104 protein-coding genes, 3 tRNA genes and 1 other RNA gene (1 of these 108 cut by a window edge) are annotated in these 113,947 nt (G+C 63.5%); 48 read left to right on the top strand and 60 right to left on the bottom strand.

Going from position 1 to position 113,947, the window contains the following annotated elements:
* A protein-coding gene (locus tag L858_RS0108410) for a putative bifunctional diguanylate cyclase/phosphodiesterase (RefSeq protein ID WP_022682707.1) crosses the window boundary here: on the top strand, positions 1-36 show its end. Its footprint begins 1,983 nt before the window's first position; 36 of the gene's 2,019 nt are visible here — the last part of the coding sequence; its start codon lies beyond the left edge, outside the window; the stop codon is at positions 34-36.
* A 55-nt stretch (positions 37-91) separates the two neighbouring features.
* Here the strand turns inward: L858_RS0108410 and L858_RS0108405 are convergent, their stop codons facing one another.
* The 4 genes from L858_RS0108405 to L858_RS0108390 all read right to left on the bottom strand — a co-directional run bounded on the left by L858_RS0108405 (position 92) and on the right by L858_RS0108390 (position 5,192).
* Positions 92-784, bottom strand: a complete 693-nt coding sequence (locus tag L858_RS0108405) for a TorF family putative porin (protein ID WP_022682706.1) — start codon at positions 782-784, stop codon at positions 92-94.
* A 25-nt stretch (positions 785-809) separates the two neighbouring features.
* A complete protein-coding gene (locus L858_RS0108400) occupies positions 810-1,229 on the bottom strand; it encodes a hypothetical protein (RefSeq protein ID WP_022682705.1) in 420 nt (139 codons plus the stop codon).
* Between the two features lie 124 nt (positions 1,230-1,353).
* Entirely contained in the window at positions 1,354-4,815 is a 3,462-nt protein-coding gene (gene mfd, locus L858_RS0108395) for a transcription-repair coupling factor (RefSeq protein WP_022682704.1), read from the bottom strand.
* A gap of 107 nt (positions 4,816-4,922) precedes the next feature.
* Complete coding sequence (locus tag L858_RS0108390; RefSeq protein WP_022682703.1) at positions 4,923-5,192, bottom strand: FAD assembly factor SdhE; 270 nt, start codon at positions 5,190-5,192, stop codon at positions 4,923-4,925.
* 86 nt (positions 5,193-5,278) lie between these two features.
* Here L858_RS0108390 and recG point away from each other — a divergent pair, with 86 nt between their 5' ends.
* Entirely contained in the window at positions 5,279-7,342 is a 2,064-nt protein-coding gene (gene recG, locus L858_RS0108385; protein ID WP_022682702.1) for an ATP-dependent DNA helicase RecG, read from the top strand.
* 156 nt (positions 7,343-7,498) lie between these two features.
* Positions 7,499-8,590 carry a mechanosensitive ion channel family protein gene (locus L858_RS0108380; protein ID WP_022682701.1) on the top strand — a complete coding sequence of 364 codons (1,092 nt, stop codon included), beginning with the start codon at positions 7,499-7,501 and terminating at the stop codon, positions 8,588-8,590.
* Here the strand turns inward: L858_RS0108380 and L858_RS0108375 are convergent.
* Positions 8,562-8,915: a PilZ domain-containing protein gene (locus tag L858_RS0108375; protein WP_022682700.1), complete on the bottom strand. Its 354-nt coding sequence runs from the start codon at positions 8,913-8,915 to the stop codon at positions 8,562-8,564. The genes L858_RS0108380 and L858_RS0108375 overlap by 29 nt on opposite strands.
* A 75-nt stretch (positions 8,916-8,990) precedes the next feature.
* Entirely contained in the window at positions 8,991-10,208 is a 1,218-nt protein-coding gene (gene tyrS, locus L858_RS0108370; protein WP_022682699.1) for a tyrosine--tRNA ligase, read from the bottom strand.
* 158 nt (positions 10,209-10,366) lie between these two features.
* On the opposite strand from tyrS, the gene L858_RS0108365 reads away from it, so the two are divergent.
* Entirely contained in the window at positions 10,367-11,455 is a 1,089-nt protein-coding gene (locus L858_RS0108365) for an anhydro-N-acetylmuramic acid kinase (protein ID WP_022682698.1), read from the top strand.
* Positions 11,456-11,471: 16 nt separating this feature from the next.
* Here L858_RS0108365 and L858_RS0108360 read toward each other — a convergent pair whose 3' ends face one another.
* Positions 11,472-12,647, bottom strand: coding sequence for a vWA domain-containing protein (locus L858_RS0108360; RefSeq protein WP_022682697.1), 1,176 nt, complete (start codon positions 12,645-12,647; stop codon positions 11,472-11,474).
* Positions 12,648-12,780: 133 nt separating this feature from the next.
* Here L858_RS0108360 and L858_RS0108355 point away from each other — a divergent pair, with 133 nt between their 5' ends.
* Entirely contained in the window at positions 12,781-14,160 is a 1,380-nt protein-coding gene (locus L858_RS0108355; protein WP_028055951.1) for a methyl-accepting chemotaxis protein, read from the top strand.
* Between the two features lie 18 nt (positions 14,161-14,178).
* Here the strand turns inward: L858_RS0108355 and L858_RS0108350 are convergent, their stop codons facing one another.
* The 7 genes from L858_RS0108350 to L858_RS0108320 form a co-directional block, all read right to left on the bottom strand.
* Positions 14,179-15,207: a hypothetical protein gene (locus tag L858_RS0108350; RefSeq protein WP_022682695.1), complete on the bottom strand. Its 1,029-nt coding sequence runs from the start codon at positions 15,205-15,207 to the stop codon at positions 14,179-14,181.
* Between the two features lie 93 nt (positions 15,208-15,300).
* A complete protein-coding gene (locus L858_RS0108345) occupies positions 15,301-15,714 on the bottom strand; it encodes a GFA family protein (protein WP_022682694.1) in 414 nt (137 codons plus the stop codon).
* 3 nt (positions 15,715-15,717) lie between these two features.
* Complete coding sequence (locus L858_RS0108340; protein WP_022682693.1) at positions 15,718-16,563, bottom strand: AAA family ATPase; 846 nt, start codon at positions 16,561-16,563, stop codon at positions 15,718-15,720.
* A 64-nt stretch (positions 16,564-16,627) separates the two neighbouring features.
* Complete coding sequence (locus L858_RS0108335) at positions 16,628-17,320, bottom strand: DUF6975 family protein (RefSeq protein ID WP_022682692.1); 693 nt, start codon at positions 17,318-17,320, stop codon at positions 16,628-16,630.
* A gap of 138 nt (positions 17,321-17,458) precedes the next feature.
* The gene (gene rpoD, locus L858_RS0108330; RefSeq protein WP_022682691.1) at positions 17,459-19,504 is read right to left on the bottom strand and encodes an RNA polymerase sigma factor RpoD; all 2,046 of its coding nucleotides are present in this window, start codon (positions 19,502-19,504) and stop codon (positions 17,459-17,461) included.
* Positions 19,505-19,547: 43 nt separating this feature from the next.
* Entirely contained in the window at positions 19,548-21,419 is a 1,872-nt protein-coding gene (gene dnaG / locus L858_RS0108325) for a DNA primase (protein WP_028055950.1), read from the bottom strand.
* Positions 21,420-21,432: 13 nt separating this feature from the next.
* Positions 21,433-21,885 (bottom strand): GatB/YqeY domain-containing protein, encoded by a 453-nt coding sequence (locus L858_RS0108320; protein ID WP_022682689.1) that lies wholly within the window; start codon positions 21,883-21,885, stop codon positions 21,433-21,435.
* A 154-nt stretch (positions 21,886-22,039) separates the two neighbouring features.
* Here L858_RS0108320 and carA point away from each other — a divergent pair, with 154 nt between their 5' ends.
* The 5 genes from carA to L858_RS0108295 all read left to right on the top strand — a co-directional run bounded on the left by carA (position 22,040) and on the right by L858_RS0108295 (position 28,197).
* Positions 22,040-23,203, top strand: a complete 1,164-nt coding sequence (carA, locus tag L858_RS0108315) for a glutamine-hydrolyzing carbamoyl-phosphate synthase small subunit (protein WP_028055949.1) — start codon at positions 22,040-22,042, stop codon at positions 23,201-23,203.
* Positions 23,200-23,568, top strand: a complete 369-nt coding sequence (locus L858_RS0108310; protein ID WP_022682687.1) for a ribonuclease E inhibitor RraB — start codon at positions 23,200-23,202, stop codon at positions 23,566-23,568. The genes carA and L858_RS0108310 overlap by 4 nt, the downstream gene beginning before the upstream one ends.
* 59 nt (positions 23,569-23,627) lie before the next feature.
* Entirely contained in the window at positions 23,628-26,963 is a 3,336-nt protein-coding gene (gene carB / locus L858_RS0108305) for a carbamoyl-phosphate synthase large subunit (protein WP_022682686.1), read from the top strand.
* Between the two features lie 81 nt (positions 26,964-27,044).
* Complete coding sequence (gene greA / locus L858_RS0108300) at positions 27,045-27,521, top strand: transcription elongation factor GreA (protein WP_022682685.1); 477 nt, start codon at positions 27,045-27,047, stop codon at positions 27,519-27,521.
* A gap of 4 nt (positions 27,522-27,525) precedes the next feature.
* Complete coding sequence (locus tag L858_RS0108295; RefSeq protein ID WP_022682684.1) at positions 27,526-28,197, top strand: rhomboid family intramembrane serine protease; 672 nt, start codon at positions 27,526-27,528, stop codon at positions 28,195-28,197.
* Between the two features lie 7 nt (positions 28,198-28,204).
* Here L858_RS0108295 and L858_RS0108290 read toward each other — a convergent pair whose 3' ends face one another.
* The 5 genes from L858_RS0108290 to L858_RS0108270 all read right to left on the bottom strand — a co-directional run bounded on the left by L858_RS0108290 (position 28,205) and on the right by L858_RS0108270 (position 30,502).
* Positions 28,205-28,429: a DUF4170 domain-containing protein gene (locus tag L858_RS0108290; protein ID WP_022682683.1), complete on the bottom strand. Its 225-nt coding sequence runs from the start codon at positions 28,427-28,429 to the stop codon at positions 28,205-28,207.
* A gap of 106 nt (positions 28,430-28,535) precedes the next feature.
* The gene (locus tag L858_RS0108285) at positions 28,536-29,144 is read right to left on the bottom strand and encodes a DUF883 family protein (protein ID WP_022682682.1); all 609 of its coding nucleotides are present in this window, start codon (positions 29,142-29,144) and stop codon (positions 28,536-28,538) included.
* Positions 29,137-29,460, bottom strand: coding sequence for a hypothetical protein (locus tag L858_RS0108280; RefSeq protein WP_022682681.1), 324 nt, complete (start codon positions 29,458-29,460; stop codon positions 29,137-29,139). Before L858_RS0108280 ends, L858_RS0108285 begins: the two co-directional genes overlap by 8 nt.
* Complete coding sequence (locus L858_RS0108275) at positions 29,457-29,876, bottom strand: phage holin family protein (RefSeq protein WP_238564944.1); 420 nt, start codon at positions 29,874-29,876, stop codon at positions 29,457-29,459. Before L858_RS0108275 ends, L858_RS0108280 begins: the two co-directional genes overlap by 4 nt.
* A gap of 8 nt (positions 29,877-29,884) precedes the next feature.
* The gene (locus L858_RS0108270) at positions 29,885-30,502 is read right to left on the bottom strand and encodes a hypothetical protein (protein ID WP_022682679.1); all 618 of its coding nucleotides are present in this window, start codon (positions 30,500-30,502) and stop codon (positions 29,885-29,887) included.
* Positions 30,503-30,712: 210 nt separating this feature from the next.
* Between L858_RS0108270 and eno the strand changes: the two genes are divergently transcribed.
* From eno to L858_RS0108250, 4 genes are all read left to right on the top strand, one after another.
* Complete coding sequence (gene eno, locus L858_RS0108265; protein WP_022682678.1) at positions 30,713-31,987, top strand: phosphopyruvate hydratase; 1,275 nt, start codon at positions 30,713-30,715, stop codon at positions 31,985-31,987.
* A gap of 77 nt (positions 31,988-32,064) precedes the next feature.
* A complete protein-coding gene (locus L858_RS0108260; protein WP_022682677.1) occupies positions 32,065-32,376 on the top strand; it encodes an FtsB family cell division protein in 312 nt (103 codons plus the stop codon).
* A gap of 146 nt (positions 32,377-32,522) precedes the next feature.
* Complete coding sequence (pdhA, locus tag L858_RS0108255; protein WP_022682676.1) at positions 32,523-33,626, top strand: pyruvate dehydrogenase (acetyl-transferring) E1 component subunit alpha; 1,104 nt, start codon at positions 32,523-32,525, stop codon at positions 33,624-33,626.
* The gene (locus L858_RS0108250) at positions 33,626-35,011 is read left to right on the top strand and encodes a pyruvate dehydrogenase complex E1 component subunit beta (protein WP_022682675.1); all 1,386 of its coding nucleotides are present in this window, start codon (positions 33,626-33,628) and stop codon (positions 35,009-35,011) included. Before pdhA ends, L858_RS0108250 begins: the two co-directional genes overlap by 1 nt.
* A gap of 79 nt (positions 35,012-35,090) precedes the next feature.
* Here the strand turns inward: L858_RS0108250 and L858_RS0108245 are convergent, their stop codons facing one another.
* The 3 genes from L858_RS0108245 to L858_RS0108235 are packed head-to-tail and all read right to left on the bottom strand — an operon-like array spanning position 35,091 to position 37,950.
* Entirely contained in the window at positions 35,091-35,765 is a 675-nt protein-coding gene (locus L858_RS0108245; protein ID WP_022682674.1) for a TadE/TadG family type IV pilus assembly protein, read from the bottom strand.
* A 2-nt stretch (positions 35,766-35,767) separates the two neighbouring features.
* Positions 35,768-36,364, bottom strand: a complete 597-nt coding sequence (locus L858_RS0108240; RefSeq protein ID WP_022682673.1) for a TadE/TadG family type IV pilus assembly protein — start codon at positions 36,362-36,364, stop codon at positions 35,768-35,770.
* The gene (locus tag L858_RS0108235) at positions 36,361-37,950 is read right to left on the bottom strand and encodes a TadE/TadG family type IV pilus assembly protein (RefSeq protein ID WP_022682672.1); all 1,590 of its coding nucleotides are present in this window, start codon (positions 37,948-37,950) and stop codon (positions 36,361-36,363) included. The genes L858_RS0108240 and L858_RS0108235 overlap by 4 nt, the downstream gene beginning before the upstream one ends.
* Before the next feature lie 141 nt (positions 37,951-38,091).
* On the opposite strand from L858_RS0108235, the gene L858_RS0108230 reads away from it, so the two are divergent.
* Both L858_RS0108230 and L858_RS0108225 read left to right on the top strand, forming a co-directional pair.
* Positions 38,092-38,739: a hypothetical protein gene (locus L858_RS0108230; RefSeq protein ID WP_022682671.1), complete on the top strand. Its 648-nt coding sequence runs from the start codon at positions 38,092-38,094 to the stop codon at positions 38,737-38,739.
* A gap of 12 nt (positions 38,740-38,751) precedes the next feature.
* Positions 38,752-39,216, top strand: coding sequence for an EF-hand domain-containing protein (locus L858_RS0108225; protein ID WP_022682670.1), 465 nt, complete (start codon positions 38,752-38,754; stop codon positions 39,214-39,216).
* On the opposite strand, the gene trmFO is transcribed toward L858_RS0108225, so the two are convergent.
* The 9 genes from trmFO to miaA form a co-directional block, all read right to left on the bottom strand.
* On the bottom strand, positions 39,217-40,560 hold the full coding sequence (trmFO, locus tag L858_RS0108220; protein WP_022682669.1) for a methylenetetrahydrofolate--tRNA-(uracil(54)-C(5))-methyltransferase (FADH(2)-oxidizing) TrmFO: 1,344 nt from the start codon (positions 40,558-40,560) through the stop codon (positions 39,217-39,219).
* A gap of 99 nt (positions 40,561-40,659) precedes the next feature.
* On the bottom strand, positions 40,660-41,973 hold the full coding sequence (locus tag L858_RS0108215; RefSeq protein WP_022682668.1) for a dicarboxylate/amino acid:cation symporter: 1,314 nt from the start codon (positions 41,971-41,973) through the stop codon (positions 40,660-40,662).
* A 125-nt stretch (positions 41,974-42,098) separates the two neighbouring features.
* Positions 42,099-43,772 (bottom strand): 2-isopropylmalate synthase, encoded by a 1,674-nt coding sequence (gene leuA / locus L858_RS0108210; RefSeq protein ID WP_022682667.1) that lies wholly within the window; start codon positions 43,770-43,772, stop codon positions 42,099-42,101.
* Positions 43,773-44,178: 406 nt separating this feature from the next.
* Positions 44,179-44,802: a YceI family protein gene (locus tag L858_RS0108205; protein WP_022682666.1), complete on the bottom strand. Its 624-nt coding sequence runs from the start codon at positions 44,800-44,802 to the stop codon at positions 44,179-44,181.
* Positions 44,803-44,939: 137 nt separating this feature from the next.
* A complete protein-coding gene (gene ilvC, locus L858_RS0108200) occupies positions 44,940-45,959 on the bottom strand; it encodes a ketol-acid reductoisomerase (protein WP_022682665.1) in 1,020 nt (339 codons plus the stop codon).
* 184 nt (positions 45,960-46,143) lie between these two features.
* Positions 46,144-46,659, bottom strand: a complete 516-nt coding sequence (gene ilvN, locus L858_RS0108195) for an acetolactate synthase small subunit (RefSeq protein ID WP_022682664.1) — start codon at positions 46,657-46,659, stop codon at positions 46,144-46,146.
* Positions 46,659-47,003: a hypothetical protein gene (locus L858_RS0108190; protein WP_022682663.1), complete on the bottom strand. Its 345-nt coding sequence runs from the start codon at positions 47,001-47,003 to the stop codon at positions 46,659-46,661. Before L858_RS0108190 ends, ilvN begins: the two co-directional genes overlap by 1 nt.
* Positions 47,000-48,748, bottom strand: a complete 1,749-nt coding sequence (locus tag L858_RS0108185; protein ID WP_028055945.1) for an acetolactate synthase 3 large subunit — start codon at positions 48,746-48,748, stop codon at positions 47,000-47,002. Before L858_RS0108185 ends, L858_RS0108190 begins: the two co-directional genes overlap by 4 nt.
* 100 nt (positions 48,749-48,848) lie before the next feature.
* Entirely contained in the window at positions 48,849-49,793 is a 945-nt protein-coding gene (gene miaA, locus L858_RS0108180; protein ID WP_022682661.1) for a tRNA (adenosine(37)-N6)-dimethylallyltransferase MiaA, read from the bottom strand.
* Between miaA and serB the strand changes: the two genes are divergently transcribed.
* The 3 genes from serB (at position 49,792) to L858_RS0108165 (ending at position 52,725) form a co-directional block, all read left to right on the top strand.
* The gene (serB, locus tag L858_RS0108175) at positions 49,792-50,670 is read left to right on the top strand and encodes a phosphoserine phosphatase SerB (protein WP_022682660.1); all 879 of its coding nucleotides are present in this window, start codon (positions 49,792-49,794) and stop codon (positions 50,668-50,670) included. The two genes, miaA and serB, sit on opposite strands and share 2 nt — an antisense overlap.
* A gap of 235 nt (positions 50,671-50,905) precedes the next feature.
* A complete protein-coding gene (locus L858_RS0108170) occupies positions 50,906-51,163 on the top strand; it encodes a hypothetical protein (RefSeq protein ID WP_022682659.1) in 258 nt (85 codons plus the stop codon).
* Positions 51,164-51,255: 92 nt separating this feature from the next.
* Positions 51,256-52,725 carry a L,D-transpeptidase family protein gene (locus L858_RS0108165; RefSeq protein ID WP_476661773.1) on the top strand — a complete coding sequence of 490 codons (1,470 nt, stop codon included), beginning with the start codon at positions 51,256-51,258 and terminating at the stop codon, positions 52,723-52,725.
* Between the two features lie 7 nt (positions 52,726-52,732).
* On the opposite strand, the gene L858_RS0108160 is transcribed toward L858_RS0108165, so the two are convergent.
* Complete coding sequence (locus tag L858_RS0108160; protein ID WP_022682657.1) at positions 52,733-53,509, bottom strand: MauE/DoxX family redox-associated membrane protein; 777 nt, start codon at positions 53,507-53,509, stop codon at positions 52,733-52,735.
* Between the two features lie 68 nt (positions 53,510-53,577).
* Between L858_RS0108160 and L858_RS0108155 the strand changes: the two genes are divergently transcribed.
* On the top strand, positions 53,578-53,988 hold the full coding sequence (locus tag L858_RS0108155) for a MerR family transcriptional regulator (protein ID WP_022682656.1): 411 nt from the start codon (positions 53,578-53,580) through the stop codon (positions 53,986-53,988).
* Here L858_RS0108155 and ruvX read toward each other — a convergent pair.
* Positions 53,985-54,455: a Holliday junction resolvase RuvX gene (gene ruvX / locus L858_RS0108150; RefSeq protein WP_022682655.1), complete on the bottom strand. Its 471-nt coding sequence runs from the start codon at positions 54,453-54,455 to the stop codon at positions 53,985-53,987. The two genes, L858_RS0108155 and ruvX, sit on opposite strands and share 4 nt — an antisense overlap.
* Before the next feature lie 2 nt (positions 54,456-54,457).
* Positions 54,458-55,579, bottom strand: a complete 1,122-nt coding sequence (locus L858_RS0108145) for a DUF3089 domain-containing protein (protein WP_022682654.1) — start codon at positions 55,577-55,579, stop codon at positions 54,458-54,460.
* Positions 55,580-55,697: 118 nt separating this feature from the next.
* Here L858_RS0108145 and gatC point away from each other — a divergent pair, with 118 nt between their 5' ends.
* From gatC to L858_RS0108125, 4 genes are all read left to right on the top strand, one after another.
* Positions 55,698-55,985 (top strand): Asp-tRNA(Asn)/Glu-tRNA(Gln) amidotransferase subunit GatC, encoded by a 288-nt coding sequence (gatC, locus tag L858_RS0108140; protein WP_028055943.1) that lies wholly within the window; start codon positions 55,698-55,700, stop codon positions 55,983-55,985.
* Between the two features lie 100 nt (positions 55,986-56,085).
* Positions 56,086-57,570: an Asp-tRNA(Asn)/Glu-tRNA(Gln) amidotransferase subunit GatA gene (gene gatA, locus L858_RS0108135; RefSeq protein ID WP_022682653.1), complete on the top strand. Its 1,485-nt coding sequence runs from the start codon at positions 56,086-56,088 to the stop codon at positions 57,568-57,570.
* A gap of 95 nt (positions 57,571-57,665) precedes the next feature.
* On the top strand, positions 57,666-59,168 hold the full coding sequence (gatB, locus tag L858_RS0108130; protein ID WP_022682652.1) for an Asp-tRNA(Asn)/Glu-tRNA(Gln) amidotransferase subunit GatB: 1,503 nt from the start codon (positions 57,666-57,668) through the stop codon (positions 59,166-59,168).
* Positions 59,169-59,223: 55 nt separating this feature from the next.
* Entirely contained in the window at positions 59,224-60,111 is an 888-nt protein-coding gene (locus tag L858_RS0108125; RefSeq protein WP_037504500.1) for a hypothetical protein, read from the top strand.
* Positions 60,112-60,270: 159 nt separating this feature from the next.
* Here L858_RS0108125 and L858_RS0108120 read toward each other — a convergent pair whose 3' ends face one another.
* The 3 genes from L858_RS0108120 to L858_RS0108110 form a co-directional block, all read right to left on the bottom strand.
* Positions 60,271-62,694 (bottom strand): TonB-dependent receptor, encoded by a 2,424-nt coding sequence (locus tag L858_RS0108120; protein WP_022682650.1) that lies wholly within the window; start codon positions 62,692-62,694, stop codon positions 60,271-60,273.
* Positions 62,678-63,607 (bottom strand): FecR family protein, encoded by a 930-nt coding sequence (locus L858_RS0108115; protein WP_022682649.1) that lies wholly within the window; start codon positions 63,605-63,607, stop codon positions 62,678-62,680. Before L858_RS0108115 ends, L858_RS0108120 begins: the two co-directional genes overlap by 17 nt.
* 70 nt (positions 63,608-63,677) lie before the next feature.
* The gene (locus L858_RS0108110) at positions 63,678-64,190 is read right to left on the bottom strand and encodes an RNA polymerase sigma factor (RefSeq protein ID WP_022682648.1); all 513 of its coding nucleotides are present in this window, start codon (positions 64,188-64,190) and stop codon (positions 63,678-63,680) included.
* A 122-nt stretch (positions 64,191-64,312) separates the two neighbouring features.
* Between L858_RS0108110 and L858_RS0108105 the strand changes: the two genes are divergently transcribed.
* The 6 genes from L858_RS0108105 (at position 64,313) to glgX (ending at position 74,907) form a co-directional block, all read left to right on the top strand.
* On the top strand, positions 64,313-65,533 hold the full coding sequence (locus tag L858_RS0108105) for a serine hydrolase domain-containing protein (protein WP_028055942.1): 1,221 nt from the start codon (positions 64,313-64,315) through the stop codon (positions 65,531-65,533).
* Positions 65,534-65,617: 84 nt separating this feature from the next.
* The gene (locus tag L858_RS0108100; protein ID WP_022682646.1) at positions 65,618-68,083 is read left to right on the top strand and encodes a glycogen/starch/alpha-glucan phosphorylase; all 2,466 of its coding nucleotides are present in this window, start codon (positions 65,618-65,620) and stop codon (positions 68,081-68,083) included.
* Between the two features lie 21 nt (positions 68,084-68,104).
* Positions 68,105-70,264 carry a 1,4-alpha-glucan branching protein GlgB gene (gene glgB / locus L858_RS0108095; RefSeq protein WP_022682645.1) on the top strand — a complete coding sequence of 720 codons (2,160 nt, stop codon included), beginning with the start codon at positions 68,105-68,107 and terminating at the stop codon, positions 70,262-70,264.
* A gap of 49 nt (positions 70,265-70,313) precedes the next feature.
* Positions 70,314-71,573 (top strand): glucose-1-phosphate adenylyltransferase, encoded by a 1,260-nt coding sequence (gene glgC, locus L858_RS0108090; RefSeq protein ID WP_028055941.1) that lies wholly within the window; start codon positions 70,314-70,316, stop codon positions 71,571-71,573.
* 23 nt (positions 71,574-71,596) lie between these two features.
* Positions 71,597-73,039 (top strand): glycogen synthase GlgA, encoded by a 1,443-nt coding sequence (gene glgA, locus L858_RS0108085; RefSeq protein WP_022682643.1) that lies wholly within the window; start codon positions 71,597-71,599, stop codon positions 73,037-73,039.
* On the top strand, positions 73,036-74,907 hold the full coding sequence (gene glgX / locus L858_RS0108080) for a glycogen debranching protein GlgX (RefSeq protein WP_022682642.1): 1,872 nt from the start codon (positions 73,036-73,038) through the stop codon (positions 74,905-74,907). The genes glgA and glgX overlap by 4 nt, the downstream gene beginning before the upstream one ends.
* 179 nt (positions 74,908-75,086) lie before the next feature.
* On the opposite strand, the gene L858_RS0108070 is transcribed toward glgX, so the two are convergent.
* Positions 75,087-75,162 (bottom strand) — tRNA-Lys (locus tag L858_RS0108070).
* Between the two features lie 54 nt (positions 75,163-75,216).
* The gene (folK, locus tag L858_RS0108065) at positions 75,217-75,708 is read right to left on the bottom strand and encodes a 2-amino-4-hydroxy-6-hydroxymethyldihydropteridine diphosphokinase (RefSeq protein WP_022682640.1); all 492 of its coding nucleotides are present in this window, start codon (positions 75,706-75,708) and stop codon (positions 75,217-75,219) included.
* A 23-nt stretch (positions 75,709-75,731) separates the two neighbouring features.
* Between folK and L858_RS0108060 the strand changes: the two genes are divergently transcribed.
* On the top strand, positions 75,732-76,394 hold the full coding sequence (locus L858_RS0108060) for a uracil-DNA glycosylase (RefSeq protein ID WP_022682639.1): 663 nt from the start codon (positions 75,732-75,734) through the stop codon (positions 76,392-76,394).
* Here the strand turns inward: L858_RS0108060 and aguB are convergent.
* The 5 genes from aguB to rpsD all read right to left on the bottom strand — a co-directional run bounded on the left by aguB (position 76,382) and on the right by rpsD (position 81,043).
* On the bottom strand, positions 76,382-77,230 hold the full coding sequence (gene aguB / locus L858_RS0108055; protein ID WP_022682638.1) for an N-carbamoylputrescine amidase: 849 nt from the start codon (positions 77,228-77,230) through the stop codon (positions 76,382-76,384). The genes L858_RS0108060 and aguB overlap by 13 nt on opposite strands.
* Before the next feature lie 13 nt (positions 77,231-77,243).
* Positions 77,244-77,597, bottom strand: a complete 354-nt coding sequence (locus tag L858_RS0108050; protein ID WP_037504498.1) for a DUF3147 family protein — start codon at positions 77,595-77,597, stop codon at positions 77,244-77,246.
* A complete protein-coding gene (locus tag L858_RS0108045) occupies positions 77,594-78,580 on the bottom strand; it encodes an agmatine deiminase family protein (protein WP_022682636.1) in 987 nt (328 codons plus the stop codon). The genes L858_RS0108050 and L858_RS0108045 overlap by 4 nt, the downstream gene beginning before the upstream one ends.
* 82 nt (positions 78,581-78,662) lie before the next feature.
* Positions 78,663-80,312 (bottom strand): M28 family metallopeptidase, encoded by a 1,650-nt coding sequence (locus L858_RS0108040; protein ID WP_022682635.1) that lies wholly within the window; start codon positions 80,310-80,312, stop codon positions 78,663-78,665.
* A gap of 116 nt (positions 80,313-80,428) precedes the next feature.
* A complete protein-coding gene (rpsD, locus tag L858_RS0108035) occupies positions 80,429-81,043 on the bottom strand; it encodes a 30S ribosomal protein S4 (protein ID WP_022682634.1) in 615 nt (204 codons plus the stop codon).
* 209 nt (positions 81,044-81,252) lie between these two features.
* Here rpsD and L858_RS0108030 point away from each other — a divergent pair, with 209 nt between their 5' ends.
* On the top strand, positions 81,253-81,552 hold the full coding sequence (locus tag L858_RS0108030) for a chorismate mutase (protein WP_028055940.1): 300 nt from the start codon (positions 81,253-81,255) through the stop codon (positions 81,550-81,552).
* Positions 81,553-81,638: 86 nt separating this feature from the next.
* Here the strand turns inward: L858_RS0108030 and L858_RS0108025 are convergent, their stop codons facing one another.
* The 4 genes from L858_RS0108025 to rpiB form a co-directional block, all read right to left on the bottom strand.
* Complete coding sequence (locus L858_RS0108025) at positions 81,639-82,688, bottom strand: TrmH family RNA methyltransferase (protein WP_022682632.1); 1,050 nt, start codon at positions 82,686-82,688, stop codon at positions 81,639-81,641.
* An 87-nt stretch (positions 82,689-82,775) separates the two neighbouring features.
* Positions 82,776-83,237, bottom strand: coding sequence for a transcriptional regulator NrdR (nrdR, locus tag L858_RS0108020; protein ID WP_022682631.1), 462 nt, complete (start codon positions 83,235-83,237; stop codon positions 82,776-82,778).
* Between the two features lie 6 nt (positions 83,238-83,243).
* On the bottom strand, positions 83,244-84,563 hold the full coding sequence (glyA, locus tag L858_RS0108015; RefSeq protein WP_022682630.1) for a serine hydroxymethyltransferase: 1,320 nt from the start codon (positions 84,561-84,563) through the stop codon (positions 83,244-83,246).
* An 11-nt stretch (positions 84,564-84,574) separates the two neighbouring features.
* A complete protein-coding gene (gene rpiB, locus L858_RS0108010; protein WP_022682629.1) occupies positions 84,575-85,012 on the bottom strand; it encodes a ribose 5-phosphate isomerase B in 438 nt (145 codons plus the stop codon).
* 103 nt (positions 85,013-85,115) lie between these two features.
* Here rpiB and L858_RS0108005 point away from each other — a divergent pair, with 103 nt between their 5' ends.
* Positions 85,116-85,313 carry a hypothetical protein gene (locus tag L858_RS0108005; RefSeq protein WP_028055938.1) on the top strand — a complete coding sequence of 66 codons (198 nt, stop codon included), beginning with the start codon at positions 85,116-85,118 and terminating at the stop codon, positions 85,311-85,313.
* Here the strand turns inward: L858_RS0108005 and L858_RS0108000 are convergent.
* Positions 85,310-86,398, bottom strand: a complete 1,089-nt coding sequence (locus tag L858_RS0108000) for an HPP family protein (RefSeq protein WP_022682627.1) — start codon at positions 86,396-86,398, stop codon at positions 85,310-85,312. The genes L858_RS0108005 and L858_RS0108000 overlap by 4 nt on opposite strands.
* A gap of 130 nt (positions 86,399-86,528) precedes the next feature.
* Positions 86,529-87,185, bottom strand: a complete 657-nt coding sequence (locus L858_RS0107995) for an alpha/beta hydrolase (protein ID WP_007688785.1) — start codon at positions 87,183-87,185, stop codon at positions 86,529-86,531.
* 145 nt (positions 87,186-87,330) lie between these two features.
* On the opposite strand from L858_RS0107995, the gene L858_RS0107990 reads away from it, so the two are divergent.
* From L858_RS0107990 to L858_RS0107940, 12 genes are all read left to right on the top strand, one after another.
* Positions 87,331-88,374 carry a cysteine desulfurase family protein gene (locus tag L858_RS0107990; protein WP_028055937.1) on the top strand — a complete coding sequence of 348 codons (1,044 nt, stop codon included), beginning with the start codon at positions 87,331-87,333 and terminating at the stop codon, positions 88,372-88,374.
* Positions 88,371-89,459 (top strand): cysteine desulfurase family protein, encoded by a 1,089-nt coding sequence (locus tag L858_RS0107985; RefSeq protein ID WP_152639797.1) that lies wholly within the window; start codon positions 88,371-88,373, stop codon positions 89,457-89,459. Before L858_RS0107990 ends, L858_RS0107985 begins: the two co-directional genes overlap by 4 nt.
* A 16-nt stretch (positions 89,460-89,475) precedes the next feature.
* Entirely contained in the window at positions 89,476-89,811 is a 336-nt protein-coding gene (locus L858_RS0107980) for a 2Fe-2S iron-sulfur cluster-binding protein (protein WP_022682624.1), read from the top strand.
* Positions 89,812-89,819: 8 nt separating this feature from the next.
* Positions 89,820-90,755 carry an SGM family class A beta-lactamase gene (gene blaSGM, locus L858_RS0107975; RefSeq protein ID WP_022682623.1) on the top strand — a complete coding sequence of 312 codons (936 nt, stop codon included), beginning with the start codon at positions 89,820-89,822 and terminating at the stop codon, positions 90,753-90,755.
* Between the two features lie 112 nt (positions 90,756-90,867).
* Positions 90,868-90,965, top strand: an RNA gene (ffs, locus tag L858_RS21250) — signal recognition particle sRNA small type.
* A 51-nt stretch (positions 90,966-91,016) separates the two neighbouring features.
* Positions 91,017-92,630, top strand: coding sequence for a DNA polymerase III subunit gamma/tau (locus L858_RS0107970; RefSeq protein ID WP_022682622.1), 1,614 nt, complete (start codon positions 91,017-91,019; stop codon positions 92,628-92,630).
* Positions 92,627-92,950, top strand: coding sequence for a YbaB/EbfC family nucleoid-associated protein (locus L858_RS0107965; RefSeq protein WP_028055936.1), 324 nt, complete (start codon positions 92,627-92,629; stop codon positions 92,948-92,950). Before L858_RS0107970 ends, L858_RS0107965 begins: the two co-directional genes overlap by 4 nt.
* Positions 92,951-93,082: 132 nt before the next feature.
* The gene (gene lon, locus L858_RS0107960) at positions 93,083-95,479 is read left to right on the top strand and encodes an endopeptidase La (protein WP_022682620.1); all 2,397 of its coding nucleotides are present in this window, start codon (positions 93,083-93,085) and stop codon (positions 95,477-95,479) included.
* 184 nt (positions 95,480-95,663) lie between these two features.
* On the top strand, positions 95,664-95,936 hold the full coding sequence (locus L858_RS0107955) for an HU family DNA-binding protein (protein WP_022682619.1): 273 nt from the start codon (positions 95,664-95,666) through the stop codon (positions 95,934-95,936).
* A 265-nt stretch (positions 95,937-96,201) separates the two neighbouring features.
* Positions 96,202-96,278 (top strand) — tRNA-His (locus L858_RS0107950).
* A 65-nt stretch (positions 96,279-96,343) separates the two neighbouring features.
* Complete coding sequence (gene hisI, locus L858_RS0107945) at positions 96,344-96,715, top strand: phosphoribosyl-AMP cyclohydrolase (protein ID WP_022682618.1); 372 nt, start codon at positions 96,344-96,346, stop codon at positions 96,713-96,715.
* On the top strand, positions 96,702-97,235 hold the full coding sequence (locus L858_RS0107940; protein WP_022682617.1) for a hypothetical protein: 534 nt from the start codon (positions 96,702-96,704) through the stop codon (positions 97,233-97,235). The genes hisI and L858_RS0107940 overlap by 14 nt, the downstream gene beginning before the upstream one ends.
* Position 97,236: 1 nt before the next feature.
* Here L858_RS0107940 and L858_RS0107935 read toward each other — a convergent pair whose 3' ends face one another.
* The 3 genes from L858_RS0107935 to L858_RS0107925 form a co-directional block, all read right to left on the bottom strand.
* Positions 97,237-98,430: an MFS transporter gene (locus L858_RS0107935; RefSeq protein WP_022682616.1), complete on the bottom strand. Its 1,194-nt coding sequence runs from the start codon at positions 98,428-98,430 to the stop codon at positions 97,237-97,239.
* Between the two features lie 130 nt (positions 98,431-98,560).
* On the bottom strand, positions 98,561-99,232 hold the full coding sequence (locus L858_RS0107930; protein ID WP_022682615.1) for a L,D-transpeptidase family protein: 672 nt from the start codon (positions 99,230-99,232) through the stop codon (positions 98,561-98,563).
* A 54-nt stretch (positions 99,233-99,286) separates the two neighbouring features.
* Complete coding sequence (locus L858_RS0107925; protein ID WP_028055935.1) at positions 99,287-101,554, bottom strand: NADP-dependent malic enzyme; 2,268 nt, start codon at positions 101,552-101,554, stop codon at positions 99,287-99,289.
* A gap of 173 nt (positions 101,555-101,727) precedes the next feature.
* Between L858_RS0107925 and L858_RS0107920 the strand changes: the two genes are divergently transcribed.
* Positions 101,728-103,821 carry a malate synthase G gene (locus L858_RS0107920; protein ID WP_022682614.1) on the top strand — a complete coding sequence of 698 codons (2,094 nt, stop codon included), beginning with the start codon at positions 101,728-101,730 and terminating at the stop codon, positions 103,819-103,821.
* Positions 103,822-103,946: 125 nt separating this feature from the next.
* Entirely contained in the window at positions 103,947-106,601 is a 2,655-nt protein-coding gene (alaS, locus tag L858_RS0107915; RefSeq protein WP_022682613.1) for an alanine--tRNA ligase, read from the top strand.
* Between the two features lie 193 nt (positions 106,602-106,794).
* Here the strand turns inward: alaS and L858_RS0107910 are convergent, their stop codons facing one another.
* From L858_RS0107910 to aroA, 7 genes are all read right to left on the bottom strand, one after another.
* Entirely contained in the window at positions 106,795-108,579 is a 1,785-nt protein-coding gene (locus L858_RS0107910) for a cation:proton antiporter domain-containing protein (RefSeq protein ID WP_022682612.1), read from the bottom strand.
* Positions 108,580-108,649: 70 nt separating this feature from the next.
* Positions 108,650-108,735: transfer RNA gene (locus L858_RS0107905), tRNA-Leu, on the bottom strand.
* 52 nt (positions 108,736-108,787) lie between these two features.
* On the bottom strand, positions 108,788-109,078 hold the full coding sequence (locus tag L858_RS0107900) for an integration host factor subunit beta (protein ID WP_022682611.1): 291 nt from the start codon (positions 109,076-109,078) through the stop codon (positions 108,788-108,790).
* 170 nt (positions 109,079-109,248) lie between these two features.
* Positions 109,249-110,961 carry a 30S ribosomal protein S1 gene (gene rpsA, locus L858_RS0107895; RefSeq protein ID WP_022682610.1) on the bottom strand — a complete coding sequence of 571 codons (1,713 nt, stop codon included), beginning with the start codon at positions 110,959-110,961 and terminating at the stop codon, positions 109,249-109,251.
* A 171-nt stretch (positions 110,962-111,132) separates the two neighbouring features.
* Entirely contained in the window at positions 111,133-111,768 is a 636-nt protein-coding gene (gene cmk, locus L858_RS0107890; RefSeq protein WP_022682609.1) for a (d)CMP kinase, read from the bottom strand.
* On the bottom strand, positions 111,765-112,016 hold the full coding sequence (locus tag L858_RS0107885) for a CBU_0592 family membrane protein (RefSeq protein WP_022682608.1): 252 nt from the start codon (positions 112,014-112,016) through the stop codon (positions 111,765-111,767). Before L858_RS0107885 ends, cmk begins: the two co-directional genes overlap by 4 nt.
* On the bottom strand, positions 112,013-113,353 hold the full coding sequence (aroA, locus tag L858_RS0107880; RefSeq protein WP_028055934.1) for a 3-phosphoshikimate 1-carboxyvinyltransferase: 1,341 nt from the start codon (positions 113,351-113,353) through the stop codon (positions 112,013-112,015). Before aroA ends, L858_RS0107885 begins: the two co-directional genes overlap by 4 nt.
* A gap of 147 nt (positions 113,354-113,500) precedes the next feature.
* Here aroA and L858_RS0107875 point away from each other — a divergent pair, with 147 nt between their 5' ends.
* Positions 113,501-113,836 carry a TIGR02300 family protein gene (locus tag L858_RS0107875; protein WP_022682606.1) on the top strand — a complete coding sequence of 112 codons (336 nt, stop codon included), beginning with the start codon at positions 113,501-113,503 and terminating at the stop codon, positions 113,834-113,836.
* Positions 113,837-113,947 lie beyond the last annotated feature (111 nt).

Below are 113,947 nucleotides of genomic sequence, written 5' to 3'. Positions count from 1 at the left end.
TCCGCTGATCTGGTGACGATGGCGCTGAAGGCGTGAAGCGCCACGTATCAGGCATCTTTGTCATCCCCGCTTTCGCGAGGATGACGATGGTTTAGAGGCTCAAGCCCACTCGCCCGATAAGGCTAGCGCCGGCATGCTTTGCTCCCGGTCCATCGATGCTGCTGTTGGCGTAACGCAGTCCGGCGAACCAGCGTCCCTTCAGATAATCAAGACTGACGCCATGGTCCCAATAGGCACCATCGGGCCGCAGACGCATCGCGCTCACCGGATTGCGCACATCGCCCGAGGAGCGCCCGATCCGCGCCGAAACGGTCAGCGGCGTTCCGGGCAGCCCCATCGCCGCCGATGCCGCGAGATAGAGGTTGTCGCCGCCGATCGCCGACTGACGCGGCGCATAGCTGCCGCTGAGATCGATAGCGGCGGGTCCGATCAGGAATCCGGCTCCAGCGCCTGCTTCGCCATAGCCTTGATGGGAGGCTCCGGGGAACAGATGATAGCGCCCCTCTGCCCAGAAGCGCCAGCCGCCGATCTGCCGCACATAGGCCGCGCCCAAGTCTATAGCTGCGTCGGCGCCCCCATGCCGGCTGCTGTGCCATAATGACACAGCCGTGCCCTCCAGGCTCAGCCCTTCGACAATCGGGATCGACAGTGTGCCGCGTACCACGGGATCGCCATCGCTCCAGCCAAGCCCGCGTCGGCGCTCCTCACTGGCAAGCTCGACTGTGGCAGACACCCCGTCCGCATATTGGGCAAGGGCGGGCTGAGCGCTGACGGAAGCGAACATCGCCCCCGCCAGAGCTGCGCTTGTTCTAATTGGAAGCAAGATTGCGCACCGCGTCCAGTTCAGCGAGCAAGGGAGCGCGATCCTGCTCCGCCACAGTCACCAGGTGCTCCCTGATCTTGCCGGCATGCTGGGCGAGCTTACTCGCACCATCAATGTCGCCGCGCGGGCAAGCGCCGTGGTCGCTCCCAGATAGGCGGTGATCGCTTGATACGGTGCGAGCCAGCGCCGGTGTGTGGCTGAGTGCGCGGTCCACCACGATCATCGCCGTCCAGCGACAGCGCTGCATGTCCATGCGGGTCGGCGCTTTCGTGCCCACGGTCTTGCTGCGGATATCCGCCCGCGCGCTATAGGTCGCCTGCACGGGCGCGCCGCCATGATTGATCTGTACATGATGCGTGGCGAGCGGCGCCGCAGTCGCCGCCAGCGCGATGAGGGTCAAACTCATGTCATTCTCCTGCTTGATGCCGTGCTTTGCTGCCCGGTCATCAAGGGCGGATGTAAATCGCGACTGTTGCTGCCCTTTTTCTGGCTGGCGACAAAGCGGTGCTGTTTAACGCGGCGGCGGCACATCAGCCTGCGGCCTTCGCAAGCCCCTTCGACAGCTGCAGCGCCCCGTTGAGCCGCGCAGCCGGATCGGCCCAGGCGCGGTTCACCACCACCTTGCTGTCGGGCCGCAGCCGCGCCACCCCGTTCAGCCGCTGAATATAGGCGACCAGGCCTTCGGGGCGCGGGAAGCGATCCTCGAAGAAGCTGACCAGCGCGCCTTTCGGACCGACGTCGATCTTCGAGATATTGGCGGCAACGCAATTCTGCTTGATCTCGATGATCTTGAAGAGGTTCTGCGTCGGACCGGGCAGCTTGCCGAAGCGATCGATGAGTTCGGCCGCGAACGCCTCCAGCCCCTGCCGATCCTCGACCTCGTTGAGGCGGCGATAGAGGCCCATGCGCAGGTCGAGGTCGGGCACATAATCCTCCGGAATGAGGATCGGCGCGTCCACGCTGATCTGCGGCGAGAAGCTCTCCCGCTTCTCTATACCGGCGCCGCCAGCCTTCGCCTCCAGGATCGCGTCCTCCAGCATCGACTGATAGAGTTCGAACCCGACTTCCTTGATGTGGCCCGACTGCTCGTCGCCCACCAGGTTGCCCGCGCCGCGAATGTCGAGGTCGTGGCTCGCCAGTTGGAAACCGGCGCCCAGCGTATCCAGGTCGGACAGCACCTTCAGCCGCTTTTCCGCCGTCTCGGTGATGACCTTGTTCGCGGGCGTGGTGAAATAGGCATAGGCACGCGTCTTCGACCGGCCCACGCGCCCGCGCAACTGATAGAGCTGCGCCAGTCCGAACCGATCGGCGCGATGGATGATCAGCGTGTTGGCGGAGGGGATATCGAGGCCGCTCTCAACGATCGTGGTAGAAAGCAGCACATCGTAACGCTTGTCGTAGAAGGCCGACATGCGTTCCTCGACCTCGCCCGCCGCCATCTGGCCATGCGCGACGACGGGCTTCACCTCCGGCACCTCGGTGCGGAGGAACTCCTCCACCTCGGTCAGGTCGGAAATGCGCGGCACGACGAAGAAGCTCTGTCCGCCGCGATAATGTTCGCGCAGCAGCGCCTCCCGGATCACCACCCCGTCCCACGGCATGATGTAGGTGCGCACCGCCAGACGATCGACGGGCGGTGTCTGGATGACGGACAGCTCGCGCAGGCCCGACATCGCCATCTGCAATGTGCGCGGGATCGGCGTCGCTGTCAGCGTCAGCACATGCACATCGGTCTTGAGCGATTTCAGCCGCTCCTTGTGCGTGACGCCGAACCGCTGTTCCTCGTCGACGATGACAAGGCCGAGCCGCTTGAACTCCAGCCCTTTGGCAAGCAGCGCATGGGTGCCGACGACGATGTCGATCGTGCCATCGGCGAGCCCAGCCTTCACGGCCTTGGCTTCCTTGTCCGGCACCAGCCGCGACAAGCGCCCGATATTCACCGGAAAGCCCCGGAACCGCTCCTCGAAATTCATATGATGCTGGCGGGCGAGCAGGGTGGTGGGGCAGATAACCACCACCTGCATCCCCGCCATCGCCGCTACGAAAGCGGCGCGCAGGGCGACTTCCGTCTTGCCGAAGCCTACATCGCCGCAGACCAGCCGGTCCATCGGCCGCCCGGCGCCCAGATCCTCGATCACGTCGCCGATCGCTCGGTCCTGATCTTCCGTTTCCTGATAGGGGAAGCGGTCGACGAAAGCGGGATAGCCCGCACTGTCCGGCTCCGCCACGGTCGCTGCCCGCAAAGCACGTTCCGCCGCCGTCTTGAGCAACTCGCCCGCAATCTCGCGGATGCGCTCCTTCATCCGCGCCTTGCGCCGCTGCCACGCCTCGCCGCCCAGCTTGTCGAGGCTCACGCCCTCGCTGTCGGAACCATAGCGGGAGAGAACTTCCAGATTCTCCACCGGCACATAGAGCTTGTCGCCGCCCGCATATTCCAGCGCGACACAGTCATGCGCCGCCTTGGCGACCGGGATCTGCGTCAGCCCCTCATAGCGGCCGATGCCATGGTCCATATGCACGACCAGATCACCCGGGGAGAGCGTCGCCAGTTCAGCCAAGAAGGCGTCCGCGCTCTTCTTCCGCTTGGCCCGCCGCACAAGCCGGTCGCCCAGCATATCCTGCTCGGTCAGCACGGCGACATCCGGCGCAGTAAAGCCATGATCCAGCGGCAGGACGGTCAGCACCGCGCTGCCGCCAGCTGCGATCCCCAGCGCTTCCTGCCAACTGTCAGCCGCCGCGATACGTTTCAGCCCATGATCGACCAGCAGCCCGGAAAGCCGCTCGCGCGCGCCGCCGGAGTAGCTGGCGATGACGACCTTCTTCTTTGCCCGCTGGAGGGAGGTGATATGCTTTCCTACAGCCTCATAGACATTAACGTTCTGCGCCCGCTCCGGCGCAAAATCGCGTGGGCCGTCGACGGCGAAATCGAGGACGGAGGCGCTTTCCGGCTCATGAAAAGGCGTCGTCTGATGCATCGGCCAGTCACGGGCGATGCCGGCCCATTCCTCGGCATCCAGATAGAGCGCCTTCGGCTCCAGAGGCCGATACGCCCCCGGATCGGAAGATTTCGCCTGCACGCGATTGGCATGATAATCGCGGATCGCCTCGAACCGGCCTTCGGCCGCGCCCGCCACGCCATGATCCAGCACGACCAGCGTGTCGTCGCCCAGATGCTCGGTCATTGGCACCAGCCGTTCCTCGAACAGCGGCAACCAATGCTCCATGCCCGCCAGCCGTCGCCCGTCGCTCACCGCCTGATAGAGCGGGTCGCCCGTCGCCGTTGCCCCGAACGTCTCGCGATAGCGCCCGCGAAACCGCTTGATCGTCTCCTCGTCCAGCAGCGCCTCGGACGCGGGGAGGAGGGTGAAGCCCTCGACGCTCCCGCTGGTTCGCTGGTCGGCCGGATCGAAGCGCCGCACCGTCTCGATCTCATCGCCGAAGAAGTCGAGCCTCAGCGGCTGTTCCTCGCCCCCCGGAAACAGGTCGACGATGCCGCCGCGAATGGCGAACTCGCCGCGGTCATGCACCGTATCGGTGCGCACATAGCCGTTCGCCTGCAACATCTCGGCGAGTCGGGAAATCGCGATTCGCTCCTTGGGCGCGAGCTTCGCCACCAGCTGCCGCACGCGAAAGGGCGTCAGTGTCCGTTGCGTCAGCGCATTGATGGTGGTGAGGACCAGCTGCGGCCCCTTGGGCTTGGCCTGCAGCGCATGCAGTCCCGCCAGCCTGGCGGAGGCAGACCGGAGCGAAGGACTGGCCCGGTCGTAGGGCAGGCAGTCCCAGGCAGGAATTTCAACAATCTCGATCTCCGGCGCGAAATAATGCGCCGTGTCCGCCACCGCCCGCATGAGCTGTTCGTCGGGCGCCACGAACAGAGCGCGCGAAGGGGCCGCTCGCGCTATGTCCGCCAGCAGCCATGGCTGAAATCCCGCGGGCACCCCGGAGAGGGTGATCGGCGAGGCGGCTTTCAGGATTTTGAGAAGGTCGGTCATTTTCTACGTCATTCCCGCGAAGGCGGGAATTCGTCTCCCGTGCCTTGAGTCTGGATGCCCCGTCATGAGATGGATCCCCGCCTTCGCGGAGATGACCGAAAAGGCGCCTATTTCCGCCCGATCTCGACAAAATCCATCTTCACGAACTTGTCCCACATCGGCCCACGCCACTCGTCCGGCAGCGGCAGTGTGCCCAAGGCCCAAGCCATGATGTCCGCATCCTGTTCCTCGATGAACCGCTCGAACCAGTCGACATCCTCTTCCGACCAGTCCGCATGATAGCGATCGAAGAACCCGCCCACCGCCAGGTCTGCCTCCTTGATGCCGCGATGCCAGGCCCGGAATTGGAGGCGGCGGATGCGAGGGTCTTCGTTCACATTATGTTCCTTGCGCAGGCATGGCAGAAACGCCGATCGGATGTTTGAACCACCGTGCCGGCTGAGGTAGAGCGCGTCAGATAGACATGCGCCCGGATATCCTCAACCCACTCTTCACCGAAATCGAAGCGCTGAAAGGCGTCGGCCCCGCGCTTGCCAAGCCGCTGGAGCGCCTTGGCCTTGCCCGCGCCGTCGACGTAGCCTTTCATCTGCCGGTCAGCTTCATTGATCGCCGCATGGTCGATGAGCTGAGCTTGAGCGATTCGGGCCGCGTTATCGGCATCACGCTCACGCCTACCGACTATCGCGCATCGGGGAGCGCGCGTGCGCCCTTCCGCGTGATCGCGCAGGACCGTCATGGCAACAGCGTCGCGCTCGTCTATTTCGGCCGCAACAGCGCCTGGCCGCGCAAGCTGCTGCCGCTGAACGAGCCCAAATTCATCTCCGGCAAGCTGGAGGCCTATGGCGACAATCTCCAGATCGTTCATCCGGATCATGTGCTGGCCCCGGAAGAAGCCGCGACGATTCCCGCGCGCGAGCCGGTCTATGGCCTGTCGGAGGGCCTCACCAATAATCGCCTGCGCGATCTGGTCGCGCAATCCCTGAGCCGCGCGCCCGACCTGCCCGAATGGATCGAACCCAGCCTGCTCGCGCGAAAGGGATGGCCGAGCTGGCATGAAGCGCTCACCCGCATCCACGCCGATCCCAGCGACGCCAAGGCGCGCGAGCGGCTGGCCTATGATGAAATTTTCGCCGGCCAGCTGGCGCTCATGCTGGTTCGGCAGTCCTCCCGCAAGCGCCGGGGCGTCCCGATCGAGGGAGACGGCCGCCTCCGCGCCATGCTCAAACTACCCTTCGCGCCCACCGGCGCGCAACGGCGGGCCACGGGTGAGATCGAGGGTGACATGGCCCAGCCGGTGCCCATGCTCCGCCTGCTCCAGGGCGATGTCGGCTCTGGCAAGACACTGGTGGCGCTGATGGCGCTCCTCAACACGGTGGAGGCGGGAGCCCAAGGCGCGCTCCTTGCCCCCACGGAAATCCTGGCCCGGCAGCATTTCGAGACGCTGCGCAAGATGGCGTCGGGCCTGCCCGTCACCATCGCGATCCTCACTGGTCGCGAGAAGGGAAGGGCGCGCGAGTCCACCTTGATGGGGCTTGCGGACGGCAGCACCGACATTCTCGTCGGCACCCACGCTATCTTTCAGGAAGCCGTCCGCTACAAGAATCTCGCCCTCGCGGTGATCGATGAGCAGCATCGCTTCGGCGTGGCGCAGCGCATGATGCTCGCCGCCAAGGCCGAGCGCACGCCGCACCTGCTGGTGATGACCGCCACCCCGATCCCGCGCACCCTAACGCTCACCTATTATGGTGAGATGGACGTGTCCCGTCTGGACGAGATGCCGCCCGGGCGCCAGCCGATCCAGACTGTCGTCATGTCGGCGAACCGCCTCGATGAAGTAGTCGATGCGCTCGTGCGCCATGTCGAGGGCGGCGGACAAGCCTATTGGGTCTGCCCGCTGGTCGAGGAAAGTGAAAGCAGCGACCTGGCCGCCGCGGAAGCCCGTGCCGAGACGCTCAAGGCGCGTTTCGGTGATCTGGTGGGCCTCGTCCATGGCCGCATGAAGGGACCGGAAAAGGATGCGGCGATGGAAGCCTTCGCATCCGCCCGCACCAAGATACTCGTCGCCACCACCGTCATCGAAGTGGGCGTCGATGTCCCCAACAGCAACCTCATCATCATAGAAGGCGCCGACCGCTTCGGCCTTGCCCAACTGCATCAACTGAGGGGGCGGGTCGGGCGCGGGCAGAATCATAGCGTCTGCATCCTCCTGCGGGGCGGCGCGCTTTCGGAAACCTCGCGCGCGCGCCTTGCCCTGATGCGCGAAACCAATGACGGCTTTCGTATTGCCGAAGAGGATCTGCGCCTTCGCGGCGCCGGCGAAATCCTCGGCACGCGCCAGTCGGGTGAGCAGCAGCTGAAGCTTGCGACGCCTGAACATCTCGCCGCCCTGCTCGATTCCGCCCGCGACGACGCGCATCTGCTGATTGACCGGGACGGCGGCCTCACCGAAGCTAGAGGGGCGGCGGCCCGCACCTGCCTTTATCTCTTCGAGCGCGACGCAGCTGTGGGCCTGCTCCGCAGCGGATAGAGGCTGCCGTGCTCCTGCGCAGGGAGGAGCCCAGTTGAGGCGTTAGCCGCATGGCCGGAGCCGCGAAGTGGGTTCCTACCTTCGCAGGAACACGGCTCACCCCGGCTCCCTACCGCACCTGCGAAACCATCGCGCTGCCCTGTCGTTGCCGATCTCATGCAATCCGACATCAGCCTGCATTCCATCACGCCAGCCGCCGCGATCTCTGTCGCCTTATCGGTCGCCATAGCCTTCGTGCTGCACTGGCTTGCTTATTGGGCAGCCACCCGCATCGCACGCCGCATCGGCATGGATCCGGTGATCCTTCCCGCCATCTATCACCCGACACGGTGGATCGTGGTGCTGATGGCGCTCGCGGCCGGCATTCAGCCGCTAACCTTCAGCGACAGGATCGAAGCGATCTGGTCCATCGGCTCCAAGATGCTGTTCATCCTGCTGATGGGCTGGCTGATCCTGGCCGCCATGCGCGCCAGCCGTATCCTGCTGGAGCGGCGCAGCGACATCACAGTCGAGGACAATCTCAAGGCCCGGCGGCAGCACACCCGCATCCGTATCCTCTACCGGGTGGCGCAGTGCGTGATCGGCTTCATCATCCTCTCCCTGATGCTGATCGCCATACCCGGCGTGCGCACCATCGGCGTTACACTGATGGCGTCGGCCGGCCTCGCGGGTCTTGCCGTCGGCGCTGCCGCCCAGCCTGCGCTCAAGAACCTCATCGCGGGCATCCAGATGGCATTTTCAGAGCCGATCCGCCTTGATGACGTCGTGATCGTGGAGGGTGAATGGGGCCGGATAGAGGATATCAAGCTCACCTATGTCGTCGTCCGCATCTGGGACGATCGGCGCATGGTCGTGCCCGTTTCCTATTTTCTGGAAAAGCCGTTCCAGAACTGGACGACCAAGACCTCCGACCTGCTCGGCACGGTGTTCCTCTATGTCGACCCGGCGACCGACATAGAGCCGATCCGCGCCAAATTCATCGAAGCGGTCAAAGCCAATAGCCGCTGGGACGGTCGGGTGGCGATCTTGCAGGTGACCGACCACAAAGCCGATGCACTGGAACTGCGCGGCCTTTTGAGCGCCCGGAACGCCGGCATCGCGTTCGACCTGCGCTGCGAGGTGCGCGAGGTCATGATGAACTATCTGCGGACCGAAATGCCGCAAGCGCTGGTCCGCTCGCGCCATCGCCTCGAAGCAGGCGAAGGCTTTGCCGAGGCGTTTACCAGGCCGTCTGTCGCGGCGGGATGAGGGAGAGCATCGCGTCGTACATGCGCGGCTCGATCGGCGTCATGAACTCGACACCGACCCGGCCGTCCTCAGCCCAACGGACCTCGGCGGTGACCTCCTTCACGATCGGGAGCCAAACCGATATGCGCTCGCCGATAAACAGTTCCGCGTCGGTGCGGCACATCAGGCCCAGGGACGAGATGTTGATGATCCGCACACCCTGGGATCGCCCCCGCGCCACGACATGGCTGACCATATCGACGAGGACGCGGGGCGCCCGTCGCTGGTTGACGTCCGGATCGCGGGATTTGGCGACATGGGCGAGGCTGGCGAGAACGGATGGCATGAGCAAAGTCTAGGGTAAGGAAGATAGAGTCTTCCTTACCTGCCATGGTTAACACGCCCTTAGTTCTGTATAAATTCAGGCGGTTATTAACCCATGTTTCTTTGCGCCGAAGCTCAGCTTGTCGCCGGGCTTCAGCGTCAGGGCAGGGTCGCTCACCACTTCGCCGTTCACGCGAATGGCGCCTTCGGCGAGCTTCCGCCGCACTTCCTTGTTGGAGGCGGCAAAGCCCAGTGCCGTCGTGCCCTGAACGATGTTCAGCCCCTCGGCGCCCAGGCTCACGGTGGGAAGGTTGGCGTCCGACGCGCCCTCCTCAAAGGTCTTGCGAGCCGTTTCCGCTGCCGCAACCGCTGCTTCAGCGCCGCGGCACAGCGCAGTGGCCTCATTGGCGAGGATCTTCTTCGCTTCGTTGATCTCTGCGCCTTGCAGCGCAGCCAGCCGCTCCACCTCATCCATTGGCAGGTCGGTGAACAGCCGCAGCCGGTTTGAGACATCAGCGTCAGCGGTGTTCCGCCAGAACTGCCAATAATCATAGTTGGAAAGCTGATCCTGGTTCAGCCACACCGCGCCGCCGACGGTCTTGCCCATTTTGCTGCCGTCCGCATTGGTCAGCAGCGGGGTGGTGAGGCCGAATACCTGGGTTCCGTCCACGCGCCGCGCCAGTTCGACGCCATTGACGATATTGCCCCACTGGTCCGACCCGCCCATTTGCAAGCGGCAGCCGGACCGGCGCGACAGCTCCAGGAAATCATAGGCCTGGAGGATCATGTAATTGAATTCAAGGAAGCTCAGCGACTGCTCCCGGTCGAGCCGCAGCTTCACCGAATCGAAGCTCAGCATCCGGTTAACCGAGAAATGCTGGCCGATATCGCGGAGGAAAGGGATATATTCCAGCCGGTCGAGCCACTCGGCATTATCGAGCATGATCGCGTCGGTAGGCCCGTCTCCGAAGGTCAGGAAACGTTCGAACACCCGCTTGATGCTCGCGACATTCTCCGCGATCAGGTCGGTCGTCAGCAGCTTGCGCGCCTCATCCTTGAAGCTCGGGTCGCCGATCTTGCCAGTGCCGCCACCCATCAGGACGATCGGCTTGTGCCCCGCCTTCTGCAACTGGCGCAGCATCATGATCGACACCAGGTGGCCGACATGCAGCGAAGGCGCGGTGGGATCAAAGCCGATATAGCCAGGCACGATCTGCTTGGCGGCGAGTGCGTCCAGCCCTTCCGCGTCGGTCAGCTGGTGAATGTAGCCGCGCGTTTCGAGCAGGCGGAGCAGATCGGATGAGTAGCTGGTCATAACCTGCGCGCCTGTAGCATCGTGACCCGGCCTCAACAATATGTTGAGCAGTCGCGCCCGAACGTGGCTCGGCATCTCATCCTGAACTTGTTTCAGGATCCATTCCGCCCCACAGATTGATCGGAGCGGAAGGACCATATTTGACGGAGAGTTACCCCATGCTGGCAATCGGCCTGATGTCGGGCACCTCGCGCGACGGCATCGACGCCGCGCTGATCGAAACCGACGGGCAGGGCAGCAGCAGCGGCGTGGCATTCCACGCGATGCCGTACAGCGATGGCTTCCGAGTTCGCCTGGCCGAAGCATGCCAGCGCGCAATGGCGATGGAGAGGCCCGGCTTCGAACCGCTGATCCACGCCGTCGAGGAAGAACTGACCGAACTTCATGTAGAGGCCGTTTCTGACCTGCTCGCGCGCAGCGGCCATGTGACGCAGGATATTGCGGTCATCGGCTTCCACGGCCACACGGTCGCGCATCGCCCGGAACGGCGCTGGACCTGGCAGATCGGTGACGGCGCCGCACTCGCCGGTGCGTTCGGCATCCCGGTGGTCGGCGATCTGCGCAGCGCCGACGTTGCGGCGGGCGGGCAGGGCGCTCCGCTGCTGCCGGTCTATCACCGGGCGCTGGCCCATGCGCTGCCCAAGCCGGTCGCCATCCTGAATCTCGGCGGGGTCGCCAATATTACGGCGATCGGGTCCGACGGGGACATCATCGCCTTCGATACCGGCATGGCGAGCGGCCTCATCGACAATTGGATGCAGACCCACAGCGACCGCGGCTTCGATGAAGGCGGCGCCACCGCTGCGCTTGGCACGGTCGACGAATCGCGGCTCGCGGCGATGCTGGCCGACCCCTGGTTCGACCTCGCTCCGCCCAAAAGCATCGATCGCGAGGCCTTCACCATGGAACCCGTCCGCGACATGGAGCTGGAAGACGGTGCCGCGACGCTCACCGCTTTCTCCGCAGCTGCCGTGGCGCGGGGTGTCAATCATCTCCCCGAGCGCCCGACACATGTCTACGTCGCGGGCGGCGGCCGCCATAATCGCACGCTGATGCAGATGCTCGCCGCCCGCACCGGCGCGCAGGTCCGCAGCGTCGATGAACTGGGCTGGGACGGTGACGCGCTGGAGGCGCAGGGCTTTGCCTATATGGCGGTCCGCCATCTGCTGGGCCTGCCGATCAGCTTTCCCGGCACCACCGGCGCACCCGCGCCGATGACAGGCGGAGTCCTGTTCGAACCTGCTTGACGATGTTTGAAGAGCCTCAGCGCTTCCGGGTGAGTTCCCGCATCCCTGCGTCAATCCCCTCCAGCGTCAGCGGATACATGCGCTGGCCCATGATCTCGCGAATCAGCTTGGTGGACTGGTTATAATTCCAATGCTTCTCCTGCGCCGGGTTCAGCCAGATGGAGGCGGGGTAAGTATGCAGCACCCGGTTCAGCCAAACCGCGCCGGCTTCCTCATTCATATGCTCCACCGAACCGCCGGGGTGGGTGATCTCATAGGGGCTCATCGCCGCATCGCCGACGAAAACGACCTTATAGTCATGCCCATATTTATGGAGAATGTCCCAGGTTGGCGTCCGCTCTGAAGAGCGACGGCGGTTGTCCTTCCACACGCCTTCATACAAGCAATTGTGGAAGTAGAAGAATTCAAGATTCTTGAACTCGCTCGTCGCGGCGGAAAAAAGCTCCTCGCACATCGAAACGAACGGGTCCATCGATCCGCCCACGTCCAGGAAGAGCAGCAGCTTCACCGCATTGTGCCGCTCCGGCCGCATCCGAATGTCCAGCCAGCCCTGGCGTGCCGTGCCCCGGATCGTTTCATCAAGGTCGAGCTCATCGGCAGCGCCTTCGCGCGCGAAACGCCGCAACCGCCGCAATGCTATCTTGATGTTGCGCGTGCCCAGTTCCTTCTGGTTGTCGAGATTGGCGAATTCGCGCTTCTCCCACACCTTGATCGCGCGCTTGTGCCGGCTCTCGCCGCCGATCCGGACGCCTTCGGGATTATAGCCGCCGTGGCCGAAGGGAGAGGTGCCGCCGGTGCCGATCCACTTGTTGCCGCCCTGATGACGGCCCTTCTGCTCCTCCAGGCGCTTCTTCAGAGTGTCCATGATCTCGTCCCAGCTGCCGAGGGACTTGATCTTCTCCATCTCCTCGGGGCTCAGGAATTTTTCCGCGACCAGCCGTAGCCACTCTTCAGGTATTTCAGCCTCAGCCGTCTCGGGGCCGATCAATCCCTTGAACACGCGCGCAAATACCTGATCGAAGCGGTCCAGCAGACCCTCGTCCTTCACATAGGTGGCGCGCGCGAGATAGTAGAAGTCTTCCGTTCTGCGCTCGATAACCTCATGGTCGAGCGCTTCGAGCAGAAGCAGATGCTCCTTGATGCTGGCGGATATGCCAGCAGCGCGGAGGGCGTCGAGAAAGTTCAGCATCATGGCGCCGCCCTTGTCGGCCAGCTTTCATGGCGACGCAAGTTGGAAGGCAGGTTTTGCATTCGCAAAATCTTAGCTGTTGCAATGCAAGGTTAACGAGGCACTATCCATTTCGACAACATCAAGCGGGGCAGCATTGGAAAACAGCGATTTACTAGCTGATCTAGGAGAAAGGTCCGGCAACGTTGCATTGCACTGCAGCGAGACTGCGGGCTATCTCAGTGAACTTACTCGCCGCATTTCCGCTGATTCCGCACGGCTTGGCGAGTTGCAGTCGAACATGGAGGCGCTGACGGTCAGTCAGCGGGAAAGCGTCGTGGCTGCGCAGGAACTCAGCCTGACGGCAAGCCGGGCCGGAAAAATCGTTGCCGAGGGGCATGAGGCGATCAGCCGCTCACTGGGGGAAGTCGCTGAGCTGGTTGAGAATGTCACAGGGCTTGACGAGCATCTTCGGCGCTTTCTTCAGGTGATCGAGACTGTTGGCGACATATCCGGGCAACTGGGCGCCATCGCGCGGCAAACCCGCCTCCTCGGCGTCAACGCGGCGATCGAGGCTGCGCGTGGGGGTGAGGCGACGCAGGGCTTTGCTGTCGTGGCGGACGAGATTCGCAGGCTCGCCGGGCAGGCCGGCGAATCCGCCGCATCCGTCGGTGACAAGCTTGGCCAACTCGACCGCGATGCGCGCCAGCTTATCGGCGGTGTGGAGGGAAATATCCGGCGTGGGCGGGACGTAGGCTCTCACATCGATACGCTGCGGGTCGCCATGGCCGAGATTGCGTCGCTGGTCACCCAGTTCGGCGCCCGGTCGGAAACGATCGTGACCTGCACGGCGGAGGCTGATGGGGATGTCGCCGCGCTCCGTCAGGGGCTCTCCCTTTTCAGCCGATCCGCCGCCGAAAGCGCGGGCAGGGTAGAGACTGCGCGGAGCCAGTTGGAAGCGCTGGAGGGCATGGCGAACGACATGCTGAACCGGACGGCGCGGTCCGGCCACGTCACGCGCAACAGCCGCTACATCGCCCTGGCGGAGGAGGGAGCAGCAGAGGTCATGTCGCTGATCGAACAGGCGCTCGATCGGGAACAGATCGACATGGCCGCGCTGTTCGACACGGATTATCGCCCGATTCCAGGGTCGGAGCCGCTGCAATTCGAGAATGGCTTCACGCATTTCGCCGACGCTGCCCTACGGCCGTTGCTCGATCGGCGCACGGCGCAGGATCGGGCGATCGTCGGCTGTTGCCTTGTCGATATGAACGGCTATTTGCCGACCCATGTTACGGAGCGTTCGCATCCCCAGCGCGCAGGACAACTGCTCTGGAATATGGAGCATGCGCGTAACCGCCGCATCTTCATGGACAACCAGACGCGCAGGGCACTGGATGGGGAAGGCGACTTCTTCCTCTTCACCTACCGGCAGGATCTGGGCGAAGGCCGCTACCGCGCGCTGCGCAGCGTGTTCGTGCCGCTTCATTTCCGCGGACGCCGCTGGGGCTTGTACGAGGTCGGCTACCTGATCTGAGCACAACCCGTCGAGCGGTTACTGTGTCGTCGTCGTCGTTCCCTTTCGAACGGTTACCTCTCCACTGGCAGCAAAGGCCGCGACAGCGCCGGCTTGCGCCGTCTGCGGGTCCTTGCCGTCGATGATCTGGGCGATCTGCCGCGCGCTGGGCACCTTGTCATACACGCCGTAGAGATCGGTCTGCCCGACCGAATGGATCGACAATCGATAGCCCTTGCTGGCGTCCGCCGGGTCGAACGCCAGCACCGTTCCGGCATCATCGACCGGCACGATTACAGCGCCGTCCTGCACACCGGCCTGCTGCAGAATGTCGTAGCTGCCCTCGGCAGCCTCCACCTTGCCCCGGACGCAATGCGCGCCGCCATCATGGGAGGCCGGGCGCGCTGCCCGACCCGGGCTCGATGGTTCGGTCAGTCGTGCGTCGCCCTTGTCTGCCACCGGGCATGCAGGGAATCGGGCGGGTGTCGCCGCCCGGATCGCCCCAGCATCGTCGAATTTCAATCCGCCGATCATCGCGTCAAGCCCGCTCACAACCTCGCCGCGCCGGTCCGCAGGGCCGGTAATCCGCAGCTTGACCAGCCACCGCCCGGAATGAACCACAGCCGCAGCCGTCGTCAGAGCGCCATCCGCCGCATCGTCATAGACCGCGCGGATCGCGCCGTGGCTCCGCCCCGCAACGGGAACGCTGCCGTAGGCCGTCCGGCGCGTCTTCGATCCGAACCGAGCCATGATGGCCTTGTCCGTCATATAAGCCGCGAGCGAAGCGTCGGCATAGCTGGGCAGATAGACGTAGAGCGTCGCCTGAATTGCGCCATCGTCCGATAAATATTGCGCGTAATTGTCGACGCCCCGGCCGCCCTTCGACAATTCCCCGCTTTTGGAGAGTGACAGCCCGCCTACCGTCTGGGGCAAGCTGATCCCGGCGGCATCGGCCCGCAGGGCGGTGGTGGTCGGTGTCCAGGCTTCCTGTTCCTCCGCCGCGCGCACAAGCGCAGGTGCCGACAGAGCCAGCACGGCCGACAGAATAGACAACGCACGCTTCGGCATTGGCATCCTTCCCATATTCGCACCGTCTTTGCGCGGCTTGAACGTCAGAACGGGAAGTTGAGCCTAATTGCAGGCACTAGGCAAGCGGGCTTTTCAGGCGACCGGCGGAATTTGCGCTGGGTAATGAGGCAGATCCGGATCGAAATGCGCCCAAGCGGGCGCCGCTTCCGTCCAGATGATCGCCTGGGGCGCCATAAGCTCCGGATCGTCCAACGCGCCCGCGCGAATGAAGGTCAGGTGCGGCCGCGATTCGGCCAGGCTGAAAAGGGGCGTCCCGCACTCCGGGCAAAAGCCGCGGCGCATCGCATTGCCGCTGTCGGCGGTGCTGGCATGCCATTGCACAGTACCGGTGGTCGTCACCTTGTCCGCCGGGAAGCAGACATTCACCGTAGCCGATCCGCCGCCCAGATATTGGCACAGTCGGCACCAGCACATGCGTGCGGCCATCGGTTCCGCATCGATGCTGATGCGGACCTGACCGCATAGGCAGCCCGCACCATGCGCCATGGTTCAGCGCCCCTGCCGGCGCGCCATGAAGGCGAGCCGTTCGAACATCATGATGTCCTGCTCGTTCTTCAGCAGCGCACCGTGAAGCGGCGGGATCGCCTTGGTCGGGTCGCGCTCCTGCAGCACGTCCAGCGGCATGTCCTCGTTCAGGATCAGCTTCAGCCAGTCGAGCAACTCGCTGGTCGACGGCTTCTTCTTGAGGCCGGGAACCTCGCGCACCTCATAGAAGATGTCCATCGCGCGGCTCACCAGCATCTTCTGGATACCCGGGAAGTGCACGTCGATGATCGACTGCATCGTCTCGCGATCGGGGAATTTGATATAGTGGAAGAAGCAGCGGCGCAAAAAGGCGTCCGGCAATTCCTTTTCATTGTTCGAGGTGATGACCACCACGGGCCGTTCCTGCGCCGCGACCGTTTCACCCGTTTCATAGACGTGGAAGGCCATGCGATCGAGTTCTTGCAACAAATCGTTGGGAAATTCGATGTCGGCCTTGTCGATCTCGTCGATCAGCAGGACGGGCAGCTTTGGCGAGGTGAACGCCTCCCACAGCTTTCCCTTGCGGATATAATTGCTGATGTCGTGAACGCGCGGGTCGCCCAGTTGCCCGTCGCGCAGACGCGCCACGGCGTCATATTCATAAAGGCCCTGATGCGCCTTGGTCGTGGATTTGACGTTCCATTCGATCAGCGGCGCGTCGAGCGCCTTTGCGATTTCCTGCGCGAGCACCGTCTTGCCGGTCCCAGGCTCGCCCTTGACCAGCAACGGCCTGCGCAGCAGCACGGCGGCGTTGACAGCGACCTTCAAATCGTCGGTGGCGACATAATCCTTCGTACCTTCAAACCGCATAGCCTGGCTGCCTTCCTCTTTATCGGGCCGAACTATGGCAAAGAGGCGGGTCAGCGCAATGCGTTTATGCGTGTCTATCGGGGCTGACGGCGCGAATTCGTGCGCGGGCTTGAAGCAGGTCCCATAAGCCCCGATGCTGATTAAGCAACTGCCGCGCACCGAATTGGATCGCCCGGTCGATGGCATCATCGCCGCCTATCGCCTCAGCGACCTGCAACGTAGCCGCGCGGTCGGGCAAGTCGCTGCGATGCGGCTCCAGCCCCACCCGGATCGCTGCTATGTCGAGCACATGGCGCACTGCGTGCCAGTCGAGCACCAGCGCAACCGCCGCGCCCATGGCGCAGCCCCGCCTGTCCGACTGAGCCAGCATGTCGAGCGCGTGCCTTTGCTGACTGACGACGGTTTCGCAGTCGCTCTGTCCGGCGGTGCTCGGCGCGGGGCCAACCGCCACCGTCACCTGAGCGAGGTAAGCACGCTCGCGGGCAAAACCGTCGGCTGCCTGGATCAGCCAGTTGCGAGCCGAATTGTCGGCGGACCGGGTTGCCGCATAATCGACGACGCCGGGATGGCGGCCGTGCAGCATGCAGAGATAATGGGCGGCATCGGCCAGATCGGGCAGCATCACCGATGCTTCGCGTCCAAATCCGATACGGGCACCGCTGGGATAGGGATGGCCAGCGGTGCCGTCGGCAGCGACCAGCGCCTCCAGCACCTGCGATATGTTGCCATAATGGTAGCGTGCAGCTGCTTCGCTCATCGATCCGTCCCTTGGCCCAACCGGGCCGTTCACCCCTTTCCCCGACACTAGGCATTCGAGGTAAAAGAGGGGTTTACGCCAATGAAAAAGGGCGGCCCGAAAGCCGCCCCTCTGCATCGTCTCGTCGCGTCCCGGCCTCTATTGATCGAGGAAGCTGCGCATCTTCCGGCTGCGGCTCGGATGCTTCAGCTTGCGAAGCGCCTTCGCCTCGATCTGGCGGATACGTTCGCGCGTAACGCTGAACTGCTGACCGACCTCCTCCAGCGTGTGATCGGTGTTCATGCCGATGCCGAAGCGCATGCGCAGCACGCGTTCCTCGCGGGGGGTGAGCGATGCCAGGACGCGGGTGACGGTTTCCTTAAGGTTCGCCTGAATCGCGGCGTCTACCGGGATGATCGCATTCTTGTCCTCGATGAAATCGCCCAGGTGCGAATCTTCCTCGTCGCCGATCGGCGTTTCGAGAGAGATCGGCTCCTTGGCGATCTTCATCACCTTGCGCACCTTCTCCAGCGGCATGGACAAACGCTCGGCCATTTCCTCGGGCGTGGGCTCGCGGCCCTGCTCGTGCAGGAACTGGCGGCTGGTGCGAACCAGCTTGTTGATCGTCTCGATCATGTGGACCGGAATACGGATGGTGCGCGCTTGGTCCGCGATCGACCGGGTGATCGCCTGGCGGATCCACCAGGTCGCATAGGTGCTGAACTTGTAGCCGCGGCGATATTCGAACTTATCGACCGCCTTCATCAGGCCGATATTGCCTTCCTGAATAAGATCAAGGAATTGCAGGCCGCGGTTCGTATATTTTTTAGCGATGGAGATGACGAGGCGCAGGTTGGCTTCGACCATTTCCTTCTTCGCGATGCGGGCCTCGCGCTCGCCTTTCTGCACCATGTTGACGATGCGGCGGAATTCGGAAAGCGACATGCCGGTCGCCTGCGCGATCTCGCTGACTTCGACACGGATGCGTTCCACCGCACGCCCCTCGGCAGCGGCAAAGGCAGCCCACTTCTTGTCGAGCCCCGACACCTTGTCGATCCAGCCGTCGTCCAGCTCATGATTGACATAGCGGTCGAGGAAATCCTTGCGGCTGACCTTGTGCCGCTCGGCCAGCCGCAGCATCTGCCCGCCCAGCGCCGTCAGGCGACGGTTATAGGCATAGAGCTGGTCGACCAGATATTCGATCTTCTGCTGGTGGAACTGGACGCTCTCGACCTCGGCCGTCAGCTGCTCCCGCAGCTCCTGATATTCGTCCTCGTCCTGCTGGCTCAGCGTCTCGCCGATCGCCATGGCGATCATGCGTGTTTCCTGCGCCTTGGAGAAAGCGCGGAAAATCTCCGTGATGGCGGCGAACTTCTCCAGCGCCATCGGCTTCAGCGTCTCTTCCATCTGGGCGAGGGAGAGGGTGTTATCCTCCTCTTCTTCCTCTTCCATCCGGCGGGCGCGGCGTTCGGTCAGGCCGTCCTCTTCCTCGTCGGAATCGGCGGATTCCTCCTCGGGCTCCTCCTCTTCCTTGAAGCTGGGACCCGCGGTCTTCTCGCTAATCTCGCCATCGTCGTCCTCGGCGCCTTCCTCCAGATTTTCAGGCGCAGGGTCCTTCGATAACATGGCGTCGAGATCGAGAATCTCGCGCAGCTGCATCTCGCCATTGTTGAGGGCGGTCGACCATTCGATGATCGCGTTGAAGGTCGTGGGGCTCTCGCACAGCCCCAGGATCATGGTGTCGCGACCGGCCTCGATCCGCTTGGCGATGGCGATTTCGCCCTCACGGCTGAGCAGTTCCACCGCGCCCATTTCGCGCAGATACATCCGCACCGGGTCGTCGGTGCGATCGACCGTCTCTTTCTTCTTCTCGGTGACGAGCTTGGGCGCGCCATCATCCTCGGCACCATCGTCGGTCGAGTCATCGTCGCTATCGTCGCGCTGATCCTCACCATCCTCGCCGACTTCCTCATTCTCGACGATGTTCACGCCCATTTCATTGAGCGCGGACATGATGTCCTCGATCTGCTCGGACGACATCTGGTCCTGCGGCAGGGCATCGTTCAGCTCATCATAAGTGATGTAGCCGCGCTTCTTTGCGCGGGCGATCAGCTTCTTGACCGACGCCTCGTTCAGATCCAGCAGCGGTGCATCGCCGGTATCCGCATCCTCGCCCGCACCCTTGCTGTTCGCCTTGCTCGCCATTTAATCGCCTTAACTGCGCCGGCCCTTCCGGGCTGGTCCAAAATCAAACAATGTCCTCGGACTGCGCCAGTTCCGCCAGGCGGCGATCATGATCCAGCTTCAACTGACGGACCCTTTGCTGCTCGGCAAAGGTTTCCTCGTTGAGATCGTCACTCGCCCGCCGGGTGGCTTCCGCCAACGCCGCCTCCAGCTCCGGTCCTTGCGCCATCACGCGGATGGCTTCGTCCAGATCGCGCTGCACGCGACCGGCATCGGCTTTCATCCTATGAGGGGTGAATGTGAACGTGTCGGCCCGAAGCATCCCCTTCGCCATATTATACACTTCACCTTGGCCCAATATGGTAAGGAGGGCACCGGTTTCAACTGTTTCTTTGCCGAAGGACGCCGCGATCATCGCGGCCAGCAGTTCGGCGAGCAGCGGGTCGCCGATTCGCAGCCCGGAAAGCATTTCCCGGTGGAGCGCGATCTGCTCTGGATGCCGCAGCAGACTGGCCAGAATAGCCCGCAGCAGCCGCTGTTCCATTCCGCTCGCGCCGATCGCCCGCGCTTCGTTGCCGGCGGGGGGGAGGGGCGGTTTCCAGTTGCCGCGCCGGTCGCGCTGCCAGCCGGATCGCGCCCCCGTCATCCGCTGATGCCGGGGCGTATAGGCCGGCCGCGCAAAGAAGAGCGCGTCATAACGCTCACGGAAAGCATGGACATAATGCGCCCGCACATCGGGATGGGCGATGGCCTCGGTGATGGCGGACAGCCGCTGCTTAAGCGCCGCCCGCTGCTCCGGCGTGTCGAGCGGAGCGGCGGACTGCTCGAACTTCCAGAGCCGCTCGACCAGCGGCTCGGCCGCGCCGAGGACTGCCTCCATCGCCCCTGGGCCCTCCGCACGGATCAGATCGTCGGGGTCCTGCCCCGCCGGCAGTGTCGCGAAGGCCAGGCTCATTCCAGGACGCAGCAGGGGCAGGGCGCGCGTCGCCGCCCGGATCGCCGCCTTCTGCCCGGCCGCATCCCCGTCGAAGCAGAGCAGCGGCACATCGGCCATTTTCCACAGTCGCTCGATCTGATGCTCGGTCAGCGCGGTGCCGAGGGGCGCCACGGCTTCCCCGAAGCCCGCCTGGGCCAGCGCGATCACGTCCATATAGCCTTCGACGACGATGACGCGGCCGGTCTGGCGGCTGGCAGGCGAGGCGCGATCGATATTATAGAGCGTCCGTCCCTTGTCGAAGAGCGGCGTGTCCGGCGAATTCAGATATTTGGGCTCCCCCGCGCCCAATATGCGCCCTCCAAAAGCGATGACCCGCCCGCGGATGTCCCGGATCGGCAGCATCAGCCGCCCGCGAAACCGGTCATAGCTGTCGCGCTCGCCGTCCGGGTCGATCAGCAGCCCCGCCTCGATCAGCATGGGCTCGCCCAAGTCCTTGAGCGCCGTCTTCAGCCTGCCGCGCGAATCCGGCGAATAGCCAAAGCCGAATGCCCGCCGCGTCGCATCGCTGATCCCGCGCCGGCCAAGATAATCCCGCGCCTCCGCTCCATCGATCCCGCCGAGTTGATCCTCGAAGAAGCTCTGCGCCGCCGCCATGACATCATGCAGCCCCTTTGCCTGCTCCGCCCGCTTCGCTGCGCGCGGGTCGGGCGCGGGCACGTCCATGCCCGCTGCCTGCGCCAGTTCTTTCACGGCCTCCATGAAGGGCAGGCCGCGTTGATCGGTCATCCACCGGATCGCGTCGCCATGCGCCCCGCAGCCGAAGCAGTGGTAGAAGCCCTTCTCGTCGTTGATCGTGAAGCTGGGCGTCTTTTCGTTATGGAAGGGGCAGCACGCCTTATATTCGCGGCCCGCCTTCTGCACCTTCACGGAGCGACCGATCAGCGTGGACAGCGACGTCCGCGCGCGCAGTTCATCGAGGAAGGCGGGGGAGAGACTCACGAAGTTCCTAATCTCAGGAAAGCGCTGCCTTCACCAACCCGCTGGCCTTGCTCATGTCGATCACCGAGCCGTGCCGTTCCTTGAGCACGGCCATGACCTTGCCCATATCCTTGACGCTCGCGGCATTCACCTCGGCCTTGATCCCCTCGATCGCGGCCCTGGTCTCGCCCTCGCTCAGCTGCTGCGGCAGGAAGCTGTCGATCACATCCAGTTCCGCCTGCTCCCTGGCCGCCAGTTCGTCGCGCCCGCCATTGCGGAACATTTCGATGGATTCGCGGCGCTGCTTCGCCATCTTCTGGAGAACCTCGACCACGATAGTGTCATCTTCGGGCACGCTGGAGGCGGTGCGCAGTTCGATGTCGCGGTCCTTGAGCTTGGCGAGGATCAGCCGCACGGCGGCCAGGCGATCCTTCTCGCCGGCTTTCATGGCTTCTACCTGCGCACTCTTGATAGCATCGCGAATCATAGGCGAATGAATCCTGTCTGTCGGGAAAGGATCAGATATAACGTCAAAAGAGATTTTTAACAGCGGTTGACCGCGCGGGGCGCAGGGCATAGGTGACCGGCCGTTTAACCCGCTCCAGACGGGTTCCCGCAAAAGCATAAAGGACGATATGACCATGGCTGACGCCAAGACCCTCATTGTGCCCAAAGGAGCGACAGGGGTGGTGGTTTTTGCCGATGGCTCGGCCGTCTTCGGTCGCGGGTTCGGCGCGGTGGGTGAAGCGGTGGGCGAGCTGTGCTTCAACACCTCGATCACCGGCTATCAGGAGATCATGACCGATCCTTCCTACGCGGGCCAGATCATCAATTTCACTTTCCCACATATCGGCAATGTCGGCACGAACCTGGACGATGTGGAGGCGGACCTGCCCCACGCGCTCGGCTGCATCGTGCGGCAGGACGTGACCGCGCCCAGCAACTTCCGCAATGTCGAGCCTTTCGACCAGTGGATGCGCGAGAATGGCCGCATTGGCCTCGCCGGTGTCGACACCCGCGCGCTGACTAGGCTGATCCGCCTGAAGGGCGCGCCCAATGTCGTCATCGCCCATGATCCCGAAGGCAAGTTCGACCTCGACGCCCTCGCTGCCAAGGCTGCGGCCTGGCCGGGCCTCGAAGGCATGGACCTCGCCATCGAAGTCTCCGCCAAGGAAAGCCGCCTCTGGAAGGACGGCGTGTGGAAGCTGGGCTTCGGCTACGGCAAGGATGAGGCAGAGGATAGCCGCCCCCATGTCGTCGCGATCGATTATGGCGCGAAGAACAATATCTTCCGCAATCTGGTAAAGGCCGGCGCCCGCGTCACCGTGCTCCCCGCCACCGCCAGCTTCGAGCAGGTGATGGAACAGCAGCCCGACGGCGTCTTCCTCTCCAACGGCCCCGGCGATCCGGCCGCGACCGGCGAACATGCCGTCCCCGTCATCCAGAAGGTATTGGAAGCCGACAAGCCCGTCTTCGGCATCTGCCTCGGCCACCAGATGCTGGCGCTCGCCGCCGGCGCGAAGACGATCAAGATGCACCAGGGCCATCGCGGCGCCAACCACCCGGTCAAGCGCCTGTCGGACGGTCTGGTCGAGATCACATCGATGAACCACGGCTTCGCGGTCGACGCCGACACGCTGCCCGCCAATGTGAAGCCGACCCATGTGTCGCTCTTCGACGGCAGCAACTGCGGCATCGAACTGACGGATAAAAAGGCCTTCTCGGTCCAGTATCACCCCGAAGCCTCGCCCGGCCCTCAGGACAGCTTCTACCTGTTCCAGCGCTTCGTCGAGGGGCTTAAGTGAGCCTCGACCTGCCCCCCGTTGACGAAGCCCGCCTCGCGGCAGAGTGGGAGGCGGACAAGTCCGTCCTCGCCAATCTCGCGGCGAATGGCGACGTGGCGCGCATCGCGCGGCCGGTCGACGTCAGCTTCAAGGGCAGCGAAAAGGATTTCAAGCGCGTCCTGACGATCGCCAGCCAGTTTGGCTTCATCGAACTAGATCGCGAAGAGGATGAAGATGGCGACCTGTTCCTCTTCCTCGAATGCGTGCAGCCGGTCGATGAACAGTCGATCCGCGCCCTGACGAAGAAGTGCCTCCAGATCGAAATCCTCTGCGGCGTCGAATATGACGGCTGGGGCTGCGAGGTCCGGTCCGGACAAGTTCATTGATCGCCATTTCGTCCATTGTGCGCGCCAGCGCCTTCCACCGTTAAACCAGAGGCCGAATAATGCCCAAGCGCACCGACATCTCCTCCATCCTCATCATCGGCGCTGGCCCGATCATCATTGGCCAGGCTTGCGAGTTCGACTATTCGGGCACGCAGGCGGTGAAGGCGCTCAAGGAAGAGGGCTATCGCATCATCCTGGTGAATTCCAACCCGGCCACCATCATGACCGACCCGGAATTTGCCGACGCCACCTATGTCGAGCCGATCACGCCCGAAATCGTGGCGAAGATCATCGAGAAGGAGCGCCCTGACGCGGTGCTGCCGACCATGGGCGGCCAGACGGCGCTCAACACGGCGCTGGCCCTGTTCAATGACGGCACGCTGGACAAGTTCGGCGTCAAGATGATCGGCGCCGACGCACAGGCCATCGACAAGGCAGAGGATCGCCTGAAATTCCGCGATGCGATGGACAAGATCGGGCTGGAATCCGCCCGCTCGCGCATCGCCCATACTATGGAAGAAGCACTGGAGGCTCTGGAGTTCACCGGCCTGCCGTCCATCATCCGCCCCAGCTTCACGCTCGGCGGCACCGGCGGCGGCGTCGCCTATAACAAGGAAGAGTTCAAGCGGATCGTCGCCGAAGGGCTGGACGCATCCCCTACGACCGAGGTTCTGATCGAAGAGTCGCTCCTCGGCTGGAAAGAATATGAGATGGAGGTTGTGCGCGATCGCAACGACAATGCCATCATCATCTGCTCGATCGAGAATGTCGATCCGATGGGGGTCCATACGGGCGACTCCATCACCGTCGCGCCCGCGCTGACGCTGACCGACAAGGAATATCAGATCATGCGCAACGCGAGCATCGCGGTGCTGCGTGAAATCGGCGTCGAGACAGGCGGTTCTAACGTACAGTTCGCAGTCAATCCGAAGGACGGCCGCCTGATCGTCATCGAGATGAACCCGCGCGTCTCGCGCTCCTCGGCGCTGGCGTCGAAGGCGACTGGCTTCCCCATCGCCAAGGTCGCGGCGAAGCTGGCCGTCGGCTATACGCTGGACGAGATCGAGAATGACATTACCGGCGCCACCCCCGCGTCGTTCGAACCCACCATCGATTATGTCGTGACCAAGATCCCGCGCTTCGCCTTTGAAAAGTTCAAGGGGAGCGAGCCGCTGCTCGGCACCGCGATGAAGTCGGTGGGCGAGGTGATGGCGATCGGCCGCAACATACATGAATCGATGCAGAAGGCGCTGCGCGGACTCGAAACCGGCCTCTGCGGCTTCGACGAGGTGGCGCATCTTGTAGGCGCGCCCAAGGACGACATCGTCGCCGCGCTGGCGCAGCCGACGCCTGATCGCCTGCTGGTTGCCGCCCAAGCTCTGCGCGAGGGCCTCGGCGTCGCCGAAATCCACAGCATCGCCAAGTTCGATCCCTGGTTCCTTGAGCGGATCAAGGAAATCATCGACGCGGAAGCGGAAGTGCTCGCGAACGGCCTGCCGCAGGATGCCGATGGCATGCGCCGTCTGAAGGCGATGGGCTTTTCCGACCAGCGTCTTGCTCATCTCGCGCTCAAGTCCGCCAATCTGCGCGGCATGGAACGCGGCATCGCGCGGGGCTCGGGCCTGATCCACGAAGCGGTCAAGGCGATGACGGGCGGCGTCACCGAAAAGGAAGTGCGTAGTCTACGCCACAAGCTGGGTGTGCGTCCGGTCTTCAAGCGCATCGACACCTGCGCCGCCGAGTTCGAGGCGAAGACGCCCTACATGTATTCGACCTATGAAGCGCCGATCTTCGGCGAGGCGGAGAATGAGGCGCAGCCCAGCGACCGGAAGAAGGTCGTCATCCTGGGCGGCGGCCCCAACCGCATCGGCCAGGGCATCGAGTTCGACTATTGCTGCGTCCACGCCTGCTTCGCGCTGGCGGAAGCGGGCTATGAGACGATCATGGTCAACTGCAATCCCGAAACCGTATCGACCGACTATGACACGTCCGACCGCCTCTATTTCGAGCCGCTGACAGCCGAGGACGTGCTGGAAATCCTGAGCGTAGAAATGTCGGCTGGCACGCTCGCGGGCGTCATCGTCCAGTTCGGCGGTCAGACGCCGCTCAAGCTCGCACAGGCGCTGGAGGATGCGGGCGTGCCCATCCTCGGCACTTCGCCCGACGCGATCGACCTGGCCGAGGACCGCGAGCGCTTCGCGGCGCTGATCGACAAGCTCAAGCTCAAGCAGCCCGCCAACGGCATCGCCCGCAGCCGGGAGGAGGCGATCGCCGTCGCCAACCGCATCGGCTATCCGGTGCTGATGCGCCCGTCCTACGTCCTGGGCGGCCGCGCCATGGAGATCGTCGACGGTCAGGCGCAACTGGAGGAATATATCGCCACTGCGGTTCAGGTGTCGGGCGACTCCCCGGTGCTGATCGACCAATATCTGCGCGACGCGACCGAAGTGGATGTGGACGCGCTCTGCGACGGCGATGATGTGGTGGTCGCGGGCGTGCTTCAGCATATCGAGGAAGCGGGTGTCCACTCGGGCGACTCTGCATGCTCTCTGCCGCCTTACAGCCTGTCCGATGCGATCATTGCGGAAATCGAGCGCCAGGCTGACGTGCTTGCGCGCGCCCTGTCCGTCCGTGGCCTGATGAACATCCAGTTCGCGGTCAAGGACGGCGTGGTCTACCTTATCGAGGTCAACCCGCGCGCCAGCCGCACGGTGCCCTTCGTCGCCAAGGCGATCGGCACGCCTATCGCCAAGATCGCCAGCCGCGTCATGGCGGGCGAGAAGCTCAAGGACCTGCCGAAGATTGACCGCAACGCGATCAAGCACATCGCGGTCAAGGAAGCTGTCTTCCCCTTCGCGCGCTTCCCCGGCGTCGATCCGGTCCTCTCGCCGGAAATGAAGAGTACCGGCGAAGTTATGGGAATCGATAGCGATTTCGCTACTGCCTTTGCCAAGTCGCAGCTCGGCGGCGGCACCTTGCTTCCGACCAGCGGCACGGTCTTCGTATCGGTCAAGGACAGCGACAAGCCGGTGGTCCTGCCCGCCGTGCAGAAGATGGCGGCGATGGGCTTTACCATCATCGCGACCGGCGGCACCGCGCGCTATCTGGAAGATCAGGGCATCGCCGTGCAGAGCGTGAACAAGGTGGCGGAAGGACGCCCGCACATCGTGGACAAGATTACCGACGGTGATGTCGATTTGATCTTCAATACGACGGAGGGCTGGCAGTCGCTCAAGGATAGCAAGGCGATCCGCACCAGCGCGCTGCGTGCCAAGGTCGCCAGCTTCACCACCGCCGCCGCGAGCCTTGCTGCGGCGGACGCGATCGAAGCTCTTCGGGGGCATGCCCTTGAAGTGCGGTCGCTCCAGTCCTATTATCCCGTGTCGCAAGCCTGATCCCCTGCACAAGGAAGCACGCTGCGGGTTGCTCCAAGGTCGGGGCCGCCAAAGGGAAGTTTTGACGAAGGATTTGCAATAATGGCGACCGTCGAGAAGATGCCGATGCTGCAAATGGGCTATGACAAGCTCAATGCGCAGCTCCGCGAACTGAAGGCCGAGCGGCCCCTGATCGTGGACGCCATCGAGGAAGCCCGCGCGCATGGCGACCTTTCCGAAAATGCCGAATATCATGCGGCCAAGGAACGTCAGGGCCAAGTAGAGGCGACCATTGCCGACTTGGAAGACAAGCTGTCCCGCGCCCAGATCATCGACCCGACGACGCTGTCGGGCGACAAGATCGTGTTCGGCGCGACGGTCACGCTGCTCGATGAGGACGACAAGCCGGTCAAATATCAGATCGTGGGTCAGGCCGAGGCGGACGCCAAGGCTGGCATGATCAGCTATAACAGCCCGCTCGGCCGGGCGCTGATCGGCCGCCAGATCGGTGAAGAGGTCGAAGTGTCCGTTCCTTCGGGGGACAAATTCTACCTGGTCGACAAAATCGATTTCATTTGATGCCATGAAGCTGCCTGCTGGCCGCATGACCAACGGGATCGCGGCGATCACATTCGTCGCCTTCCTGTTGATCTATCTGGCAGGGCAGGTGGATAATGCCGCGATCATCGCCGGTTTCATCCCGGCGCGGATCGAGGATGGCGCTCTTCTGGCCGGAATGGCGGCAGTGCCGGTCTGGCTGACCCCGATCAGTTGCACGCTGGTTCATGCAAACTGGCTGCATGTCGGGTTCAACCTGTTCATGTTCCTTTTCTGCGGCCGGCAGGTGGAGCAAGTGCTGGGCAAGGGCGCGACGCTCATCCTCTACGTCGCAGGCGCCTATGGTGCGACGGCCCTGCAATGGGCGATCGATCCCCATTCCCCCAACCCCATGGTTGGCGCGAGCGGCGCCATTTCCGCCATCATCGCGACCTATGCGCTGCTTTACAGCCAGCAGAATGTGCGAAGGATCGGACCGCTCTCGGCCAATCTCGTGCGCGCGCTCTGGCTCGCCGCAAGCTGGATCGGCATTCAGTTGATGATCGGTCTGGCTACTTCCGGCGGAGCAGGAGGCGGTCTGGGCGATCTGGGTCAGATCGCAATCGCCGCACATATTGGCGGCTTTCTGGTGGGGCTTGCGCTTACGCGCCCGCTGCTTCTGTGGCGCTTCCGGAAGAAGTCGCAGCCCCAATCCTGACTGACTGTTACTTGGCCGGCGGCAGGTCGGGCTCCAGCAAGCGATGCAGATGCACGATCACATAGCGCATCTCGGCATCATCGACGGTGCGCTGCGCCGCCCCGCGCCAGGCATTTTCAGCCGAAGCATAGTCGGGGAATATTCCCACCACCTCGATGGAATTCAAATCGTCGAACTCCAGCGTCTGCGGATCCTTCACGCGACCGCCCATCACCAAGTGCAGCTTGCTCATGGTAGCTTGATTATCTCCTGTTGAGTGAGCGGCGGTGATAGCAGCCCGCCGGCACAGCTCCAAGCGTGCCGGCGGCGGATATGGCGTGCTATTACCGGCAGGCCGATTACCTTTTCGGCAACCGGGCCTTCAACGCTTCGCCGATCGCGTCGATCTTGTCCGACACCAGCGTGACGACCTCATCGGCGAGGCGCGAGGCATTGCCGCTGATGTCAGCGGACTTCGCCGAGTTGGTGAGGGAAGCGGCGGTGTCCTTGACGCTCTCACTCGCGCCATGGAGCGCGTCGCCTGCGCTGCTCTTGAGCTGCTGGGCGCTTTCGGCCGCACTCTCCCGCGCCGCAACCGCAGCCTCGGCAAGCCGGGCTCCGGCCGTGGAGACGATCGCCGGAAGTGCCTTCATCGCCGCCCGGCTCTTGGGGAACATCCAGGCGATCACCGCGCCGGCAGCCACCGCGCCGGCAACAGCCGCGATGGGATGTTCCTGCACAATTTCATTGGCGCGCGTCGCGATCCGCTGCGAGCGATCGCGCGCATCGTCATAGGCGGCACTTGCGCGTTCGCGGGCGTCGGATGCGCGCTCGCGGCCAGCTTGTATCAGCTCGGTCGCGCCTTCCTTCGCCCTGTCGCGGGAGTCCCTGAATTTGCCCGAGGCCGTTTCGGCCATGTCATTGGCCGCATCGCGAGCCCTGGTCAGTTGAGAGCGGATATCAGCCATCGTCCTTCTCCGAAGTTTCCGGTGTGCTATTTCGTGCCCGAACATACAGGCGGTGTAACAATGCCCAAAGGGGCCGGCGGAACAGGTAGATTCCCAGCGCGCCGCCAGCCGCAGCGGCGGCGAACGGTCGCTCCTGCACCTTGGCGACGGCGGAAGCCGCCCCATTCTGAACGGTGCCGCTGACCTTTGCCCTCACATCTTGCTTCAGCCGGGCGGGGGCAACGCGCGCCTTCGCCACCTGGGCGGCGGACAGGAACGCTGCTTTCCGCTCGTCAGCCCGGACGGACGCCTGCCGATACAGTTCTTCCTGGCTCATGATCGTATCGACCTTTTCATATGATCGATGCGCGATTTGGCGGCGAGCAGCAGGATCACTGCTATCACCAGGGCGCCGCCGACAACGGCGAGCGTGGCCCAGCCAGCGCCAATCAGGGGCGCAAGCGTCAGCACGACGCCCACCAGCAGAGCGATCAGGCTGGCAAAGGCAAGCGCCCCGCCAAGGACGGCAAGGATCGCTGCATTGCGCACGCCCGTCGTGACCAGGCCCGCGCGCAGCTTCTGCTTTTCAATCTCCGCTTCGGCGTAGGCCCGTCCATCCGCGTAGAGGCGCGAAAGAACCTGTTTGACGGAGTCATCCTGCCCGTCGAGCTGTGGCGCCTCTGCCACTAGGGTCGCATCCTCTGTCAACATTTCCTCCGTCCCGGAAAGGGGACCTGCATGGGGGTCGGTCACCGTGATGCTCAGGACTCTTCGTCCGATCCCTTGGCAAGGCGCATCAGGACGAAGCCGACGACAGCGGCTGCCCCGATCGCGACGGCGGGACTTTTGCGCACGAAATCGCGCGCCTCGTCCATCAGTTGGTCGACATCCTTGCTGTCCAGGGACTTGGCCGCGCCAGCGACCGATTCCGCCGCCTGCCGGGCATAATCGCCATATTGCGGGCCAAGCTTCGCATCGACCGTGCCAGCCGTGTCCGTGATCAGCTTGGCAAGGCTCTGCATCGCCGAACCCGTCTTGTCCTTGGCGACACCCGCGGCCGATCGGGCGGTCTGCGAAGCCTGATCCTTCAGCGGATCAAGATGCGTCTTCCAATCGACGGCATTGAACTTTTCGGCCGCGGACTTTGCCGCCTTTTCAGCCTGCGCCTTCAAGGGCGCGATCTGCGCGGCCCAGCCGTGCGAGGCGGCGCCGTCGCCGTTGGCATTGCCCGTAGAAGTCGAGCGGGTGGCTGCGATCTTTTCAGGCTCGGCCTCTACCAGCGTCGATGTCGATGCGGTGTCGGCGGCCTGGCCCTCGTCGGCTTTCGCACCGGTTTTCTTGGGGCCCTTGGGTGCGGGCGTTTCCGGGGTATCGACCATCCTTCTAGTCTCCTCAAGATACGGTGAGCCATCGTGAAGCGGCGTGGCGGTTCCCCTCCTAATGCTTCGCGCTGGACACAGTTCCGTTGCCGTTACTATTTTGAGCATCGGCATTTTTGAAATCCTTGCAAGCCCCCGCATTGCCAATCGCAGAGGTGCTGGCTAAGCGGAGCGCAAAACGGCGCCCGGCCCATTTCTCAAGGAGCGATCATGACCGCTATTCTCGACATTCACGCCCGCCAGATTCTGGACAGCCGCGGCAATCCCACGGTCGAAGTCGATGTGATGCTGGAAGACGGCAGCTTCGGTCGTGCGGCCGTGCCCTCGGGCGCCTCGACCGGCGCTTATGAAGCGGTGGAAAAGCGCGACGGCGACAAGAGCAAATATCTCGGCAAGGGCGTGCTCGCGGCAGTCGCGGCGGTCAACGACCAGATCGCCGAGCAGATCATCGGCCTCGACGCGGAAGATCAGGCGGAAGTCGACGCGGCCATGATCTCGCTGGATGGCACGGAAAACAAGTCGAACCTGGGCGCCAACGCGATCCTGGGCGTCAGCCTGGCCGTGGCCAAGGCTGCCGCCGATGCGCGCGGCCTGCCGCTTTATCGCTATGTCGGTGGGGTCAACGCCCATGTGCTGCCCGTGCCGATGATGAACATCATCAACGGCGGCGAACATGCCGACAATCCGATCGACTTTCAGGAATTCATGATCATGCCGGTCGGCGCGGAGAGCATCGCCGATGCGGTTCGCATCGGATCGGAAATTTTCCACACGCTGAAGAAGGGCCTGCATGACAAGGGGCTTGCCACTTCGGTGGGCGACGAAGGCGGTTTCGCTCCGAACATTGCCTCGACCCGCGATGCGCTCGACTTCATCATGCTGTCGGTCGAGAAGGCGGGCTATAAGCCCGGCGACGACGTGGTGCTGGCGCTGGACTGCGCCGCGACCGAATTCTTCAAGAACGGCAAATATGAGATCTCGGGCGAGGGTCTGTCGCTCAGTCCAGTGGAGATGGCCGACTATCTCGCGGCTCTGTGCGCCGACTATCCGATCAAGTCGATCGAAGACGGCATGAGCGAAGATGATTTCGAAGGCTGGAAGGCGCTGACCGACAAGATTGGCGGCAAGGTGCAGCTCGTCGGCGACGACCTGTTCGTCACCAATCCGAAGCGGCTGGAAATGGGCATCGGCAAGGGTCTTGCCAACTCGCTCCTCGTGAAGGTGAACCAGATCGGTTCGCTTACGGAGACGCTTGCTGCTGTCGATATGGCCCATCGCGCCCGCTATACCGCGGTCATGTCTCACCGTTCGGGTGAGACGGAGGATGCGACCATCGCGGACCTCGCCGTTGCCACCAACTGCGGCCAGATAAAGACGGGTTCGCTCGCGCGCTCCGACCGGCTGGCGAAGTATAACCAGTTGATCCGCATCGAAGAAGAGCTTGGCGATGTCGCGCTCTATGCCGGGCGCTCCATCTTCCGCTAAGTTAAATTTCCGGCAGTCGGCCGCAAGCATAGTAAATTACGCTTGCGGCCGGCCCGATCCTGTGATTCAACTTGTCCATGGCGCATATCGCTAAACTTCGCATGTTGCTCTTTTCGGCTCTGGGGCCGGCGATCGCGGTGCTGCTTCTTCTTTTTTTCGCTGGCTATGTCGTCTTGGGATCGAACGGGATCCTGGCATGGGGTGATTATAAGCGGCAATTGCACCATGCGCAGGCCGACTTGAAGCAGGTCCAGGCCGCGCGGCAGGAGCTGAAAAACAAGGTCGATCTGCTCGATCCGCGCCGCGTCGACCCCGACCTTAGCGATGAACTGATCCGCCGTGAGCTCGGGGTGGTTCACCACGACGAGGTCGTTATTCCCCTGAACTGATCTGGGTGTCAGGCATGTCCTGAGTGCCAGCGGTGGCCTACTTGCGTCGCCCATGATTTGATACGCCCTGCTGCGTTGCATTTTGGGGCGTTCTGCCGCTATATCGGCCTTCCTTCCATCCTCACCCACGCAAAAGGATAAGAGCCTTGGCGAAATCAACGACGCCGCGTCCTTCACGCGCAAAGGCGGTCAGCCCGGCACGCGCGGCTGCTCGTGCGACGGCAGCAGACAGTGCCAGCGCGGACCACAACCGGCCTCGCCCCGATACTCCCACTGACTATAAGGCTAGCAAGGAAGAACTGCTGGAATTCTACCGGCAGATGGTGCTCATTCGCCGGTTCGAGGAAAAGGCGGGGCAACTGTACGGCCTCGGCCTGATCGGCGGCTTCTGCCACCTTTATATCGGGCAGGAAGCGGTGGCCGTCGGCATCCAGTCGGCGCTCAAGCCCGGCAAGGACAGCGTCATCACCGGCTATCGCGACCATGGCCACATGCTCGCCTACGGCATTGACCCCAACGTCATCATGGCCGAGCTTACTGGCCGCGAAGCCGGCATTTCGCGCGGCAAGGGCGGCTCGATGCATATGTTCAGCGTCGAGCATAAATTCTATGGCGGCCATGGTATCGTCGGCGCGCAGGTGTCGCTCGGCGCGGGCCTTGGCTTTGCGCACAAGTACAACAATGACGGTGGCGTCTGCGTCGCCTATTTCGGTGACGGCGCGGCGAACCAGGGCCAGGTCTACGAAAGCTTCAACATGGCCGAGCTGTGGAAGCTCCCGATCATCTTCGTGATCGAGAATAACCAGTATGCCATGGGTACCAGCGTCAACCGCTCGTCTGCGGAGGATCAGCTTTACCGCCGCGGTGAAAGCTTCCGCATTCCGGGCATCCAGGTGAACGGCATGGACGTGCTCGCCGTGCGCGGCGCGACCGAGGAAGCGCTGAAATGGGTGCAGGGCGGCAATGGCCCCATCCTGCTGGAAATGAAGACCTACCGCTATCGCGGCCACTCCATGTCCGACCCGGCCAAATACCGGTCGCGCGAGGAGGTGCAGTCGATGCGCGACAAGTCGGATCCGATCGAGGGTGTGAAGAAATATCTGACGGTAGCCGGCGTCGGCGAAGACGAGCTCAAGAAGATCGATCAGGACATCCGCAAGGTCGTGAGCGACGCTGCCGATTTCGCTGAAACTTCTCCTGAGCCGGACATGGCTGAACTCTATACCGACGTGCTGGTGGAGCAATATTGATGGGTATCGAAATCAAGATGCCGGCGCTGTCGCCGACGATGGAGGAAGGCACGCTGGCGAAATGGCTGGTCAAGGAAGGTGACGAGGTACGCTCGGGCGACATCCTGGCGGAGATCGAAACCGACAAGGCGACGATGGAATTCGAAGCGGTCGATGAAGGCAAGATCGGTCAGATCATGGTGGCCGAGGGCACTGAAGGCGTGAAGGTCGGCACGGTCATCGCGACCATGGCGGGCGAGGGCGGTGAAGCTGCCGCGCCGGCACCCAAGGCAAAGGAGTCAGCTCCTCCCGCCAAGTCCGAGGCTGCGCCCGAAGCGCCGAAGAAGGCGGAGAGCGGAACGTCCAAGCTCGCCACCGAGGCGAGGGCAGCGGTCAAGGACCCGGCTCTGCCTGAAGGCACCGCTTATGTGAAGACCACCGTTCGCGAAGCGCTGCGCGATGCCATGGCCGAGGAAATGCGCCGTGACGAACGCGTCTTCGTCATGGGCGAAGAGGTCGCCGAATATCAAGGCGCCTACAAGGTCACGCAGGGCCTGCTGGAAGAATTCGGTGCCCGCCGCGTGATTGACACGCCGATCACCGAATATGGCTTTGCCGGCATCGGCGCTGGCGCGGCGATGGGGGGCCTCAAGCCGGTCATCGAGTTCATGACGTTCAACTTCGCGATGCAGGCGATCGACCACATCATCAACTCGGCCGCCAAGACCAATTATATGTCCGGCGGCCAGATGCGCTGCCCGATCGTGTTCCGCGGCCCCAATGGCGCAGCGAGCCGCGTCGCCGCGCAGCACAGCCAGAATTACGGCCCCTGGTATGCATCGGTCCCCGGCTTGATCGTGATCGCGCCCTATGATGCGGCCGACGCCAAGGGCCTGCTGAAGGCTGCGATCCGATGCGAGGACCCGGTCGTCTTCTTGGAAAACGAACTGGTCTACGGCCGCAGCTTCGACGTGCCCACGGTTGACGACTATGTGCTGCCGATCGGCAAGGCCCGCGTCCTGCGCGAAGGCAAGGACGTGACGCTGGTCAGCTATTCGATCGGCGTCGGCCTCGCTCTCGAAGCAGCCGAGGCATTGGCGGGGGAAGGCATCGACGCGGAGGTCATCGACCTGCGCACGCTGCGCCCGCTGGACACGGCGACGGTGCTCGAAAGCCTGAAGAAGACCAACCGGCTGGTGGTGGTCGAGGAAGGCTGGCCGACCTGCTCGATCGCGTCGGAAATCGCTGCCGTCGTCATGGAGCAGGGCTTCGACGATCTCGACGCCCCGGTGTTGCGCGTGACGAACGAGGATGTGCCGCTACCCTATGCGGCAAACCTGGAGAAAGCCGCACTCATCGACTCCGCCCGCGTCGTCGCGGCGGCGAAGAAGGTTTGCTATAGGTGAAAGAGACGGGGGCAGCTTGTCGCGCTGCCCCTTCTTGTTGACCATCTGCGCCTTACGAGAGGGGCAGGCCAAGCGAACTTCAGGCTGAATAATAATTACAGGTGGCTTTGGCGGTTCCTGATAGATTTTGGGCATTCTGCAGGGTCTGGAGGGTGCGATCCCGGACCGAAAATGCTGACGAATAGTGGAGGGTAATCGGCCCGAACCATCTATCAGACATGATCGGTCTGTAGTCATAGAAGATGTCGACGACTACGACAGGGTTCCCCGGAGTAGCTGACAGGTTCCCTGACGCGCCAATTCCTGTTGTAAGCACCTGGCCTTCGCTGCCGATAAGTTGGCTGCTGGCAATGCTTTTGATGCCCTTGCATCGCTGCCAGGTGATAACCTGATCGGTGGTGGAGGTTGTCGCTGCATTGTCTTCCAAGGTTGAAATGATGATCCGGCCCCGCGATGTCAGGTCGAGGGACTCGCCAGCGTATTTTGCGCCTATTATGATGTCGTTGACATCATTTTCATCAATCCTGTCCCGTACGCGAGCAGCGCCATCCGCGACCATGCTGGTGATCGCGCTGACGCGTGCATTGGCAATCGCGAGGTTGGCCAGTTCCGCTCCCGCGAAAATGAGCAGGATCAAGAACGGAAGGGCGTAGGCGAACTCGACCAAGGCGACGCCGTTCTCGCAATTCCGGATCAATCGGGCGAACCTGCCGATATACAGGCTGGCCCGATCAGATTTTGGTGCGATGTTCATTTTCAGACTCCGCACTTCACAGGCGGATCTACAACGCCTGCATAGGGTTCGTTGCGCATGAAGGTCGATCGGGAAATGGTCACCGAATTTCCCATTCCGGCAAACTGGGGAACAGGGGATAGGCGCTTGTAAGTTACGTTCACCTGATAACGCACGACATCTTCGGCAGTGCCGATGCCGGAAGCACCCTGGCTGGCCGCATCATAACTGTTGCTCCGGTTGTCATCGATGAAGCAGTCGGGCCCCGACTTGTCGTAGAGGCCGTTTCCGTTGACGTCGGTGGTCAGCTTTTCAGGTTTCCCGATTTTATTATAGGTGAGGAAGTTTGATGCCGTGATCTGTATATTGGAGCCGCTGGCGATGCTGCTGAGCCGATCCCGGACATAGGTTTCAACGGTAGCGTCGGTAGCGCCTTCCAATGTCGCCTGCCGGGCGGCCGCGTTCACCGTTCCCTGAACGACGGCCGTGGCGTAGGCTTGATAAGCCAGATCAAGAGCACCCAGGATCAAGACGGTCAACGGGCCGATGATGACTGCGAACTCGACGATGGTGGCACCATCGCGGTTAGCTGCCAGTCGCCTGAGCCGAGCGAGGATCACGCCCCTATCCTCAAATTGCCGACCTTGTCCGAGATGCGCTTGAATGCGTTCGCCAGATCGGTGGAATTGCTCACCGCGATTGCTTGGCTGCTGTTAGATGCACAGGATGAAATCTCGGCATCCATGGCCTGGCCCGACAATACTGCGATAACCCAGACATCGACATAATATGGATCGGATTTGGCTTTGGCGCACATTAGCTTGAAACGCTGCTTGTGGATGTCCTCAAGGCTGGCGTCAGACGTGCCGGTTGAAGCCGTTCTGCCGGCATATTGCGCGACGCCATATGCACTGTAAGCATTGCGAAATGGCTGCATATAGCCATCAGTCATGAAGACGATGGTACGTCTCACCTTAACATTGTTGAACTTATCTGGATTGTTTCCCCCGAAAATCCCATTGTTCGCAATCATCCGTAGGCCCCAGATGATCCCCAAATCGTGATACGTCGGGCCATCACCCTGGACGATCTTATCGACTTGTGTGTTGAAGGCTGTTGTGCTGTCCCATTTTTGCAGTGCGACGGCCGGTTTGGGACAAGCGGCTTTGTAATAGTTTGAGCTAGTCACCGAACCCATCGATTCTTCACTGATGCGTGTGGACCCGCTAGTCGCCTGATAATCATAAGGAGCCCACCTGGTCGTATCACTGTCAGGAATCTTGGCGATATCGAGGTCCCATGCATCGGAAGGGATGGAGGTGGTAGTGGCTGTAAGCGCGGTAGATGTTCCGCGTTCTTCGATGCAGCCCTCCCAACTAATATCCAGCCAGTTGGACGAATAAGCATTCCAATCCGTGGCGGATTTCAGACTGCCGCTGGAATTTCTATAAGCATAAGTCGAACGAACATAGGCGGGATTGACCTGCCGAATGAGCTTGCCGACGTTCACCGTGCTGGAGAACTGTAAAAACCCTATTCGCATACGCAAATTTTTGGCTTCAAGTGCGACTTGGGCAGGGCGCAAATTTGAATATAGCGTCTTTAGCGCTTCGCGCATTTCAAGCATCTTGGACTTTTTCGTTCCGCTCGTAGGCTTTTCTGTTTCTTGGGAACAAGACAGCGCATCGGTCAAATAGCAATTCATCGATCCCGTCGTATCGAGGACGAGCATCAAATCCGTGTTTACATAATATTCTTCGCCCAAACATTCGGCATTTACGCGCATTTCATTGATGCCAACGACCTTCAGCAGAGTGGTAGGAACGGCCGTCGTCGCCTTCATCCGAAGTTGACCATTCTCCAACTCGGTCGTCACCCGGTTGAGGGCATTGCTGTCCGTGGTGGACATGGCTGCGGCGCCCATCAACTGATTGGGGAAATTATAATTGAAATATTTTAGTGCTTCCGCTTTGTCGGCAGAGGTCAGCACGGTGCCGCTCATGGATCGGCGCCCGGCCAATGCGCCGGCGTCGCATGCTTGCTGCATGCGGGCTTTCACCAGATAGGTTCGGCTGAAGTCCACCCCGGCTCCCACCATGCCTACCAACGGGATCATCGCTGCTGCCACGATGGCAAGCGTGTTCCCCGCCTGATTATGATAGAGCCGCATCAAGATAAACAGCGCCCGTCTGAACCGATCGCCCATGCCCGCACACACCTTTACTTGCCCCGCACCCTGATTTCGGGCAGGGCAACCCGCTGCCGACGAAGGGCAGATTGTGAGATCACTATGTCGGCCGTGGTTAAGAAGCGGATAATTTCGCGCATTTTCTATTTCTAAGGTCATATGACGACGGGCGTGGAAAATGAGGACGTGGGCGGGCTGCCCGCTTTGCTGAGCGCCTATGCGGGCGAACAGAGGGAGCGGCATCGGCTGATCTGGGCGCTGGATGCGCGTTTCGCGCGTCTGGCAGCGACGACGAGCGACGCGATGATCGGGGCGTTGCGGCTCGCCTGGTGGAATAATGCGCTGACGGATGAGAGCGGAGTGAAGGGACGCGGCGAACCGTTGATCGACGCGATGCGCCTTGCAGGCGCGCTACCTGTAGCGGGGCTCGACCAATGGCTCGACGGCTGGGAGGCGATGACAGGCGAGATCGATCTTGTTGCCTATGCAGAAGGTCGTGGCGGCGGGCTTTTCCGTGCGCTCGCGAGTAGGGCAGATATTCCGGACTGGCTCGCTTCGGCAGGCGCGGCTTGGGCGCTTTGGGACCTGTCCGGTCATACCGGCAACGCAGAGTTAGTTGGTGAGGCGCTGGCGCTCGCCCGCCGTCATCTTATCGGTCAAGAGGTGCGATGGCCGCGTGAATGGCGGCCTCTGCGGATCGCCTATCAACTCGCGCGCGACGACATCGTCCGCAGCCGCCATGCACCGGCGGGATTGACGCCGGGCCTCTATCTGAAGTTGATACGGATCGCATTGACGGGGCGATGAAGGGGACGACAAGTGGGGCGGGTTTTTGCAGGCGCCATGGCGGCGCTGCTGCTGGCTGCGGGTGGATTATTCTGGTGGCAGGGCAGGGCGAGCAGCGATCCCTTGCCGGCGCCCCTGATCGGGGCGCCGCCTCCGCCCGCCATCGACACGCTGCCGGAAGGCGACCCCGATGCCGCCGGAGCGCCGCCACCCATGCCCGCTGAAGCATCGCCGCAAAGCCGGGAGGAAAAGCGCTTTTCCCGCTATGACCGCAACCGCGATGGCGTGATCACGCGGATCGAAATGATGGGCAGCCGGGTGAAGGCCTTCAAGGCGCTCGATAAAGATGGCGACAACCTGCTGTCGTTCGAGGAGTGGGCCGTCACCACATCGGACCGTTTCGCCACGGCTGACGGCAATGCCGACGGCAAGCTGACGCCAGCGGAATTCGCCACCACCGCCCCGAAAAAGGCCGCCGCGCCGCGCTGCAAATGCTGATCAGGCGGGCTGAAGAGCGCCCAGCCACTCGCCCAGCGCAGCCCGAGCGCGGGCCGTCATCGCCTCCTTGCGCTGCTTCTTCTTGACGTCATCGATCGGTGGGAACAGCCCGAAATTGACGTTCATCGGCTGATAGTCGGCCGTCTCGACATTGCCGGTGACATGGCCCAGCAACGCGCCCAAGGCGGATTCGGGCGGCGGCGGAGGCAGGGTGTAGCCGAGTAACTCGGCCGCCGCGAACCGGCCGGCGAGCAGCCCGATTGCCGCGCTCTCGACATAACCTTCGCAGCCGGTGACCTGCCCGGCAAAGCGCATATGCGGAGCGCTTTTCAGGCGCAGCGTGCCGTCCAGCAGCTTGGGGCTTTGGATGAATGTATTGCGATGCAGCCCGCCCAGCCGCGCGAATTCGGCGTTTTCCAGCCCCGGGATGGTGCGGAACAGTTCAACCTGCGCACCATGTTTCAACTTGGTCTGGAACCCGACCATGTTCCATAGCGTGCCGGACGCATTGTCCTGCCGCAACTGCACCACGGCATAGGGCCAGCGCCCGGTGCGCGGATCGTCGAGGCCCATCGGCTTCATCGGTCCATGGCGCAGCGTTTCCCGTCCGCGCGACGCCATCACCTCGATCGGCATGCAGCCCTCGAAATAGGGCGTGTCCTTTTCCCACTCCTTGAACTCGGTCTTTTCGCCATCGAGCAGCCCCTGTACGAAGGCTTCATACTGGTCACGGTTCATCGGGCAGTTGATATAATCCTTACCCTCTCCGCCGCCGGGACCGATCTTGTCCCAGCGGTTCGCCATCCAGCATCTATCCATGTCGATACTGTCGAAATGCACCACTGGCGCGATGGCATCGAAGAAGGCGAGATGATCCATGCCCGCAACCTGTCCGATGCTGGCCGCAAGCGCGGGAGCGGTGAGCGGCCCTGTCGCAACGATGGTCATGCCCGCGTCGGGGAGCCTGTCGACGCGTTCCCGGACGATCTCTACATTGGGGTGATCGGCCAGGGTCCGGGACACGCCCTGAGAGAAGATATTGCGGTCGACGGCAAGTGCCGATCCGGCGGGCACCTTGGCCGGCTCCGCCTGCGCCATGATGATCGAGCCCAGGCGCCGCATCTCCTGATGCAGCAGGCCGACGGCGTTCTTGTCCGCGTCATCCGAACGGAAGCTGTTGGAGCAGACCAGTTCGGCAAGCCCGTCGGTCTGGTGCGCGGCGGTCATGTCCCCCGATCCGCGCATTTCGGACAGGCGCACCTTGACCCCCGCTTGGGCGAGTTGCCAGGCAGCTTCCGATCCCGCGAGGCCGCCGCCGATGATATGAACCTGATGCTCCGCCACTTTGCTCGTTCTTCCGTTCATGCTGTGCGGGCGGCATGTAGGTCAAAAAGGGGGAAAAGGAGAGGGAAAAATCGCCGGCCATGCCGGCTTTGCGATCGGCTACGCTGCTGCTTCGCCGGTCGTGAGCGGGCCGTCGCCATAATAGGCGCTCTCGTCCAGCATGGCTTCCCGCTTCGCCACGATGGTGGCGACCAGCACCTGTCCCGCGACATTGACGGCCGTGCGTCCCATGTCGAGGATCGGATCGATCGCGAGCAGAAGTCCCGCGCCCTCCAAGGGCAGGCCCAGGGTGGAGAGGGTGAGTGTCAGCATCACGATCGCGCCCGTGAGGCCCGCCGTCGCCGCTGATCCTACGATCGATACAAACGCGATCAGCAGATAGTCGATGGCATGAAGCGGTATGCCATAAAAGCCCGCGACGAAGATGGCGGCGAGTGAGGGATAGATGGAGGCGCACCCGTCCATCTTCGTCGTGGAGGCAAGCGGGATGGCAAAGGCCGCATAGCCTTTATCGACGCCGAGCCGCTCCGTCACCGCCTCGGTCACGGGCAGGGTGCCGACCGAGGAGCGCGATACGAAGCCGAGTTGGATCGCCGGCCACGCCTTGGCGAAGAAGGGCAGGGGCTTGAGCCCACTGGCGAGGAGCAGCAGCGGATAGACGACAAGCAGCACCAGCGTGAGGCCCAGATAGACAGACCCGGCGAATACACCCAGCCGTCCAAGCGCATCCCAGCCATAGGTCGCTATGGCGCTGCCGATCAGCGCCGCCGAACCGATCGGGGTCAGGCGAATGATCCAGCCGAGGATCGCGCGCATGATGGCGAGCAGCGAGCGGACGAAAGCGAGGAAGGGCTCTGCTCTCTCACCGACCTTCAGGGTCGCAAGGCCGATGGTGATGGAAATGACCAGCAGTTGAAGAATGTTGAACGACAGGCTGGTCGTCGCCCCCGCTTGATCGACCTGGGTGCTGGCGGTCAAGGCCAGCGCGTTGCCGGGGATGAGGCCCTTCAGGAAATCGAGCCAGCCGCCGAACGAGCTTGGCTGTTGCGCCGGCAGGACAGCCCCGTGCAGCACGACCCCCGGTTGAACGACAAGGCCGATGACCAGGCCGATGGTGACGGCAAGGGCGGCGGTGATTGCAAACCAGAGCAGCGTCTGGCCAGCAAGCCGCGCCGCATTGTCCAGCGCACGCAAGTTGGCGATGGACGCGACGATCGCGGCGAATATCAGCGGCGCCACCACCGCCTTGAGGAGCGAGACGAAAATCGCTCCTATGGTCTTGAGCGCTGTCGCCAGCCAGTTGAGCCCACCATGGGCGTCGGCACCGATCGATCTTGCGGTGATGCCAAGCAGCAGGCCGATCACCATGCCGGCGAGCACCTGAAATCCGAAACTGCGATAGTGCAAGGTCATGGCGCGTATCCCCGGACGACAACCGCAATATCGGTCGCCGCACTCGGGATTACGCGCAAGCAATTCTTTCGGCGGCGATAATCAGTCAGCACCTCCACCCGGTGCGGGGTGGAGGTGCTGCGAGCTTAGCGCCCCGCAGCCACGCTGTTGGCGGCGGAGAGGACGGCCTGAACCGAAGCGGTCGCGACGTCCGTGTCGGTACCGATGCCGAAGACCGTGCGGCCATCGGGCGTGCGGCATTCGACATAGGCTGCCGCCGCGACATCCGTGCCCGCGCCGATCGCATGTTCATTATAGTCCGCAACCTCCAGGTCGACGCCCAGATCGTCGCGCAGCGCCGATAGAACCGACGAGATGAGGCCATTGCCGCGGCCCGAGATGGAGCGCTCTCCGCCCTTGTGGACGATCTTGCCGGTGAAGATCCGGTCGCCGGCATGGCCAGTCTCATTATAGTCGATGAGCCGGTAGGGCTGGTCGCCGGCAAGGCGGTAATGATCCTCGAACGCCATCCAGATGTCGGCGGCGTTGAGTTCGCGGCTGCTCTCGTCCGCCAGCGCCTGCACGACCTTGGAGAAATCGGCCTGCATCCGCTTGGGCAGCTTCAGCCCCTTGTCCTGCTGCAGCACCCAGGCAACGCCGCCCTTGCCGGACTGCGAGTTGACACGGATGACTGCCTCATAGTCGCGGCCCAGATCCTTGGGATCAATCGGCAGATAGGGCACGTCCCACATCTGGTCGTTGCGCGTCTCCTGCGCAGCGAATCCCTTCTTGATGGCGTCCTGATGGCTGCCGGAAAAGGCGGTGAAGACCAGTTCGCCGGCATAGGGATGGCGCGGGTGAACGGGCAGCTGGTTGCAATATTCGACGGTCTGGATGACCTCGTCGATGTCGCTGAAGTCCAGCCCGGGATTGATGCCCTGCGTGTACATGTTGAGCGCGACCGTCACCAGGTCGCAATTACCGGTACGCTCGCCATTGCCGAACAGACAGCCCTCGACGCGGTCCGCGCCCGCCATCATCCCCAATTCCGCGGCGGCAACGCCGGTGCCCCGGTCATTATGGGTGTGCAGTGAGATGACGACGCTGTCGCGCTTGCTGATATTGCGGCACATCCACTCGATCTGGTCGGCGTAGATGTTGGGCGTCGCCGCCTCAACCGTGGCGGGCAGGTTCAGGATCAGCGGCCGCTCCGGCGTCGGCTGCAATATGTCCATCACCGCTTCGCAGCACTCCAGGCTGAAATCCAGTTCGGCGGTCGAAAAGGTTTCCGGACTATATTCGAAATGCCAGTCGGTGTTCGGCTGCTTCGCCGCATTGTCGCGCAGCAGCTTGGCCGCGTTGATCGCGATCTCCTTTATCTGCGGCCGGTCCATCTGGAACACGATGTTGCGCCATGCCGGCGACACGGCGTTATAGACGTGGACGATGGCTTGCTTCGACCCCCGCAGGGATTCAAAGGTGGTGGCGATCAGATCCTCGCGCGCCTGCGTCAGCACCTGCGGAAAAACATCGTCGGGGATCGCGCCATCTCGCACCAGGCCGGCGATAAAGTCGAAATCTGTCGCGCCCGATGCGGGAAAGCCGATCTCGACCTCCTTGACGCCGACCTTCAGCAGCAGGTCGAAGAAGCGCCGCTTCTTTTCCGCATTCATCGGGTCGATCAACGACTGGTTGCCGTCGCGCAAATCGGTCGACAGCCAGCGCGGCGGAGAGGTGATGACCGCACCCGGCCACTGGCGGTTGGGCAGGTCCACCTGGGGAAAGGGGCGGTACTTCTGCGAAGGATCGGTCAACATCATGGCGAAATTACTTCTCTGCGGTCGGGCGGCGCTGGCCTGCCCGGTGGAACGACTATCGGTTGGAATTGCCCTTAAGCGTATGGCCGCATCGTTCAAGCGAAGAGCAGCACCAAAATCACGCTCAAGGGCGTGTAAGTCGTAGCAGGGGAAGAAGCGCGCGCTGCATGATGGGATGGCTTTAGCCCATTTGGGGGTCGGAGCGCAAGGGTTGGGGAGCGGGGCAATATTCCTTCTCCCTTGATGGGAGAAGGATACGCCGCCTTGCTAACCCCGCCCTTGAGCCGGGGGAAGCTAGGCGAAGTTGGAAGAGGGGGGGGGAGCGCAGCGCCGCCCCTCACCCTTCCGCCGTGCATCGCACGGCTTCCTTCCTCTCCCACAAGGGGAGAGGAAGGAGGCATCGACCGCTTTACTTCTGGAACGCCGCGACGATCTTCAACTCTATCGCGTCGCCCACCATCGGCACGCCATAGCCCATGTTGAAGTCGCTGCGCTTGATCCGCGTGGTCGCGACAAAGCCGATATTTTCTTTGCCGCCAGCCATCGCCGGAGCCTTGCCAGCGCCGTAGAAATCGGCGTCGAGCGTCACCGGTTTGGTCACGCCCTTGATGGTGAGATTGCCGTTAATCTCGGCGCTGGTGCCCTGCACCTTCACACCCGTCGACACGAAGCTGGCTTTCGGGAATTTGGCCGTATCGAAAAAGTCCGCCTTCATCAGATGCTCATCGAGCTTCGCGATGCCGGTCTTGATATTAGTCACCGGAACCTCGACCGACACTTTGGCTGCATTGGGGTTTTTGGGGTCGAGCGTCAGCGTGCCCGTCGGTTCGGAGATCACGCCAACATTGTTGGAAAAGCCCATATGATCATAGGCGAAGACGATCTGCGTATGGCCAGGGTCGATCTGATAGGTGCCGCCGGTCACGCGGGCGGGGTCCTTGGCGCCGGGCGCGGCTGGCATCTGCTGGGCGATGACGACGCTGCCGCCAGCCAGGGCGATCAGGGCGGCGGCGGGGATCAGAATTTTACGCATGGAAACGGCTCTCCAAAAGCGATCAGGGGACGCCGCACAATATGCGACGCCCCCTGATTGTTCCATAGCCGTAACCGGAAACAAAGCGTTACCGTTTGAAATCTCTCTGCCTTGCGCAAGGCAGAGAGAAAAGGGGCTTAGTTCTTGTCCTTGTCGACCAGCTTGTTGGCGCCGATCCAGGGCATCATCGCGCGCAGCTTGGCGCCCGTTTCCTCGATCGGGTGACGCTGGGCGGCGAGGCGGCTGGCCTTCAGTTCCGGCTGACCGGCGCGGTTGTCGAGCACGAAGTCCTTGACGAAGCGGCCGGACTGGATGTCTTCCAGAACGCGCTTCATTTCCTTCTTGGTTTCTTCGGTGATGATGCGCGGGCCGGTCTTGATGTCGCCATATTCGGCGGTGTTGGAGATCGAGTAGCGCATGTTGGCGATGCCCCCCTCATACATCAGGTCGACGATCAGCTTCAATTCGTGCAGGCACTCGAAATAGGCCATTTCCGGAGCGTAGCCGGCCTCGACCAGCGTTTCGAAGCCCGCCTGGACCAGCGCGGTCGCGCCGCCGCACAGCACGGCCTGTTCACCGAACAGGTCGGTTTCGCATTCTTCGCGGAAGTTGGTTTCGATGATGCCGCTGCGGCCGCCGCCGACTCCGCTGGCGTAGGACAGGGCGATGTCATGGGCGTTGCCCGTCGCGTCCTGCGCCACGGCGATCAGGCAGGGCACGCCGCCGCCGCGCTGATATTCGCTGCGCACGGTGTGGCCGGGGCCCTTGGGCGCGATCATGATCACGTCGACGTCCTTACGCGGCTCGATCAGGCCGAAATGGACGTTGAGGCCGTGGGCGAAGGCGAGCGCGGCGCCGGGACTCAGATTGGCATGAATGTCGTCGGCGTAGATCGCGGCCTGATGCTCGTCGGGGGCGAGGATCATCAGCACGTCGGCCCATGCGGCGGCTTCCGCGTTCGGTAAAACCTTGAAGCCTGCGCCTTCAGCCTTCTTGGCCGATGCCGAGCCGGGGCGCAGCGCGATGGCGACTTCGGCGACGCCGCTGTCGCGCAGATTCTGCGCATGGGCGTGACCCTGCGAGCCGTAGCCCAGGATGGCGACCTTCTTGCCCTTGATCAGGCCGATATCCGCGTCGCGGTCGTAATAAACCTTCATTTGCCGTTCCTTTTCATATCCTAACCCTCTCCCTGGAGGGAGAGGATACGAAGACTTGGACCATCCGATCCTCGTCGAAGTTGGTGAGGGGGAACCACCGGGAAAGGACGCGCTTGCGTGACCTTCACCCTCCCACCGCTTGGCGGCGGGCCCCTCCCTCTCCCGGCGGGGAGAGGGGCTGAACTTAATTCGGCTCCTTGCCGCGGATCAGGCCGACGACGCCGGTGCGCCCGACTTCGACTAGGCCGATCTGACGCATGAGGCCGACGAAATTGTCGATCTTCTCGGTCGTGCCGGTGATCTCGAAGATGAAGCTCTCGATCGTCGTGTCGACCACCTTGGCGCGGAACACGTCTGCCAGGCGCAGCGCTTCGATCCGATCTTCGCCGACCCCTGCCACCTTGACCAGCGCCAGTTCGCGCTCGACGAAGGGGCCGTTTTCGGTGAGGTCGGTGACCTTGTGAACGGGCACCAGCCGATCCAACTGGGCGATGATCTGGTCGATCACCTTGGGCGGGCCGTTGGTGACGATGGTGATGCGGCTGATCGCGTGGTCCGCGGTGATGTCCGCCACGGTCAGGCTATCGATATTATAGCCGCGCGCGGTGAAAAGGCCGGCGATGCGGGCCAGGATGCCCGCTTCGTTGGTGACCGTCAGCGACAGGACGTGCCGCTCGCTATATTCTTCCTGAATGTGCATCAGACGTTTCCGTTATCCGGTTCTTCGCGCTCATGGCGCTGCGAAATCATGCCCGTAAAGGCGTAGTGCCAGCTGCCGTCGTCCCGATGGGCGATGCGGACGGGAAAGCCCGCGATCGCATCGAACATCCGGGCCAGACGCTCGCCCACATAGCGCGGGCTGATCAGCAGGCGGCCGACATGGCGGTCGTGAAAGTCAAAGCCCTGGTCGAGATGGACCTCCCAATCCTCATTCTCCGCATCGACATGATCGACCGTCCAACCGGCAAGGTCGGCGGTGCCGGCGATCCGCTCGAAATCGAACGGCTCGCTCACATGGATGCACAGCTTGAGGTGAGCGGTCACACCAGTGCCTTTGCCTCGTCAGACATGATGCCTTCGACCTGGCTCGGGTCGAGCAGCATGTCCGTATGCGCCGCGCCCGAGGGGATCATCGGGAAGCAGTTGGAAAGCTTTGCGACTCGGCAATCCACGATGACCGGGCCGGGCGTCTCGATCATCCGACGGATGCCCGCTTCCAGTTCCCGCGGACTCTCGATCCGGATGCCGGTCCAGCCATAGGCCTCGCCCAGCTTCACGAAGTCCGGCAGACTGTCCGAATAGCTGTTCGAATAGCGGCTTTCATAGGTCAGTTCCTGCCACTGACGGACCATGCCCATATATTCATTGTTGAGGATGAAGAGCTTGACCGGCAGGCGATATTGCGTGGCGGTCCCCAACTCCTGAATGTTCATCTGCACCGAGGCATCGCCCGCGACGCAGACGACAAGGCTCTCCGGGTTGCCTAGTTGGGCGCCGATGGCCGCGGGGAAGCCGTAGCCCATCGTGCCAAGACCCCCGGAGGTCAGCCACTTGTTCGGCTCTTCAAAGCCGAAATGCTGGGCCGCCCACATCTGGTGCTGGCCCACTTCCGTCGTGATGATGACGTCCTTCGCCGACCGGCTCGCCTTGTAAAGCTGCGCGATCGCCTCCTGCGGCATGATCTCTTCGCAGCTTTCGGGATAGGCGAGGCTGTTGCGCGCCCGCCAGCCGTCGATTCGCGCCCACCATTCGGACAGATCAGCCGCCTTGTGGCCGCGATCCTTCCAGAGCGCGATCATGTCGGTCAGGGCGCTCGCGACGTCGGCGACGATGGGCAGGTCAACCTCGACCGTCTTGTTGATCGAGCTGCGGTCGATATCGATGTGGATCTTCTTCGCGTTGGGAGCGAAGGCATCCAGCCGCCCGGTCACGCGATCATCGAAACGGGCGCCGACGCAGATGATCAGGTCAGCCTTGTTCATCGCCCAGTTGGCTTCATAGGTGCCGTGCATCCCCAGCATGCCCAGCCATTGCGGCGAAGCGGCGGGGAAGGCGCCAAGGCCCATCAATGTCGAAGTGACGGGCGCACGCGTCAGGCCCGCAATCTCCCGCAGCAGCGCGGAGGCCTCCGGTCCCGAGTTGATGACGCCGCCGCCGGTGTAGAAGATCGGCCGCTCGGCAGCCGCCAGCATTTCAACCGCAGCGGCGATGGCGACAGGATCAGCCTTCGTCTGCGGGCGGTAGCTCGCATGTTCGAACGTTTCCGGCCTCGCATAGGGGGCTGTCGCGATCTGGACATTCTTCGGGATGTCGATGACGACTGGACCCGGACGTCCGGTGGTTGCAATGTGGAACGCCTCATGAACGACGCCGGCCAGTTTGCGCGGGTCCTTCACCAGATAATTATGCTTCGTGCAGTGGCGCGTGATGCCGACCGTATCCGCTTCCTGGAAAGCATCGGTGCCGATCAACTGCGTCGGGACCTGGCCGGTGATCACGACCATCGGAATGGAGTCCATCAGCGCGTCGGTGATGCCGGTAACCGCATTGGTGGCGCCAGGGCCAGAGGTGACGAGCACGACGCCAGGCTTGCCGGTCGAACGGGCATAGCCCTCCGCCATATGCGTCGCGCCCTGCTCATGCCGGACCAGCACATGGCGGATCTTGAGATGATTGAAAAGTGCGTCATAGATGGGCAGCACCGCGCCGCCCGGATAGCCGAACACGACCTCGACCCCCAGGTCGATCAGGCACTCAACCAATATGTCCGCGCCGCTCTTTTCGGCCACGATAAATCCTTCCGCTGGATAATAGGTGCGCCCTCTGCTCCAGAAGCGAAGCAATGGCAAGGCAGGTGCCTCTATTCGACATAAAATGGCTAGTCAACTGTTAGCATTGTAACTTTCTTGCCCAAAGGCCCATAATTTTATCATCAATGGGCTGCGCTTCGCGGGGCCAGTCCAATGGAGGCTGTCGCGAAAACCAAGTATATTGGCGCTTGGCATATTGCCGGGTAGCAATCCGTCCGCGCTCGAGCATGGTTTCACGATACACTGTCCCGTCCAGCCAAGCGGCGATTTCAGGAACGCCGATGGCGCGCATGACGGGAAGTTCAGGCGGCAGTTTGCGCGCGAGCAGCGCCTCGACCTCCGCGACCGCGCCGCTGTCCACCATCTGCTCGAACCGATCGTCGCATCGCTGGATCAGCCATTCGCGGGGCGGGAGCAGGATGAGCGGTGAGAGGCTGATCTGGTCCGCTATGCCGCCGCTCTTGTGCTTCTGCCATTCCGACAGGGGCTTCCCCGTCGAGCGCAGGACTTCAAGCGCACGCGCCACGCGGGTGGTGTCGGCCGGGGCTAGCCGGGCGGCCGCTGCCGGGTCTTCGACTGCCAAAGCCGCATGGGCCTCCGCCACGGGCAGGGCGCGAACCTGCGCGCGGATTGTCGGGTCGATGTCGGGGACCGGCGCTATGCCGTCGAGCAGGGTTCGAAGGTAAAGCCCTGTGCCGCCCACAAGGATGGGCAACCGCCCCTGCGCGTGCGCGCTGGCAATCTCGGCGCGCGCTTCCGATGCCCAGCGGGCGGCGGTGCAGGCCTCGGCGCCGTCGATATGGCCGAACAGGCGATGCGGCGCTTGCGCCATTTCCTCCGCACTCGGCCGGGCGGAGAGGATTTGCAGGTCGGCATAGACCTGGCTCGCATCGGCGTTGATGACAACCCCGTTCGCCGCGCGGGCAAGGGCGATGGCAAGCGCGCTCTTGCCGCTGGCGGTCGGCCCGGCAATAAGCGCCACGCGCGGGCGGGATTCGCTCGGTGATGTTTCGGGAGTATCCATGTTCGTTGCGACCTTAGTGGCAAGTGCGGCCTTGAGTCAGGGGGATATTGCGGAAGCGACCCGGCGGCTGATCGAGGCAGGCTGCGCACCGACGTCGAGCGTCTGGCTGGACGAGGAGAAGGCTGCGGACATCTTCTTTGATAACGATCCGGTTGCGGCCCGCGCGGCTCTGGGTGCGATCGGCGACAAGGTCGACGTCATCGTCCAGCCAACGGAGGGGCGCGAGAAGAAGCTGCTGATCGCCGACATGGATTCCACCATGATCACGGTCGAATGTATCGACGAACTGGCCGACTATGCCGGGATCAAGCCGCAGATCGCCGAGATCACCGAGCGGGCGATGCGCGGCGAACTGGATTTCGCCGGCGCGCTGCATGAGCGGGTGGCGCTGCTCAAGGGGTTGGAGGACGCCGCCATCGACCGGTGCCGCGCCGAGCGCGTGAAGATCATGGGCGGCGCCCGCGCGCTGGTGCGCACCATGAAGGCGAGGGGTGCGAAGACGCTGCTAGTATCGGGCGGCTTCACCCGCTTCACAGGGCCAGTTGCGGAGGAAATCGGCTTCGACAGCGCGGTCGCCAATGTCCTGGAGATAGCGGATGGCGCCCTGAAGGGCACGGTCACGCTGCCGATCGTGGACGCGACACGCAAGCGGGCGGAACTGGAAGCGGCGGTCGAGGGCGGCATCGACCGCGCCCTTACGCTCGCGGTGGGGGACGGCGCCAACGACATTCCCATGATCCAGGGAGCCGGCCTTGGCGTTGCCTATCATGCCAAGCCCAAGACGCGGGAAGCGGCGGCGGCCGAGATCATCCATGGCGACCTGTCTGTCCTGCTCTACGCCCAGGGGATAGCGTCGGCGGAATGGGTCGAGGGCTGATTTAGCCTCCAGCTAGTCTCTGCTTAAGCACGTTTCATCGTCATTCCGGCTGAGCAATGGAATCAAATCCGATGCTTCGTAGTTACCCTTGCGCTGCATTCCGCAGCGACGGTCTTAAGGCGGCTCGCCGCTCTAAGGCGGTTCGATGGCCGCGTTTTCGCAAGTCAGCAGGCGCTCGCCTGTTTCGAGAACGCTCAACACCGGCGCACGGTCCTCGTCGCGCCAAGGAGAGGGTATGAACATCAGGTTATTGGCACTTCTCGGCGGCACGGCGCTTGCCCTGAGCGCATGCGCCTCGACGCGGGATGAGCCCATCGCGCCCGCGCCGCCAGTCGGTCCGGGCGCCATCGTCGGCACGGTGGCCGCTGACCGCAATGGCGATGGCATCGTGGACGGCTATTATTCGTCCGACGGCCTCTATCATGCGGTCGAGGGTCCTCCCTGCCCGCCGCCGCCTCCGCCTATGCCCTCGCGGCGTGGAGAACGCGGCTGACACACGCAGCTTCTGGGGCGCGGCGGCTTCGTCGCGCCCAAATGCTCCGCTCGATATTGTTGCCCGTCTGCCTTTTGGCGGCTGCCGCTCCGATGCCGGCGGCGGCTCAGGTCGGGACTGTTCAGGACGCTGCCCGCAACAGCATTGCGGCGGAAATCCGCTCCTCTGTCGGCGGCAAGCTGCGCGACTTTTACGGCCCGCGCGGCTACTGGCCGCTTTGGGTCGAGCAGGGGAAGGTGGGGCCGCAGGCGGGCGCGCTTCTGAACCTGATCGAAACCGCCGATGCGGATGGGCTGAAGCCTAGCGACTATGATCCGAATCCACTGAGGGACCTGATCCGGCAAGCGCAGGGCAGCAGCGATCCCAGGCTGCTGGCGCGCACGGATTTGGCGTTATCGAAGGCCTTCTCCGCGCTGGTCGATGACATGCGCAAGCCTTCGAAAAAGGTGAAGGTCCGCTATCTCGATCCGGAGGTGCAGCCTCAGTCTCTGGCGCCAGCAGAGATTCTGCGAAGCGCTGCCGTGGCACCGTCCTTTGCCGAATATGTCCGGTCGGTCGGCTGGATGAACCCATTCTATGTGAAGCTGCGCGACGCCCGTGTTGCCTTCGACAAGCGCTGGGGCGGCCTGCCGCAAACGCAGGTTCCTGCGGACCTGAAGCTGCGGCCGGGCATGAAGTCCGGCGCCTCGGCATTGCGCCGTCGGCTGGGGCTGACAGAGGGCGCTGCCTATGACAAGGCACTGGCGGCGAAGGTCAAGGCGTTCCAGGCCGATCATGGCCTGAAGCCCGATGGCGTTGCTGGCGCGCAGACCGTCGAAGCGCTCAATCGCGGCGACGGTTATTATGCGCGGCTTATCGCGCTCAATCTGGAGCGGCTGCGGCTGCTGCCCAGCCCCTGGGTGCGGCATGTGGTTGTTGACGCGGCGTCCGCGCGCCTCTGGTATTTCGGCAAGGGGCAGCAGGACGGGACGATGAAGGTCGTCGTCGGCGCGAAAGAGAGCCAGACCCCGATGATGGCCGGCATGATCCGCTATGCGACCGTCAATCCCTATTGGAACATTCCCTACGATCTCGTGCAGCGCAAGCTCGCGCCGCGCATCCTGGACGGCGCGTCCCTGACCAAGCTGCGCTACGAAGCTTTGTCGGACTGGAGCGCCAATCCTCGACCGCTCGATCCCGGAACGATCGACTGGCAGGCGGTCGCCGATGGCCGAACGGAACTGCGCGTGCGTCAGTTGCCGGGCGGCAATAACGCGATGGGGAAGGTCAAGTTCATGTTCCCCAACGATCTGGGCATCTATCTGCACGACACGCCCGCGCGCGATCTGCTGGCAAAGCCGGCGCGGCAGTTCAGCAATGGCTGCGTGCGGCTGGAGGATGCAGCGAGGCTGGGCCGCTGGTTCTTCGGCAAGCCGCTGCGGGCAGAAAGCGGCAAGCCGGAGCAGCATGTGCCGCTGCCCCAGCCGGTGCCGGTATATCTGACCTACCTCACGGCGATGCCATCGGCTGGCGGGGTGCAGTTCCTGCCCGACGTCTATGGGCGGGACGGGATCGGAGATTGAACGGTGCTCAGGTGGCGCTCATAACCCGTACAAGCATCCAGAGCGCCATCGCCACCATCATCACATTCTCCGTGAGCGACACGAAACCGAGCGGCACATTGCTGTTCCCGCCGACGCAGGCGCATTTCAGTTCTCGCTTCTCAACATAGACCGCCTTGAACACCGACACCGCCCCGATGCCGCCAATAAACAGTGCCACCGGAATCGACAGCCAGTTCAGCACGCCTGCCAGCATCAGCACGCCCGCGCCCAGTTCCAGAAACGGGTAGAGACGGCCATAGGGCACAAAGCGGCGGGCAAGCAGATCATAGTTCAGGAACATGGTCGCGAACCGCTCGACATCCTGCAGCTTCAGCATGGCGAGCAGCATCATGCTGACGGCGATGAACCGCTCCACCGTCATGATGCTGAGGAGCGGCATGGCGGTGAGCCAGCCCGTCGCCAGTGCCAGCAGGGCGGCCACCGCGAACACCGCAAGAACAGGGGTGTAGGTCGTCGCCTTCGGATCGGCCACGTTGAGGCCGAGGTGGCGGCGCAGGTCGTCATGCCCGCCGATCCGCTGCCCGTCGATGAAGATTTGCGGCGTCGTCCCGACATCATGCGCAGCCTTGAAGGCGTCAACCTCCGCGCGCGTGGTGAGCCACCGGTCCTCCACCTCATAGCCCTTGCTGCGCAGCAGCCACCGGGCCTTGAGGCCATAGGGGCAGACATGCCCGGGCATCACCATCCGATAAAGGGTGGCAGTTTTGCCCGATGCCGTTGCGGTGGTCGCGGAGCTTGTCATCGCGTCTTCCCTTGGAATGAAGTCCGATGCCGCCCATATGGGTTCTGTACCATGGTCCGGAGTCAAGCATGGCGATGACGATTTCTGGTCTGGCTCGCGCTGGCGGCGTGGGTGTGGAGACGGTGCGCTTCTATCAGCGCCGCAGCCTGCTCGGGACGCCGGAGAGGCCGGCAGGCGGTGGCCTTTCCGGCGGCGTTCGCCATTATGGCGAGGAGGATGTGCGGCGGCTGAAATTCATCCGCGCGGCGCAGACGGCGGGCTTCACGCTGGAAGAGATCGGCGAACTGCTGCGGCTCGATGCCGGGCAGGATCGAAAGCGCGCGCGGGAGTTGGCGGCTGAACGCTTGTTCGCGCTGGACCAGAAGATCGCGGAGTTGCAGGCGGCTCGGGATTCGCTGCGAAGGCTGGCAAGCGCCTGCCATGCCTCCGAGCAGGGGCCTTGCCCGATCATCTCGGCATTTGAAGGGCAGCCGGGCTAGAAGCCGGCCATCAGCCCGTCGATCGCGCCCTGCAGGATGTAGCTCGCCGCCAGCTTGTCGACCAGTTCGTCACGGCGGGCGCGGCTGGCGTCGACCTCCAGCAAGGTCCGTGTCACCGCCTGCGTCGACCAGCGCTCGTCCCAGAGCAGGATGGGCAGGCCCAGATCAGCGATGTTGCGGGCGAAGGCACGGCTGGCCTGGCTGCGCGGGCTCTCGCTGCCGTCGAGGTTCAGCGGCAGGCCGATGACGACGCCCTTCACCTGCTGCTGCCCGATGAAGGCGCCGAGCGCGATCTTGTCCTTGCTGAACTTGCCGCGCGACACGGTATGGGCGGGGCTGGCGATCGACCAGCCCGCGTCGCAGAGCGCCAACCCGATCGTCTTGGTGCCGACGTCGAGGCCGATCAGGCGGCCTCCCTCTGGCAGGGCTTCCCGGAAAACCGCGCGGTCGGCGGTGATGATGGACATGGTCACTTCTTCAGAAAGGCGGCGAGCCGCTGCTGTGCGTCTTCGCGCACATCAGCCCAAAACAGGGCATAATCATAGACGTGGTAATTATTGCCCGGCAAGGTGAAGGGCCCCATGTTGATCGGCTCACCGATCATCAGCACGCCGCTGGTGTCGCAGCGAGCGGGCACGAGGCCAGGCACCAGACGCGTCGGCTTGTCCGCTTCGCGCGCGTCCAGCGTGCCCCGATTGGCGCTGGCCGGCGCCGCGCCGTTGAAGGCACCGGTGATCGGATTGGTGCAGAGCATATGCGTGCCCTTGTGCGGCCTCCCGGTGAAGCTCGGCTTGCGCTCGAAACTCTCGATAACGGCGGAGGGGTCGGCGGGTTCGGCATAGCTTTGCCAACTGACGATGCAGTGCGCCTGGTCCCGCCGCGCGCAGGCGGGGAGGCCGAGGGCGGGAAGGTCAGCCTCTACGGAGATCGGCCAGCCCACCGCATAGGCGGCGGCGATCCGCTCCGACACGGGCTTGCCGGCCACCCGATCCTTCAGAAGCTGCACGAGGTGGCGCGAACCCTGGCTATGCCCGGCGAGGATCAGCGGGCCGGCGGGATTCGCCTTCAGGAAGGCGTCGAACGCCAGAGTGACATCGCGATAGGCGGCGGCGAGCGCCTTGTCGCCAGCCTTCTCTCTCGTCAGAAACGCGCCGTAATTCGCCTGGCGATAGCGTGGTGCCCAGACATTGCCAGCGGCGCTGAACGCGCTCGCCTGGTTCTGGACGAAGCTGCGCGCCGTGGCGAATGCTTCCCTGTCGTCCAGGCGCATGTTCCAGTGCGCATCGCCCAAGGTGGTGATGTAGGAGGTCGGATGGATGAAGAATATCGCCGCCTTCGGCGTGTTCGCAGGGGTGTTCCTGACGCCTTGCGGCAGCCACAGGGCAGGATTGTCCCGCATGATGTCGGGGCGCGCGATCCACATCTTCGGATCGTCATAGGTGTCAGCGGGCAGCGGCGAAATTTCCGAGAAAGCCTCTCGCGGCACCATCACCGCGCGGATCAACTGCATTCCCCAGATGCGGTAGGCCAGCAATGCCGCGATCACCAGCACGATGAGGGCGGTGATGACGTAGAGGAATTTGCGGGCCAAGCGCTGCTCTCCATGCGACTGTTCGCGAGGCCGGGTGCCTCGCGGCGCTTTGTCTGGCGGAAGCGCAGCATGCGCGCAAGGACTTGAAGCATAAGTGCGCCGATGGTAGCGGCGCTCCATGTCGATAGACCTTCAGACCGTGAAAAAGATCGCCAGCCTCTCGCGCATTTCGGTGACCGACGCCGAAGCCGAAGCGATGGTGCCGGAACTCAACAACATCCTTGGCTGGGTGGAGCAATTGGGTGAGGTCGATGTGAGCGGCGTCGAACCGATGACCGCCGTGATCCCGAACAAGCTGCGCCTGCGCGAGGATGCCGTGACTGACGGCGATGTTCGCGACAAGGTGCTGGCGAACGCGCCGCAGGCCGAGCATGGATTCTTCGCGGTGCCCAAGGTGATTGAGTGAAATTCACTTCACCCGTTTGGGCTGAGCTGGTCGAAGCCCAGTTCTTTCTTGAAGACGAGTGCAGCCCTTCGACAGGCTTAGGGCGAACGGAAGTTGGGGCATGACCAATCTAACTGATCTTACTGTTGCCGAAATCCGCGACGGCTTCCGCGCCGGCGACTTTTCCGCGCGCGAAGTGGCGGAGGCGTTCAACGCCAATGTCGCGGCTGCCAAGGCGCTGAACGCCTTCATCGTCGAAACGCCGGAAAAGGCTCTGGAAGCCGCCGACGCGGCCGACAGGGCGAAGGCGGCGGGCGAAACGCTGGGCGCATTGGCCGGCGTGCCGATCGGCATGAAGGATCTGTTCTGTACCGAAGGCGTGCAGACCACGGCCGCCAGCCACATGCTGGAAGGCTTCACGCCGACCTATGAGTCCACCGTTTCGAAGAAGCTTTGGGACGCGGGCGCCGGCATGCTGGGCAAGCTCAACCTCGACCAGTTCGCGATGGGCTCCTCCAACGAGACGAGCTATTTCGGCAATGTGATCTCGCCTTGGCGGCGCGGCGGCGGCGATAATGCCGCACTAGCGCCCGGCGGGTCTTCCGGGGGTTCGTCTTCCGCGATCGCCGCGCGGCTCTGCCCGGCTGCGACCGGTACGGATACCGGCGGTTCGATCCGCCAGCCTGCCGCTTTCACTGGCATTTCGGGGATCAAGCCGACCTACGGCCGCTGTTCGCGCTGGGGCATCGTCGCCTTTGCCAGCTCGCTCGATCAGGCGGGGCCGATGGCGCGCACGGTGCGCGACAATGCAATCCTGCTGGAGACGATGTCGGGCTTCGACCCCAAGGATTCGACCTCTCTCGATCTGCCCGTCCCGCAGTGGGAAGCCAATCTGTCGAGCGATCTCAAGGGTAAGAAGGTCGGCATTCCCAAGGAATATCGCCCCGATGGCCTGAATGCCGAAATCGCGGCGCTTTGGGATCGCGGCATCGAATGGCTGAAGGATGCCGGCGCCGAAGTGGTGGAGGTGTCGCTGCCGCATACGAAATATGCGCTGCCGACCTACTATATCATTGCGCCCGCCGAGGCCTCCTCGAACCTCGCGCGCTATGACGGGGTGCGTTATGGCCAGCGCGATCTGCCCGATGGCGCGGGCCTGCAGGACATGTATGCCGCGACGCGTGCTCTGGGCTTTGGCCCGGAAGTCAAGCGCCGCATCATGATCGGCACTTACGTGCTGTCGGCCGGCTTCTACGACGCCTATTATACCCAGGCGCAGAAGGTCCGCGCGCTTATCTCCCGTGATTTCGAGCAGGCGTTCGACAAGGTCGACCTGCTGCTGACGCCGACGGCACCTAGCGCCTCCTTCACATTGGGCGAGAAGCAGGCCGATCCGCTGGCTATGTATCTGAACGACGTCTTCACCGTGCCGGCATCGCTGGCGGGCCTGCCGGCGATGGCGGTTCCGGGCGGGCTAGACAGCCAGGGGCTACCGCTTGGCCTTCAGATCATCGGCAAGCCCATGGACGAGCAAAGCGTGCTGAACGCCGGTCTTGCGATCGAGGAGCGCGCTGGCTTCACGGCACGGCCGGAGAAGTGGTGGTAAACTCATTCCGTCATGCCAGCGTGGGCTGGCATCTCGGGCGACGTGGCACGACATTCAGAAAGATCCCAGCCTTCGCTGGGATGACGGTGTGAGAAATGACTGAATCAACCTATCGCATTCAGGGCGCAACCGGCGAGTGGGAGGTCGTGATCGGCCTGGAAGTCCATGCGCAGGTGACCAGCCAGGCGAAGCTCTTTTCCGGTGCCGCCACGGCTTTCGGTGCGGAGCCGAACACGCAGGTCAGCCTGATCGACGCGGCCATGCCCGGCATGCTGCCCGTGCCGAACCGCGAGTGCATCCGCCAGGCGGTGCGCACCGGCATGGCGATCAATGCGCAGATCAACAAATGGTCGCGCTTCGACCGGAAAAACTACTTCTACGCCGATCTGCCGCAGGGCTACCAGATCAGCCAGCTTTATCATCCGCTGGTGGGCGAGGGCGAGATTGAGATCGTGCTGGACGAGAAGAATCCGGGCAGCAGCACCAAGACCATCGGTATCGAACGCATCCATGTGGAACAGGATGCCGGCAAGCTGATGCACGACCAGCATCCAACGCGCTCCTATGTCGATCTGAACCGATCGGGCGTCGCGCTGATGGAGATCGTGTCGCGTCCGGACATGCGCTCGCCTGCCGAGGCCGGCGCCTATCTGTCGAAGCTGCGCACGATCCTGCGCTATGTCGGTAGCTGCGACGGCAATATGGATCAGGGCTCGATGCGCGCCGACGTCAACGTGTCGGTCCGCCGCCCCGGTGAAGAGTTCGGCACCCGCACCGAGACGAAGAACGTCAATTCGGTCCGCTTCGTCATGGCGGTGGTCGAGCATGAAGCCAACCGCCAGGTTGACGTGCTGGAGGCTGGCGGGAAGGTGGTGCAGGAAACCCGCCTCTACGATCCCGATCGGAACGAAACCCGTTCCATGCGCTCGAAGGAAGATGCGCACGACTATCGCTACTTCCCCGATCCGGACCTGCTGCCGCTGGAACTGGACGACGCCTTCCTGGATGAATGCCGCCAGTCCCTGCCCGAGCTGCCGGACGCCAAACGCCGCCGTTATGAGGAGCAGCTTGGCCTCAGCGCCTACAATGCAGCGACGCTGACCGCCGACGCCGAAACGGCGCGCTGGTTCGAGGCACTTCTGGCGGAAGGCGCGCGCATTCAGAAGAAGGGCGATGGCGATGTCGCCAAGGCATCGGCCAACTGGCTGCTCTCGGAACTTTATGGCGCGCTCAACCGCCTCGGCAAGAGCCTGGAGGACAGCCCCGTCAGTCCGCAGGCGGGCGCGGAGCTGCTCGCTCTCGTGGCGGATGGCACCATTTCCGGCACCATCGCCAAGCAGGTGTTCGAGATCATGCTCGAAACCGGCGACAGCGCGCCGACGATCGTCGAGGAAAAGGGGCTGAAGCAGACCAGCGACACCGGCGCCATCGAGGCGGCGGTTGCCAAGGTGCTGGCCGACAATGGCGACAAGGTTGAGCAATATAAGGCGGGCAAGGAAGCGCTGTTCGGCTTCTTCGTCGGGCAGACGATGAAGGCGATGCAGGGCAAGGCCAATCCGCAGGTCGTAAACGAACTGGTGCGTAGGGCGTTGAGCTAAGGCAAATCGAGAAGTCCGGCAGGGGCATGCCGGGCTTTTCTTCAGGGGGGTGGACATGAAGAAGGGATTCTGGACGGCGGCGCTGTGCGTCGCGGCGCTTTTGACCGCATCTGCGGAAGCACAGGCGGAGACGCTCAACAATAACAGCGTGATAGCACTGGTCGGGGCGGGGCTCGGCGACGAAGCGGTGATCGCCAAGATCAAGGCTTCGCCCGCTCAATATAAGCTGTCCACCGACGACCTGATCCAGCTCAAGAAGAAGGGCGTGTCCGGGCCAGTCATCGCGGCAATGATCGCGGCGGGATCGGAAGGCATCACCTCGGCCAAGGCCGCCATGTCGGCGGACTCGCCTGATCCGATGGTACCTCACCCATCGGGCATCTACATGCTGATGCAGGGCGCGCAGCCCACCCGCATGGCGCGCATCGATCCGACCATTTCCAACCAGAGCAAGACCGGCGGCATATTGGGTTATGCTTTCACCGGTGGCATCGCCTCGCTCAGCATCAAGGCGGTCATTCCCAATGTCAGCGCCCGCGTCGCCTCGCCCCAGGCGCGCCCGACCTTCTACTTCTATTTCGATGAGGCCAATCGGAGCCTTTCGCAGGCGGGCACGCCTTCGCTCTGGCTGGCCGGGCCTGCAAGTGCGATCACCTCGCCTAACGAGTTCAGCCTGATCCAGTTCGATGTGAAAAAGGATCGGCGCGAAACCCGGGTGGGCAGCATGAACCTGGGTGGAGCCAAAACCGGTGTCATGGACAAGGATCGCATCGGCTTCGATTATGAGCAGGTCGCGCCCGGCGTGTTCAAAGTGTCGCCCAAGGCCGACCTGGAGGCGGGCGAATATGGCTTCCTCTATTCGGTGAGCGCGGGGTCCGGCCCTGGAATGTGGGGTGGGGGCACCGGCGGCGCGCGCATCTTCGACTTCGCCGTTCGCCCTTGACTTAAAAAAGGGGCGCTGCGGGGGAAGCAGCGCCCCTTTCCATTGCGCCATGAAGCCGGGAGCCGGCGGTCATAGCTGACTGGCGGGCCAGGAGGGGTCTATGGGGTCAACCCGCCAATTCATGATCAAGACGACGCAGGATCAACTTTCCCGTCAGGATCAGAAGGCGAAATCCATCCCGACGCGGATTGTTCGCGGCCGCTGCGGCGTCACATAGTCGCCGCGCAGATCGAACGGCGTGCCCAGCGAAAAACGATTGCCGCTACTATTGAGCAGGTTGGCGACGGAAAGGGACAGTTGCGCCGGCCCGCGCGCAAGGCTCGCGCTCAACTGCGTGTCGATATAATCACCCTGCGTCCGCCCCAGGATCGGGCCCACGCCGAGCCGGGACTTGCCGACATAACGCGCCGACCCGGTCAGGCGGAAATTCATGTCGCCGAGTGGCGCCTGATAATCGAAGCCTAGCCTTCCGCCCAGATTGGCGACATTGGGCAGGCTGAGCGAGCCAGCCTCATCCATCAGCATGCGCACGTACGGCGCCGGGCGGCTGAGCCGGCTGTCATTGAAGATGATGCTGCCGTCCAGCGTCAGCCAGGAGGCGGGACGCAGGGTGATCCGGCCTTCCAGCGTGTAGATCCGTCCGTCGCCGATATTGGCGGTGGAGGGCAGGCCGATCCGGTCTGTCACGTCCGCCTGGATGTCCTTCCAGTTCGTATAGGCGAAGTTACCGGCCAGCGCGATGCCGTCAACGCCCGGCCGCCCCTTGCGGAATCCGAGTTCCATCGTGGAAGCGCGATCGTTGCGGAAGCGCTGGACATGCAGATCGTCGACGGCCAGCCCGCCGGGCCGAAACCCTTGCTGAAACCGCGCGTAGATGGTCATGCCCGGCAGCCGATCTGTCAACAGCGAGAAGGAGGGGAGGAAGATCGTTTCATTTCGGTCGGCCTGCGCTTCGGCCCGGGCAAGGACGCTGGCGGATAGTAGGGCGATCGGATCGAGCGCCTGACCGGTCAGGCGGCTGTTCGTCAGCCGTCCGCCCGCTGTCGCGATCAGGCCTGTCACAGGCTCGAACGACGCTTCGCCGAACAGCGTTGCCTCATGGATGCGGTTGCGTACGCCCGTTGCGGTTGCGGGCATGCCCCGGCCGTACATCGGCACGCCGGGGATGACGGGCTCCGAGGGAGCCGGTCCATAGGATGTGAGCGAGCGCCTGATCTCCGAACTGCTCTCCAGATAGGAGGCGCCCAAGATCCAGCCCAGCCCATTGTCGAGGTCGCGAACCAGGCGGTTCTCCGTGGAGAAGATGTTGATGCTATTCCTTTGCCGGAACAGCGCGGGCGGACCGCCGCTTTGCGTCGCGTCATAGCTTTCGGCCAGCACATGGCGCACATAGCCAGCGGAGGAAACGAAACGCAGATCGTCCCACTGCCGCTCCACCCGCAAATTGGCGAGGGCATAGTCCGCTAAATAGGGCTCAGCGATGCTGGACGCCCGCTCCAGTGCGCCCGTCGCCCTGCTTGCATATTGTGCGTCGTCGCCCCTGATCCGCTGATAGACGCCGGTGAGATCGATCGTCCAGTTCTCGTCCGGAGCGAAACGGAGCGCGGCGCGACCGCCATAGGTGCGGGTGCGGTTGACGTCATCGCGGCGACGGCCGACATCGTCGATGTAACCGCCCTCCTGCACGCCATAGCCGACAACACGCAGCGCCAGCTTTTCAGGGATGATGGGCAGGTTGAGGGTGCCCGCCAGGTCGCCGCCCGGATCGCCATGCCAGGTCGTCGACAGGGCTGCGGAAATCTGCCCGCCCGCTGCTCCCAGATTGGGAGGGTTGGGGATCATCCTGATGACACCGCCCAGCGATCCCGCGCCGTACAGCGTTCCCTGCGGACCCTCCAGCACCTCGACGCCCTGCATGTCGTAAAGCTTTAGATCGGGATCGGGCGCTGCATAGTTCAGCCGCATGTCCCCCAGATACTGGCCTGTCGTCGCCTGCGTCGGTCCCGCCACGCCTGAATCGGCGATGGCCCGAATGAACAGTTTGTTGCGGCCCGCACCGGCGTGGGTCGAGCTTAGGCTGGCGATGCGGGACAGCAGGCTAGCCGTGCCGCCCGCCGCCTCTCCGCTGGGAAAGCCATTGTCGCTGGCCACCTCGACCATCCCGGCATAGCGCGGCAAGGGCAAGTCCCGTTTCGATGCGGTGACGATGATCTCGGCAGGTTCCTGGGCGGGTTGCGAGATCGCTGCCGCAAGCGGAACCGCGCCGGGGGAAGGCGCGCGGCGCACGCGCACGATGCGCCAAGTCATGGCATCGATGCGCCGGGCCTCCGCGCCCCTTCCCTTCAAGAGGCGCTTCAGCGCGCCTTCAATGCTCATCCGCCCTTGAACCCGTGGCGTTGCGAGTGCCGCGAGCGACTGGTCCGACATGCCGATGCTGACGCCTGTCTGACGGCCGAGCGTGATCGCCGCCTCACCCAACCGGCCGGGGGCGATGCTGATGGACTGTCTGTCCGCCGCCCGCGCGGGTGAGGCGGCCGCTATGGCGAGGGCGGCGACGAAAAGGACGTCAGCGTGCCGGGTCATCCCCCTCCTTCAGCAGCCAGGCACCACCCTGTCTGACGGCGGAAAGTCCCATCAGCGGTGCGGCCGTGGCAAAGAAGCGTTCCGGGTCAGGCTCCAGCCGGATGGTGCCGGTAAAGCGCATCGCGCCGGCTGTCGGTGTCGGGGACAGTTCCACACCCAAGGACCGCGCAATGTCGGCGCTGATCTGCGTGACGGGTGCGTTCGCGTAGGTGAGCCGCCCCTCGCGCCAGCTCGCTACCGAGCCCGGCGCGACATCCATGACCCGCACACCCGACGCGTCTTCGCTCAGGCCCCTGCCGGCCGGCAGCATGATCGCCTCCGCCTTCGGATTGTAGATCACCTTGCCCTCTGACACGCCGATGCGGGTGGCGCCCTTGCTACGGACGATATTGAAGACGGTCCCCGCATCCTCGAACAGATCATCGCCCACGGCGACGCGGAAAGGATTGTCCGCATCGTGACGAACGGTGAACGCGGCCTCTCCGCTGTCCAGTGCGGCGAAGCGGCTGTTGTTGCGGTCGAGCCGCATCGTCGTGCCGCCGTTGAGTTCAATGCGCGTGCCGTCGTCCAGCGCGATGCTGCGCTTTTCACCCGGTCGAGTGGTGACGGTGTAGATGTCGCCGCGCCTCCCGATGCCGATCGACAGTGCCGCAACCAGCATCGCCGCGACCGCGCCGCCCGCGATCCAGCCTATTGGTCGCCGGCGCTGCTCGCCCGCATCATTGGCGGGTGTTCCGATCGTCACCGGCTCGGCGGGAACGAGCAGGGCAAGGTCCGCGTCCGCGACCATCAGCGCGTCATAGGCCGAAGCGTGCGTGGGCGCGGCCTCCAGCCAGTCGGTGAAAGCTTCCCAATCGGCAAATTCAGGATCGCGCGTCCGGATGACCCATCCGAGCGCCTCCTCATGCAACATGGCCTCAGCCCCTGTCATTCCATGCCCCTGTCGAACCGGAGGCCTATCCAGCTAGACGACGCGGCCGTGCTCATTCCGTATCCAGCTTCTGCTTGAGGGCTACCATCGCACGATAGGCCTTTTGCAGGTCCTTTTCCACGGTGGTCAGGCTGACGCCCAGTTCCTCGGCAATCACGCGCTGCCCGACACCCTCGATCCGGAAGCGGCGGAACACCAGTTCGACGCGCGGCCCCAGAGAGCGCAGGACGGCGCGTGCCTCGTCCAGCCGCTGCGCCAGGATCAGCCGCTCGTCGATGGCGGTATCATCGGACGAGTCCGCCATGACGCCGCCAGCGCCTTCCGCCCAGTCCTGTTCCCGCCGCGCTCGCCGCGTGCCGGAGCGATAGCGGTCGAGCATAAGATTGTTCGCCATGCGGTAGAGATAGGGAAGGGGATCGGCGACCGGACCCAGATCCTTCGCCTCCAGCTTCATCCACATGTCCTGCAGCAGGTCTTCCGCATCCTCTCCCGCTCCGCGCGCTCGAAGAAAGCGAAGCAGGGCGGGGCGATTTTCAAGGAAGATGGCGGAAAGGCCGGTTGCCATGAAAAGATGCGTCCAGTGGGATCAGGCGCGTTGCCATAGAGGGCGGCCGCCAGCGTGGCAACGCCATTGTCCTGCGTGGCCGCCTGCTCTAGCCAGAGGGCGGCATACCGGCAGGAGGCATGATGCAGGCGAACGGTCAGGCGGTGGACATGGCGGCGGCAAAGGCGGCGGGCATGGACGGCGCGAAGTTGCAGACGCTGACGGACCAAATCCGCCAAACCTATGTGGAGCCGGGCAAATTGCCGCATGTCCAGTTGCTAGTATCCCGCGATGAGCAGCCGGTGGTCGCCGCCCAGTGGGGCATCGCCCGCGCGTCCGGTGAGCCGCTGCGGGAAGACGCACTCTACCGCATCGCATCCATGACGAAGCCGGTGACGTCGCTCGCCTTCATGATGCTGGTGGAGCAGGGGCTGGTGAGCCTGACGGACCCGGTCGCAGAGGTCATTCCGGAATTCGCCGATCTTGCCGTGGGGGAGGATAGCAAGGGGCGGATGCATAGGCCGATGGAGATGATCGACCTGCTGCGCCATACGTCCGGGCTGACCTACGGCCTCCAACGTCAGACTCGCATCGACGCGCGCTACCGCGAATTGGGCCTGGACGAGTTTCAGCAAAAGCGCAGTTCCGACGAGTTCATCGCCGCCCTTGCCGCGCTGCCTTTGGAATTTTCCCCGGGGGAGCGCTGGAATTACTCCGTATCGACCGACGTTCTGGGCGTCGTGGTCGAGCGGCTGAGCGACATGAATCTGGAAAGCTTTTTCCGCAGCCGCATCTTCGAACCTCTCGGCATGAGGGACAGTTTCTTTGAACTGCCGGAAGACCGCATCGACCGGATGACGGACGCATGGCAATATGGCGCCGACGGTCAACTATCCCTTTACGACAGGGGCGCGAAGAGCGGCTGGCGCCGACCGCTGCGGTTTCGGTCGGGCGGCGGCGGGCTAATTTCCTCGGCAGCGGACTATCACCGCTTCGCCCGCATGCTTCTTCGCGGTGGGGAGCTGGACGGGGTGCGCCTGGTGAAGCCCGACACGATCTCAGCGATGCATGCCAATCACTTGCCGGGCGGCGGTGACCTGGCGAGCCTTTCGTCCTCCATGTTCAGCGAAGCCGATTATGCAGGTGTAGGCTTCGGCCTCGGCTTCGCCATGGATTTGCGGACGCAGGAATATTTTTGGGGCGGGGTCTTCTCGACCTTCTTCTTCATCGATCCGGTCGAGCGGATCATTGGCATATTGATGGCGCAGCATTTTCCCTCGGGCATCTATCCCATCCGACCCCAGCTGCGACGTGGCATTCGGGATGCGATCCGTGAATGGCGCGATGTGCCTGCCGCACTTTGATTGCTGCGCTGCAAAAAAGCTGTTGGCGGGCGCGCGAACAGCGTGCAATCATGGCTGCGGACTCAGTCATAGGGGATCAGCGCGATGAACCTTGAGGGTAAAGCCCCGCTTCCGATGCCCGCCCCCCGGCAAGTCGATCCGCAGGCGCTTGCCCATGAGATCGTTGAGCGGCTGACCTACCGGATCGGCAAGAACGCCACGGCCGCCAAGCCGCATGACTGGCTGCACGCCGTCATCCTTTCGATCCGCGACCGGGTGATCGATGCATGGATCAAATCGACGCAGAAAACCTATGAGGAGCAGGGTCGGCGGGTCTATTATCTCAGCCTTGAATTTCTGATCGGCCGCCTGATGCGCGATGCCGCGTCCAACATGGAGATGCTGGACGATGTGCAGGCAGCGTTGGATTCCCTGGGCGTCGATCTCGATATCATCGCGGAACTGGAGCCCGACGCGGCGCTCGGCAATGGCGGGCTCGGACGGCTGGCGGCCTGCTTCATGGAGAGCATGGCGACGGTGGACGTGCCCGCCTACGGCTATGGCATTCGTTACGTCAACGGCATGTTCCGGCAGGAGATTTCGGAAGGCTGGCAGGTCGAGCTTCCGGAAACCTGGCTGGCTCACGGCAATCCCTGGGAGTTCGAGCGGCGCGAAGCCAGCTATGAGATCGGCTTCGGCGGCCGGGTCGACCCATCAGAGGACGAAAATGCCAGCCTGCACCAGATGCGCTGGCGCCCGGCCGAACGGGTGATCGCGACGCCCTACGACACGCCGATCGTCGGCTGGCGCGGCGGGCGGGTTAATACGTTGCGGCTGTGGGAAGCGCAGCCCATCGATCCCATCCTGCTCGACCGCTTCAACGCTGGCGATCATTTGGGCGCACTGGCGGAGAGCAATCGCGCCGAAGCCCTGACGCGGGTGCTCTACCCGGCGGACAGCTCGCCCGCCGGCCAGGAATTGCGGCTGCGGCAGGAATATTTCTTTTCCTCGGCGTCGTTGCAGGACATCGTCCGGCGGCACGTCCAATATTTCCGCGACATCCACACCCTTCCCGAAAAGGCGGCGATCCAGCTCAACGATACGCATCCAGCGGTTGCTGTCGCCGAACTGATGCGGATCCTGCTGGACGACCATGGGCTCGACTTTGACGAGGCTTGGGATATCACCCGCCGCACGTTCAGCTACACCAACCACACGCTGCTGCCCGAGGCGCTGGAAAGCTGGCCCGTGCCGCTGTTCGAGCGGCTGCTGCCCCGGCACATGCAGATCGTCTACGCCATCAACAGCCGCCTGCTCGGCGAAGCGCGCCGATCGGGCAAGTTCGATGATCATGCCATCGGTACCATTTCGCTGATCGACGAGGGCGGCGAGCGGCGGGTGCGCATGGGCAATCTCGCCTTCGCCGGGTCGCACAGCATCAACGGCGTGTCGGCGCTTCACACCGATTTGATGAAGCAGACCGTGTTCGCCGATCTGCATCGCCTCTACCCGGCGCGCATCAACAACAAGACGAATGGCGTCACCTTCCGCCGCTGGCTGATGCAGTGCAACCACGGCTTGTTCGAACTGATCCGGGAAGCGATCGGCGACCGCTTCATGGACGATCCCGAAGCTTTACGCGAGCTCGACAGGTTCGCGGCCGATAGCGCCTTTCAGGACAAGTTCGCCGCGGTAAAGCACGCTAACAAGGCCGCGTTGTCCAATCTGCTGCGGCAGCGGGTCAACGCCCGGATCGATCCCAGCGCGCTGTTCGATATCCAGATCAAGCGAATCCACGAATATAAGCGGCAGTTTCTCAACATCATCGAGGCGGTGTCGCTCTATGACCAGATCCGGTCCCACCCGGAGAAGGACTGGGTGCCACGCGTCAAGCTGTTCGGCGGCAAGGCGGCGTCGAGCTATCATAACGCCAAGCTCATCATAAAGCTGGCGAATGACGTAGCACGGGCGGTCAATCATGATCCGGCGGTGCAGGGACTGCTGAAGATCCAGTTTGTCCCCAACTACAATGTCTCCATGGCCGAGATGATGATCCCCGCTGCCGACCTGTCGGAACAGATTTCGACCGCAGGCATGGAGGCGTCCGGCACCGGCAATATGAAGTTTGCCGTCAATGGCGCGCTCACCATCGGCACGCTCGATGGTGCCAATGTCGAAATGCGCGACCATGTGGGCGAGGAGAATATCGTCATCTTCGGTCTCACCGCCGCGCAAGTGAATGAGCGCCGCGCCAAGGGCTATGATCCGCGTGAGGTCATAGCGCAGAGCCGCGAACTGGCGCAGGCGCTGGCGGCGATCTCCAGCGGGGTCTTCTCGCCGGATGATCCCACCCGCTACAAGGATCTGGTGCAGGGCATCTACGACCATGACTGGTTCATGGTGGCCGCCGATTTTGAAAGCTATTCGTCGGCTCAGCGTCGGGTCGACGCCCTGTGGCAGGAGCCTTCTCGATGGATCGAAATGGCCGTCCACAACGTTGCCCGCATGGGCTGGTTCTCGTCCGACCGGACGATCAGGGAATATGCCGCCGACATTTGGAAGGTGCCGTGATGAAGGGGCCGCAAGGGTAACGTGCTGACGTCGGAACAGATTGCCCGGCTGCTGGAAGGGCGCGAAGACGATCCTTTCGCTACATTAGGTGTCCATCCCGCTAACGCAGGTTATTCGGCATGCGTCCTGCTGCCCGGCGCCGCGCGCGTCGAGGCTTACAGGCTGAGCGGTGAACAGGTGGGCACGCTGAAACCGGTTCATCCGGGTGGCCTGTTCTCCGGCGAGGTGGAGATCGATACGCGCCAGCCGCTCCGTTTTCGCGCGACCTATGCCGACGGGCACGAATATTGGTTCGTTGATCCATATAGCTTCGGGCCGGTGCTGGGGCCGCTGGACGACTATTTCTTTGCCGAAGGTTCGCACGGCCGCCTGTTCGACAAGATGGGCGCGCACCTCATGACGCATGAGGGCGTCACCGGCACGCACTTCGCGGTCTGGGCGCCTAATGCCATGCGCGTGTCGGTGGTGGGCGACTTCAACCTTTGGGATGGTCGTCGCGGGCTGATGCGGCGGCGGCAGGATACGGGCGTCTGGGAAATCTTCGTGCCGGAAGTGGGGGCGGGAACAGCTTATAAATATGAGATATTGGGGCCGGACGGCGGACCACTTCCGCTGAAAGCCGACCCCTACGCCTTCCAGTCCGAACTGCGCCCTTCAACCGCTTCGATCGTCGCGCATCCGCCGCAGCATGAGTGGGGCGACGACCGGCATCGCGAACATTGGGCGCAGGTCGATCCGCGCCGTCAGCCGATCTCCATCTATGAAGTCCATGCCGGATCGTGGCAGCGGGACGACCAGGGCAATTTTCTCAGCTGGGACGAACTGGCGAACCGGCTGATCCCCTATGCCGTCGGCATGGGCTTCACCCATATCGAACTGCTGCCGATCAGCGAGTTTCCCTATGACCCGAGCTGGGGTTATCAGACCACCGGCCTCTACGCGCCCACCGCGCGCTTCGGCGATCCGGAAGGATTCGCCCGCTTTGTCGATGGCGCGCATCGCGCGGGCCTGGGCGTGATCCTCGACTGGGTGCCGGCGCATTTCCCAACCGATGCGCACGGCCTTGCGCGTTTCGACGGGACGGCCCTCTACGAGCATGAAGACCCGCGCCAGGGCTTCCACCCCGACTGGAACACGGCGATCTACAATTTCGGTCGCCGCGAAGTCGCGCAATATCTCATCAACAACGCGCTCTTCTGGGCCGAGCGCTATCATGTCGATGGCCTGCGCGTCGATGCGGTCGCCTCGATGCTCTACCTCGATTATTCGCGCAAGGAAGGGGAGTGGATACCCAACGCCCAAGGCGGGCGGGAAAATCTTGAAGCGGTCGATTTCCTCCAGCAGATGAACAAGGCGCTTTACGGCACGCATGCCGGCGTGATGACGATCGCCGAGGAATCCACCAGTTGGCCCAAGGTGACCCAGCCCGTCCATGAAGGCGGCCTTGGATTCGGCTTCAAATGGAATATGGGCTTCATGCACGACACGCTGCGCTACCTGGCCCGCGATCCGGTGCACCGCGCCCATCATCATGACGACATCACTTTCGGCCCGCATTACGCCTTTACCGAAAATTTCGTCCTGCCCCTCAGCCATGACGAGGTCGTGCACGGCAAGGGCTCGCTGCTGCACAAGATGGCGGGCGATGACTGGCAGAAATTCGCGACCCTGCGCGCCTATTATGGGCTGATGTGGGGCTATCCCGGCAAGAAGCTGCTGTTCATGGGGCAGGAATTCGCCCAGCGTGGCGAATGGAGCGAGGAGCGGGCGCTCGACTGGCACCTTCTCGACCATGCGCCGCATCAAGGGGTGCAGCGCCTTGTCAGCGACCTCAACCGCCTCTATCGCGTCCGTCCCGCCCTGCACGCGCGGGACTGCGAAGGGGAAGGGTTCGAGTGGGTGCTGGCCGATGCGGCGAAGGACTCCATCTTCGCGTGGGTCAGGCGCGCGCCGCAGCAGCCTCCGATGGTGATCATCAGCCATTTTACCCCGGTCGCTCGTCAGTCTTACAGGCTACGCCTGCCTTCAGGAGGGCGCTGGCGGGAGGTCATGAACAGCGATGCCACCGACTATGGCGGGAGCGGCGCTGGCAATCAGGGCGTGGTGACGGCCGATGAGGAGGGGTGGACATCGCTCACCATTCCGCCGCTCGGTACATTGATGCTGGAACTGGACTATTAAGACCGACGAACGGGATCATGCGTTCGCGGGCGTGAAGGAGATGAAGCCGATGCAATCCAGACACCAGCCCATCGCGCGTGATGCAATGGCTTATGTTCTGGCGGGCGGGCGGGGCAGCCGCCTTGCCGAACTGACTGACCGCCGCGCGAAACCCGCCGTCCATTTCGGCGGCAAGGCGCGCATCATCGACTTCGCGCTGTCGAATGCGCTCAACAGCGGCATCCGCCGCATCGGCGTCGCCACCCAGTATAAGGCGCACAGCCTCATCCGCCATCTCCAGCGCGGCTGGAACTTCCTGCGCCCCGAACGCAACGAGAGCTTCGACATTCTACCCGCCAGCCAGCGCGTTTCGGAAAGCCAGTGGTATGAGGGCACGGCGGACGCTGTATTCCAGAATATCGACATCATCGAAAGCTATGCTCCGGAATATATGGTGATCCTGGCCGGCGACCATGTCTACAAGATGGACTATGAGTTGATGCTCCAGCAGCATGTCGACACGGGAGCGGACGTCACCGTCGGCTGCCTGGAGGTGCCGCGGAAGGAGGCGGTCGGCTTCGGCGTCATGCATGTCGATGAGCAGGACGTGATCACAGCCTTTGTGGAAAAGCCCAAGGACCCACCCAGCATCCCGGGTCAGCCCGGTGTGTCACTCGCGTCCATGGGCATCTATGTCTTTCGCACCCGCTTCCTGATCGAGCAGCTTCGGCGCGATGCCGACGACCCGAACAGCAAGCGCGACTTCGGCGGCGATATCATCCCCTATATCGTCGAGCACGGCAAAGCGGTGGCCCATCGCTTTTCCAACAGCTGCGTCCGTGCGGAAAGCGAGCCAGTGCCCTACTGGCGCGATGTCGGCACGATCGATGCCTATTGGCAGGCCAGCGTCGACCTGACCGATGTCGTCCCCTCGCTCGACCTTTATGACCGCAGCTGGCCACTATGGACCTATTCGGAAGTCACGCCGCCCGCCAAATTCGTCCATAATGAGGATGGGCGGCGAGGCTCTGCGACATCCTCGCTGGTCGCGGGCGGGTGCATTGTGTCCGGCTCGTCCCTGCACCGCAGCCTGCTCTTCTCCGGCGTGCGCACGCACAGCTTCTCTTCCGTCACGGAAAGCGTGATCATGCCGGACTGCCAGATCGGCCGGGGTGCGCGGCTGCATCGATGCGTGCTCGATTCCGGCGTCATCATTCCGCCCGGCCTGATCGTCGGTGAACATCCGGAACATGATGCGCAGCGTTTCCGCCGCACTGACAGCGGTGTATGCCTGATCACCCAATATATGATCGAACGACTGGCGGGCTGACCATCTTGAGCAAGACCGACAGGATGCAGTTGCTGTCCGTTGCGTCAGAAATCTACCCGCTGATCAAGACGGGCGGGCTGGCGGACGTCGCGGGCGCGCTTCCCGGAGCGCTGGCCGACCACGGCATCGCCGTCCGCACGCTGGTGCCGGGCTATCCCTCCGTCCTGGCGAAGCTCGGCAAGGCAAAGGTCGTCCGGCGCTATGAGGCGTTGTTCGGCGCGCCCGCAGCCGTGCTGGCAGCCAAAATCGAGGAACTCGACCTGCTGGTCCTCGATAGCCCGGACTTTTTCGCGCGGGAGGGCGGACCTTATGGCGACATGGCCGGGGGCGAGTGGCCGGATAATTGGCGGCGTTTCGCTGCCCTGTCACGGGCAGGCGCCGACATAGCGGCCGAGGGGCTGAAGGGCTGGCAGCCCGATCTCGTCCATGTCCATGACTGGCAGGCGGCAATGACCGCCGCCTATATGCGCTTCGGTCCCGCGCGCGCGATCCCCAAAGTGGTGACGATCCATAATCTCGCCTTCCAGGGCCGCTTCGGCTGGGACATTTTCGCCAGCCTCGGCCTTCCGCCCGAGGCCTGGAGCGTGGACGGTGTCGAATATTACGGCGGCACCGGCTATCTGAAGGCCGGTCTGGTTTCCGCCGACGCCATTACGACCGTCAGCCCCACCTATGCCGAGGAAATCCGCCGCCCCGCCGATGGCATGGGGCTCGATGGCCTGATCAATGGCCGCGCGGATCGGCTGCACGGCATATTGAACGGGGTCGATACCTCCATATGGGACCCGGCCACCGATCCGCTGATCGCCCGAAGGTTCAGCGCAAGGGCGCTGGCGGGCCGCTCTGCCAACCGGCGTGCTCTGGAAAAGCGCTTCGGCCTCGATCATGACGATGCTCCGCTCTTCATCATCGTCAGCCGGCTGACATGGCAGAAGGGCATGGACATGGTCGCCGGCGCGGTCGATCATCTGGTCGCGCTCGGCGGCAAGCTGGCGGTGCTGGGATCGGGCGACCATCCGCTGGAGGGCGCGTTCCTCGCCGCTGCCGACCGCCATCGCGGACGTGTGGGAACGCAGATCGGCTATGACGAGCCGCTCTCCCATCTTTTGCAGGCAGGCGGCGACGCGATCCTCATCCCGTCGCGTTTCGAGCCCTGCGGCCTCACCCAGCTTTATGGCCTGCGCTATGGCTGCGTTCCTGTCGTGGCGCGTGTCGGCGGGTTGGCGGATACGGTGATCGACGCCAATGAGGCGGCGGTCGCCTCCGGGGCCGCGACGGGCGTGGTCTTCGCCCCCTCCGATCCCGCAGCACTGCATGGGGCGCTGTCGCGTGCCATCCATCTGCATCGCGACAAGGGGCAATGGCAGGCGATGCAGCGCGCAGGCATGAAGGCCGATTTCTCCTGGACGCACAGTGCAGCGCGCTACGCCGCGTTGTTCCGGACGCTGGTGCAGGACGCGGCATGAGCGAAGACGCGCTCGGACCGATATTGTCCGGCGCCGGGGTCCGCTTCCGCGTCCGCTCTCCTGATGCGAGCCAGCTATGGCTGTGTCTGTTCGACGCGCAGGACCGAGAAACAAGGCACCCGATGGCATGGGGCGAAGGCGGCATCTGGACCGTCGATATAGCGGGCTTGGCAGCGGGCGCCCATTATGGGGTGCGCGCCGACGGACCCTATGATCCCGACGCAGGGCTGTGGTTCGATCCGGACAAACTGCTGCTCGATCCCTATGCTACCGCGATCGATCAGCCCTTTCGCTATGACGCTGCTCTTGCCGCACGGCGCGGGGAAGGGGACGATACCGCCGCGCTGGTCCCCAAGGCGATCGTGGAAACCCCTCTGCCGCCGATCCCGAAACGCGCGCCGGTCTTTCGCGCGGGCGGCCTCATCTACGAACTTCAGGTCCGCGGCTTTACCATGCTGCATCCCGATATAGCGCCGGAGCAGCGCGGGACCATCGCCGCGCTCGGGCATCCCGCCATCATCGACCATCTGCGCCGCCTGCATGTCACCGCCGTCGAACTCATGCCGGTCACCGCCTGGATCGACGAGCGCCACCTGCGGCCGCTCGGCCTGTCCAACGCCTGGGGCTATAATCCCGTCAGCTTCTTCGCGCTCGATCCCCGGCTGGCGCCTGGCGGCATGGCGGAACTGCGTGCCGCGATCGCCGCCCTGCATGAAGCGGGTATCGGCGCCATTCTCGACCTGGTATATAATCATGACGGAGAGAGTGACGCCCTCGGCCCGACATTGTCGCTACGCGGGCTCGATGCGCGCAGTTATTTCCGGCATGAGCCGGATGGCCGCCTGATCAACGATACCGGCACCGGGAACAGTATCGACTGCAATCACCCCGCCATGCGGCAGATGATCCTCGCGTCGATGCGCCATTTCGTTCTGGGCGCGGGCATCGATGGCTTCCGCTTCGACCTTGCCCCCGCGCTCGGCCGGCTGCCGCAGGGGTTCGACCCGCAGGCGCCTTTGCTGCGGGAAATGAGGGCAGACGCCATCCTGTCGGACCGTATCCTCATCGCCGAGCCATGGGACATCGGGCCGGGGGGGTATCAGCTGGGCCAATTTGGGGAAGGGTGGCTCGAATGGAACGACCGCTATCGCGACGATGTGCGGCGCTTCTGGCGTGGCGATCCGGGCACATTGGGAAGCCTCGCCACACGCCTTGCAGGCTCTTCCGACCTGTTCGGCGGCACGGGCGAAACGCGCACGGTCAACTTCCTCGCGGCGCATGACGGCTTCGCGCTCGCTGACCTGGCCGCTTATGAGCACCGCCACAATGAAGCTAATGGCGAGCAAAACCGGGACGGCCACGGCGATAATTTTAGCTGGAACAACGGCGTGGAAGGGCCGAGCGACGATCCGGCTGTGCAGGCCGCCCGCATCCACGACATAAGGGCGCTGCTCTCCACGCTCTTTTGCTCGCGCGGCACGATCATGTTGACGGCGGGCGATGAGTTCGGGCGCACCCAGCAGGGCAACAATAATGCCTATGCGCAGGACAATGCGATCAGTTGGATCGACTGGAGGGGCCGCAACCATGAACTGGAGGCGCATGCCTTCGCGCTCGCGCAGATGCGGGCAGCGCATCCTGAGCTTTCGGGCACGGACTGGCTGACCGATGCTGATGTGGAATGGCTGGATGAGGAGGGCAGGCCGCTCAGTCCGTCGCAATGGCAAGATCCGGCGCGAAAACGGCTCGTCCTTCGTTTCCGCGACACAGGTTTTACCCTGTGCGTCAACGGCGCGGCGGAGCCTTTTCGCCTGGCAGGCCACGAGGTCGCCCGGCGTTCAATCCTGCCGATTTCGCCAGACGGATAGGCGTCCAACCGTTCAGGGAACCAGATAGAGGCGCAAGTCGTTCATCCTACAGCAAGAATAGGAGAGGCTGGATGCACGACACGATCAAACCGCCCGCGGCGGTGGGCATCCTGTTCGGCCTGCTGCTGTCGATCGAGATCTGGTGCGGCGCTGCGCTGCTGGTGTCGATCCTGACATGATGGTGAGCCCTGCTGGATTCGAACCAGCGACCTACTGATTAAAAGTCAGTTGCTCTACCGACTGAGCTAAGGGCCCTCATGTCTGAAGGTCCGCACGCACTAGAGGCGGTGGTGCGGCGGGTCAACCTCCTCAAGCCGCTTTTCTGAGGTGCGCCTGCAAATGCCGGAGGGAAAACCCCGAAACCGGATCGCGCCAGCGCGGGGCGATGCTGACGAGCGGACCGAGAACGAAATCGCGGACCCGAAAGGCCGGGTGCGGGATGGCCAGCCGCCGGCTGTTCCAGCGTCCGCCCGACCAGAGGATGATATCGATATCAAGCCTCCGCGCGCCCCAGCGCCGATAGCGCCGCCGCCCCAGCGAACGCTCGATCCGCTGCAACGCGTGCAGCATATCCTCCGGCGCCAGGCAGCTTCGCACGACAAGCGCGCCGTTGGCGAACAGCCTCTGTGACGGCCCGACCGGTCGCGTAATCGCCACCGGTGCGACCGCCAGCACATCGCCGAGATCGCCAATCAGCCGAGCCGCCTCGTCCAGCAGTCGCGCCGGAGTCTGCCGTGCCGACAGCGGCCGGTTCGATCCCAGCGCAAGGGCATAGATGTGCGGCGGGCTTGTCTTGCTCATCGGCCAGCGCCTATCGAGTCTTCATGATGCTGCAAAGCCCCCTCCCGCAGAGCGAACCCTCGCCCGATTGTCCGCTCTGCCCGCGTCTCGTCGCGCTGCGTGAAGAATGCCGGGCGGAGCACCCGGATTGGTGGAATGCGCCGGTGCCCGCGTTCGGCGATCCCGGTGGCCGCATCGCCATCATCGGCCTTGCGCCGGGGAAGCAGGGCGCCAACCGCACGGGGCGGCCCTTCACCGGTGACTATGCGGGCGAGATGCTCTTCGCGGCGCTGGCAAAGTTCGGCCTCGTCGAAGGGACGTATGAAGAGCGGCTTGATGACGGGCTGAAGCTGCGCGGCGTGGTGATCCTCAACGCAGTCAAATGCCTTCCGCCGCAGAACAAGCCGAACCCCGATGAAATCCACAATTGCCGCGCTTTCCTGAAGGGGCAAATGGCCGATTTGACGCCGGCGCGCGTCTTCATCGCCCTCGGACAGATCGCGCACCAGTCGGCGGTGAAGGCGCTGGGCGGCAAGCTTTCCAAGGCGCGCTTCGCTCATCGGGCCGAGCATCGGATGCCGAGCGGCAAGATGGTCATCGATAGCTATCACTGCTCGCGTTACAACCAGAATACCGGTCGGCTCACTGCCGACATGCTCGAAACCGTCATAGCGCGCGCCGTGGAGCTTGCCGCTCAGATGTCCTGAGCGATGCGGGCGTAGAGCTCCGGCCGCCGGTCGCGGAAGAAGCCCATGCCTGCGCGGTGCTTGCGCGCCTGAGTCAGATCAAGCGTCGCGACCAGCGCGCCGCTGTCCCTTGCGTCGGCCTCAGCGACGAAATCGCCCCATTCGTCGCTGATGAAGCTGTGGCCATAGAATTTCTGCCCGTCCTCCTCGCCGATGCGGTTTGCGGCTATGACCGGCATGCAGTTGCTGACGGCATGCCCCAGCATCGCCCGGCGCCACATGCGGCTTGTGTCGAGGTCGGCGTCATAGGGCTCCGATCCGATCGCGGTCGGGTAGAAGAGCAGTTCCGCACCCATCAGCGCCATGACGCGGGCGGCTTCGGGATACCATTGGTCCCAGCAGATGCCGACGCCGATGGTGCCAACCTTCGTCTCCCACACCTTGAAGCCCGAATTGCCCGGCCGGAAATAATATTTCTCCTCATATCCCGGCCCGTCGGGAATGTGGCTCTTGCGATAGACGCCCATCACCTCGCCTTCGTCGTCGATCATGGCGAGCGAGTTATAATGATGCTGCCCGTCGCGTTCGAAGAAGCTCGTCGGGATATAGACACCCTCCGCCTTCGCGACCTTGCGCATTTCCTGCACGGCGGGGTGTTCGTTAAGCGGCAGCGCGTTGGCGAACAGCGCCTCCTCCTCGACCTTGCAGAAATAGGGGCCCTCAAACAGTTCGGGCGGCAGGATGATCTTCGCGCCTCTTGCCGCGGCCTTGACGACATGGCCCGCGGCCATCTCGATATTGTCCGCGCGGTCGTCGGAAAAGGCGAGCTGGAGCGCGGCGACGGTCACTTTGGTCATGAACTTCGGGTCCCTAGAGGCGGATGCCCATGCGGGCGGCGATGGCTACGGTGAGGAGATAGAGTAGGATCGTCAGCGCGCAACCGGCGATCAGCGCCGGCGTAAAGGAAATTCCCCGGCGAAGCAGTGCCGGGATGATCAGGAACATCGGCAGCGACGGGATGACATAATAGAATGTCGCCTCCGCATGCCGCGCCATATTCTCCGGATCGGGCCGGTCGTGCCAGAGCCAGATCATCCCCAGTACGGAAATCAGCGGCAGCGATGCAATCAGCGCGCCCAGCCCCGGATAGCGGCGCGACACGACCGAGACGATGGCGATGATGATGCCGGAGATCAGCGCCCGCAGCGCCAGCATTGCGCTCATCCAGGCAGCGGCATCTGCTGGCTGCAGCAATGGAAACTGCCGCCGCCGGACAGGATGGCGTCGCTGCGCAGGCCAATAATCTCCCGCCCCGGAAAGAAGGGCCTGAACGCATCCAGCGCCGCCTGATCGTTGGGCTGCGCATAGATCGGCACGATGACGGCGGCATTGCCGACGTAGAAGTTCATGTAGCTCGCCGGGATGACTTCGCCGTCCACGACGACGCGGCCTGGGGAGGGGATAGACGCGACCTCCACCCCATGCGCCTTCGCCCGCGCCCGTGCGTCGGCATAGATGGCCGCATTCGGGTCATCCTCCGCGCTCGCTTCGGGCAGCGCGAGAACGCCGGGCGCCACGAACCGGGCGAGATTGTCGACATGGCCATCCGTATGGTCGTTCAGCAGACCGTCGCCCAGCCACAGCATGTCCGAGAGGCCCAGCGATCCGGCGAGCAGCGTCTCGATCTTGCCCCGGTCCAGTTCCGGATTACGGTTGGGGTTGAGCAGGCATTGCTCGGTTGTGACGAACAGGCCGGTGCCGTCCGTGTCCACCGCGCCGCCTTCGAACACCCAATGTTGGGTCGAGGTGGGCAGGCCTGTCGTCGCGGCCAGCCGCGCGCCGATATCCTCGTCTCCCGGCATCTGATATTTGCCGCCCCAGCCATTGAAGCCGAAGTCCACCAGCGCCCGCTCCGACCTGCGCAGCACCGCGATAGGCGCCGTATCGCGCAGCCAAACATCGCCCAATTGCTGCACGACGATGGTGACGCCTGGCGCCGCAAGACGGCGCGCGACATCCGCGTCCGCTTCATTCGCAGCAACCAGCCGCACCTCTTCGCCCCGGCCGTCGGCATGAAGGGCGCTCGCGAAGTCGGCGATCTGCCGCCGCGCCTCGTCAAATGCGCCGGGCCACTCGTCGGGATAGGTCGGGAAGCCGATCCAGGTCCATTCATGCGGTGCCCATTCGGCAGGCATACGGAAAGTCATGGGCTTGCTCCTGTCTGCGGGATGCTTGCCTGCCCTCTACAGGAACATGGTCGCGATGACAGCGGCAAAAGCTTGACCTAGGCTATTTCACGCCCGCTCGGCTCCGGTCCCTGATCGCGCGGAATTCGTCGCCCGGCACCCAGTTCGGCCAGTCGGTCGTGTTGGCGAGGGCGCGGCCGACATCATAATAGAGTTTGAGGTCGGCTTTCACCCCGCTCCAGTCCCAATCGGGATCATATTCATCCTTGGGACCGTGATAGCGATGCTCCTCATAGTCCTTCGCCGCTTTCGCGCCGGCAGCGGGGCCACCCTTCACCAGATCCTGCCCGCCTTCGAAATAGAGCATCGGCACGCCATGCTTGGCGAAGCTGAAATGATCCGATCGATAGTAAAATCCCTTTTCGGGCGTCGGCTCCATGCTGGCGACGCGCTTCTGAGCGGTCAGTGCGCGGTCGAGATAGGCGTCGAGTTGCGACTTGCCCTTGCCGATCACCACGACATTCTTCGCAGTACCCGCCATGCTGAGTGCATCCATATTGACGCCGCCCACGGTGCGGCCCAGCGGCACGACGGGATGGTCGCCATAATAGGCTGACCCCAGCAGCCCGGATTCCTCCGCCGTCACCGCCAGGAACAGCTGGCTCCGGTCGGTGGGCCCCGCCTTCACATTCGCCTCCGCCAGCGCCACCAGCGCGGCCGTCCCGGTCGCATTGTCTATCGCGCCGTTGCAGATGTCGTCGCCATCGGGCGCGGCCTCGCACCGGCCGAGATGATCCCAGTGCGCGGCATAGAGCACATATTCGTCCGGCCTTGCCTTGCCGGGCAGCAGCGCGACGACATTCTTGGAACTATGCTTGCGGATGGCGTTGTCGAAGGAGATGCTGGCCTTCACGCCCTTCAGCGGCACGGCGTTGAACCCGCGCTTCTTCGCCGCCGCGCTCAGCGCGTCGAGGTTGAGCCCCGCGCTTGCCATCAGCGCCGCTGCCTTGCTCTTCTGGATCCAGCCGATCGCGGCGGACTGATCGGCATTGCCGTTGGCGCTGTCGGCAACATGCTGCGCCCCGGTCCAGCTCGACTGCACGACGTTCCAGCCATAGGCGGCCGGCACGGTATCATGCACGATGATCGCCGCCGTGGCGCCCTGCCGCGCGGCCTCCTCGAACTTATATGTCCAGCGCCCATAATAGGTCATGGCGCGTCCGCCGAAGGGCCCGCGCAGGGTCGGCGCCTGATAATCCGGATCGTTCACCAGGATGATGACGGTCTTGCCCTTCACATTCACGCCGGCATAGTCGTTCCACTTCTTTTCCGGCGCGTTGATGCCATAGCCGACGAAAATAACCGGGCTGTCCTTCACGTCGATGTGCGCCTGGCCGGTGCGGTGGGTGGCGATCACCATTTCAGATCCATAGATAGCGGAGACGGCGGTCTTTCCACCCGTGAAGGTCAGCGGTGAGACATTCTTCGCGTCGATCTCCACCAGCGGCACATCCTGGAACCAGCTGCCCTTGTTGCCGGGCTTCAGGCCCAAAGCCTCGAACCGCTGCACCAGATAGGCGAGCGTCTTTTCCTCTCCTGCTGTTCCGGGTGCCCGGCCCTCATAGGCGTCGGAGGATATCTCCTTCACCACCTGCTTCATCGTCTCGATGGAGGGGGCGTTGCCGACCGGCGCGGCCACTGCCGCTCCACCGGCAGAAAGCGCGATCAGGGAGGGGATGAGCAATGCGCGCATGGGCAAGGGCCTTGAAAAGACAGGATAGAGCTTGATGCCAGCAGCCTGTCACACGCACAAACGAAAAAGGCGGCCCCGAAGGACCGCCTTTCCATTTGTCTCGTAGGACCGATCGATCAGCGCGAATAGAATTCGACGACCAGGTTCGGTTCCATCTTCACCGGATAGGGCACCTCGTCCAGCGACGGCACGCGAACATAGGTGACCTTGGCATTGCCGTCAGGCGAAACATAATCGGGGATGTCGCGCTCGGGCAGGCTCTGCGCCTCCAGAACCAGCGCCATTTCCTGCGCCTTCTTGCCCAGGGTGATTTCGTCGCCCGGTTTCACCAGACGGCTGGCGATGTTGCACTTCACGCCGTTCACATAGATGTGGCCGTGCGAAACGATCTGACGCGCCGACCAGATGGTGGGAGCGAACTTGGCGCGATAGACGACGGCGTCCAGGCGACGCTCCAGCAGGCCGATCAGGTTCTGACCGGTGTCACCCTTCATGCGGGCAGCCTCGGTATAGTTCTTCTTGAACTGCTTTTCGGTGATGTCGCCATAATAGCCTTTCAGCTTCTGCTTCGCGCGCAGCTGGATGCCATAGTCGGACATCTTGCCCTTGCGGCGCTGGCCGTGCTGACCGGGGCCATATTCACGCTTGTTGACCGGGCTCTTCGGGCGGCCCCAGATATTCTCGCCCATGCGGCGGTCGAGTTTATACTTGGCGCTGGAACGCTTCGACATGATAATTCCTTACAATCACTAACAACGTCTGTTCACCCTCCATGGAAGGGTGAATGTCTTTCCCGGTCATCGCCTGCTGTCCATGTCTCAGGGGCAGGGCCACCGCTTCACCGGGATGCGGAGCCAATTGCGAAGCGGCGCCTATGGAGAAGGGAAGGATGCATGTCAACCCTCGACAGGGCCGGTTTCGCGGCTTAGGCAGCGTGCGCATGGACCCCGAAAGCTATACGACCATGGCCGAAGTCCGCGCAGGCGTGGACGAACTCGATCGCCAGCTTGTCGCGCTGTTGGCTGAGCGCTTCGCCCATATGCGCGCCGCTGCCCGGATCAAGCCGGAACGCGGTGCGGTGCGGGATGAAGGGCGGAAGGCTGAGGTGATCGCAAACGCTGGAGCCGAGGCGGAACGGCTGGGTGCGCCCGCTGGTGTGATTGCCGGGCTGTGGGAGCAACTGGTCGAAGCCTCCATCGCCTATGAGATGGCGGAATTCGACCGGCTGAGGAGTTCCTAAGTTCCCCACTTTCGTTCGGTTCGATCTTGTCGAGCGCCCCGCCGAGTTCTCGATAATATCGCGCTGATCGGGAGGAAAGCGAGGAGTCAGCGCGACCGAGGATTGCCCAGCGCCGACAACACCCCACGCAGGGTGCGGACCTCCAGATGGTTCCAGCCCGGCTTTGTCAGCAGATTGCGCAAGGTCCGCTTCGTCGCGGGTGCGCGGTCGGGCGGAAAGAAATAGCCGGCACCTTCCAGCAGCGTCTCGAACTGCTCGATCATCCCTTCGAGTTCCGCCTGCGGCGCAGGTTCTCCCAAATCCACCAGGGTAGGCTGTTCCAGTGAAGCCTGTTTCGACCATTCATAAGCGCACAGGATCACCGCCTGCGCCAGATTGAGCGATCCGAACTCCGGATTGATCGGCACGGTCAGGATTTTTCGGGCGAGCGCCACATCCTCCGTTTCCAGCCCCGACCGCTCCGGCCCGAACACATAGGCGGAGCGGCCCGTGGCGCCATGAATCTCCCGAGCGGCTTCTTCGGGTGTCACAACCGGCTTCGTCACGCCACGCTTGCGCACGGTGGTCGCATAGACATGCGCGCAATCGGCCACGGCGTCGGCCAGCGTCTCGAACAACTCCGCCTTGTCCAGCACCACATCAGCACCAGCCGCCGACGGCCCCGCGTCGGGATTGGGCCAACCGTCGCGTGGGGATACGAGCCGCATCTCGGTCAGCCCGAAGTTCAGCATGGCGCGCGCCGCCTTGCCGATATTCTCGCCAAGCTGCGGGCGGACGAGGACGATGACGGGGGAGGGCTGGGCCAGTTCTTTATCTTCCGTTCGGTTCGAGCCAGTGTCGAGCGAAGTCGAGACGCGCGGTCGAGAACGGGCAGCCTCGGAAACGTCCGCCCAATCCCCGCGGATCAGCGCCTCCTTCTTCTTGCGTGACCAGTCCTTCACTTGCTGTTCCCGCTCCAGCGCGTCTATCCTGTCGGTGAAAGCCTCGCTGAACACCAGTTCGACCGGCCGGCGGTCGTGGGTATAGCCTGGAATCTCGCCTGCCTGATGCTGAGCAAAGCGACGGTCCAGATCATCCGTGTGACCGGTATAATAGGTGCCGTCGTTGCAGCGAAGGATGTAAACCCAGAAACTCATGCTGTGCTTTGTTCTCGACAAGCTCGAACCGAACGGAGGCGGGAAGGTGTAAGAGCTAAGGTTGTCGCAGCCAGTTAAGCTGGGACCTCACTCACTCCCGACCTCCTTCACCGTCGAAGCAAAATCCTCAAAATCCCGCGCGTCGGTGAAATCCTTATACACGCTGGCGAAGCGAATATAGGACACGCTGTCGAGGCGCTTCAGTCCCTCCATCACCATCTCGCCAATCGCGCGTGCGGGCACCTCACCATCGCCCGATGTCTCCAGCTGACGCTGGATGCCGGAAATCAGCTTTTCCAGCCGGCTCGGATCGATCGGCCGCTTGCGGCAGGCGATACCGATCGAGCGGGCGAGCTTGTCGCGGTCGAAAGCTTCCTTGCGACCCTCGCTCTTCACGACCCAGATGTCGCGCAACTGTATGCGCTCGAAGGTCGTGAAACGCGCGCCGCAGGCCTCGCATTGCCGGCGACGGCGGATGGCGGCGCCATCCTCCGTCGGTCGGCTGTCCTTTACCTGGCTGTCGTCATGAGCGCAGAAGGGGCAACGCAAAGAGGCTTACCCCTCGTAGATGGGGAAGCGGGCGCACAGCGCCGAAACCCGCTCGCGCACCTTGGCTTCGACGGCGGCATCGCCATGCTCGCCATGATCGCGCAGCCCTTCCAGAACGTCCGCGATCATGTCGCCGATCGCCTCGAATTCGGCCACGCCGAAGCCGCGCGTCGTTCCGGCGGGTGAGCCGACGCGGATGCCGCTGGTCTTGGTCGGGGGCAGCGGGTCGCCGGGCACGCCATTCTTGTTGCAGGTGATGAAGCTGCGCTCCAGCGCCTCGTCCGCGTCCTTACCGGAAATGCCATAGGGCCGCAGGTCGATCAGCGCGAGGTGGGTGTCTGTGCCGCCCGACACGACCGCCAGGCCGCGTTGCTCCAGCTTGGCGGCCAGCGCCTTGGCGTTGGTGACGATCGCTTGGGCATAGGTCTTGAATTCGGGGCGCAGAGCCTCGCCGAACGCGACCGCCTTCGCAGCGATGACGTGCATCAGCGGGCCGCCCTGAAGGCCCGGGAACACCGCAGAGTTGATCTTCTTCGCAATGGCCTCGTCATTGGTCAGGATCATGCCGCCGCGCGGACCGCGCAGGGTCTTGTGGGTCGTAGTGGTCACCACGTCGGCGAAACCGAACGGAGTCGGGTGCGCGCCACCGGCGACCAGACCGGCGAAGTGCGCCATATCGACCATCAGCAACGCGCCCACCTTGTCCGCGATGGCGCGGAAACGGGCGAAGTCGAGGTGACGGGGATAGGCCGAACCGCCGGCGATGATCAGGGTCGGCTTGGCCTCGATCGCCTGTGCTTCGAGCGCGTCATAGTCGATGAGGTGCGTGTCCTCGCGCACGCCATACTGCACGGCATTGTACCATTTGCCAGACAGCGCCGGCTTGGCGCCATGCGTCAGGTGACCGCCGGCGTCGAGCGACAGGCCCATGATGGTGTCGCCAGGCTTCGTCAGCGCCAGCATCACCGCGCCATTCGCCTGCGCGCCCGAATGGGGCTGCACATTGACGAAGCCGCAGTTGAAGATTTGCTTCGCGCGGTCGATCGCCAGCTGCTCGACCTCATCCGACGGCGCACAGCCCTGATAATAGCGCTTGCCCGGATAGCCCTCGGCATATTTGTTGGTGAAGACCGAACCCTGCGCCTCCAGCACCGCCTTGGAGACGATATTTTCCGACGCGATCAGTTCGATCTGGTTCTGCTCGCGCTTCAATTCCTTGGTGACGCCAGCAAAGACCGCCGGATCGGCGTCGGCCAGGTTGCGCGTGAAATAACCTTCCGAACGGATGTCGGACAGCTTGGGCTGGGTGAGGGTTTCGGTGCTCATCTCAAGTCCTTTCAGAGCGCGGGCTGGGAGAGTTTCTCGACACGGCCGGCATGGCGGCCACCGCCGAAATCGGTGGAGAGGAAAGCCGTGACGCAGGCCTTAGCCATGTCGACACCGGTCAGGCGGGCGCCGAGTGCCAGAATATTGGCGTCATTATGCTCACGGGCGAGCGCGGCGGAAAGCGGCTCCGACACCAGGGCGCAGCGGCAGGCGGGATTGCGGTTGACGGCGATGGAAATGCCGATGCCCGATCCGCACAGGGCAATACCGCGTTCGGCCGCGCCGGTTGCGACGGTCGTTGCCAGCTTGTAGCCGAAATCGGGATAATCCACGCGGTCGGCAGTCGCCGGCCCTAGATCATCGACCTCATGTCCTTCGGAGCGCAGCCAGTCTGCAAGTTCCGCCTTCAGATCAACGGCGGCATGATCGGAAGCGAGTGCGATTTTCACGACAATATCGTCCTGTCACGGAATAAGGTGATTCGTTCTCGCGCCTCTTACGGGCTGCGCTGCGCAATTGCCACCGTCCACCTGCCAGCCTATGGCCTGCTTCATGGCAGGGACAATATTATCCATCCTGATGCTCGCCGGAGTTCTCCTCACGGGCGGAGGCATCTATTCGATCGTGAGGCGCGGAGATCGCAAGCGGGGCACGTTGATGATCATCGCGGGCCTTGTCATGTTCGCCAATGTCGCCATCACGGCGATCCCTGGTCCCGATCTGCCAGCATTGGAACAGGAAAGCCGCTAGACCCTGAGCGCGACTGCCGCCAGCAGGTCCGTCTGGGTCACGAGGCCGCGCAGGCGATGATCCGCGTCGATCACGATGGCCTCGCGCCGTTCGCCGCTGGTGAGCGGACGGAGCAGCCGGGCGACCGGCGTATCCTCCATGACCAACATGGCTTCCGACATGATGTCGCGCACCAAAGAACCTGCCCGCGCTAGGTCAAGGGGCCCGATCACGCCTTGCACCCGCCCGTCCTTGCCCAACACCGGAAGTGAGAGCAACCGCCGTTCATGGAGCACGGCTCCCGCATCGGACGAAGGCTGATCATCCCGCACGCTGATCACGTCGCGGGACATGATCGCGCCGCAGGTCAGTGTGCCATGGCTCCGTTCCGCCGCGCGCAGTTCGGCGTCGTGCAGCACCGCCTGCAGGTCGGTGGCATCCACGTCTAGCGTCTCGCCGAAATTGGCGAGCGCGTCCTCAATGTCTTGCTGGGACGGCGTGCGCCAGACAGGCGCGGGGTCGCTGGTTCCGTGCGTGCCGGGGGGCTGGGCAGGCGGAACATGGGGGTAGTTATGCTTCGCCAACCGGTGAAAAAGGATGGCGGCAGCAACCAGCAGAGCGGTGTTCACCCCCACCGGCACCAGCGCGAACATATAGCTGGGCGGCGCATGGGCAGCCCCCAGCACGGCAGAGAGCGCCACCGCGCCGCCAGGGGGATGGACGCAGCGCAACAACGACATGGCGACGATCGCCAGTCCCACAGCCATCGCCGCCGCGAGCGTCGGATCGGGGATGAGGAGCGCGATGAACGTCCCTGCCAGCGCCGACACGACATTGCCGCCCAAAACCGACCAGGGTTGGGCGAGCGGACTGGCTGGCACGGCAAACAGCAATACGGCGGACGCGCCCATGGGAGCTACCAGCAAGGGGTGAGCGAGGCCGTTGCCCAGCATCAGCCCGCAGAGCAGGCCTGTCACGGCAATGCCGCCGATCGCGCCGCTTGCCGCCTTCAGCCGGTCGAACAGGTTCGGGGCAGGCTGGGCCGGAATGAAGGCGCTGTAATAGCGGCTCCAGGTCAGGCGGACTTCTGGCTTGGGATCATGCATCGCGGGCAGCGGCTAAAAGGTGGAGGGGCGTCGGCCAAGCGGAAATTTCCTTGGCCGTCCGAAATCAGCTTCGCTCCAAAGAAAAAGGGACCGCCTCTCGGCAGTCCCATTTGGTCATCTGTGTTCCGGCTCAGCGGATCGGCGAGTCCGGCGACAGGCGCATGTCGAGATAATTGTCGACCGACTTCATCAGCTGGTCCAGCTCATGCTCGAAAAAGTGGTTCGCGCCACGGATTTCGTCGTGATGGATGGTGATGCCCTTCTGGGTGCGCAGCTTGTCGACCAGCTTCTGCACGGCGCTGGCAGTCACCACCTCGTCGGCCGTTCCCTGGACGATGATGCCCGACGAAGGGCAGGGCGCGAGGAAGGAGAAGTCGTACATGTTGGCCGGCGGCGCGACCGAGATGAAGCCCCGGATTTCCGGCCGCCGCATCAGCAGTTGCATGCCGATCCAGGCGCCGAAGGAGAAGCCGGCGATCCAGGTCGTCTGCGCTTCGGGGTGGAAGCTTTGCACCCAGTCGAGCGCAGCGGCGGCGTCGGACAATTCCCCGATGCCGTTGTCGAACGTTCCCTGACTTCGTCCCACGCCTCGAAAGTTAAAGCGCAGTACCGCGAAGCCGCGCCTTACGAAGGTCTTGTAGAGCGCCTGCGTGATCCGGTCGTTCATCGTGCCGCCGCCCTGCGGGTGCGGATGCAGGATCATCGCGACGGGCGCGCGGGGACGCGGCGGGGGGCTGAAGCGGCCTTCAAGGCGGCCTTCGGGTCCGGGGAAGATAACGTCGGGCATGGCACCTGTTATGGTTCTGGGCCGGTCCCCCTGAACAAGGGGGGGTGGCAAAGGGGGGTGCGCAGCGGCCAAGGCTGGCGCTGCGCGGCAAACCGCCTATATAGAAGTCGCCACCATTTCCGCAATCAATGAGTAATCCTTGCCCGTGGCTTCCGATCGTCTCTATCTGGATCATGCCGCCACCACCCCGGTGCTGCCTGCGGTCAAGGCGGCCATGATCGAGGGTCTGGACCGCTGGTCGAACCCCTCGAGCCCGCACAGCGACGGCCGCGCTGCCCGCGCTGCGCTGGAGGACGCCCGCCGACGCATCGCCGTGGCGCTCGGCTGGGCAGGGCAGGTCATCTTCACCTCCGGCGCCAGCGAAGCCATCGCGATCGGCCTCACGCGCGCAAAGGCGAACCGAACCCTCACCTCACTGATCGAGCATGACGCGGTGTTGCGGGTGACGCCGACAGCGGAGCGGTTGGAGGTGGACGGCGATGGCCTCGTCCGTCATTCCCGTCTTCGCCGGAATGACGAAGATGGTACGATCCTCGCCCTCCAGCACGTCAACAATGAAACCGGCGTCATCCAGCCGCTCGAACAGATGGACCGCGCCGGCATCATCCTCTTCGCCGACTGCGCGCAGAGCGCCGGCAAGCTCCCGCTGCCCGACGCCGACATGATCGCCATCAGCGCGCATAAGTTCGGCGGCCCGCCCGGCATCGGCGCCCTGCTCATCAAGGACCTGGCCCTGATCCATCCCAGCGGCGGTCAGGAGCAGGGCTATCGCGCCGGTACCGAGAACCTGCCAGCTATTCTCGCCATGGCCGCAGCGCTCGAAATGCGGCCCGACTGGCTAACCGCCGCCGCGCAACTCCGGCAGAAGCTTGATGTCGCCATCGAGTCTGCGGGTGGAAAGATTGTCGCGCGCGATGCGCCGCGCATTCCCTCGATCGCCAGCTACCGCATGCCCGGCGTGTCCGCCCGTGCGCAGCTTATTCAGTTCGATCTCGCCGGCATCTCCGTTTCTGCCGGAAGCGCCTGCTCCTCCGGCTCGCTCAAGACCAGCCATGTCCTCAAAGCCATGGGCTGGGGCGAAACCCAGGCGGCCGAAGTCATCCGCGTCAGCTTCGGCCCCACCACCAGCGAGGCCGACATCGACCGCTTCATCGCAGCATGGACGCAGATGGCGGCGCGCACCCGATGACCATCTATCTCGATTATCAGGCGACGACGCCGCTCGCGCCGGAAGCATTTGAGGCAATGGTGCCGCTGCTGCGGGATCAGTTCGCCAATCCGCACAGCGCCCATCGCCTTGGCCGTGCAGCCGCCGCCCATGTGGAGGTTGCCCGTGCCGAAGTGGGCAAGCTGCTTCCTGGCGGCGGCCGTCTGCTCTTTACGTCCGGCGCGACCGAAGCGCTGAACATGGCGATTCAGGGCGCCCCGGCTGGCGACCTCGTCACCGTTGCTACCGAACATGCGGCGGTGCTCGACACGGTGGAGGCGATGGGCCGGGCAGGTCGCTCCGTCACCATTTTGCCCGTCGGCGGCGACGGTCTGGTCGACCTGACTGCCGCAGCCGCGGCCATCCGTCCAGGCATTGCGCTGGTCGCCGCAATGTTGGTCAATAATGAGATCGGCGTGATCCAGCCGATTGCCGAACTGGCGGAGCTTGCCCATCGCGCCGGTGCCTTGTTCCTCTGCGATGCCGTGCAAGGCTACGGCCGCGTGCCCATCCCCGACCAATGCGACATGATCGCCATCAGCGCCCATAAGGTTCACGGGCCCAAGGGCATAGGCGGCCTCTGGCTGCGGGACGGCTTGGCGCTTACGCCGCTGATCCATGGCGGGGGGCAGGAGGCTGGGCTGCGGTCCGGTACGCTGTCGCCCGCCCTATGTGCCGGGTTCGGCGCCGCTGCCCGCCTGATGCGCGAACGCGCTGATGCAGACCATGCGCATGTCGAGCAGCTCTGGACCCGCGCCATCGCCCTGTTTCATAACTGGACGCTCAACGGCAGCGCCGACATGCGCTATCATGGCAATCTCAACCTTCGCCGGGAGGGTGTTGATGGTGCGCGGCTGTTGTCCGAATGCCGCAATGTCGCATTTTCGCTCGGCAGCGCTTGCGCGAGCGGGTCGGGACGGCCTAGCCATGTGCTGCGCGCGCTCGGCCTCTCGGATGCCGAGGCGCGGGGATCGGTGCGGATCGGCTTTGGCCGCTACACGACATTGACCGATCTGGAGGATGCTGCGAGGACGGTGGAAATGGCAGCTGCAAAAGCAGCGTCGTGAGTAGGGAAGTCGCACTATGACCAGGGTAATCTTCATCAGCGCCGATGGAGAGCATCGGCAGCAGGTTGATGCGCCGGCTGGCTCGGTTCTGCTGGACGTCGCGCAGGCCAATGGCCAGCCGCTGGAGGGCACGTGCGAAGGGCAGATGGCCTGCTCCACCTGTCATGTCATTGTCGAGGCGGACGATTTCACCAAGCTGGACAAGGCTTCGGAGGATGAAGAGGATATGCTCGACCTCGCCGCCGCTGCGACCCGCACCAGCCGCCTTTCGTGCCAGATCGTGCTCGACGAACGGCTGGACAGTCTGACGGTGCGCATTCCCGGCGAATCCCACAATATGCAGGGGATGTAGTCACGCTGATGCCGAGTCGTTTTCTGCCGGCCCTCGCCGTGCTGGTCCTTGCCGCACCTGCCGTGGCGCAGGAGAGTCCCTCGCGCCAATCGCTGCTGCCGGCGCCGCCGCGCTACACCGTAACGCAATCCGCCATGAACTCGGTGCGTAATCCCAAGCAGATCGAGGCTGAGACGGGTGGGCGGTTGGGCGTTGCTCTGGTGGACAGCCGCGGCGCGCTCATCCTCGGCTTCAACCGCGACGAGCGATTCGCCATGTGCTCGACCTTCAAGGCCCCCCTTGCCGCAGCCGTGCTGACGGGCGCGGAAGGCGGCAAGTTCGGGCTTGAAGGCGAGATCAGCTTCGGCAAGGCGGACATCCTGGAACATGCGCCCGCCGTCAAAAAGAACCTCAAACGCGGCCGCATGTCGATGGATGAACTGGCCGCTGCCGCTGTCGAACTCAGCGACAACAGCGCGGCCAACCTGCTGCTGCCGATGATCGGCGGGCCTGAAGGCCTTACCCGTTACATCCGCGCGCATGGCGACACAGTTACCCGCCTCGACCGGACCGAGCCTTCTCTCAACGAGAATGCGGCAGGCGACGAGCGTGACACTACCAGCCCCGCTGCCATGGCTGGCCTGATGGCGCGCTTGATCTTCCGCGACCTCAAGCCGGACAGCGCTGCCAAGCTGCGCGGCTGGCTGAACGCCAGCAGCACGGGTGCCAACCGCATCAAGGCGGGGCTGCCCAAGGGCTGGACCTCCGGCAGCAAGACGGGGAGTTGCGGCACCGCCTATAATGACGTGGCACTGGTGAAGGCGCCCTCGGGAGAGGAATATATTCTCGCCATCTATCTCGACCGGCCAAGGGTGGACTCCAAGGCCGCCGAAGCCGCCATCGCCGAAACCGCGAGCGCCGCGCTGGATTTCGTCGGCAAGGCGCAGAAGACGGGTCTGCGATAGCAGAGGCCTCATAGAACGCCGCTCCTGCCTTCGTAGCAGTACCGTTTTTGTATCTGCTCGTTCTTCGCCCACGATGAGCTTGCCATCGCCGCCGCCTTTCGCCATATGCCGCGCCGGGAGTCGGGCGGACGTAGTCGTCGCGAACCTGGTCAGGTCCTGACGGAAGCAGCCACAGTGATTTCGCTGCGGGTCGTTCCGGCTCCCACCTCCATCCAGCTTTCCGGCTTCGACAGCCTCGCAACTAGCCGCTAGACTGCACCGATGTCCGATTCACCTCAGCCCTATCGCGTCCTTGCGCGCAAATATCGCCCGCGCAATTTTCGGGAGCTGATCGGGCAGGACGCGATGGTCCAGACGCTCGGCAATGCGATCCGCAGAGGCCGGCTCGCTCATGCGTTCCTGATGACCGGCGTTCGGGGCGTCGGCAAAACCTCGACCGCGCGGTTGATAGCCAAGGCGCTGAACTGCGTCGGGCCGGATGGCCAGGGTGGTCCCACCATCGACCCCTGCGGTGTCTGCGAACCCTGCACGGCCATCGCGGAGGGGCGGCATATCGACGTCGTGGAGATGGACGCTGCGAGCCATACCGGCGTCGACGATGTGCGCGAGATCATTGAGGCGGTCCGCTACGCCGCGGTGTCGGCGCGCTACAAAATCTACATCATAGACGAAGTGCACATGCTTTCGAAAAACGCGTTCAACGCGCTTTTGAAGACGCTGGAGGAACCGCCGGCGCATGTGAAATTCCTCTTCGCGACGACCGAAGTGAACAAGGTGCCGGTGACCGTCCTGTCCCGCTGCCAGCGCTTCGACCTCCGCCGCATCCCGGCTGAGTTGCTCGCGGCTCATTTCGCCCATGTGGTGGAGGCGGAGTCGGTCGCCGCCGAGCCCGACGCGCTCGCACTCATCGCGCAAGCCGCCGAGGGCTCCGCGCGCGACGGCCTCTCGATTCTCGACCAGGCCATCGCCCATGCCGAGATGGGGGAGGGCGCCCCGCTGGTCACCGCGGCTCAGGTGCGCGACATGTTGGGCCTGTCGGATCGTGGTTCGACCCGCCGCCTGCTCGCGCTCCTGCTTGAGGGCCATACCGGCGCGCTGCTCGGCGCTGTTCGCGATCAATATGCGCTGGGCGTAGAACCGCTGTCGCTGATGCGCGGCCTGCTGGAACTGGTTCACGCCGTCACGTTGGTGAAGGCCGGGCGTGACATCTCCAATCCGGGCCAGTCCGCCGAGGAACGCGAGGCGCTGGCCGAATGGGCTTCACAGCTTGGCTTCGCGCCGCTTCATCGTCTCTGGCAACTGCTGCTCAAGGGACATGACGAGGTCGCAAACGCGGTGCTGCCGATCGAGTCCTGCGAAATGGCACTGCTGCGCGTCATGCATGCCGCGACCATGCCCGATCCCGGAGAGATCGCGCGTCTCCTTCGCGAAGGAGCGCCGGGCGCTTCTGTGCCCGCACTGCAAGCATCCGCCGCCTCCGGTAAATCGGTCTCCCAACTGCCGACCAGTTTCGAGGATCTGATCGAATTGCTCTACACCCGCGGCAGGGGGCAATTGTCCCAGCATCTCAAGGACTGCGCAGGCCTGTCGCAGTTCGCGCCCCCCTTGCTCGAAATTCGTCTCACCCACCCGTGGCATGGCGAGGGCGATTTCTTCCGCGAGGTCGCGCGGGCCCTTAAGGACATCACCGGCGTTACATGGCAGGTGCGGCAGGGCGAAGGACCGGTTGCGCCGACGCTGATGGCGCAGGAAGAACAGCAGCGCGAGGATATTCGCGCGCAGATTATGGAAACCCCGGTGGTCAAGGCGGCGCTCGCTGCCTTCCCCGATGCCGAGCTTAGCGATGAGCTCGAACCATGGAGCGCAGAGCGATGAAGGATTTGAACGAGATATTGGGCATGGCAAGCCGCGTGCAGGAGGAACTGCAACGTGCGCAGGACAATCTCGACAAGCTGGAGGTGGAGGGCACGGCCGGCGGCGGCCTGGTCAAGGTCCGCGCCTCGGCCAAGGGACGCATCCTCGGCGTCGCGCTGGATGACAGCCTGCTCGCCCCGTCCGAAAAGCAGATGCTGGAGGACCTCATCACCGCCGCCTTCAACGACGCACGCAAGAAGGCCGATGAAGTATCGAATGCCGAGATGGGCAAGATGACGGCCGGTCTACCGCTGCCCCCCGGCTTCAAGCTCCCCTTCTGACCGGAATTTACGGCCGTATCTGTCCTTATTCATCAACCCGGTCGGATAAGGCATGATTGAACCATGCGGTAACTCTCCCCATAAAGGCGATGAACCGTATGACTGGGCAAGAAAGATCGCCCCGGAGAGTCAATGACCACGCAATATCCTCTTCTTCCGCTCCGCGACATCGTCGTGTTCCCGCAGATGATCGTGCCACTGTTCGTGGGCCGTGACAAAAGCGTGGCCGCGCTCGAATCGGCGATGGAAGGCGACAAGGAAATCTTCCTCGTTTCCCAGCTCGACCCTGCTGAGGATGATCCGGGCAAGGACTCGCTGTACGACACTGGCGTGATCGCTGTCGTGTTGCAGCTGCTGAAGCTGCCCGACGGCACCGTCCGCGTGCTGGTGGAGGGCAAGCAGCGCGCGCAGTTGGGCGGCATAGACAATGCCGAAAAGCATCTGGTCGCGCATGTTGACGCGATCGAGGAAGTTGCGGTCGAAGGTCCCGAGGCGGCGGCGCTGATGCGTTCGGTTGCCGAGCAATTCGAAAACTACGCCAAGCTCAACAAGAAGCTGCCGGCCGAAACGCCCGTCCAGCTGCGGGAGATCGAGGATGCGGGACGTCTGGCTGACGCCGTCGCCGCCAACATCAACGTCAAGGTTTCCGACAAGCAGTCGCTGCTGGTCGAGGCTGATCCGGTCAAGCGGCTGGAGATGGTGTTCGCCTTCATGGAGGGCGAGCTTGGCGTTCTTCAGGTCGAAAAGAAGATCCGCGGCCGCGTGAAGCGGCAGATGGAAAAGACCCAGCGCGAATATTATCTCAACGAGCAGTTGAAGGCGATCCAGCGCGAACTGGGCAATGGCGAGGGCGAGGAAGGCGACGAGCTTGCCGAACTGACCGAGAAGATCGCCAAGGCCAAGCTCAGCAAGGAAGCCCGCAGCAAGGCGACGGCGGAGCTCAAGAAGCTCAAGGGCATGCAGCCCATGTCCGCCGAAGCGACGGTCGTGCGCAATTATCTCGACGTGCTGCTCGGCCTGCCTTGGGGCAAGAAGGGCAAGGTCAAGAACGACCTCAAAAAGGCGCAGGACATTCTCGACGAGGATCATTTCGCGCTGGAGAAGGTCAAGGACCGGATCATCGAATATCTCGCCGTGCAGGCGCGAACCAACAAGCTAAAGGGGCCGATCCTGTGCCTGGTCGGCCCTCCGGGCGTCGGCAAGACCTCGCTCGGCCGCTCGATCGCCAAGGCGACCGGACGTGAGTTCGTGCGCCAGTCTCTGGGCGGCGTGCGCGACGAAGCGGAAATCCGGGGCCATCGCCGCACCTATATCGGGTCGCTGCCGGGCAAGATCGTCACCAACCTCAAGAAGGCTGGGACGATGAACCCGCTCTTCCTGCTGGACGAAATCGACAAGCTCGGTCAGGACTTCCGCGGCGATCCCGCTTCGGCTCTGCTGGAAGTGCTCGACCCCGAGCAGAACAGCAAGTTCCAGGACCATTATCTGGAAATCGACGTCGATCTTTCCGACGTGATGTTCGTGACCACGGCCAACTCCCTCAACCTGCCGCAGCCGCTGCTCGACCGCATGGAGATCATCCGGCTCGAAGGCTATACGGAGGACGAGAAGGTCGAGATCACGCAGCGTCACCTGCTGCACAAGCAGATCGACGCGCACGGCCTGAAGGAAGGCGAACTTACCGTCACCGAACCGGCGATCCGCGACCTCATCCGCTATTATACGCGGGAGGCGGGCGTCCGCACGCTGGAGCGGGAAATTGCGCGTCTCGCCCGCAAGGCGCTGCGCAAGATCCTGGAAGGCGCTTACGAGACGATCACGATCACGCCTGAGAACCTCGCCGACTATGCCGGCGTGCGGAAATTCCGCCATGGCGTGGGCGAGGAGGAGCATCAGATCGGCGCTGTTACCGGGCTTGCCTGGACCGAAGTGGGCGGCGAATTGCTGACCATCGAAGCTGTGACGGTCCCGGGCAAGGGCATGATCAAAACCACCGGCAAGCTCGGTGAGGTGATGAACGAGTCGGTCCAGGCCGCCTTCTCCTATGTGAAGGCGCGCTCGCCCGGCTACGGGATCAAGCCCAGCATCTTCACCCGCAAGGACATCCACATCCACCTTCCCGAAGGCGCGGTGCCCAAGGATGGTCCGTCGGCGGGCATCGGCATGGTGACGACGATCGTGTCGACCCTGACCGGCATCCCCGTTCACAAGGATGTCGCGATGACCGGTGAGGTGACGCTGCGCGGCCGGGTTCTCCCGATCGGCGGCCTCAAGGAAAAGTTGCTCGCGGCGCTGCGCGGCGGCATCAAGACGGTGCTGATCCCGGCGGAAAATGAGAAGGATTTGGCCGAGATCCCCGCCAATATCCGCGAAGGGCTGGAAATCGTGCCCGTCAGCCATGTGGACGAGGTGCTTGCGCGTGCGCTGGTCTCGACTCCGGAGGCGATCGCCTGGACCGAGGAAGATGACCTCGCGGCCCAGCCGAATCCGGCGCAGGGGCGTGATGGGGACGCTTCGATCCGGCACTGACGGGGCGCTCCATAAGGCGCGTTTGCGTCTAATCACCGGGGATTTTTCCCATAAAGAGGGTAAATTCCCGGGCGACCCCCCGGCCGCGCCGCTTTCTCTTTGACAAGGGTAAAAAGCTGAGCCTTATTGCGCCGCCTACGCGATTCCTAAGTTATCCAAGCAGCTAGAAGGGGGTTCCCAAGGCATGAACAAGCAGGATCTGATCGGCGCCGTCGCTGAGAGCAGCGGGCTTAGCAAGGGTGACGCGACCAAGGCGGTGGAAGGCGTGTTCGACGCCATAACTGGCGCGCTGAAGAAGGGCGACGAAGTGCGCCTGGTCGGTTTCGGGACCTTCTCCGTTTCGCAGCGCAAGGCTTCGACCGGCCGCAATCCGCGTACCGGCGAAACCATGACGATCAAGGCTTCGGCCCAGCCGAAGTTCAAGCCCGGCAAGGGGTTGAAGGATTCGGTCAACTAAGAGCGCGAAGGGCGCTCCTCGATCGGGGCGCACACGCATTTCTTGATCTCATCGGTATCGCGGCAGGTAGAAGTTTTTGAGGAGAGGGTGCAGCGGGCAAGACCCGCGGACTGTGCCGATAAGCAACAGGTGGACGGGAGCGGGGGCATGTGCCGTCCGCTCCTTTTCTTTTTTGCGCAGCCTTTCATTTTCCTGCTTCCCCGCGCTTGACGGCCAAGGATTGGGCGCATATGTGGCCCTTCTCTTACGGGGCACAGCCCCTGTGGCGATCGTAGCTCAGTTGGTTAGAGCGCCGGTTTGTGGTACCGGAGGTCGCGGGTTCGGATCCCGTCGATCGCCCCATTTTCTGCTTTCATCCATGCTGATCGGGGCTTCGCAGGGCGCGCCTGGCGCCTTATAGGCGGCTTATGGACGAAGCGCGCGACAAGGGCCTGACCCTCAATCCCAAATATGACCGTGACGGGCTGATCACTGCGGTAGTGACCAACGTGGACAGCGGAGAAGTGCTGATGGTCGCGCATATGAATGCGCAGGCGCTCGGGCTGACGATCGACACCGGCTTTGCGCATTTCTGGTCGCGCAGCCGCCAGTCGCTCTGGAAGAAGGGCGAAAGCTCCGGCCATATGCTTGAGGTCCGCGATATCCGCATCGACTGCGATCAGGACGCGGTCTGGGTAAAGGCGGTGCCGGCAGGCCCGACCTGCCATACCGGTGCGCGCTCCTGCTTCTTCCGCCGCGTTGGCCCGGACGGCCTCACGCTCGTCGATGCGGCTGACTAGCCTTAGCGCGCTGCTCCTGCTCGCCGCCTGTCAGCGGGCTGAGCCCCCTGCCGCTCGTTCTGCCGATCGTGGCACTCAGATCGGCTCAAGCCTTGAGCGTGCCGCTATCGCGGCGGGAGCCATCGCTGACCCGGCCCGGACGTCTGCCGTGGGCCTCTATCAGCGCAGCCACGAAGCGGGGCGCGACACGCTATGCATCGTCCCCGCCAGTAAGGGCCGGATGCGTTTCGGTCTGGAAGCGCAGTTCGGGGAGGGGCAGGCCTGTCACGGCGAAGGCCATGCCCGGCGGACGGGCGATAAACTGATCCTCAGTTTCTCCGGCGGCGACCGCTGCATCGTCGTGGCCCAATATGACGGCGATCAGATAGCGCTACCCGGCGTGGTCGATCTCAAATGCGCGGGCCTCTGCGAAGGACGCGGCTCACTGGAGGGCGTCAGCTTCCCGCGCCTGTCCAGCGACGCAGCGGCGGCGCTGCGCGTGCAGGACAGTGATGGAAGCAGCCTGTGCGAGCCCGACTGATCTATTCGCAGGCGATTGTAAGCGCGAGCGCGCGCTGCTGAAGCGCAAGCGCGAAAAGGAACACGGCCAGACCGGCGAGGGCAAGCGCGCTGCCGATCCAGCCGGTCGAGGTCAGTCCATGGCCCGATGCGATCGCTATCCCGCCCAACCACGGCCCCAAGGCATTGGCGATGTTGAAGGCGCTGTGGTGGGCGGCAGCCGCCAGCGTCTGGGCATCGCCAGCCACATCCATCAGCCTTGTCTGCAAAACACTTCCCAAGCCCCCGCCACAGCCGATCAGGAAGATGACGACGCACAAGCTCCAGAGCTGGCTAGCCGCCAACGGGAACAGCGCGAGTGCTGCCGCACTCCACAGCAGCACGAAGATAGCGGTGCGGCTCTGCGCCCGGTCCGCCGCCGAGGCCGCGACCAGGTTGCCGATGGTCATGCCGACACCGAAGATTGCGAGGATGGCCGGCACCCAATGCGCTGACACATGGGTCACGGTCAGCATTGTCGAGGCGACATAGGTGTAGACCGCGAAGAGCCCGCCGAAGCCGATCGCGCCGGTCAGCAGCGTCAGCAATACCTGGGGTTCTCGCAGGGCGCCGAGTTCACGCATCGGGCTGGCATCCGGATCGCCCGCATCCCTCGGCGCGAACAAGGCGACGAGGGTGATGGTGGCGACCGCCAGCAGCGCCACGACGCCAAAGCCCGACCGCCAGCCCAGCACCTGACCCATCCAGTTGGCGACGGGAACACCGATCACCGTCGCCACCGTCAGACCCGTCATCACGCGCGCAACCGCTGAGGCGCGCCGGTCGCTCGGCACCAGCGAGGCGGCAACCAGCGCGGCCACGCCGAAATAAGCGCCATGAGGCAGGCCGCTCAGGAAGCGGAACAGCAGCATCATCGAATAATTGGGCGAGATGGCGCTCAAGAGATTGCCGATGGCGAACATGACCATCAACCCGATGAGCAGGGCGCGGCGCGGCAGCCGCGCGCCCAGCACCGCAATCAGCGGAGCGCCTGCCACCACGCCCAAGGCATAGGCGCTGATGGCGTGCCCGGCCGTCGGCTCACTGATCCGGAGATCGGCCGCGAAATAGGGCAGCAGGCTCATCGCCGCGAATTCGGTCGTCCCGATGGCAAAGGCGCCCATGGCCAACGCGAACGTGACGAGAGCGGGGTGCACCGCCCGGCTGGCGTTGGCCATCGGTTGCTCCATTGTGCAATGCGGAAGAATGGTCCCGACAAGTGGGGGCGCGTCGCCCTCCGGTCAAGCCACCGATGGCATGACTTTATTGCAGTTGCACGGCCGGCGAACGCAACCGGTGCACATCGATTTAGGTGGCGGCCTTGACGTGGCTCGTGTCGAGCATCTTGCCGCTCGTGATGACCACGATGTCGCCCAGTCGTGCTACCCCGAACAGCTTCCTGGCGAAGGCGGTCGGTATGCCGATGCAGCCATGTGTGGCATTGCCCCAGCGCACATCGCTGCCGTGGATGGCGACGCCGTCATTCGTTAGCCGCAGCATATAGGGCATGGGCGCGGCATTATAGAGGCTGGAGACATGGTCCGCGTCCTTCTCGGTGATGGGAAAGGCGCCCAGCGGACTTGGCTTGTCATCCGCCCCGTAGATGATGACGGCCGCGCCAATTTCATAGCCTGCGCGGAAGACGGAAAGCGTCTGCGCCTTTAGATCGACTGTCACGATCAACTGTCCCGTCGCAGGCGCGCCACTTTCGTCCCACACATAGTCGCCATGCCGGAACGGGGTTTGGATGGGCAGGACGCGCTTTACCACCAGCGCGCGGGGATCGACTGCCACGGGCTGCGCACGGGTTCGCTCCGCCGGTTTCTTGACGTGAGCGGGAGCAGCGTCGGGGGCAAGCGCGGGTACATTTTCCGCAGGCAGGTCGCGGCCCCGTCCGATCGACAGAGCGAGCAACAGCATCACGGCAGCCGCTCCGCCGCCGATCGCCAGCTTCGTACCCGTCGAAATACGTTCCGCCATTTCCTGCCCTTGCTGCGTCGCCGGTTTATGGCAGGAAAAGGTTAAGCTTCAGCTTCAGCTTTCCCGTTCCACCTCGGCCGCCGCGATGGCGGTGAGATTCAAGATGCCGCGCGCCGTCACGCCGGGCGTAAGCACGTGGATCGGCTGGGCCAGGCCGACCAGCATAGGCCCGACCGTCGGCGAACTGGACGATGCGGACAGAGCCGTCAGCGTGATGTTGGCCGCATCCAGATTGGGCATGACCAGCAGATTGGCCGAGCCTTCGAAGCGCGAATCCGGGACCAGCCGTTCGCGCAGCGACTGGCTGAGCGCCGCGTCCGCATGCATTTCGCCATCCACCATCAGGTCGGGAGCGGCTTCCTTCACCAACTGGAACGCCTGCCGCATCTTGCGCGCGCTGGGGCTGTGCGATGCGCCGAAATTGGAGTGCGACAGCAGCGCCACGCGCGGCGTCAGGCCGAAATGCTTGAGCTCCGTCGCGCCGAGCACCGCCATTTCGGCGATCTGCGCAGGCGTGGGATCAGGCACCATATGGGTATCCGTGATGAACAGCGCGCCCGCGTCCAGGATCAGTCCGGACAGCGCATAGACGCGGCTATGGTTGGGCGCGCGGTCGATGATACGCAGCGCGTGCTCGACCTCACCCCAAAAGTCGCTGTTGCCGCCGACCAGCGCCGCATCGACGCGGCCAGTACGCAGCAGCATCGCGGCTGTGACGCTGGGCCGCCTGTAGACATGACGCGTCACCTCGGCCGAGGAAACGCCCTTGCGCGCGGCGATAGCGCGATAGGCTTCGACCAATTCACCCATCAGCAGATGATCGGTTTCCGGATCGATCACTTCCACATCGCGGTCCAACTTGAACCGGAGGCCAAGACTGGGCAGCTTTTGATCCAGAATGCGGCGCCGTGCGATGATGACGGGGCGCACGATCCCCTCGTCCAGCCCGTCCTGGATGGCGCGCAGCACGCGTTCATCCTCGCCCTCGCCATAGGCGATGCGGCGCTGCGTGCCGCGTGCCGCCTGGAAGACGGGCAGCATGAGCTGAGCAGAGCGGGTGTTCTGCTGCGCCAGCTGCCTTTTGTAGCTGTCGAGATCTAGCTGTCGCTTGGCGACGCCGCTGTCCATCGCGGCCTTGGCGACGGCGGTGGCGATCTCCGCGATCAGGCGCGGGTCGAATGGCGTGGGGATGATATAGTCGGGGCCGAACACCAGCTTGCGTCCGCCATAGGCATGGGCGACGCTGTCATGGGCAGGCAGGCGGGCGAGGGCGGCGATCGCTTCGGCCGCCGCGGCCTTCATCGCTTCGTTGATCTCTGTCGCCCGTGCATCCAGCGCCCCCCGGAAGATATAGGGGAAGCAGAGGACGTTGTTCACCTGATTGGGATAATCCGATCGGCCGGTCGCGATGATCGCGTCGGGCCGCGCTTCCCGCGCCACTTCCGGGCGGATTTCCGGCTCGGGATTGGCGAGCGCGAAAATCAGCGGATTGGGCGCCAGCAGCGGCAGCCATTCGGGCTTGAGCACGCCCGGCGCAGATAGGCCGAGGAACAGGTTGGCGCCCGGCAGGACGTCGGGCAGCGTGCGCGCGTTGGTCTTGCGCGCATAGCGGGCCATGTTGGGCAGCATGCCTTCGCGTTCCGAATGAATCACGCCATCCTTGTCGGTCAGCGTCACATTGTCGACGGGCAGGCCCATGCTCACCAACAGGTCGACGCAGGCAAGCGCCGCCGCGCCCGCGCCGGACGTCACCAGACGCGCTTCGGCCAGCGTCTTCCCCTGAAGCACCAGCGCGTTGCGCACCGCCGCCGCGACGACGATGGCCGTGCCATGCTGGTCGTCATGAAAGACGGGGATGTTCATCCGCTTCTTCAGTTCCGCCTCGATGGCGAAACATTCCGGCGCCTTGATATCCTCCAGATTGATGCCGCCGAAGGTCGGCTCCAGCAGGGCGACGGCCTCGACGAATTTTTCCGGATCGGTGGTATCGACTTCGATGTCGAACACGTCGACATCGGCGAATTTTTTGAAGAGGACCGCCTTGCCCTCCATCACCGGCTTGGAGGCCAGCGCGCCGATCGATCCCAACCCGAGCACCGCCGTGCCGTTCGAAATCACCGCGACCAGGTTGCCGCGCGCGGTATAGTCCATCGCCTTTTCGGGATCTTCGGCGATGTCGAGACAGGGCGCGGCCACGCCGGGTGAATAGGCCAGCGCAAGGTCGCGCTGGTTGACCATGCGTTTGGTCGGTTCGATCCGCAGCTTTCCGGGTTGCGGATAGCGGTGATAGTCGAGGGCGGCGCGGCGCGTATTTTCGTCCATTTGGGCCCCTTAGAACCGGTTGACGGCGCGAGCAATGGTTCGGCTCCTTGGGAAAAAAATACTCCGACAAAATCCGCTTGTTAATTTCTCAGGAAGAAATACTGAATTTTGATAATGGATGCTACCCGACATAATGCTGACGGTTTATGAGCTTCTCCAAAGGAGATTGTCACATGACCAACATGACCAACCGCGCCGGCCTGAAGGTCGCGCAGCAGCTTGCCGCCTTCGTCGAGCAACGCGCTCTTCCCGGCACTGGCATTGACGCGGCCAGCTTCTGGCGGGGCGTTGCGGCCATCTTCGCGCAGTTCGCGCCGGAAAATGCCTCGCTGCTGGCCAAGCGCGACGCGATCCAGGCACGGATCGACGCCTGGCACCAGGAAAGGGCAGGGCAGCCGCTCGACAGCGCCGCCTATCAGGATTTTCTGCGCGAGATCGGCTATCTCGTTCACGAGCCTGCGCCCTTCCAGATCGGCAGCGAGAATGTCGACGATGAGGTTGCCCGTCTCGCCGGTCCGCAGCTGGTCGTGCCGATCCTCAATGCGCGCTTCCTGCTGAACGCGGCCAATGCCCGCTGGGGCAGCCTCTATGACGCGCTCTACGGCACGGACGCCATTTCCGGCGCGGCGGCAGGAAAGGGCTACGACCCGCAGCGCGGTGCGCAGGTCATCGCCTGGGCCAAAAGCTTCCTCGATGAAGCCGTCCCGCTCGCGAGGGGCTCATGGACAGAACTGAGCAGCGACGATATTCAACTCGCCGACCCCAGCCAGTATCGTGGTAGCAGCGAGAAGGGCCGTCTCTTCCGCCACAACGGGCTGCACATCGAAGTGGTCTTCGATCCCTCGCATCCCATCGGCAAGGACGATCCCGCTGGCATTGCCGACGTCATTCTCGAATCCGCGCTGACGACAATCTGCGATCTGGAGGACTCGGTCGCTGCCGTCGATGCGGAGGACAAGGTTGCCGCTTATGCCAACTGGCTAGGCCTGATGCAGGGTGATCTCACCGACAGCTTCGAAAAGAGCGGCGCCATGATGACGCGCTCGCTCAATCCGGACCGCAGCTATGCGGCGCCCGATGGCAGCAACTTCACCCTGCCGGGCCGCAGCCTGCTGTTCGTGCGCAATGTCGGCCACCTGATGACGACACCGGCTGTCCTGCTCGCCAATGGCGCGGAGGCTCCGGAAGGCATTCTTGACGGCATCGTCACGACCCTTATCGCGCTGCACGACCTGAAGCGCGAAGGCGGCAACAGCCGCGCCGGCAGCATCTATATCGTCAAGCCGAAGATGCACGGTCCCGAGGAAGTCGGCTTCACCAACCGCCTGTTCGACGCGATCGAGGATTTGCTGGGACTTGCCCGCCACACGCTGAAGGTCGGCGTGATGGACGAAGAACGCCGCACCTCCGTCAACCTTGCCGCCTGCATTGAAGCGGTCAAGGACCGCATCGTCTTCATCAACACGGGCTTCCTCGACCGCACAGGCGATGAGATGCACACATCGATGCGCGCGGGTCCGATGATCCGCAAGGGCGAGATGAAGACGTCCAACTGGATCACGGCCTATGAAGACCGCAATGTCCAGATCGGCCTTGCCTGTGGACTTTCGGGCCGCGCGCAGATCGGCAAGGGGATGTGGGCTGCTCCCGACCGCATGGGTGACATGCTCGACCAGAAGGTCGGCCACCCGAAGACCGGAGCGAACACCGCATGGGTCCCGTCACCCACCGCCGCGACGCTCCACGCGACTCATTATCACGGCATCGACGTCTTCGCCCGCCAGGCCGAGCGCAGGGCGGAGGCGGTGGAGCCGCTGGAAAAGCTGCTGACGATCCCCGTCGCGCAGGGCCGCAACTGGTCCGAGGAAGAGATTGCGGAGGAGCTAGACAATAATGCGCAGGGCATCCTTGGCTATGTTGTACGCTGGATCGATCAGGGCGTTGGCTGCTCCAAGGTCCCCGACATTCACGACGTCGGATTGATGGAAGACCGCGCCACGCTGCGCATTTCCTCTCAACATATGGCAAACTGGCTGCTCCATGGCGTGTGCACGTCGGAACAGATCGACGCCGCCTTCACGCGCATGGCCGCCAAGGTCGACGCGCAAAATGCCAGCGATCCGCTCTACCGCCCAATGAGCGGCAACCCGGACAGCCTCGCGTGGCAGGCCGCGCGGGCGCTGGTGTTCGAGGGTGTCGCCCAGCCCAACGGCTACACCGAGCCGCTGTTGCACAAGTATCGGGCGCTGGCGAAGGCGCTCGCCTGATGGACATGAGGGGAGGGGGGGGCACCAATGCCACCCGTCCCACTCCAAACCCTATCAGCCGATAATCCAATAAACGACGAAAAGCCCCGCTTGTGCGTTGGGACGCTTCCAACTAAATCGCCCCCATGACATCGACCAACGACATTCGCCGCTCGTTCCTCGACTATTTCGGGGCCAGCGGCCACACCATCGTTCCGTCCGCGCCTTTGGTGCCGCACAACGACCCCACGCTGATGTTCGTCAATGCGGGCATGGTGCCGTTCAAGAATGTCTTCACGGGCCTTGAATCCCGGCCTTATTCCACAGCGACCAGCAGCCAGAAGTCGGTCCGCGCCGGCGGCAAGCATAACGACCTCGACAATGTCGGCTACACCGCGCGCCACCATACTTTCTTCGAAATGCTGGGCAATTTCAGCTTCGGCGACTATTTCAAGGAACAGGCGATCACCCACGCCTGGACCTTGCTGACCAAGGAATGGGGGCTCCCGGCAGAGAGGCTGACCGCGACCGTCTATCACACCGACGATGAAGCCTTCGACCTCTGGAAGAAGATTGCGGGCCTTCCCGAAGAGCGGATCATCCGCATCCCGACCAAGGATAATTTCTGGGCCATGGGCGATAGCGGTCCTTGCGGGCCTTGCTCAGAAATCTTCTACGATCATGGCGATCATATCTGGGGCGGCCCTCCGGGAAGCCCGGAGGAGGATGGCGACCGCTTTGTCGAGATCTGGAACCTCGTCTTCATGCAATATGAGCAGGAAGCGAACGAGATCGTCTCCGAACTGCCCAAGCCGAGCATCGACACCGGGATGGGCCTGGAGCGCATCGCGGCCGTGCTGCAGGGCGTCCACAATAATTACGACACCGACACGTTCAAGGCGCTCGTCGAGGAATCGAGTGCTCTGACGAAGACAGCCACGGACGGTGAGCATCAGGCCAGCCACCGCGTCATCGCGGATCACCTTCGCTCGACCAGCTTCCTGATCGCGGACGGCGTGCTGCCCGCGAACGAGGGCCGCGGCTATGTGCTGCGCCGCATCATGCGCCGCGCCATGCGTCACGCGCACATTATCGGCGCGAAGGAGCCGCTGATGCACCGACTGGTGCCGAGCCTCGTCTCCGAAATGGGCGGAGCCTATCAGGAACTGGTCCGCGCCCAGCCGCTGATTGAGGAAACGCTGTGGCGGGAGGAAACCCGTTTCCGTCAGACGCTGGAAAAGGGCCTGAAGCTGCTTGATGAAGCGACCGGCGACCTCGCCGATGGCGGCACGCTGCCCGGCGAAACCGCGTTCAAGCTCTACGACACTTACGGCTTCCCCTATGACCTCACCGAAGACGCGCTGCGCTCGCGTGGCCTGACCGTCGAGCGGGCCGGCTTCGACGCCGCCATGGCGGAACAGAAGGCCGCCGCGCGCGCGGCCTGGAAGGGCTCAGGTGAAAAGGCGTCGGACGAAATCTGGTTCGATATCGCTGAAAAGGCGGGCAATACCGAATTCATCGGCTACAGCTCGACCGAGGGTGAGGGCGAAGTCGTGGCGATCGTCCGGGACGGTGTGAACTTCGACAGCGCAACCGCTGGTGAGACGGTCCTGATCGTCACCAACCAGACGCCATTTTACGGCGAAAGCGGCGGTCAGATGGGCGATGCCGGCACCATCACCTCGCAGGCCGGCCTCGTCGCCGATGTCGAGGATACCGCCAAGCCGCTTGGCCGCCTCCATGCGCACAAGGCGAAGATCGGCTCGGGCAGCATAAAGGTCGGCGACACCATTCACCTCAGCGTCGATGTCAGCCGTCGTGACCGCATTCGCGCCAACCACAGCGCAACCCATCTGCTGCACGCGGCGCTGCGCAAAGCTCTTGGCGCGCATGTCACGCAGAAGGGCAGCCTCGTCGCGCCGGAGCGGCTGCGCTTCGACTTCTCGCATCCCGAAGCGCTGACCCACAGCCAGATCGCCGCCATCGAAGCGGACGTGAACGAGCAGATCCGTCACAATGAAGCAGTGACGACCCGCCTGATGACTCCCGATGACGCCATCCAGGCAGGAGCCATGGCGCTGTTCGGCGAGAAATATGGCGACGAAGTGCGCGTCCTTTCCATGGGACGGGGAGACGCGAACAGCTATTCCGTCGAACTGTGCGGCGGCACCCATGTCCGCGCCACGGGGGACATCGCGCTCTTCAAGATCGTGTCAGAGAGCGCGGTTTCGTCGGGCGTTCGCCGTATCGAGGCGCTGACCGGCGAAGCCGCGCGACTCTGGCTCTCGGATCGTGAAGATCGCTTGCGCCAGTCGGCCGTTGCCCTGAAGACCACGCCGGAGGAAGTGCCGGTCCGCATTGCCGCGCTGGTCGAACAAAGCCGTAAGCTGGAGCGCGAACTCGCCGAGGCGAAGAAAGCGCTGGCGCTGGGCGGCGGCGGCTCTGCTCAGGCGGCCGGCCCGGAAAAGGTCGGTGCGATCAACTTCATCGGTCAGGTGATCGACGGGCTCGATCCCAAGGAACTGCGCGGTCTTGTCGATCAGAACAAGGCGACGCTCGGCAGCGGCGTGTCCGCCGTGCTTGCCGTGGTCGACGGCCGCGCGAGCATTGCGGTGGGCGTTACGGACGACCTGCTGGGAAGCATCAGCGCTGTCGAACTGGTCCGCGCCGGTGTCGAGGCGCTGGGCGGCAAGGGCGGCGGCGGCCGTCCGGACATGGCGCAGGGCGGCGGTCCCGATGGCGACAAGGCCAGCGCCGCGATCGACGCCGTCAAGGCTGCGCTCGCCAGCGTTCCGGCTTAAGGGCAAAGGGGAGGGGCAGGGGGCGACCAAGCCGTCTGAACTCCGCCTCATCGCCTCCTTCATCCCAGCGAAAGCTGGGATTTCGGACGGGACAGGCCGCCGGAACCTTCGCTGTCCTACAGCGCGCCAAATCCGCTATGCCGACCGAGTTATTTTACCTGTCGGAAGACGGTGTTCGGCTTCCGACTCGCGCTCAAGGCACCTCGTCCGGCCGCAGCCGCCGCAGCTTGGGTGCCGTCTCCAACTGAGCCGCATCCTTGATCCCCATCCGCAAATCCTCGCGCGTCTGATGGATGGACGCGATCACCGGACCCATTGCAACGCCGAGGTCGACCAGCGCAGTTTCGGCAAGCTGCAATGAGCTTTCCAGCGTTTCGGGAACCGCGTCACTCGCCCCCGCGCGATAAAGCTGGGCGGCATGATCGGTATCGCGGGCGCGCGCGATGATCGGCAGATCGGGCACCCAACCGCGAACCCGCTTCGTCACGCGGACGGACAGCACCGGATCATCCATCGTCAGGATAAGGGCCCGGGCATGGCCTAGCCGCAGCTTGTCGAGCATCTCTGCGCGCGACACGTCGCCGAAGAGAATGGGATAGCCCGAACGCCGTGCCTCAGCGACCATGTCAGGATCCGACTCCACGACGATGAAGCGCTGCTTGTGCACCGTCAGAAGATCGCAAACCATGCGCCCGACACGGCCGAAGCCGATCACGACGGCGGCGGCTTCGGTATGCTCCTGGCTTGCCTCGGCCGTTTCCTCGCCTAGCGCCATTTCCAACCGCCGCGCAATGTCATGGCCGAGCCGCGCAAGGATGGGTGTGATGGTGAGGCCGATGGCGGTGACGATCTGCCAGAAGGCCGCGGTCGAGGGTAGGATGAGTTGCGCAGCCGCGGCGGCGGACAGCACGATCAGGGTCGTTTCCGAAGGGCTCGACATCAGCACGCCGACTTCCATCGCAACGCCCTTTCGAGCGCCGGACAGATAGAGCAGGGCGGCGGTGACGATGATCTTGGTGAGGACGACACCAGCCACCGCCAGCACCAGATTGGGCCAGTTGGCGATGATCACCCGCACATCCAGGCCCATGCCGACGGTGATCAGGAAGACGCCGAGCGCCAGCCCCTTGAACGGCGCGGTCATCACCTCGACTTCGCCGTGATAGTCGGTCTCGGCAATTAGCAGGCCCGCGAGCAGGGCGCCGACGATCGGAGACAGGCCGGCGATCGACGTCGCCAGGCTGGACACGATGACGACCAGCAGGCTCGCCGCCAAGAAGACCTCGGGACTCTTCGTCCGCGCCGCCTGGCTGAAGATATGCGGCAGGCACAGGCGGCCCAGCACCAGCATTACGGCGATGGTGATCCCGCTCTTCAGCAGGATGTCGGCCAGTTCGTTCCAGGGACCTTCGGGGCTTGCCGCGACGGAAGGGGCAAGGGCGCCGAGCATGAAGATGATGGGAACCAGTGCCAGATCTTCGAACAGCAACATGGAAAAGGCCGCGCGGCCAACGGCACTTTCGGTACCGACCATGGGCAGCACAACCGCCGTCGAGGACAGCGCAAGCGCTAGGCCGAGGCCGATGGCTCCCCCCGCTGGCTGGCCTAGAAAGTAGAGGCCAAGTCCAATCAATATGCCGCTGCCAAGTAATTCGGCCGCGCCGACGCCGAATACTTGCGCTCTCATGCTCCACAGGCGGCGGAAGCTCAGTTCCAGGCCGATGGAGAACAGCAATAATATGACGCCCAGCTCAGCAAAGGGCTCGATCGCTGACTTGTTGGAGATAGTGACGTGATAGAGCCACGGATATTCGCCGACCAGCGCACCAAGACCGGACGGGCCCACGGCCAACCCGACCAGAATGAATCCGATGACGGGACTGATGCGCAGTCGCGCAAAGCCGGGGATGACAAGGCCGGCAGCGCCGAGAATGACCAGAGAATCGCTGAAACTTTGAGGATTGATCGCACCTGCCATAATGCATCATCGCGACAATCCGCACCAATAGCCAGTCTCATGAGCAGGCTGATTTCAACTAGATGATGCTTGGTGCGGACGGCGGGACTTGAACCCGCATTCCCAGGGGGAGGCGGATTTTAAGTCCGCTGCGTCTACCGATTTCGCCACGTCCGCGTGGCGATATCCCCTGAAAGCTTAGAGCGCAGCGGTCAAGGCCATATCTCGATCAATGCTCGGCCTTGACGTTCAGTCGTTCCCGCATCTCCTTGCCCGGCTTGAAATAAGGTACGCGCTTTGCACAAACCGGCACCTGTTCCCCCGTGCGCGGATTACGGCCCGTGCGCGCTTCACGCGGGCGTGTGGTGAAGGCGCCGAAGCCGCGCAACTCCACGCGTCCGCCGTTCGACAGGCGATCGACGATTTCCTTGAAGAAGAGATCAACGATCCGCTCCACCTCTTGCGAGCTGAGGGCCGGATTCTCTTCCGCCAACTTCTGAATTAGTTCCGAGCGTATCATTGGTCCTCCAGCTCCCCCCTTCTGGCTCCCAATTAATTTATAGTGAATCCCGTTGGTTCTGACAATGAGCCAATATCGGTAGGTCTTTTTCCCATTTTGGGAATGAAAAAGCCCGCCGGAGTATAGTTCCGGCGGGCTCTATTACTTTGGATAGATATCGAAAGAGCAGTTTAGCCTTCGCTCTTCGCCTTCAGCGCTTCGCCAAGGATATCGCCCAGCGACGCGCCGCTGTCGGACGAGCCGTACTGGGCAACGGCCTGCTTCTCTTCGGCGATCTGCATCGCCTTCACCGAGAAGGTCGGCTTCTTGGCGCGGTCGAAGCCAGTGACCATGGCATCGAACTTCTGGCCAACCTGGAAGCGTTCCGGACGCTGTTCGTCGCGATCGCGGCCAAGGTCGCTGCGCTTGATGAAGCCGGCAGCGCCATCTTCGCCAGCCTGGACTTCCAGGCCGCCGTCACGCACTTCCAGAACCGTCACGGTGACGATCGAGTTCTTGTTGAGGCCAGCAGCCGCAGCAGCGGTGCCGCCAGCGGCCGGGCCGCCACGCTCAAGCTGCTTCATGCCAAGGCTGATGCGCTCCTTCTCGACGTCGATGTCGAGAACGACGGCCTGGACCGTCTCGCCCTTGCGGTGCAGAGCCAGCGCGTCTTCGCCCGAAATGCCCCAGGCGATGTCCGACATGTGCACCATGCCGTCCACGTCGCCGTCCAGGCCGATGAACAGGCCGAACTCGGTCGCGTTCTTGACTTCACCCTCGACGGTCGAACCGATCGGGTGACGTTCGGCGAAGCTGTCCCAGGGGTTGTTCTGGGCCTGCTTGAGGCCGAGCGAGATGCGGCGCTTCTCGGGATCCACTTCGAGGACGATGACGTCGACTTCCTGGCTGGTCGAAACGATCTTGCCGGGGTGAACGTTCTTCTTGGTCCAGGACATTTCCGACACGTGGACAAGGCCCTCGATGCCCGGCTCCAGTTCGACGAACGCACCATATTCGGTGATGTTCGTAACGCGGCCCGACAGCTTCGCACCGACCGGATATTTGGCGGCGGCGCCTTCCCACGGATCGCTCTCCAGCTGCTTCATGCCGAGGCTGATGCGCTGGGTGTCGCGATTGATGCGGATGATCTGGACACGGACGGTGTCGCCGATGTTGATCATCTCGTTCGGGTGGTTGATCCGCTTGTAGCTGAGATCGGTGACGTGCAGCAGGCCATCGATGCCGCCCAGGTCAACGAACGCACCATAGTCGGTGATGTTCTTGACGACGCCCTCGATGATCTGGCCCTCGTGCAGGGTTTGGATGAGGCCGCTGCGCTGTTCGGCGCGGGTTTCTTCCAGAATGGCGCGGCGGGACACGACGATGTTGCCGCGACGGCGATCCATCTTGAGGATCTGGAAGGGCTGCGGAATGTCCATCAGCGGGGTGACGTCGCGTACCGGGCGAATGTCGACCTGGCTGCCGGGGAGGAACGCTACGGCGCCGTCGAGATCGACGGTGAAGCCACCCTTGACGCGGCCGAAGATGACACCTTCGACGCGGGCGTTTTCGGTGAACTCGGACTCCAGCTTGTCCCAGGCGGCTTCGCGGCGGGCGCGGTCGCGCGACAGCATGGCTTCGCCATGGGCGTTTTCGACGCGGTCGACATAGACTTCGACTTCGTCGCCGACCTTCAGCTCAGCCTTCTGGCCCGGCGCGGCGAATTCACGCAGCGGCACACGGCCTTCCGACTTCAGGCCGACGTCGATCAGCGCCATGTCGTTTTCGATGCCGGTAACGGTGCCCTTGACGACGCGGCCTTCGAAGCCGCCATCCTCGCCACCGAGGGATTCATTGAGCAGCGCGGCGAAATCGTCGCGCGAGGGGAATGCCGTAGAGGCCATTAAAAGTTTCCTTCACTCGTCATTGCTGGCCTACCGGTTGTATCCGGTGGTCTTTCAGGCCAAACCGCCCGCGCAGCCGAATACCGCGCGAACATCCGTCGGCCATGCGCGAGGATGACGCTCAGGAGAAAAGCGAAAAGGGCGCCCGGGAGTCCCTACGCCGTTACCGTGTCAGCTCTTCCGCCGACGTTCCAACTGGGCGTCCACCAGCGCGATGGCCTGCTGGACGGCGGCTTCTATAGTCAAATTGCTGGTGTCGAGCAAGTCCGCGCCATCGGCCATGCGGAGCGGCGCATGGTCGCGGCTCATGTCGCGCGTGTCGCGCGCCTGAATGTCGGCAATCAGGCTGTCCATGTCGGGATGGCCGCCGTGCGACAGCGCGTCCTGGAAACGGCGCTGGGCGCGAACATGAACGCTCGCCGTGACGAAGATTTTCGCGTCGGCATCCGGGGCGATCACTGTACCGATGTCGCGGCCGTCCAGGATGGCGCCGCCCGTCTGGGTGGCGAAGTCCCGCTGCCGCTTGACCAAAGCTTGCCGGACGCTTTGGTGGACGGACACGCGTGAGGCGAGGGAGCCGACCGCTTCGCTGCGCAGCGCTGGATCGTTGAGGAAGGTGTCTTCGAACTCGCAGGCGTCCAGGGCGTCGGCTTCATGGTCCGGGTCACCGCTGGCCTTGAGGACGGCGAGGCCCACGGCTCGATAAAGTAGCCCGGTGTCGAGCACAGGCATCCCATAATGCTGCCCCAGCGCCTTCGCGATGGTGCCTTTGCCGGATGCGGCGGGACCATCCACGGCGATAATCATGATGCTTTGCCTTTTTGCAGCGCCTTGGCGAGGCCAATCAGGGCGATTAATGCCCAGACGATCTCCAGCGCCATGGATGCGACGTTGAAGTGAACGGTCAGCGAATAGATCAGCAGTAATGCACCGATCAGGTTGAGCAGGTTGAACAGAGTGAAGTTCAGCACTTTAGCCATGTTGCTGTAGGCATAGGCTATGACCATCAATCCGCTGCCGATCAGGCCGATGATGCTGGCGAGGTCCAGGCTCACGCCATCGCGCCCAGGCTTTGCAGCAGGCTGGTAAAGCCGGGGAAGCTGGTCGCGACCGGGCGCATATCGTCGATCGTCACGCCGTTTTTCGACACGAGGCCGGCAATGGCGAAGCTCATGGCGATCCGGTGGTCGAGCTTGGTCGCGATCGGCCCTCCTCCTGGCAGGAGAGCCCCGCCGCTGCCTTCGATGACGATGCCGTCTTCCAGTTCCTCGGCGGCCACGCCGATAGCGCGCAAGCCGGCCGCCATGGTGGCGATCCGGTCCGACTCCTTGACGCGCAGTTCTTCAAGGCCGCGGAAGGTGCTGCGCCCTTCGGCAAAGGCGGCGGCGATAAACGCAACCGGATATTCATCGATCATCGACGGCGCGCGAGCAGGGTCGGGTTCGACGCCCTTGAGTGCCGACGCGGTGACGACGAGGTCGCCCACCGGCTCACCCCCGACTTCGCGAGGATTCTCGATGACGATGCTGCCGCCCATCTCCTGCAGCAGATCGATAAGGCCGGCCCGGGTCGCATTGAGGCCGACATTGGAAATCGTGATCTGCGAGCCAGGTACCAGCAGCGCGGCGACGATCGGAAAGGCTGCGGACGAGGGGTCGCCCGGCACGATGATCGATTGCGGGCGAAGTTCGGCTTCACCCCTCAAGGTGATGATGCGGGTGCCCCCGGCTTCCACCTCCACCGTCAGGTCGGCGCCAAAGCCTGTGAGCATGCGCTCGCTATGGTCGCGAGTGGGGATTGGTTCTACGACGCGGGTGATGCCTGGCGCGTTCAGCCCTGCGAGCAGAATGGCCGACTTGACCTGGGCGGAGGCGACAGGAAGACGATAATCTAGCGGGACAGCCGGGCAGGCGCCGCGCATGGTGAGCGGCAGGCGATCGCCGGGGCTGCTGGTGAAGCTGGCGCCCATGCGGGAAAGCGGTTCAGTAACGCGGGCCATGGGGCGCTTGCTCAAGGAGGCATCGCCCACGAATGTCGCTGTGATCGCGTGGCTGGCGATCAGGCCCATGAGGAGGCGGGTCGACGTGCCACTATTCCCCATGTCGAGGGCGCCTGCGGGCTGGAGCAGGCCGCCGACGCCTACGCCATGAATGTGCCAGATGCCGTCTTCGTCGCGGCGAATGTCGGCGCCCATGGCGCGCATCGCGGCGGCTGTTGCCAGGACGTCCTCGCCCTCCAGCAGGCCTTCGACGCGGCTCTCCCCCACCGCGAGCGCGGACAGCATGAGCGAGCGGTGCGAGATGCTCTTGTCGCCGGGCACGGTCACGGAACCGGAAAGCGCGGGCGCTGCGGTGAAGGTCATGGGGCGGGGATAGTCGGAAGAAGATGTCACCGGAAATCCGTTGCGAAGAACTGAAAAATTGCGCACCGGCTTTTGACAGCGCCGTTTCGCTATGGCAAGGCGCCGTCTCTTCGCGGGCGACCCTGTCGTGCTGCGTAATATCCATTTTGAGCACTCGCGAGAAGGACAAGGCCGGACATGGTCAAGGCTGAATGGGGCACGAAGCGTACCTGCCCGAAATGCGCCACGCGCTTCTATGACCTGGGCAAGGAAGACCCGGTGACCTGCATCAACTGCGGTACGGCTTGGGAGCCTGAGCCGGTGCTGAAGTCGAAGCAGCCGCTGCCTTACGAGGAAGCGCCCAAGAAGGTGATCGAAACCGCCGACGGCGAGTTGGAGGCTGCGGACGACGATCTGGACATCGACCTGGACGTAGATGATGACGGCGACTCGCCGGATAACGACGTCGATCTCGGCGGCGACGATGATCTTGGCGTCGATGCCGGCGGCGACGACGGTGACGACGACAATTAAGTGAATTTTCTGCTTGCCAAGGAGGAAGCTGCCACCTAATGGCAGCGACCTCCGAGGCGCCGGACCCAACGGCGCCGAATTGGACTTGGGGCCTTAGCTCAGCTGGGAGAG

It is taken from the genome of Sphingobium bisphenolivorans, from assembly GCF_000412635.1.
GTDB lineage: Bacteria > Pseudomonadota > Alphaproteobacteria > Sphingomonadales > Sphingomonadaceae > Sphingobium > Sphingobium bisphenolivorans.
The sequence above is the reverse complement of the archived record's forward strand: the minus strand, read 5'-3'. Positions and strand labels throughout refer to the sequence as shown.

What these genes read in the sequence shown, in the direction of transcription:
- L858_RS0108030 (WP_028055940.1), top strand. Translation starts at nt 81,253, where the DNA reads ATGGACCCCGAAAGCTATACGACCATGGCCGAAGTCCGCGCAGGCGTG.
- L858_RS0108170 (WP_022682659.1), top strand. Translation starts at nt 50,906, where the DNA reads ATGAACATCAGGTTATTGGCACTTCTCGGCGGCACGGCGCTTGCCCTG.
- L858_RS0107955 (WP_022682619.1), top strand. Translation starts at nt 95,664, where the DNA reads ATGAACAAGCAGGATCTGATCGGCGCCGTCGCTGAGAGCAGCGGGCTT.
- L858_RS0108000 (WP_022682627.1), bottom strand. Translation starts at nt 86,398, where the DNA reads ATGCATGATCCCAAGCCAGAAGTCCGCCTGACCTGGAGCCGCTATTAC.
- L858_RS0108235 (WP_022682672.1), bottom strand. Translation starts at nt 37,950, where the DNA reads ATGGGCGATCGGTTCAGACGGGCGCTGTTTATCTTGATGCGGCTCTAT.
- L858_RS0108155 (WP_022682656.1), top strand. Translation starts at nt 53,578, where the DNA reads ATGGCGATGACGATTTCTGGTCTGGCTCGCGCTGGCGGCGTGGGTGTG.
- L858_RS0108105 (WP_028055942.1), top strand. Translation starts at nt 64,313, where the DNA reads ATGCAGGCGAACGGTCAGGCGGTGGACATGGCGGCGGCAAAGGCGGCG.
- L858_RS0107940 (WP_022682617.1), top strand. Translation starts at nt 96,702, where the DNA reads ATGCGGCTGACTAGCCTTAGCGCGCTGCTCCTGCTCGCCGCCTGTCAG.
- L858_RS0108295 (WP_022682684.1), top strand. Translation starts at nt 27,526, where the DNA reads ATGAAGCTGCCTGCTGGCCGCATGACCAACGGGATCGCGGCGATCACA.
- L858_RS0108120 (WP_022682650.1), bottom strand. Translation starts at nt 62,694, where the DNA reads ATGACCCGGCACGCTGACGTCCTTTTCGTCGCCGCCCTCGCCATAGCG.
- L858_RS0108100 (WP_022682646.1), top strand. Translation starts at nt 65,618, where the DNA reads ATGAACCTTGAGGGTAAAGCCCCGCTTCCGATGCCCGCCCCCCGGCAA.
- L858_RS0108125 (WP_037504500.1), top strand. Translation starts at nt 59,224, where the DNA reads ATGAAGAAGGGATTCTGGACGGCGGCGCTGTGCGTCGCGGCGCTTTTG.
- L858_RS0108335 (WP_022682692.1), bottom strand. Translation starts at nt 17,320, where the DNA reads ATGAGCGAAGCAGCTGCACGCTACCATTATGGCAACATATCGCAGGTG.
- cmk (WP_022682609.1), bottom strand. Translation starts at nt 111,768, where the DNA reads ATGATTATCGCCGTGGATGGTCCCGCCGCATCCGGCAAAGGCACCATC.
- miaA (WP_022682661.1), bottom strand. Translation starts at nt 49,793, where the DNA reads ATGGATACTCCCGAAACATCACCGAGCGAATCCCGCCCGCGCGTGGCG.
- L858_RS0108375 (WP_022682700.1), bottom strand. Translation starts at nt 8,915, where the DNA reads ATGCCATCCGTTCTCGCCAGCCTCGCCCATGTCGCCAAATCCCGCGAT.
- L858_RS0108230 (WP_022682671.1), top strand. Translation starts at nt 38,092, where the DNA reads ATGACGACGGGCGTGGAAAATGAGGACGTGGGCGGGCTGCCCGCTTTG.
- rpoD (WP_022682691.1), bottom strand. Translation starts at nt 19,504, where the DNA reads ATGGCGAGCAAGGCGAACAGCAAGGGTGCGGGCGAGGATGCGGATACC.
- L858_RS0108405 (WP_022682706.1), bottom strand. Translation starts at nt 784, where the DNA reads ATGTTCGCTTCCGTCAGCGCTCAGCCCGCCCTTGCCCAATATGCGGAC.
- L858_RS0108205 (WP_022682666.1), bottom strand. Translation starts at nt 44,802, where the DNA reads ATGCGTAAAATTCTGATCCCCGCCGCCGCCCTGATCGCCCTGGCTGGC.
- L858_RS0108290 (WP_022682683.1), bottom strand. Translation starts at nt 28,429, where the DNA reads ATGAGCAAGCTGCACTTGGTGATGGGCGGTCGCGTGAAGGATCCGCAG.
- greA (WP_022682685.1), top strand. Translation starts at nt 27,045, where the DNA reads ATGGCGACCGTCGAGAAGATGCCGATGCTGCAAATGGGCTATGACAAG.
- L858_RS0108245 (WP_022682674.1), bottom strand. Translation starts at nt 35,765, where the DNA reads ATGAACATCGCACCAAAATCTGATCGGGCCAGCCTGTATATCGGCAGG.
- serB (WP_022682660.1), top strand. Translation starts at nt 49,792, where the DNA reads ATGTTCGTTGCGACCTTAGTGGCAAGTGCGGCCTTGAGTCAGGGGGAT.
- gatA (WP_022682653.1), top strand. Translation starts at nt 56,086, where the DNA reads ATGACCAATCTAACTGATCTTACTGTTGCCGAAATCCGCGACGGCTTC.
- L858_RS0108340 (WP_022682693.1), bottom strand. Translation starts at nt 16,563, where the DNA reads ATGCGGTTTGAAGGTACGAAGGATTATGTCGCCACCGACGATTTGAAG.
- L858_RS0108270 (WP_022682679.1), bottom strand. Translation starts at nt 30,502, where the DNA reads ATGGTCGATACCCCGGAAACGCCCGCACCCAAGGGCCCCAAGAAAACC.
- L858_RS0107920 (WP_022682614.1), top strand. Translation starts at nt 101,728, where the DNA reads ATGACCAACATGACCAACCGCGCCGGCCTGAAGGTCGCGCAGCAGCTT.
- L858_RS0108045 (WP_022682636.1), bottom strand. Translation starts at nt 78,580, where the DNA reads ATGACTTTCCGTATGCCTGCCGAATGGGCACCGCATGAATGGACCTGG.
- carA (WP_028055949.1), top strand. Translation starts at nt 22,040, where the DNA reads ATGGCTGACGCCAAGACCCTCATTGTGCCCAAAGGAGCGACAGGGGTG.
- glgC (WP_028055941.1), top strand. Translation starts at nt 70,314, where the DNA reads ATGCAATCCAGACACCAGCCCATCGCGCGTGATGCAATGGCTTATGTT.
- L858_RS0108110 (WP_022682648.1), bottom strand. Translation starts at nt 64,190, where the DNA reads ATGGCAACCGGCCTTTCCGCCATCTTCCTTGAAAATCGCCCCGCCCTG.
- L858_RS0108285 (WP_022682682.1), bottom strand. Translation starts at nt 29,144, where the DNA reads ATGGCTGATATCCGCTCTCAACTGACCAGGGCTCGCGATGCGGCCAAT.
- L858_RS0107995 (WP_007688785.1), bottom strand. Translation starts at nt 87,185, where the DNA reads ATGCCCGACGTTATCTTCCCCGGACCCGAAGGCCGCCTTGAAGGCCGC.
- glyA (WP_022682630.1), bottom strand. Translation starts at nt 84,563, where the DNA reads ATGAGCACCGAAACCCTCACCCAGCCCAAGCTGTCCGACATCCGTTCG.
- aguB (WP_022682638.1), bottom strand. Translation starts at nt 77,230, where the DNA reads ATGACCAAAGTGACCGTCGCCGCGCTCCAGCTCGCCTTTTCCGACGAC.
- L858_RS0108215 (WP_022682668.1), bottom strand. Translation starts at nt 41,973, where the DNA reads ATGACCTTGCACTATCGCAGTTTCGGATTTCAGGTGCTCGCCGGCATG.
- glgA (WP_022682643.1), top strand. Translation starts at nt 71,597, where the DNA reads ATGCAGTTGCTGTCCGTTGCGTCAGAAATCTACCCGCTGATCAAGACG.
- leuA (WP_022682667.1), bottom strand. Translation starts at nt 43,772, where the DNA reads ATGATGTTGACCGATCCTTCGCAGAAGTACCGCCCCTTTCCCCAGGTG.
- L858_RS0108250 (WP_022682675.1), top strand. Translation starts at nt 33,626, where the DNA reads ATGGGTATCGAAATCAAGATGCCGGCGCTGTCGCCGACGATGGAGGAA.
- ilvC (WP_022682665.1), bottom strand. Translation starts at nt 45,959, where the DNA reads ATGAAGGTTTATTACGACCGCGACGCGGATATCGGCCTGATCAAGGGC.
- ruvX (WP_022682655.1), bottom strand. Translation starts at nt 54,455, where the DNA reads ATGTCCATCATCACCGCCGACCGCGCGGTTTTCCGGGAAGCCCTGCCA.
- mfd (WP_022682704.1), bottom strand. Translation starts at nt 4,815, where the DNA reads ATGACCGACCTTCTCAAAATCCTGAAAGCCGCCTCGCCGATCACCCTC.
- L858_RS0108050 (WP_037504498.1), bottom strand. Translation starts at nt 77,597, where the DNA reads ATGAGCGCAATGCTGGCGCTGCGGGCGCTGATCTCCGGCATCATCATC.
- L858_RS0108060 (WP_022682639.1), top strand. Translation starts at nt 75,732, where the DNA reads ATGATGCTGCAAAGCCCCCTCCCGCAGAGCGAACCCTCGCCCGATTGT.
- L858_RS0107925 (WP_028055935.1), bottom strand. Translation starts at nt 101,554, where the DNA reads ATGGACGAAAATACGCGCCGCGCCGCCCTCGACTATCACCGCTATCCG.
- hisI (WP_022682618.1), top strand. Translation starts at nt 96,344, where the DNA reads ATGGACGAAGCGCGCGACAAGGGCCTGACCCTCAATCCCAAATATGAC.
- blaSGM (WP_022682623.1), top strand. Translation starts at nt 89,820, where the DNA reads ATGCCGAGTCGTTTTCTGCCGGCCCTCGCCGTGCTGGTCCTTGCCGCA.
- L858_RS0107875 (WP_022682606.1), top strand. Translation starts at nt 113,501, where the DNA reads ATGGTCAAGGCTGAATGGGGCACGAAGCGTACCTGCCCGAAATGCGCC.
- L858_RS0108380 (WP_022682701.1), top strand. Translation starts at nt 7,499, where the DNA reads ATGCAATCCGACATCAGCCTGCATTCCATCACGCCAGCCGCCGCGATC.
- tyrS (WP_022682699.1), bottom strand. Translation starts at nt 10,208, where the DNA reads ATGACCAGCTACTCATCCGATCTGCTCCGCCTGCTCGAAACGCGCGGC.
- folK (WP_022682640.1), bottom strand. Translation starts at nt 75,708, where the DNA reads ATGAGCAAGACAAGCCCGCCGCACATCTATGCCCTTGCGCTGGGATCG.
- L858_RS0108320 (WP_022682689.1), bottom strand. Translation starts at nt 21,885, where the DNA reads ATGATTCGCGATGCTATCAAGAGTGCGCAGGTAGAAGCCATGAAAGCC.
- L858_RS0108115 (WP_022682649.1), bottom strand. Translation starts at nt 63,607, where the DNA reads ATGTTGCATGAGGAGGCGCTCGGATGGGTCATCCGGACGCGCGATCCT.
- L858_RS0107985 (WP_152639797.1), top strand. Translation starts at nt 88,371, where the DNA reads ATGACCATCTATCTCGATTATCAGGCGACGACGCCGCTCGCGCCGGAA.
- lon (WP_022682620.1), top strand. Translation starts at nt 93,083, where the DNA reads ATGACCACGCAATATCCTCTTCTTCCGCTCCGCGACATCGTCGTGTTC.
- L858_RS0107930 (WP_022682615.1), bottom strand. Translation starts at nt 99,232, where the DNA reads ATGGCGGAACGTATTTCGACGGGTACGAAGCTGGCGATCGGCGGCGGA.
- L858_RS0107900 (WP_022682611.1), bottom strand. Translation starts at nt 109,078, where the DNA reads ATGATACGCTCGGAACTAATTCAGAAGTTGGCGGAAGAGAATCCGGCC.
- L858_RS0108365 (WP_022682698.1), top strand. Translation starts at nt 10,367, where the DNA reads ATGCTGGCAATCGGCCTGATGTCGGGCACCTCGCGCGACGGCATCGAC.
- L858_RS0108025 (WP_022682632.1), bottom strand. Translation starts at nt 82,688, where the DNA reads ATGAGTTTCTGGGTTTACATCCTTCGCTGCAACGACGGCACCTATTAT.
- rpsA (WP_022682610.1), bottom strand. Translation starts at nt 110,961, where the DNA reads ATGGCCTCTACGGCATTCCCCTCGCGCGACGATTTCGCCGCGCTGCTC.
- L858_RS0108165 (WP_476661773.1), top strand. Translation starts at nt 51,256, where the DNA reads ATGCCGGCGGCGGCTCAGGTCGGGACTGTTCAGGACGCTGCCCGCAAC.
- L858_RS0108160 (WP_022682657.1), bottom strand. Translation starts at nt 53,509, where the DNA reads ATGACAAGCTCCGCGACCACCGCAACGGCATCGGGCAAAACTGCCACC.
- L858_RS0108350 (WP_022682695.1), bottom strand. Translation starts at nt 15,207, where the DNA reads ATGCCGAAGCGTGCGTTGTCTATTCTGTCGGCCGTGCTGGCTCTGTCG.
- L858_RS0108040 (WP_022682635.1), bottom strand. Translation starts at nt 80,312, where the DNA reads ATGCGCGCATTGCTCATCCCCTCCCTGATCGCGCTTTCTGCCGGTGGA.
- L858_RS0107980 (WP_022682624.1), top strand. Translation starts at nt 89,476, where the DNA reads ATGACCAGGGTAATCTTCATCAGCGCCGATGGAGAGCATCGGCAGCAG.
- L858_RS0107935 (WP_022682616.1), bottom strand. Translation starts at nt 98,430, where the DNA reads ATGGCCAACGCCAGCCGGGCGGTGCACCCCGCTCTCGTCACGTTCGCG.
- eno (WP_022682678.1), top strand. Translation starts at nt 30,713, where the DNA reads ATGACCGCTATTCTCGACATTCACGCCCGCCAGATTCTGGACAGCCGC.
- rpsD (WP_022682634.1), bottom strand. Translation starts at nt 81,043, where the DNA reads ATGTCGAAGCGTTCCAGCGCCAAGTATAAACTCGACCGCCGCATGGGC.
- L858_RS0108005 (WP_028055938.1), top strand. Translation starts at nt 85,116, where the DNA reads ATGGCAGGGACAATATTATCCATCCTGATGCTCGCCGGAGTTCTCCTC.
- L858_RS0108400 (WP_022682705.1), bottom strand. Translation starts at nt 1,229, where the DNA reads ATGAGTTTGACCCTCATCGCGCTGGCGGCGACTGCGGCGCCGCTCGCC.
- L858_RS0108260 (WP_022682677.1), top strand. Translation starts at nt 32,065, where the DNA reads ATGGCGCATATCGCTAAACTTCGCATGTTGCTCTTTTCGGCTCTGGGG.
- gatC (WP_028055943.1), top strand. Translation starts at nt 55,698, where the DNA reads ATGTCGATAGACCTTCAGACCGTGAAAAAGATCGCCAGCCTCTCGCGC.
- ilvN (WP_022682664.1), bottom strand. Translation starts at nt 46,659, where the DNA reads ATGCACATTCAGGAAGAATATAGCGAGCGGCACGTCCTGTCGCTGACG.
- alaS (WP_022682613.1), top strand. Translation starts at nt 103,947, where the DNA reads ATGACATCGACCAACGACATTCGCCGCTCGTTCCTCGACTATTTCGGG.
- glgX (WP_022682642.1), top strand. Translation starts at nt 73,036, where the DNA reads ATGAGCGAAGACGCGCTCGGACCGATATTGTCCGGCGCCGGGGTCCGC.
- L858_RS0107910 (WP_022682612.1), bottom strand. Translation starts at nt 108,579, where the DNA reads ATGGCAGGTGCGATCAATCCTCAAAGTTTCAGCGATTCTCTGGTCATT.
- recG (WP_022682702.1), top strand. Translation starts at nt 5,279, where the DNA reads ATGCGCCCGGATATCCTCAACCCACTCTTCACCGAAATCGAAGCGCTG.
- L858_RS0108280 (WP_022682681.1), bottom strand. Translation starts at nt 29,460, where the DNA reads ATGAGCCAGGAAGAACTGTATCGGCAGGCGTCCGTCCGGGCTGACGAG.
- L858_RS0107970 (WP_022682622.1), top strand. Translation starts at nt 91,017, where the DNA reads ATGTCCGATTCACCTCAGCCCTATCGCGTCCTTGCGCGCAAATATCGC.
- L858_RS0107965 (WP_028055936.1), top strand. Translation starts at nt 92,627, where the DNA reads ATGAAGGATTTGAACGAGATATTGGGCATGGCAAGCCGCGTGCAGGAG.
- gatB (WP_022682652.1), top strand. Translation starts at nt 57,666, where the DNA reads ATGACTGAATCAACCTATCGCATTCAGGGCGCAACCGGCGAGTGGGAG.
- carB (WP_022682686.1), top strand. Translation starts at nt 23,628, where the DNA reads ATGCCCAAGCGCACCGACATCTCCTCCATCCTCATCATCGGCGCTGGC.
- L858_RS0108360 (WP_022682697.1), bottom strand. Translation starts at nt 12,647, where the DNA reads ATGATGCTGAACTTTCTCGACGCCCTCCGCGCTGCTGGCATATCCGCC.
- L858_RS0108345 (WP_022682694.1), bottom strand. Translation starts at nt 15,714, where the DNA reads ATGGCGCATGGTGCGGGCTGCCTATGCGGTCAGGTCCGCATCAGCATC.